This is a genomic window from Paenibacillus harenae DSM 16969, from assembly GCF_000422465.1.
GTDB classification, from domain to species: Bacteria; Bacillota; Bacilli; order Paenibacillales; family Paenibacillaceae; genus Pristimantibacillus; species Pristimantibacillus harenae.
The window spans coordinates 329,397-444,739 of record NZ_KE383842.1 but is presented as its reverse complement, the minus strand read 5'-3'; the positions used below and the strand labels follow the sequence as shown (position 1 = coordinate 444,739).

The 115,343-nt window shown below is 52.4% G+C and carries 98 protein-coding genes and 3 pseudogenes (2 of these 101 cut by a window edge); 19 read left to right on the top strand and 82 right to left on the bottom strand.

All coding sequences use genetic code 11. The annotated features are described in order from the left end of the window. A protein-coding gene (locus H581_RS0112085) for a multidrug effflux MFS transporter (RefSeq protein ID WP_028610206.1) crosses the window boundary here: on the bottom strand, positions 1-627 show its 5' portion. 621 nt of this gene lie to the left of the window's left edge; 627 of the gene's 1,248 nt are visible here — the first part of the coding sequence; the start codon lies at positions 625-627; the stop codon falls past the left edge of the window. A gap of 93 nt (positions 628-720) precedes the next feature. Between H581_RS0112085 and H581_RS0112080 the strand changes: the two genes are divergently transcribed. Continuing rightward, on the top strand, positions 721-1,677 hold the full coding sequence (locus H581_RS0112080; protein ID WP_028610205.1) for a ribose-phosphate diphosphokinase: 957 nt from the start codon (positions 721-723) through the stop codon (positions 1,675-1,677). An 88-nt stretch (positions 1,678-1,765) separates the two neighbouring features. Here H581_RS0112080 and H581_RS33865 read toward each other — a convergent pair whose 3' ends face one another. The 4 genes and pseudogenes from H581_RS33865 to H581_RS0112060 form a co-directional block, all read right to left on the bottom strand. Further along, positions 1,766-2,527: a DUF3891 family protein gene (locus H581_RS33865; protein ID WP_051250735.1), complete on the bottom strand. Its 762-nt coding sequence runs from the start codon at positions 2,525-2,527 to the stop codon at positions 1,766-1,768. 23 nt (positions 2,528-2,550) lie between these two features. After that, on the bottom strand, positions 2,551-2,874 hold the full coding sequence (locus H581_RS33860; RefSeq protein WP_051250733.1) for a chorismate mutase: 324 nt from the start codon (positions 2,872-2,874) through the stop codon (positions 2,551-2,553). Between the two features lie 84 nt (positions 2,875-2,958). Continuing rightward, a pseudogene (locus H581_RS0112065) lies at positions 2,959-3,153 on the bottom strand (LLM class flavin-dependent oxidoreductase); the annotation flags it as partial. 228 nt (positions 3,154-3,381) lie between these two features. Beyond that, entirely contained in the window at positions 3,382-4,191 is an 810-nt protein-coding gene (locus H581_RS0112060; RefSeq protein ID WP_028610203.1) for a phytanoyl-CoA dioxygenase family protein, read from the bottom strand. Positions 4,192-4,322: 131 nt separating this feature from the next. Between H581_RS0112060 and H581_RS0112055 the strand changes: the two genes are divergently transcribed. Next, complete coding sequence (locus tag H581_RS0112055) at positions 4,323-5,150, top strand: helix-turn-helix domain-containing protein (RefSeq protein ID WP_028610202.1); 828 nt, start codon at positions 4,323-4,325, stop codon at positions 5,148-5,150. 16 nt (positions 5,151-5,166) lie between these two features. Here the strand turns inward: H581_RS0112055 and H581_RS0112050 are convergent, their stop codons facing one another. Together H581_RS0112050 and H581_RS0112045 are read right to left on the bottom strand one after the other, a co-directional pair. Then, on the bottom strand, positions 5,167-6,105 hold the full coding sequence (locus H581_RS0112050; protein WP_028610201.1) for an aldo/keto reductase: 939 nt from the start codon (positions 6,103-6,105) through the stop codon (positions 5,167-5,169). A gap of 24 nt (positions 6,106-6,129) precedes the next feature. After that, positions 6,130-7,131 carry a Gfo/Idh/MocA family protein gene (locus H581_RS0112045; protein WP_028610200.1) on the bottom strand — a complete coding sequence of 334 codons (1,002 nt, stop codon included), beginning with the start codon at positions 7,129-7,131 and terminating at the stop codon, positions 6,130-6,132. Between the two features lie 123 nt (positions 7,132-7,254). Between H581_RS0112045 and H581_RS0112040 the strand changes: the two genes are divergently transcribed. Both H581_RS0112040 and H581_RS0112035 read left to right on the top strand, forming a co-directional pair. Beyond that, the gene (locus H581_RS0112040) at positions 7,255-8,091 is read left to right on the top strand and encodes an AraC family transcriptional regulator (RefSeq protein ID WP_028610199.1); all 837 of its coding nucleotides are present in this window, start codon (positions 7,255-7,257) and stop codon (positions 8,089-8,091) included. Between the two features lie 201 nt (positions 8,092-8,292). Beyond that, the gene (locus tag H581_RS0112035; protein WP_028610198.1) at positions 8,293-9,378 is read left to right on the top strand and encodes a Gfo/Idh/MocA family protein; all 1,086 of its coding nucleotides are present in this window, start codon (positions 8,293-8,295) and stop codon (positions 9,376-9,378) included. Positions 9,379-9,471: 93 nt separating this feature from the next. On the opposite strand, the gene dgoD is transcribed toward H581_RS0112035, so the two are convergent. The 4 genes from dgoD to H581_RS0112015 all read right to left on the bottom strand — a co-directional run bounded on the left by dgoD (position 9,472) and on the right by H581_RS0112015 (position 12,282). After that, a complete protein-coding gene (gene dgoD, locus H581_RS0112030; protein WP_028610197.1) occupies positions 9,472-10,620 on the bottom strand; it encodes a galactonate dehydratase in 1,149 nt (382 codons plus the stop codon). Positions 10,621-10,756: 136 nt separating this feature from the next. Continuing rightward, positions 10,757-11,452 carry a FadR/GntR family transcriptional regulator gene (locus H581_RS0112025; protein ID WP_028610196.1) on the bottom strand — a complete coding sequence of 232 codons (696 nt, stop codon included), beginning with the start codon at positions 11,450-11,452 and terminating at the stop codon, positions 10,757-10,759. Between the two features lie 113 nt (positions 11,453-11,565). Beyond that, positions 11,566-11,742: a hypothetical protein gene (locus H581_RS37885; protein WP_156889570.1), complete on the bottom strand. Its 177-nt coding sequence runs from the start codon at positions 11,740-11,742 to the stop codon at positions 11,566-11,568. Positions 11,743-11,799: 57 nt separating this feature from the next. Further along, a complete protein-coding gene (locus H581_RS0112015) occupies positions 11,800-12,282 on the bottom strand; it encodes a hypothetical protein (protein ID WP_028610195.1) in 483 nt (160 codons plus the stop codon). A 334-nt stretch (positions 12,283-12,616) separates the two neighbouring features. Here H581_RS0112015 and H581_RS0112010 point away from each other — a divergent pair, with 334 nt between their 5' ends. Beyond that, complete coding sequence (locus H581_RS0112010; RefSeq protein ID WP_051250731.1) at positions 12,617-13,078, top strand: MarR family winged helix-turn-helix transcriptional regulator; 462 nt, start codon at positions 12,617-12,619, stop codon at positions 13,076-13,078. A gap of 63 nt (positions 13,079-13,141) precedes the next feature. Here the strand turns inward: H581_RS0112010 and H581_RS0112005 are convergent, their stop codons facing one another. From H581_RS0112005 to H581_RS0111990, 4 genes are all read right to left on the bottom strand, one after another. After that, the gene (locus tag H581_RS0112005; RefSeq protein ID WP_028610193.1) at positions 13,142-14,764 is read right to left on the bottom strand and encodes an MDR family MFS transporter; all 1,623 of its coding nucleotides are present in this window, start codon (positions 14,762-14,764) and stop codon (positions 13,142-13,144) included. A gap of 252 nt (positions 14,765-15,016) precedes the next feature. Further along, positions 15,017-16,429 (bottom strand): MFS transporter, encoded by a 1,413-nt coding sequence (locus tag H581_RS33855; RefSeq protein ID WP_051250729.1) that lies wholly within the window; start codon positions 16,427-16,429, stop codon positions 15,017-15,019. Between the two features lie 116 nt (positions 16,430-16,545). Beyond that, the gene (locus H581_RS0111995) at positions 16,546-17,007 is read right to left on the bottom strand and encodes a MarR family winged helix-turn-helix transcriptional regulator (protein WP_028610192.1); all 462 of its coding nucleotides are present in this window, start codon (positions 17,005-17,007) and stop codon (positions 16,546-16,548) included. 123 nt (positions 17,008-17,130) lie between these two features. Beyond that, positions 17,131-17,871: an SDR family NAD(P)-dependent oxidoreductase gene (locus H581_RS0111990; RefSeq protein WP_028610191.1), complete on the bottom strand. Its 741-nt coding sequence runs from the start codon at positions 17,869-17,871 to the stop codon at positions 17,131-17,133. A gap of 153 nt (positions 17,872-18,024) precedes the next feature. Here H581_RS0111990 and H581_RS0111985 point away from each other — a divergent pair, with 153 nt between their 5' ends. Next, positions 18,025-18,882, top strand: a complete 858-nt coding sequence (locus H581_RS0111985; protein WP_028610190.1) for a LysR family transcriptional regulator — start codon at positions 18,025-18,027, stop codon at positions 18,880-18,882. 2 nt (positions 18,883-18,884) lie between these two features. On the opposite strand, the gene H581_RS0111980 is transcribed toward H581_RS0111985, so the two are convergent. From H581_RS0111980 to H581_RS0111895, 18 genes and pseudogenes are all read right to left on the bottom strand, one after another. Then, entirely contained in the window at positions 18,885-19,199 is a 315-nt protein-coding gene (locus H581_RS0111980; protein WP_028610189.1) for a DMT family transporter, read from the bottom strand. Beyond that, positions 19,199-19,555: a DMT family transporter gene (locus H581_RS0111975; protein ID WP_028610188.1), complete on the bottom strand. Its 357-nt coding sequence runs from the start codon at positions 19,553-19,555 to the stop codon at positions 19,199-19,201. Before H581_RS0111975 ends, H581_RS0111980 begins: the two co-directional genes overlap by 1 nt. After that, positions 19,552-20,160: a TetR/AcrR family transcriptional regulator gene (locus H581_RS0111970; protein ID WP_169507498.1), complete on the bottom strand. Its 609-nt coding sequence runs from the start codon at positions 20,158-20,160 to the stop codon at positions 19,552-19,554. The genes H581_RS0111975 and H581_RS0111970 overlap by 4 nt, the downstream gene beginning before the upstream one ends. 759 nt (positions 20,161-20,919) lie before the next feature. Further along, positions 20,920-21,219 (bottom strand): hypothetical protein, encoded by a 300-nt coding sequence (locus H581_RS0111965; RefSeq protein ID WP_028610186.1) that lies wholly within the window; start codon positions 21,217-21,219, stop codon positions 20,920-20,922. Between the two features lie 37 nt (positions 21,220-21,256). Next, positions 21,257-22,273, bottom strand: a complete 1,017-nt coding sequence (locus H581_RS0111960; RefSeq protein WP_028610185.1) for a LacI family DNA-binding transcriptional regulator — start codon at positions 22,271-22,273, stop codon at positions 21,257-21,259. A 161-nt stretch (positions 22,274-22,434) separates the two neighbouring features. After that, the gene (locus H581_RS38600; RefSeq protein WP_211231465.1) at positions 22,435-24,597 is read right to left on the bottom strand and encodes a DUF4185 domain-containing protein; all 2,163 of its coding nucleotides are present in this window, start codon (positions 24,595-24,597) and stop codon (positions 22,435-22,437) included. Positions 24,598-24,659: 62 nt separating this feature from the next. After that, positions 24,660-25,652 carry a zinc-dependent alcohol dehydrogenase family protein gene (locus H581_RS0111950; RefSeq protein ID WP_028610184.1) on the bottom strand — a complete coding sequence of 331 codons (993 nt, stop codon included), beginning with the start codon at positions 25,650-25,652 and terminating at the stop codon, positions 24,660-24,662. Between the two features lie 18 nt (positions 25,653-25,670). After that, the gene (locus H581_RS0111945) at positions 25,671-27,620 is read right to left on the bottom strand and encodes a glycoside hydrolase family 183 protein (RefSeq protein ID WP_028610183.1); all 1,950 of its coding nucleotides are present in this window, start codon (positions 27,618-27,620) and stop codon (positions 25,671-25,673) included. 128 nt (positions 27,621-27,748) lie between these two features. Continuing rightward, positions 27,749-29,983, bottom strand: coding sequence for a DUF6259 domain-containing protein (locus H581_RS0111940; RefSeq protein ID WP_028610182.1), 2,235 nt, complete (start codon positions 29,981-29,983; stop codon positions 27,749-27,751). 16 nt (positions 29,984-29,999) lie between these two features. Continuing rightward, the gene (locus tag H581_RS0111935) at positions 30,000-30,824 is read right to left on the bottom strand and encodes a carbohydrate ABC transporter permease (RefSeq protein WP_028610181.1); all 825 of its coding nucleotides are present in this window, start codon (positions 30,822-30,824) and stop codon (positions 30,000-30,002) included. Between the two features lie 29 nt (positions 30,825-30,853). Further along, positions 30,854-31,741, bottom strand: coding sequence for a carbohydrate ABC transporter permease (locus H581_RS0111930; RefSeq protein WP_028610180.1), 888 nt, complete (start codon positions 31,739-31,741; stop codon positions 30,854-30,856). An 83-nt stretch (positions 31,742-31,824) separates the two neighbouring features. Beyond that, complete coding sequence (locus tag H581_RS0111925; protein WP_028610179.1) at positions 31,825-33,222, bottom strand: ABC transporter substrate-binding protein; 1,398 nt, start codon at positions 33,220-33,222, stop codon at positions 31,825-31,827. 256 nt (positions 33,223-33,478) lie between these two features. After that, positions 33,479-34,588, bottom strand: a complete 1,110-nt coding sequence (locus H581_RS0111920; protein WP_028610178.1) for a glycoside hydrolase family 172 protein — start codon at positions 34,586-34,588, stop codon at positions 33,479-33,481. Between the two features lie 71 nt (positions 34,589-34,659). Continuing rightward, on the bottom strand, positions 34,660-36,327 hold the full coding sequence (locus H581_RS0111915; RefSeq protein WP_028610177.1) for a ribulokinase: 1,668 nt from the start codon (positions 36,325-36,327) through the stop codon (positions 34,660-34,662). A gap of 18 nt (positions 36,328-36,345) precedes the next feature. Further along, positions 36,346-36,633 (bottom strand): annotated as a pseudogene (fucI, locus tag H581_RS0111910) (L-fucose isomerase); the annotation flags it as partial. Next, positions 36,597-36,788: a hypothetical protein gene (locus tag H581_RS0111905; protein ID WP_245600073.1), complete on the bottom strand. Its 192-nt coding sequence runs from the start codon at positions 36,786-36,788 to the stop codon at positions 36,597-36,599. The gene H581_RS0111905 and the pseudogene fucI, both read right to left, overlap by 37 nt. A gap of 73 nt (positions 36,789-36,861) precedes the next feature. Beyond that, positions 36,862-37,869, bottom strand: a complete 1,008-nt coding sequence (locus tag H581_RS33845; RefSeq protein ID WP_036718509.1) for a LacI family DNA-binding transcriptional regulator — start codon at positions 37,867-37,869, stop codon at positions 36,862-36,864. A gap of 61 nt (positions 37,870-37,930) precedes the next feature. Beyond that, a complete protein-coding gene (locus H581_RS0111895; RefSeq protein ID WP_028610174.1) occupies positions 37,931-39,013 on the bottom strand; it encodes a glycoside hydrolase family 172 protein in 1,083 nt (360 codons plus the stop codon). A 220-nt stretch (positions 39,014-39,233) separates the two neighbouring features. Between H581_RS0111895 and H581_RS0111890 the strand changes: the two genes are divergently transcribed. Next, entirely contained in the window at positions 39,234-40,139 is a 906-nt protein-coding gene (locus H581_RS0111890) for a helix-turn-helix transcriptional regulator (RefSeq protein ID WP_028610173.1), read from the top strand. 966 nt (positions 40,140-41,105) lie between these two features. On the opposite strand, the gene H581_RS0111885 is transcribed toward H581_RS0111890, so the two are convergent. The 8 genes from H581_RS0111885 to H581_RS0111840 all read right to left on the bottom strand — a co-directional run bounded on the left by H581_RS0111885 (position 41,106) and on the right by H581_RS0111840 (position 49,498). Beyond that, positions 41,106-42,992, bottom strand: coding sequence for an ABC transporter ATP-binding protein (locus H581_RS0111885; protein WP_281169552.1), 1,887 nt, complete (start codon positions 42,990-42,992; stop codon positions 41,106-41,108). 240 nt (positions 42,993-43,232) lie between these two features. Beyond that, on the bottom strand, positions 43,233-44,363 hold the full coding sequence (locus tag H581_RS0111880; protein WP_028610171.1) for an MDR family MFS transporter: 1,131 nt from the start codon (positions 44,361-44,363) through the stop codon (positions 43,233-43,235). 844 nt (positions 44,364-45,207) lie between these two features. Further along, on the bottom strand, positions 45,208-45,336 hold the full coding sequence (locus H581_RS39325) for a hypothetical protein (protein ID WP_281169535.1): 129 nt from the start codon (positions 45,334-45,336) through the stop codon (positions 45,208-45,210). A gap of 182 nt (positions 45,337-45,518) precedes the next feature. After that, positions 45,519-45,686: a hypothetical protein gene (locus tag H581_RS38355; protein WP_169507497.1), complete on the bottom strand. Its 168-nt coding sequence runs from the start codon at positions 45,684-45,686 to the stop codon at positions 45,519-45,521. A 582-nt stretch (positions 45,687-46,268) separates the two neighbouring features. Next, entirely contained in the window at positions 46,269-46,397 is a 129-nt protein-coding gene (locus H581_RS39320; RefSeq protein WP_281169534.1) for a hypothetical protein, read from the bottom strand. 141 nt (positions 46,398-46,538) lie between these two features. Beyond that, positions 46,539-46,805 carry a hypothetical protein gene (locus H581_RS0111850; protein ID WP_028610169.1) on the bottom strand — a complete coding sequence of 89 codons (267 nt, stop codon included), beginning with the start codon at positions 46,803-46,805 and terminating at the stop codon, positions 46,539-46,541. Between the two features lie 818 nt (positions 46,806-47,623). Further along, entirely contained in the window at positions 47,624-48,877 is a 1,254-nt protein-coding gene (locus H581_RS0111845; RefSeq protein WP_028610168.1) for a carboxylate--amine ligase, read from the bottom strand. A 345-nt stretch (positions 48,878-49,222) separates the two neighbouring features. Then, complete coding sequence (locus tag H581_RS0111840) at positions 49,223-49,498, bottom strand: hypothetical protein (protein WP_028610167.1); 276 nt, start codon at positions 49,496-49,498, stop codon at positions 49,223-49,225. A gap of 1,048 nt (positions 49,499-50,546) precedes the next feature. Here H581_RS0111840 and H581_RS33840 point away from each other — a divergent pair. Both H581_RS33840 and H581_RS33835 read left to right on the top strand, forming a co-directional pair. Continuing rightward, positions 50,547-52,361, top strand: a complete 1,815-nt coding sequence (locus H581_RS33840) for an RCC1 domain-containing protein (RefSeq protein ID WP_051250723.1) — start codon at positions 50,547-50,549, stop codon at positions 52,359-52,361. A 410-nt stretch (positions 52,362-52,771) separates the two neighbouring features. Then, positions 52,772-54,329 (top strand): annotated as a pseudogene (locus H581_RS33835) (IS1182 family transposase). A 197-nt stretch (positions 54,330-54,526) separates the two neighbouring features. Here the strand turns inward: H581_RS33835 and H581_RS0111820 are convergent. Continuing rightward, positions 54,527-57,085, bottom strand: coding sequence for a rhamnogalacturonan lyase (locus H581_RS0111820; RefSeq protein ID WP_028610166.1), 2,559 nt, complete (start codon positions 57,083-57,085; stop codon positions 54,527-54,529). Positions 57,086-57,515: 430 nt separating this feature from the next. Here H581_RS0111820 and H581_RS0111815 point away from each other — a divergent pair, with 430 nt between their 5' ends. Beyond that, the gene (locus tag H581_RS0111815) at positions 57,516-58,316 is read left to right on the top strand and encodes an AraC family transcriptional regulator (protein ID WP_028610165.1); all 801 of its coding nucleotides are present in this window, start codon (positions 57,516-57,518) and stop codon (positions 58,314-58,316) included. A 71-nt stretch (positions 58,317-58,387) separates the two neighbouring features. On the opposite strand, the gene H581_RS0111810 is transcribed toward H581_RS0111815, so the two are convergent. The 20 genes from H581_RS0111810 to H581_RS0111710 form a co-directional block, all read right to left on the bottom strand. After that, a complete protein-coding gene (locus H581_RS0111810) occupies positions 58,388-59,938 on the bottom strand; it encodes an extracellular solute-binding protein (RefSeq protein ID WP_028610164.1) in 1,551 nt (516 codons plus the stop codon). A gap of 75 nt (positions 59,939-60,013) precedes the next feature. Then, positions 60,014-60,874, bottom strand: coding sequence for a carbohydrate ABC transporter permease (locus H581_RS0111805; protein WP_028610163.1), 861 nt, complete (start codon positions 60,872-60,874; stop codon positions 60,014-60,016). Beyond that, positions 60,868-61,836: an ABC transporter permease gene (locus H581_RS0111800; protein ID WP_028610162.1), complete on the bottom strand. Its 969-nt coding sequence runs from the start codon at positions 61,834-61,836 to the stop codon at positions 60,868-60,870. Before H581_RS0111800 ends, H581_RS0111805 begins: the two co-directional genes overlap by 7 nt. 149 nt (positions 61,837-61,985) lie before the next feature. Beyond that, complete coding sequence (locus H581_RS0111795; protein WP_028610161.1) at positions 61,986-63,764, bottom strand: cache domain-containing sensor histidine kinase; 1,779 nt, start codon at positions 63,762-63,764, stop codon at positions 61,986-61,988. 35 nt (positions 63,765-63,799) lie between these two features. Then, positions 63,800-65,344, bottom strand: a complete 1,545-nt coding sequence (locus tag H581_RS0111790; protein WP_028610160.1) for a response regulator — start codon at positions 65,342-65,344, stop codon at positions 63,800-63,802. Positions 65,345-65,362: 18 nt separating this feature from the next. Then, entirely contained in the window at positions 65,363-66,193 is an 831-nt protein-coding gene (locus tag H581_RS0111785) for a phytanoyl-CoA dioxygenase family protein (protein ID WP_028610159.1), read from the bottom strand. A gap of 313 nt (positions 66,194-66,506) precedes the next feature. Then, positions 66,507-66,884, bottom strand: a complete 378-nt coding sequence (locus H581_RS33830) for a GNAT family N-acetyltransferase (RefSeq protein ID WP_051250721.1) — start codon at positions 66,882-66,884, stop codon at positions 66,507-66,509. A 168-nt stretch (positions 66,885-67,052) separates the two neighbouring features. After that, entirely contained in the window at positions 67,053-68,123 is a 1,071-nt protein-coding gene (locus H581_RS0111770) for a glycoside hydrolase family 76 protein (protein ID WP_245600028.1), read from the bottom strand. A 219-nt stretch (positions 68,124-68,342) separates the two neighbouring features. Further along, a complete protein-coding gene (locus tag H581_RS0111765) occupies positions 68,343-69,488 on the bottom strand; it encodes a GntR family transcriptional regulator (RefSeq protein ID WP_036718502.1) in 1,146 nt (381 codons plus the stop codon). Positions 69,489-69,707: 219 nt separating this feature from the next. Then, positions 69,708-70,817 carry a glycoside hydrolase family 76 protein gene (locus H581_RS0111760; protein ID WP_036718985.1) on the bottom strand — a complete coding sequence of 370 codons (1,110 nt, stop codon included), beginning with the start codon at positions 70,815-70,817 and terminating at the stop codon, positions 69,708-69,710. 43 nt (positions 70,818-70,860) lie between these two features. Next, on the bottom strand, positions 70,861-71,865 hold the full coding sequence (locus H581_RS0111755) for a carbohydrate ABC transporter permease (protein WP_051250719.1): 1,005 nt from the start codon (positions 71,863-71,865) through the stop codon (positions 70,861-70,863). Between the two features lie 6 nt (positions 71,866-71,871). Continuing rightward, entirely contained in the window at positions 71,872-72,837 is a 966-nt protein-coding gene (locus H581_RS0111750) for a carbohydrate ABC transporter permease (RefSeq protein ID WP_051250717.1), read from the bottom strand. A gap of 24 nt (positions 72,838-72,861) precedes the next feature. Next, positions 72,862-75,459, bottom strand: a complete 2,598-nt coding sequence (locus H581_RS0111745; protein WP_028610152.1) for a DUF5696 domain-containing protein — start codon at positions 75,457-75,459, stop codon at positions 72,862-72,864. A gap of 29 nt (positions 75,460-75,488) precedes the next feature. Beyond that, complete coding sequence (locus H581_RS0111740) at positions 75,489-77,615, bottom strand: YIP1 family protein (RefSeq protein ID WP_028610151.1); 2,127 nt, start codon at positions 77,613-77,615, stop codon at positions 75,489-75,491. Positions 77,616-77,635: 20 nt separating this feature from the next. Next, complete coding sequence (locus H581_RS0111735; protein ID WP_051250715.1) at positions 77,636-78,508, bottom strand: carbohydrate ABC transporter permease; 873 nt, start codon at positions 78,506-78,508, stop codon at positions 77,636-77,638. Between the two features lies 1 nt (position 78,509). Then, the gene (locus H581_RS0111730) at positions 78,510-79,472 is read right to left on the bottom strand and encodes a carbohydrate ABC transporter permease (RefSeq protein WP_028610149.1); all 963 of its coding nucleotides are present in this window, start codon (positions 79,470-79,472) and stop codon (positions 78,510-78,512) included. 43 nt (positions 79,473-79,515) lie between these two features. Then, a complete protein-coding gene (locus H581_RS33825; RefSeq protein WP_051250713.1) occupies positions 79,516-82,335 on the bottom strand; it encodes an extracellular solute-binding protein in 2,820 nt (939 codons plus the stop codon). Positions 82,336-82,469: 134 nt separating this feature from the next. Then, the gene (locus tag H581_RS0111720) at positions 82,470-83,987 is read right to left on the bottom strand and encodes an ABC transporter substrate-binding protein (protein WP_028610148.1); all 1,518 of its coding nucleotides are present in this window, start codon (positions 83,985-83,987) and stop codon (positions 82,470-82,472) included. 105 nt (positions 83,988-84,092) lie between these two features. Continuing rightward, the gene (locus tag H581_RS33820; protein ID WP_156889622.1) at positions 84,093-85,370 is read right to left on the bottom strand and encodes a glycoside hydrolase family 125 protein; all 1,278 of its coding nucleotides are present in this window, start codon (positions 85,368-85,370) and stop codon (positions 84,093-84,095) included. Positions 85,371-85,860: 490 nt separating this feature from the next. Next, a complete protein-coding gene (locus H581_RS0111710) occupies positions 85,861-87,318 on the bottom strand; it encodes an MDR family MFS transporter (protein ID WP_028610147.1) in 1,458 nt (485 codons plus the stop codon). 212 nt (positions 87,319-87,530) lie between these two features. On the opposite strand from H581_RS0111710, the gene H581_RS0111705 reads away from it, so the two are divergent. From H581_RS0111705 to H581_RS0111680, 6 genes are all read left to right on the top strand, one after another. Further along, positions 87,531-88,025 carry a DinB family protein gene (locus tag H581_RS0111705; protein ID WP_028610146.1) on the top strand — a complete coding sequence of 165 codons (495 nt, stop codon included), beginning with the start codon at positions 87,531-87,533 and terminating at the stop codon, positions 88,023-88,025. Positions 88,026-88,078: 53 nt separating this feature from the next. Further along, positions 88,079-89,059 (top strand): helix-turn-helix transcriptional regulator, encoded by a 981-nt coding sequence (locus H581_RS0111700; protein WP_028610145.1) that lies wholly within the window; start codon positions 88,079-88,081, stop codon positions 89,057-89,059. Positions 89,060-89,075: 16 nt separating this feature from the next. Then, positions 89,076-89,345: a hypothetical protein gene (locus H581_RS0111695; protein WP_028610144.1), complete on the top strand. Its 270-nt coding sequence runs from the start codon at positions 89,076-89,078 to the stop codon at positions 89,343-89,345. Between the two features lie 144 nt (positions 89,346-89,489). Beyond that, complete coding sequence (locus H581_RS0111690; protein ID WP_028610143.1) at positions 89,490-90,395, top strand: helix-turn-helix transcriptional regulator; 906 nt, start codon at positions 89,490-89,492, stop codon at positions 90,393-90,395. Positions 90,396-90,581: 186 nt separating this feature from the next. Beyond that, positions 90,582-91,037: a VOC family protein gene (locus H581_RS0111685; RefSeq protein WP_028610142.1), complete on the top strand. Its 456-nt coding sequence runs from the start codon at positions 90,582-90,584 to the stop codon at positions 91,035-91,037. An 84-nt stretch (positions 91,038-91,121) separates the two neighbouring features. Then, entirely contained in the window at positions 91,122-91,709 is a 588-nt protein-coding gene (locus tag H581_RS0111680; RefSeq protein ID WP_028610141.1) for a TetR/AcrR family transcriptional regulator, read from the top strand. 108 nt (positions 91,710-91,817) lie between these two features. On the opposite strand, the gene H581_RS0111675 is transcribed toward H581_RS0111680, so the two are convergent. The 6 genes from H581_RS0111675 to H581_RS0111650 form a co-directional block, all read right to left on the bottom strand. Further along, a complete protein-coding gene (locus H581_RS0111675; RefSeq protein WP_425414600.1) occupies positions 91,818-93,077 on the bottom strand; it encodes a glucuronate isomerase in 1,260 nt (419 codons plus the stop codon). Positions 93,078-93,134: 57 nt separating this feature from the next. Further along, on the bottom strand, positions 93,135-94,523 hold the full coding sequence (larC, locus tag H581_RS0111670; RefSeq protein WP_028610139.1) for a nickel pincer cofactor biosynthesis protein LarC: 1,389 nt from the start codon (positions 94,521-94,523) through the stop codon (positions 93,135-93,137). Then, on the bottom strand, positions 94,520-95,200 hold the full coding sequence (gene larB / locus H581_RS0111665) for a nickel pincer cofactor biosynthesis protein LarB (RefSeq protein WP_028610138.1): 681 nt from the start codon (positions 95,198-95,200) through the stop codon (positions 94,520-94,522). Before larB ends, larC begins: the two co-directional genes overlap by 4 nt. Next, the gene (gene larE / locus H581_RS0111660) at positions 95,197-96,012 is read right to left on the bottom strand and encodes an ATP-dependent sacrificial sulfur transferase LarE (RefSeq protein WP_028610137.1); all 816 of its coding nucleotides are present in this window, start codon (positions 96,010-96,012) and stop codon (positions 95,197-95,199) included. The genes larB and larE overlap by 4 nt, the downstream gene beginning before the upstream one ends. An 86-nt stretch (positions 96,013-96,098) precedes the next feature. After that, on the bottom strand, positions 96,099-97,376 hold the full coding sequence (locus tag H581_RS0111655) for a nickel pincer cofactor-dependent isomerase, group 22 (protein ID WP_028610136.1): 1,278 nt from the start codon (positions 97,374-97,376) through the stop codon (positions 96,099-96,101). Next, positions 97,373-98,134 (bottom strand): SDR family oxidoreductase, encoded by a 762-nt coding sequence (locus H581_RS0111650; RefSeq protein WP_084134558.1) that lies wholly within the window; start codon positions 98,132-98,134, stop codon positions 97,373-97,375. The genes H581_RS0111655 and H581_RS0111650 overlap by 4 nt, the downstream gene beginning before the upstream one ends. 165 nt (positions 98,135-98,299) lie before the next feature. Between H581_RS0111650 and H581_RS0111645 the strand changes: the two genes are divergently transcribed. Next, the gene (locus tag H581_RS0111645) at positions 98,300-99,304 is read left to right on the top strand and encodes a LacI family DNA-binding transcriptional regulator (RefSeq protein ID WP_028610134.1); all 1,005 of its coding nucleotides are present in this window, start codon (positions 98,300-98,302) and stop codon (positions 99,302-99,304) included. Between the two features lie 193 nt (positions 99,305-99,497). Here H581_RS0111645 and H581_RS0111640 read toward each other — a convergent pair whose 3' ends face one another. From H581_RS0111640 to H581_RS0111610, 7 genes are all read right to left on the bottom strand, one after another. Beyond that, positions 99,498-99,704, bottom strand: a complete 207-nt coding sequence (locus H581_RS0111640) for a hypothetical protein (protein ID WP_028610133.1) — start codon at positions 99,702-99,704, stop codon at positions 99,498-99,500. After that, a complete protein-coding gene (locus H581_RS0111635) occupies positions 99,685-100,722 on the bottom strand; it encodes a nucleotidyltransferase domain-containing protein (RefSeq protein WP_028610132.1) in 1,038 nt (345 codons plus the stop codon). Before H581_RS0111635 ends, H581_RS0111640 begins: the two co-directional genes overlap by 20 nt. Continuing rightward, positions 100,667-102,493 carry an ABC transporter ATP-binding protein gene (locus H581_RS33815; protein ID WP_084134557.1) on the bottom strand — a complete coding sequence of 609 codons (1,827 nt, stop codon included), beginning with the start codon at positions 102,491-102,493 and terminating at the stop codon, positions 100,667-100,669. Before H581_RS33815 ends, H581_RS0111635 begins: the two co-directional genes overlap by 56 nt. Continuing rightward, positions 102,490-102,966, bottom strand: a complete 477-nt coding sequence (locus H581_RS36405; RefSeq protein ID WP_051250709.1) for a signal peptidase I — start codon at positions 102,964-102,966, stop codon at positions 102,490-102,492. Before H581_RS36405 ends, H581_RS33815 begins: the two co-directional genes overlap by 4 nt. Next, positions 102,950-103,216 (bottom strand): PqqD family protein, encoded by a 267-nt coding sequence (locus tag H581_RS0111620; protein WP_028610131.1) that lies wholly within the window; start codon positions 103,214-103,216, stop codon positions 102,950-102,952. Before H581_RS0111620 ends, H581_RS36405 begins: the two co-directional genes overlap by 17 nt. Next, positions 103,213-104,016, bottom strand: coding sequence for a hypothetical protein (locus H581_RS0111615; protein ID WP_028610130.1), 804 nt, complete (start codon positions 104,014-104,016; stop codon positions 103,213-103,215). The genes H581_RS0111620 and H581_RS0111615 overlap by 4 nt, the downstream gene beginning before the upstream one ends. A gap of 251 nt (positions 104,017-104,267) precedes the next feature. Then, positions 104,268-105,422 carry an enolase C-terminal domain-like protein gene (locus H581_RS0111610; protein WP_028610129.1) on the bottom strand — a complete coding sequence of 385 codons (1,155 nt, stop codon included), beginning with the start codon at positions 105,420-105,422 and terminating at the stop codon, positions 104,268-104,270. A gap of 184 nt (positions 105,423-105,606) precedes the next feature. Here H581_RS0111610 and H581_RS0111605 point away from each other — a divergent pair, with 184 nt between their 5' ends. Further along, positions 105,607-106,542, top strand: a complete 936-nt coding sequence (locus tag H581_RS0111605; protein ID WP_036718494.1) for an ArsR/SmtB family transcription factor — start codon at positions 105,607-105,609, stop codon at positions 106,540-106,542. Between the two features lie 169 nt (positions 106,543-106,711). Beyond that, positions 106,712-107,467 (top strand): alpha/beta hydrolase family protein, encoded by a 756-nt coding sequence (locus H581_RS0111600; RefSeq protein ID WP_156889567.1) that lies wholly within the window; start codon positions 106,712-106,714, stop codon positions 107,465-107,467. 94 nt (positions 107,468-107,561) lie between these two features. On the opposite strand, the gene H581_RS0111595 is transcribed toward H581_RS0111600, so the two are convergent. The 7 genes in view from H581_RS0111595 to H581_RS0111565 are tightly spaced (at most 55 nt apart) and all read right to left on the bottom strand, a layout consistent with a single transcriptional unit that may run on beyond the window. Beyond that, on the bottom strand, positions 107,562-108,872 hold the full coding sequence (locus H581_RS0111595) for an MFS transporter (RefSeq protein ID WP_028610126.1): 1,311 nt from the start codon (positions 108,870-108,872) through the stop codon (positions 107,562-107,564). Beyond that, positions 108,859-110,937, bottom strand: coding sequence for an ABC transporter ATP-binding protein (locus H581_RS0111590; RefSeq protein WP_051250707.1), 2,079 nt, complete (start codon positions 110,935-110,937; stop codon positions 108,859-108,861). The genes H581_RS0111595 and H581_RS0111590 overlap by 14 nt, the downstream gene beginning before the upstream one ends. 53 nt (positions 110,938-110,990) lie before the next feature. Continuing rightward, positions 110,991-111,884, bottom strand: coding sequence for an ABC transporter permease (locus H581_RS0111585; RefSeq protein ID WP_051250705.1), 894 nt, complete (start codon positions 111,882-111,884; stop codon positions 110,991-110,993). A gap of 55 nt (positions 111,885-111,939) precedes the next feature. After that, complete coding sequence (locus H581_RS0111580; RefSeq protein WP_028610123.1) at positions 111,940-112,887, bottom strand: ABC transporter permease; 948 nt, start codon at positions 112,885-112,887, stop codon at positions 111,940-111,942. A gap of 52 nt (positions 112,888-112,939) precedes the next feature. Beyond that, positions 112,940-114,529 carry an ABC transporter substrate-binding protein gene (locus H581_RS0111575; protein ID WP_028610122.1) on the bottom strand — a complete coding sequence of 530 codons (1,590 nt, stop codon included), beginning with the start codon at positions 114,527-114,529 and terminating at the stop codon, positions 112,940-112,942. Positions 114,530-114,573: 44 nt separating this feature from the next. Then, positions 114,574-115,281, bottom strand: coding sequence for an isochorismatase family protein (locus H581_RS33805; protein ID WP_051250703.1), 708 nt, complete (start codon positions 115,279-115,281; stop codon positions 114,574-114,576). Positions 115,282-115,319: 38 nt separating this feature from the next. Next, positions 115,320-115,343, bottom strand: the 3' portion of a protein-coding gene (locus tag H581_RS0111565; protein ID WP_051250701.1) for an isochorismatase family protein. The gene runs 678 nt beyond the window's last position; the window shows 24 of its 702 coding nt (coding positions 679-702); the start codon falls outside the window, past its right edge; its stop codon occupies positions 115,320-115,322.

Below are 115,343 nucleotides of genomic sequence, written 5' to 3'. Positions count from 1 at the left end.
GCCTGCTATCCGTTTCTCAGGCGCTAGCGTCTCCGGCAAGCCGAACCATACCGCCGCGAAAATAAAAACTCCCCAGACGCCCAGCACAACGAATACGCCTTCCCATGAGGTAACTTTCAGCAGCTGCCCTCCCGCGATCGGGGCAAAGATAGGCGCAGCGCCGTTCACCAGCATCAGCATCGCGAAAAAACGGGTTAGCGCCGGTCCCTCGTACAGATCGCGCACAATAGCCCGCGAGATGACGATACCGGCCGCTCCCGCAAAGCCTTGAATGAAGCGAAGCGCAATCAAAGCGCCGATCGAAGGCGCAAATGCGCATAATACGGAAGACAATCCGTAAATCGCCAGAAACAGCAGCAGCGGCATCCTTCTGCCCCGAATATCGCTCCAGGCCCCGGAGAACAATTGCCCAACCGACAGGCCGATCATGCAGGCCGATAGGCTTAACTGGGCAAAGGAGGAACTGGTCTGAAAATCCGCGGACAGCGCCGGCAGCGCCGGCAAATACATATCAAGCGACAGCGGCCCGAATGCGGATAAGGATCCCAGCAACAAAATAAACCAGAGCCGCTTGTCGCCTGCCGCACGTCCTTTCTTTATCCATAAGGTTTCGCTATGGTCCTGCATGGTATGCATCTCCTTTTTTGGCTCCAAGGTGTTCATTTGTCCTCCATTGCTATGTTTGTTATGATGATGGAAAGAAAGCAATAGGAGGATCATATGCAAAAGGTAAAAATATTTTCGGGCTCTTCGAACAGACCGCTCGCTGAGGAGCTTTGCAAGCAGCTCGAGCTTCCGCTCGGTAACGTCGCTATTTCCCGCCACGAAAGCGGCGAAATACATATATCCTACCAGGAAGCGATCCGGACCTGCGACGTATTCATCGTACAATCGCTGTCTCACCCGGTCAATGAGCATTTAATCGAGCTGCTCGTCATGATCGATGCGGCGAAGCGCGCGTCCGCGAAGACGATCAATATCGTCATGCCATATTACGGCTATGCCCGGCAAGAACGGAAATCGGCGCCGCGCGAGCCGATTTCGGCCAAGCTTGTGGCGGATGTGCTGACGACCGTCGGCGCGAACCGGATTATTACGGTTGACCTGCATGCCGATCCGATCCAGGGCTTCTTCGATATTCCGGTCGATCATTTGACGGCGCTTGATCTGATTATCGAATATTTAAGAGGCAAGAATATTACGAATCCGGTGGTCGTCTCCCCCGATGCCGGCCGCGCAACCACGGCCGAGAAGTTAGCCGGGCTGCTCGATTGTCCGTTCGCGATTATGATCAAAAACCGTCCGGCCCACAATAAATCGGAAATTACTCATATTATAGGCGAAGTGGAAGGCATGACCCCTATCATTATTGAAGATATGATCGATACCGGCAGCACGATCGTCAATGTGGTGGAGGCCCTTAAGAAAAAGGGCGCGCAGGATGCGTACATATGCGCAACGCACGGATTGTTCTCCGAGAACGCCCTGGAGAAGCTTAGCCATCCGAATATCCGGGAGGTTGTCATTACGGATACGATCACGATCGACGAGGCGCACTCCGACAAATTCGTCGTTCTTCCGATGTCGCCGCTGCTCGGTACGGCGATCAAGATCATTACGCAGGGCGGCTCGATCGCGACGCTGTTCAAATCAAGCAGCAAGAAGCCCACGGCCTAGCCGCGAGCCGATGTAAGCCTTGGCCGCCAACACGGAAAACACCGCCATCAATTGACTGCGCATAGCAGACCGGCGGTGTTTCGTTGTTTTATCGCGCTTCCCGGAACAGCAGCCGGTGTTCTCTTAACTTCTCTTTCTGGTAAGCCTTCGATATGCCCAGCTTCGCGATATCGGCCTTGCTTACCTGCTTGAAAGCAAGCGTTGTTTCTACTTCCCCACGGAATGGATATGGAGCCGTCTCAATGGTATTTCCGTTCACCCAGTCGGCCAGAAGAACGGATTGCCCCGATCTGCCAAACCAGTAAGAGAATCCATCAGCGAACCATTCATACTGCGCCCTCGCCGTCCCCGGCCGCTCCATGCAAGCAAACAAGGACAGTTCATCGCAGAGCAGGAGTGCCTTCGCATGCATCTGCAGCAGGCTTACATCAATGGCAAGGCTTTCGATAATCGCGCTCTGCCTGGCGAATTCGCGCTCTACGAACGAAACGGTATCCTCGTTTCTAGTCTTCTCGGCAAGCGTCGAATACAGGATGCTTCCGAGCAAGGCGGCATATTCGCTCGTTCGTTGAAGGCTGTCGAGCGCCCTCTCGTAAAATACGAACCGGATATTGCCCGGATAGTCGCGGAAGGAATAGGGACAACCTGACTGATCGTTCCAGAGCGGCATCCGGTCCAGCTCAATCCAGCTGCTGTCATGCTCATAGGCCGCATAAGTCAATTCGTCTCTTCTGGCGGCGCCGCTGAACAATTCGTCGCGCCAAGCCGCCGCGAGATCGCCGGATATTCGGGCGTGATCATGCTGAGCGATCAGAATATAGCTGTCGTCCTTCTCGTATATGATCATCATTGCCGCCGCCCTTCCCGATCTTATTATGAACGCACTCCGATTGGATCGGATGCAAGCCCGCTGTCGCATGCTTGCTTAAGCTCCTGATGCCTCGATATGACGACATCCATCACGCATCGATATATCGCGGACGAATAGTCCGGGTTTAACTCGTATCTGTTCGACAGATTCATAATTTTCTCGAATTGCCTGGACTCGCGCTGCGGATCCTGCGCCTCCAGCTTATTTCTCGCTTTATAACGGCCGATTTCCTCCGTCAGCTTAAATCGTTCGGCAAGCAAAGCGATAATCTCGCCATCCAAACGGTCGATGCCTTGTCTCCATTCCTCCAGCTTGGAAGCCTCCATGCGTCTCTCCCTTTTCCTCGGTTTCCTTTAATTGTACCATCACCTTCCTTCGTTTCGCTATATCGATTATCCCACCCGGGGATTTTAACCCTGGTTCCGCTTCTTCCCCAGCTCCCGCCGGACGATCGGCGCGACCTTCGACGCAAGCAGCTCTATCGAGTTTGCAACCCTGTCAAATGGCATGCCGCCGATATCGAATTGGGCCATGAAGCGGTTGTGGCCGAATAGCTCGTGCTGCGCCAATATTTTCTCCGCGATCTGCTCCGGACTCCCGACGCCAGCGCATTCGCGGGGGCGGCTGCATCGGCCTTGGAGCAATTTCGGCGTTTGCCAACGGAGAACGCAGCTTGCCGCTCCACGTCACACGCTCGCTCTCGTTCAGCTTCAACATACATAAGCTATCAGAGTCGGTCAAGACGACGCAAATAGACCCGATCCAGACTCATGTAGTCCAAATCGGGTTGCAATTATTTTCCGGCTAACCTGCAAGGTTTGAATCATCGGCTCCTAATGCGGATACGCCATATCGAATTCGATGCCGCATGGTCCGCCGTCCGTATTCACTTCGAGGTCTACCGCAGAGCCGTCCGCCCGGTATAACGGCCGGTAATAATTGCTGATGCGCGTAGCCGAAGCGTTCGCATAGTGGCAAATAAATGCGCGCCGGAATTGATCCTTCGTTTTGTTGCGGTAAGAGCCGTGAATCAGGTTGCCGTTAAAAAACAACACGTCGCCCTTGTCCATCACGGCCGGTATCGCCTTCTGGTCCTTCGGCGGCTTCACGTAATGCGTCGTGAAGGACTCGGAGGAATCGGCCTGCTCCGGGCAGCTGATCTCGTAATCGCTCGTTTTCGGCACAACCAGCAGGCCGCCGTTGTCCATATTGGCCGCGTCGATGGCCGTCCAGGCCGCGATGCAGTTGCCCGGCTCCACCTTCAAGTAGAAATTGTCCTGATGAAGCGCCTGCCCGCGCGAGCCCGGCGGCTTGTAGTAGAACATGCTTTGCGCGGCGAGCGCTTCCTCGCCGTACAGATCGTGAAGCACGTCGAGCACCGGCTGATGCAGCATGTATTGCTTGGCCGTTTCATTAAACCGGTGCGGATGCATCACTCTTGGATAGCGCTTCAGCGGATCATCCGACTCGCCGTTCATATCCGGTTCGAAGAAGCCGGGGACCGGTCCGCGGCTTATTTCATCGAACGTTTCCTCAACGGCGCGGATGTCTTCCTGCGAGAATAACCCCTTCACGATCAAATAACCTTCCGTACGGAACTGATGTAATTGCTCTTTCGTCAATGCCCTTAAAGCTTCGGTCATCTCCTATCGCCCCTTCTTAGGTAAGCTGTTGGTTCTTGACATCATCATAGTGCTTTGCGTAACTTAAAGGAAGAAAGATTAATGCTGAAAACTGCCGGAATTCTGCTATTCATCATAAGGGGGCGCTTGATATGACCGATCGTAACGCGACGCAAGCAAGTAACGAGGAGCAACAGGGGACTTTATTCGGCGGGCATTACGACGTCGCCGGTTCCTACCGGCATCGCAGGCCGCTCGGCATGAACGATTGGCTGCTTTTCTTCACGCTGGAGGGCGAAGGCTATTTGCGCACACCGGTAGGGGAGCGGCGGTGCGGCCCCGGTTCGGTCGGATTGCTGCGGCCGGGCATCCCCCACGAATACGGAACCGCCTCCGGCACGCGATGGCATTTCTATTGGGTGCACTTTCAGAAACTACCTGAAATCGACTATTTGCCGAATGATGAAACGGTCGTCGCATCGTTTCCGGAAGGCAACCTGTTCGACCGCATCCAATACGCCTTCTTGAACATATTGAGCGATTCCAGGGAACGCACAAGCTTCTGGCATACGCTGTGCGAAAATTCGCTGCGCGAAATTATTTTACTTGCGGCCCAGAAGCTCGAGCAGCGGCTCGATCCTAGGATCGAGCTGGCTCTGCGGCATTTGTCCCGCTATATGAGCAGCCCTCTGCGGATCGAGGAGCTGGCAGGCGAAGTCGGCCTATCGGTCTCCCGCTTGTCGCATCTGTTCAAGCAGGAAACCGGCGAAAGTGTGCTTGAGCATCTGAACCGGCTGCGGCTGCGGCAGGCGGCCCTTCTCATGAAGCATATGGGCAGAACGGCGACCGAAGCCGCGCTTGACGTCGGGTTTAACAACTATAACCATTTCGCCGCCTTGTTCCGCCGAACGTACGGCGTCAGCCCCCGATCGTACAAAAAGGAAAAAGCCGCCCCGTCGGAGCAGCTTTTCTCTCGTTGATGATTAAAGCAGTGAACTACACCGTCTGTGCGGTCAAGTCTAACCAGTTCATCTCTTCGCGCGTCAGCTTGATCCGGGAGCCCGCATCGCAGGAATGCAGCTCTTCGGCAGTCTGAGCCCCGATCAAGGCACAGGTCGGGAAAGGTTGATTCAGCACGTAAGCCAGCGCGATCTGAATGGCGCTGACGTTCTTCTCAGCGGCCAGGCGCTTCGCGCGCTCGAGCCGCTCCCAGTTGTCGTCGCTGTAGAATACGCGGACGAGATCGGCATTTTCGCGATTCTCCGGCGAGAACCTGCCGGTGAAGAAGCCCCGCGCTTGCGAAGACCAGGACAGCAGCGGAAGCTGCTGCTCCTCATGCCAGCGGCACGTCTCGGCGTCCGCGGATACGCAGCCGCGCCAGAACGGCTCGTTCGCTTTCGCGAGGCTGAGATTCGGACTGCTGAAGGAAAAGCCGACAAGCCCTTTGGCAGCGGCGTATTCGTTCGCTGCCTGGATCCGCTGCCAAGTCCAATTCGATACGCCGATCGATCTGACGGTGCCTGACCGGATATGTTCGTTAAGAATCTCGATAACCTCGCCTGCCGGAACCGCCTCGTCGTCTCGGTGCAGCCCGTACATATCGATATAATCCGTCTTCAGCCGCTCAAGGCTGCAGGTTAGATCCGAACGGATCGCCGCTTCGCTGACGCGGGGGCCGTTCTGGTCGTGATGGGCGCCTTTCGTCAAAATGACGATTTGCTCCCGGTTCCCGCGTTCCTGCATATAGCGTCCGATAACTTCCTCACTTTGGCCGCCGCAATAAATATGCGCGGTATCGACCGAGTTGCCGCCGATCGCGAGGAAGGCGTCCATATTAGCCGCGGCTTTCTCGTACGCATCGTGGTAAAAATAATCCGTCCCCTTCATTAACCGGGAAACCGGCTTCTCACAACCTTGAATTTGAATATATTCCATGGCATTCGCTCTCCTTTTATCGATTTATAGCGTAACTCTTGCCCGCTCGCGGGCCGACTGCAGACAGGCGTCAATGATTCTCATATTGCTGACGGCGTCGGACGGCGCGAACTTCAGCGGCGTGCCGTTCACGATCGCCTGGGACAAATGGTCGGCTTGAAGCGTGTATTGGTTCACGTTAGGCGCCTCGACCTCCCTGCGCTCTCCTTTGGCGCTGACGAAGAAGTTGGCGCTGCCCGGTTCGCCCGTCACGAAGGCGGACGGAACTTCGATGATGCCGTCCGTGCCGACCACCTCAAGCGGGTTACGGAACGCGGCCCACATGCCGCAATCAAACTGCAGGGAGACATTGCCTTCGAATTCCAGCAGGCCGGACGCCATCATATCGACGTCGCCATGCTCCTCCGAGAAAAAAGCTTGAACGGTAACCGCTTCCGGCTCTTTGCCGAGCAGCAGCCTCGCGGCTGTAATCGGATAGCAGCCGATATCGTAAATCGAGCCGCCGCCCCAATCCTTGCGGTATCTTACATTCGTTTTGTTGCCTGCGCCATTGAACGTAAATGCGCTGCGAATTCCCCGGATTTCCCCGATTTCGCCGCTTGCGATGACCTCCTGGATCATATCGTAGCGAGGGTGGTAGCGGTACATGAATGCTTCCGACAACAATACGCCGGCCTTCGCGCACGCTTCCGCCATCTCGGCCGCTTCCTTCTCCGTCAAGGCAAGCGGTTTCTCGCACAAAATATGCTTACCCGCCTCGGCTGCCCGAATCGTCCATTCTTTATGTAAATGATTGGGGAGCGGAATGTATACGACGTCAATTGAGTCGTCTTCGAGCAAAGCCTCGTAGCTGCCGTAGGCTTGGCCGATGTTCAGTTCTTCTGCCGTCCGCTTCGCGTTGTCTTCATTCCGGCTCGCTATTGCCGCAGCCTCGTTCCATTCGGACTGGTGCAATCCGGGAATTACCGCCCGCTTTGCGATGCTGGCGCAGCCCAGAATGCCCCATTTCAGCTTTTTGTTCGTCATGCCGAAATCACCTCTAACATTTATTTTTATGACTATATTGCGATTATAAAACGATGGATTTAAAATTAAAATGATATTATTTTGTTATCGTTTAAAACAATATTGTCACCCGAGGTGGTCTCCATGCAAAGGCAAAGCCATTTATTAACCCTCCCTCATAATCCGTACTTTTGTTTCCCCGAATCTGTCGGGAATTACTGGGACCATCCCGAGCATTATTCGTTCCGGGCTGCCGGCGCGTTAAATAATTTCAATATCCATTATGTCGTTTCCGGCAAGGGCTTCGTCGAGTGGGACGGGATCGTGCATACGCTGGAGGCGGGCGAGGCGGTGCTTTATTTTCCGCTGCAGCGGCAGTATTATTACAGCAGCACGGATGACCCTTGGGACATCAGGTGGGTGCATTTCTACGGCAACGGGCTGCAGGATTATATGATTGACCGCGGATTTCATAAGAGCCTGCTGTGGACTATCCGTAATCAGGCAGCCTTGGAGCTGGCGCACGAGGAGCTGCTCGTTGAATCGGAGACGCACCGGATGCTCCGGCCGGCCCGTTTATCGGCGCTGACCTACGCCATCCTTGCCGTGTTTGTCGAGCAAGCCATTCCGTTATCCGGAAGCAAGACGGGCACCTCCGGCAACCGGATCCTGGAGCTGCTCCCGCATATGCAGCAGGAAGCGGCCGAACCGTTCATTCTTGAGCAGTGGGCCGCTCGGGCAGGCGTAAGCCCGCATTACTTCTGCAAATTGTTCCGCAGCGCGATGGAAATGACGCCGATGGATTTCATCACCCGCTGCCGGCTCCAAATGGCCAAGCAATGGCTGCTGGAGCGCAAGGAGACGAACATCGGTCAAATCGCGGAGGATGTCGGTTACCCCAGCGTAAGCTATTTCAACAAACGCTTCATGGAGCACGAAGGGATGACCCCTACGGTGTACCGGAAGCTGTACAGCGTGTAAGCTCTCGAACCAGGCAGCAGCCCCGTCTTCAGTACCGGTCTTCAGGAGCCGGCGATCGAGAAGCAATCACAGAGCTTAGAGAAGTACGAATCACGCGCTTGTCATAATTTTAGAGAGAATGTGTCCTTTTCTCATCGTTTCAAGCCAACCGTGCTTGTGCTAAAGTAGAGAAAAATACGACGAAAAGAGGTACATCCCCCTATGCCAGAGACAAAGATTATTCGAATCGGCATTATTGGAAGCGGAGGAATCGCCCGCGCGCATGCATCAGCCTATAAGAAGATCCCGAATGTAGAAATCGTAGCGGTGGCCGACAGCATGGAAGGAAAAGCGCAAGCCTTCATCGACAAGGAAGAGCTGCATGCCGCAGCGGCGTTCGAAGACCACCTGAAGCTGCTGGAGCTTGATCTGGACGGCGTCAGCATCTGTACGCCCAACTTCGCCCACCATGAGACGTCGGTTAACGCTCTGAACGCCGGCAAGCATGTCCTGGTCGAGAAGCCGATGTCGGTCACGCTTCAGCAGTCGATCGAGATGGTCGAGGCCTCCAGGTGCAATGACAAAATGCTGACGGTCGGCTTCCAGCCGCGCTATGACCCGAATATGGCTTTAATCCAGGAAATCGTTCAGTCCGGCCAGCTCGGCAAGGTCTATTTCGTCGAGACGGGCGGCGGCAGACGCCGCGGCATGCCGGGAGGCACCTTCATCCGCAAGGAGCTCGCGGGGGCTGGCGCAATGGCCGATATCGGCTGCTACTCGCTCGACATGGCCCTCAATGCGCTCGGTTATCCGAAGCCGCTTACGGTATCGGCGTACACGTCGAATTATTTTGGCACGAATCCTAAATATCATAAAGAAGCGGAGCACTTTGAAGTAGAGGATTTCGGCGTCGCGATGATCCGCCTCGAAGGCGATATCGTGCTCAATTACAAAATCAGCTGGGCAATGCACATGGATACGCTTGGAGCGACCATGTTCCTCGGCACCGACGGCGGCCTTAAGGTTACGCCGGCAGGCTCAGGCCCGTGGAGCGGCGTATGGGACGGCAGCGTGGGCAGCATGTCGCTGTACCATGACGTTGCGAATCAGAATACGCAAACCTCCATTCCCGTCATCCAGCACGGCTTGAATTTGTTCGACGAGAAGGTGAAAGATTTCGTTAACGCGATTCAATATAACCGCCCTGCGCCGATTGACGGCGGTGAAATTTTATACAATCAGGCCATTATCGACGGAGTTCTCCGTTCCGCGGCAAGCAAACGGGAAGTGACGATTGAGCTTCCGTAATCCCCTAAGTATAGGATAATGCCGTCATCATAAATAATAAACGGGCTGCCCCAAGGTATCAACCTTAGGACAGCCCTACTTATTCCGCTCCGTTTACCACTCCGCTACGCTGCCGTCGGGATTCCGCCAGACGGGATTGCGCCAATTATGTCCGATTGCGGCCATTTCACGTACCTTCTCTTCATTGATTTCAATGCCGAGGCCCGGCTTCTTCAGCTTGGCAACATAGCCTTCTTCATATTCGAAAACGGCGGGATCCGCCAAGTAATCCAGCAAATCGGAGCCTTCGTTGTAATGGATGCCGAGGCTTTGTTCTTGGATAAAGGCATTCGGCGTGCAAAAATCGAGCTGGAGCGACGCGGCCAGCGCGATCGGACCAAGCGGGCAATGCGGGGCAACGGCGACATCGAACGCTTCCGCCATGGCGGCGATCTTGCGCGTCTCCCAAATACCGCCCGCATGGCTTAAATCCGGCTGAATAATATCCGCCCAGCCCGAGGCGAGCAGCTGCTTGAAGCCCCAACGCGTATACATTCTCTCCCCCGTTGCGATCGGAATCGAGCTGATTCTTGCGATTTCGGCCAGTGCCTCGTTATTTTCAGCCAATACGGGTTCTTCAATGAACATCGGCTTGTACGGCTCGAGCTCCTTCACCAGCGCTTTCGCCATGCCTTTGTGCACGCGTCCGTGAAAATCGATGCCGATCTCCAGCTCGTTCCCGACAGCCTCGCGAATTGCGGCAATACGCTCGACGGCCTGCTCGATCTTCTTATTCGAATCGATCCAATCCAACTCTTCCGTTCCGTTCATCTTGACGGCCTTATAGCCGGCCTCGAGCTGTCTCCTCGCGGCTGCAGCCGTATCGGCCGGACGGTCTCCCCCGATCCATGCGTATACCTTCACCTTATCGCGCACTGCTCCGCCGAGCAGCTCGAATACGGGAACGCCGTAGCGCTTCCCCTTCAAATCCCAAAGCGCCTGCTCGATGCCGGATATCGCACTCGTCAGAATCGGGCCGCCCCGATAGAAGCCTCCCCGGTAGAGCACCTGCCACAAATCCTCAATATTACCCGCTTCCTTGCCGATCAAGTATTCGCTCAGCTCCTGAACGGCAGCGGCAACCGTGTCCGCCCGCCCTTCGACGACCGGCTCACCCCAGCCTACGGTTCCGTCATCCGCCGTTATTTTGAGAAACAACCATCTCGGCGGCACCTTGAACAATTCCAGCTTATGAATCTTCATTTCCCATCCCCCTTAATTCATATGATGAATCATAAATAATTATAAATATATCATATGAATACAAAAGCGGAAATAAGCCTTTTCCCAAATAACCCGATTCCGGGCAAAAAAAACCGCTGCACTTTCGTGTCGCGGTCTATTCCGTCGCAGCTCCCCGATCCTCTGCATCGGCCAGTTCGTTAATCATGTCTTGGATGTGCAGCCTCATCAATTCTCTTGCCTGCCGCGGATTGCGCCCTGCAATCGCTCCCGCGATTAATGCGTGATAGGAAGCCGCTTTCTCATCCATCCCCGGCAAAGCCATCGTAAGACGCCTGCTGTCTATCAACAGATCGCTGATGACCCGTATCATGTTCACCATAACCTCATTATGCGACGCCTTCGCGATGAAGCGGTGAAACGCCAGGTCCTCCTTCATGAAATCCTTGCCGGCCTGCTGCTTCTTCTGCATCCGCTTCGCCGTTAATACAATTTCCTCCGTCTCCTCGGGCGTTGCTTTGTCGGCAGCCATAGCGGCCAACTCCGGCTCGATCACAAGACGAGCCTCCGCTAGCTGCAGCCAGGATGCCTTCTCGAGGAAATGGAGATGTTCGTCGACGACCTCTCCTTCAGGCAGCTCTTCCCTGACAAAGGTGCCGCGGCCTTGCTCGACAAGAAGTATCTTCTGCTTATGTAGAATGCGAACGGCTTCCCGGACGGAAGAAATGCCAACGTCCAGCTCGGAAGTCAGCTCTTCCAGCGTTGGCAGCCGGTCGCCCGGCTTCCATATTCCGGCGCGGATCCGGCGTTTGATCTCTTCGTATACGGCTTCATAAGTTAATTGTTTGCGCATTGGTTTTCCTTCCTTGCCTGTATGTTCAACCCATTATATTATATCTCAAGCAGAATTGAACAAAAAAAAACTTCAAGGAATCTTCTCCTTGAAGGCCGCTGTTCCGGGATCCGCTATACGGAAGTGATAAAACCACGATTGCTGCTTTTGGCGTAATTGATAATCGACTCGTACTGCGTCTTGGCAATACGGCGGTCCGACATTGGAAGGCGAGGGTTTTTAACTATCTCGGCTAATTTTTTAAGCTCCTGCATTTCTTCCGAGGTCACCTTGACCGTTTTTTTCCCCACATGCTTCACCCTCCTTTACTATAATTCATATTATACGCGTTCCCCCGCCAAAATTGCTTACGCAGACGGCGGCGTTCGCGGATTTTGATCCTCCATCTCTTCAGGGAACAGCTCAGACAGCTCCTTGTTCTGCTTGCCCTTCAAATAAGACAGACCCGCGTAACCCGCTAGCAAGGAGCTGCTTATGACGGCAAAGCTGTCGGTTGTATTCGCCATCGCCAGCGCGGTTTTTGCTAGAATGCCCGATCCGATCGCGATCAGGAGATCCCCGAAAAATCCGAGATCGAAAAAAATTTTTTTCTTCGCATTGCGGTGGTTTCGGAAGCCTACCATAAAGATGAAGAAAAAATACAGCCTCTGGATCCATCTGACAAACCAGTTCGCAGAAAGGGGCAGCCCTTCCTCATCATATTCAATGACCAGCTTCGGCAGTTCGACTATGCCGTTTTTGACAAAATGACCGATTAAGCCGCCAATTAAGCTCATGGAGATCGGCAAGCCGAATGCGTCGATGAATTCCTGAACGGTTGAAATGACCATCGCCTAATGACCACCCTTCATGAAAACATACAGCTCCGTATCGATAATTGCGCTAATTCCACTGTATGTCGCCAAGAGGCGATTCAACACTATTATTTTTCAACGTTCCTCGTAAAATATGTTCAAGCTGTTCGGAGGGAGGGACATGCCCTGATTATTCCGCGGCAGCCTTAACAGCTCACCGCCGCTCTCATCCTCCTGCTCTTCCTTGATCGATTCAATTTCCTTATGTTTAGGATTTAGACATGCTTTGTTGACTAGGCTGCCCATTGAAATCTATAATTGCGGTAACTTATAAACGCTTTTTTGAAATAAATTCGCCGGGGTGAAGCAAGTGAGTGAGGACAAATACGAAAAAGTCGGCGAATTGATGGAGGTTTTTCAAAAATTCGCTAAAGCCGACTGGCGCAAAAAAACGATGTGGGGGTTAAAGGCCAGTGAAATCCGCGTCCTGACCACTGTAAAGAAAGGCAATGATAAGGGCTCGTCCGTCATGACCATTTCGGAAATAAGCAGAACGCTTCAGGTGACCTCTCCGACCGTCACGCAAATGGTGAACAGTCTGATTGCCTCCGGATACGTGGAACGGTCATCCGACCCGAATGACCGGAGAATTACGGAAATCCGATTGACGGAGAAAGGCGATAAGCTGGCACAGAAAGCGGTCATGAGGTACCACGAGTTATTTAAAGGCATAATCGATGAACTTGACAAGGAACGAAGCGATCAACTGGTAAGCTTATTGAATCAAGTGTTCCTCTATCTCGAGCAGTTCGCAAATATCGAAGACGAATAAATGAAAAAAGGATTCCGGCCAGCCGAATAGGCGAGCCGAAATCATGTTCCGAAAGAGCGGGGCTTAGTTAAGAGCCGGCTCTTTTTTTAATTGCTCCGCTTGCGCCGACTCCATGGCGGTTTTCTTGTCATTCGCGCTGCGCAGAGGAATTTCCTTCAAGAACGTTACGAGTACGAACGCAACGATGAGAAGCGACATGCCGAATAGAAAAACGACGGTAAGCGAATCGCCCAGCACCGAACGAACCATTTCGATAATATGGGTGAACAGCGGCTGCAGCTGTTCCGGCAGCGTCGCATGCAGCTCCTCCAGCTTCGGCTGGTCCAGCAGCATTTGCGGATTCAAGAAGCTGGACAATTGGGCAGCCGTCTCCGGATCAACCTGCGACAAATCCGGTCCCTCTCCCGCTTTGACGGCAGCCTCCAGCTTGCTCGTCAATGTCGAATTCATCACCGTCCCCATAACCGCGATACCGATCGTACCGCCCAAATTGCGGAATAAGGTTGCTGTAGCGGTAGCGACGCCAAGCTCCGCCGGTTTTACCGCATTTTGCACCGTTAATGTAAACACCGGCATGGATATGCCTAGTCCGATACCGAACACAATCATGCTCGCAATGGCTAACCAGACATCATTCATGAAAGCCATCATCAGCATGCCGGTCACCATGAACGGCATGCCGGCAAGCGCAAACTTTTTGTACTTGCCCGATTTCGAAATCCACCGCCCCGATAAGGTGCTGAGAACGATCATTGCGATCGACATCGGCATGTTTACAAACCCCGAATTGGTTGGCGATATGCCAAGAACCCCTTGAGTGAAGAACGGCAAATACATCATGGCGCCCATCATGCCGGCGTTCATGAGGAAGCCGATCGAATTGGAAATCGTTACGATGCTGTTTTTAAACATGGATAAAGGAAGTACCGGACTTTTGGCCTTCCGTTCGATAAGCAACAAAATAACGAGGAAAACGGCTGCCGAGGCAAGCAATCCGATAATTTGAAACGAATCCCAATCATATTTCGTTCCCGCCCATGAGAAGCCCAGGAGCAAGGCAATAATCGTTAAGGACAGAAACAGAGAGCCCGCATAGTCAATTTTCTCGCCCATCTTGCGCTGCGCCTTGGGAAACATCGTCCAAATCATGCCGAAGGCAACGAGACCAAGCGGCAGGAAGATCCAGAACACCCATTTCCACGAAATATGATCGACCATAAATCCGCCAAGCGTCGGTCCGATTACGCTTGAGAAGCCGAAGATCGCCATCATTAATCCGGTCCACTTCGCCCTTTCCCTCGGTGCGAACAAATCGCCTACGGCCGTAACCGTGGCAGACATCAGTATACCGCCGCCGAGTCCTTGTATGCCGCGATACGTAATCATTTGAAAGATCGTTGATGAAGTCCCGCAGAGAAACGCGCCGATGATAAATAACACGATTCCGGACAGCAGAAAGATTTTTCGTCCATAAATATCCGATAATTTACCAGCCAGCACGGTTGCTATCGTTGATGTCAACATATAAATCGTAATCACCCAGGTATAATATTCGATTCCCCCGAGAATCGCGATAATGCGCGGCATCGCCGTGCTTACGATCGTTTGGTTAATCGCTGCGAAGAACATCGCCGCCATCAGCGCAATCATGATCGATATTTTCTTTTTGTGTGTAAGTTCCTCCATTGAGCATGCACTCCTAAATGTAAAAGATAGTATAACCAATCGGCAGCAATACGAGCAGGAAATCAGTATTTAGGTTGCCTACCTATTTAAAATGATACAATAACTTTAGTACTAAAACAACTGGCAATTTACAGCCCCTGCGCGACCGGCAAAAAAGCAGACCGGATGTCAACCGGTCTGCTGCTTGAATGGCATATGAAAGCATCGTCTAGTCTGCGGCACTTCGTCTCTATAGGCTTCCGTCAGGTTGCCTTAAACGGTCGAGGAAGATGTTTTTCTTTCCGCCGCCTCCACCTGCCGCTCCGATTTGCGGCTGTTCTTGCTGAACGAGATAAAATAAAAGCAAGCGATCATAACCGCCAGGAAAGCAAGAGCGAAGAAGATGTTACTGTAAATAAGAGCTTCTTCATGCATCGCGAACGGATTAAACTGTATCGAAGTCTGACCGGCGTCCAGCAATTTGCCGATGACGCTCGTGGTCATTGCGCCCGAAATAAAACTAAGCAGCGACATGAGCCCCATCCCTACGCCGATTTGCTCCTTTGCCAGCGTTGCCGAAATGGTGTTGGACATTGCGATTTGCATAAAGATTTGACCGATATTCCCGAATATAAGCATGAATAAAATCAAGTACGGCGATGCTCCGACGAAGATGGATAGCAGCACGAAACAGAAAAAGCTTAACGAAACGGACGTATAAATAAGAAAGGAATTTCCTTTCTCATCCGCCAGTCTGCCTCCTTTGCGCCCCATAAGTGCCGAGGTTATCGCGGCCGGGAACATAATCAGCCCGATAACGGCAGGCGATAGCCCATTCAGTCCGGACAGAAATTGCGGCGTCAGAAACGGCATGCCAAAGCTCATTGCAGTTGCCAGAAACGTTAGAAATAAGCCAAGCGAATATTTCTTGTTGCCGAACAGCTTCGGCTGAACGAACGGCTCCTCCGCCGTTCGAATTCTGATCACGAACAGGATAAGCAGCACTAAGCCGGCTATTGTGAGCAGCCCGTTCCCGAGGGAAATAGACAACAGCAGCAGCGCAACGCCGCCGCCGAGCAGCCCGCCCCCCAGAAAATCGATTTTTTGCGCGGTCCCGCGGTCATCATTTAAGTATTTTCTGAAATAAGGCAGCGTCAGAAGCGGCATCACCGACAATAGAAATAAAAGTCTCCAGCTGGCAAATCCGGTAACAAGACCTGACACAATCGGAGCGATTGCGGTGCCCAAGGCCAGACCTGCAGCCGTCATGCCAAGCGCCCTTCCCCGCTTCTCGGGGGCGAAATAACGTACAGGAACGATCATGGCGGTCGCCGGAATGACAGCCGCCCCGCTTGCTTGAAGAATCCGGCCAAGCACGATCATCCAATACTCCGAAGCCGTTAATCCTATGATCGAGCCCAGCGCAAAGAAGATCAAACCAAACGTCAATAAATCCTTCAACCGGTATTTATCGGCAAGCTTGCCGTAAGTAACGGAGCCGACGGCGTATACGATCATATAACCGGTCAGCAGCCAGCTTACCTGCGAGGGCGTTATACTGAACTGCTCGCTGATGACCGGCATGACAACATTAAACATAGAAGCGTTCATAACGGAAAATACTAGAGTGAACGCCAAAACGCGCATTAGCTTATCGCCGTTGTTCAATTGCGTATCCGATTCCATTACAGATTACATCCCTTCCCGGTCAATTTAGTTTGAATTCCAACTAAATGAGCAAACGTAAGCAAGCGGCGATTCGCATGAACCGTTAGCCGCATCATCATTTTGCCTGAGTCACGTCATTGCTGCTCATAAGCCGCCAGGATTTTTCTCAGCAGTACGCGCAGCGTCTCCGATTCCGCTTGCGTCAGCTGCTCATTCGCGCCTATCTTCGCTCTCTTGACGGCCTCCGCCGAGGCATCGTACATCTCTCGTCCTTTGTCCGTCAAAAAAATCTGCTTCACTCTCGCATCCCTCGCATGCTCGCGCCGAATCACCCATCCCCGCTTCTCCATCCCATTAATTAAACTTGTTACGCTGGACTTATCGATAAAGAGAAGCCTCTCCAGATCGGCATTCGTTGCTCCGGGAGTCAGAGCCAGTAAATGGAGCGATTGCGATTGCTGGGGAGTAAGTCCAATCGGGCGCAATGCGGTCTCAATCTCGCGCCTGACAGTTAAATATACGAGCTTGATTAATGTGGTATTACTCTCTTCCTGCTCCCAAGGAAACCGCCCGGGTGCACAGCCCTTCTTCCCCAAAAAACTCACCCCCGCCATTTAGTTTGAATTCAAACTAATAATATCGGCTAACGATTTTTTTGTCAACGGGATAAAACCGAGAAGCTTCGGTTCCTTTCCCGAATGACCAGAGGCTGCGCCTTCCTACAGCGTTTGACCGCCGTCAACGGTAATCATCTGGCCGGTCATCGATTCCTGCTCCAGTACTGCGCAGACCAATCCCGCAATCTCTTCCGCTGTCGAGACGCGCTGAAGCAGCAGCTGCCTTGTAAGCCGGTTCATCATCTCTTCCCGCCCTTCCCACCATCTCGTTGCCACTGCGCCGGGCGCAATGCCGTTCACCCGAATGTCGGGCGCAAGCGCTCGTGCCAGCGATTTCGTAAGGCCTAACACCGCCGACTTGGATACCGCGTAAGGCAGAGACGAACCTAAACCTGTCAAGCCCGCAATGCTTCCCATATTCACGACCGCCCCTTGCTTGCTTTTCTTCATGTAAGGCGCAACGGCTCGCGCGCAGTAGAACATGCCTTTTACATTGACGGCAAAGAGCTCGTCCCACGCCTCCTCATCTGCGGCCTCCAGATCGTCCAGCGGTATATAGCGCGTTATACTCGCATTATTAACGAGCAAATCAACGGTTCCTAAATGCTGCACGATCCTATCGACCATAGCCCTTACTTCATGATCCTTGGACACATCGGCCTGAAAGACGATAGCGCGGCCGCCATGGTCTTGGATGTAAGCAGCGGTTTCCTCCGCTTCGGACTTCGAACGCGAGTAGTTCACCGCTACGGCAGCGCCGCGGTCGGCTAATGCGAGGCTGACCGCCCTGCCGATTCCCGTTCCCCCGCCTGTGACCAAAGCAACCTTTTGATATAAATTCATGACCATCAACTCCCTCGATTGGTTGGTTGTAGAGCCATTGTACCTTGAGATGAATGCTATGTATAATGAAAGGAAGCGATGGCAACTATCATTCGAAGTGATACCAAGAACGAAGAGTGATGTATGGTCAACAGAGTATAGGGGGTTCAAATCATGGAAAGCCCGGAATTGCGCATTTTCCAAATGGTTGCCCGCGAGGGTTCGATTACGAAAGCGGCCGTCAGGCTTGGTTATGTACAATCCAATGTTACCGCAAGAATCCGGCAGCTGGAATCGGAGCTCGGCACCGTTCTTTTTCTGCGTCACAATAGAGGGATGACCTTATCGGCAAGCGGGAAAGCGCTGCTTGCTTATGCCGATAAGATTATCGGACTGCTCGATGAAGCTGCAATGGCGCTTCATTCGTCAAGCGAGCCGAGCGGATCGCTTATGATCGGCTCGACTCAGACTGCGGCGGCAGTCAGGCTGCCGGCATTGTTGTCTACTTATTACGCGCAATACCCCGGCGTCCTGCTGTCTTTAACGACAGGCCATACCCAGGACTTAATGGAGAAGGTGCTGCAGTTCGAACTGGACGGCGCTTTCATCGGCGAAGAAAGCAATCATCCTGAGCTTCAATCTTTTCCGGTATTCAATGAGGAGCTTGTCATCGTAACTTCCCCCTCAGTCAAGGATATGGAGAAAGCGGCGGCGAAGCCGATTCTAGTCTACAGCAAGGGCTGCTCCTACCGGGTTATTCTCGAAAAGTGGCTGTTTTCCAGCGGCGTATCTCATCCGGTTATTATGGAGTTCGGCACGCTTGAAGCCATTATCGGAGGCGTATCCGCCGGTCTCGGCATTACCTTAATGCCGAGGATCGTCGCACAGAAGCAGATTGCTGAAGGCTCGCTGGCTGCACATCCGCTACCATCATCCTTTAATCACAGGAAGACTGAATTCATTGCCCGCAAGGATTCCTATAGGAGCGGCGCACTGCGCGCGTTTATCGAAGCTCTTCCGAGAATTGAATAGAACTACTCGACAAGCTTTAAGCCGATAACGCAGCAGATGACGCCGAGTATGCAAAGCATACGCACAGGGTCACGGGATTCTTTGAAGAACAGCATGCCTGCCAGCGCCGCGCCAACCGTTCCGATTCCCGTCCACACCGCATATCCGGTTGAAAGCGATATCGTCTCGAGCGCTCGAATCAGCAATTGAAAGCTGAGGATAAAGCCTCCGAACAAAATGATATTGTTTTTCCAGTTATTCTCGACGGCAACCCGTTTAATTCCGATAACGCCGATAACCTCGCACAAGCCTGCAGCGATTAACAATAACCAAGCCATTAGTGGGCCTCCTTCCCGCTCGTAAGCTTTAAGCCGACGATACACAGCAATAAGAACAGGACAAGGCCGACCTTAACCAGGCTGATTTGCCCTTCAGAAAATACAGCTTCGACGATGACCGTGCCAATCGTTCCAATCCCGGCGAATACCGCATAGGTCGTGCCGACCGGGAGCGCCTTCGTTGCGCGAATGATTAGATCGAAGCTTACCAGAATCGCAATAAGGACAACGATCGGAGGCACCGCCTCATACTTGAAGCCCGATGCCCATACGATTTCCAAGGCCCCTCCGATTCCTACATAAGCCCACGCCTGATTTTTGCTTAACGCTTTTTTTGGTTTTGCCGCCGCTATCATGTTTCGCTCCTCCTCTTCAAATTGTGCAAATAGTTCATTAGAAGCTCATCGATCTTCGTTTCATCAAAAACTTTGAGATATACGATCGTCTGCAGCGTAATCCCGTCGATAAAGGCATGCAGGTTCACGGCTTCCAGCTCGATGTCCAGCGCCGCCCCCAAATATTGCCTGTCACGCAGTGTGGCAAGCAATTTCCTCAAGAGCTCCCGGGTTGTTCGAAACAGTTCATGACTGAGCGCTTCCAGCTGGGCATCTCTTAACGCCATCATAGAAAAGCTCAACCAGACCTCTCCTTCCACCTTTTGGTCCGCGCTTTCACTGGAGATCAGCTGCTTCATGATCGCGATTACTTTTTTCTCGACCGGCATATCGTCGCGAGCAATGCTGAGGATTCGTTTCTTGATCCTTTGCGCAATTAATTCCATGGCATAAATATAGAGATCATGCTGTGCGGGGAAATAATATTGAACCGAGCCCATCGATAATCCAGCCTCTTCCGCAATCTTCCGGACCGTAATTTTTTCCAAGCCGACCTGATTAATCGCCCGGATCATCGCATCCGCGATTAATTGTTTACGTTTATCATGATCCACGATTTTAGGCAAAGGCACCGCTCCTTTTTTTAATACGATTATATTAAAAAGATTTAAGTTGGTCAACTGTATTAAAAAAAGGATGTAGAAAATAAGCGTAGCAGGAAAAGCTCCCGCTCTTTTTGCCGTTAAGACCATTGCATCATCTTCTAGCAGGATAACCTCCCGCTCTTTCAACCTGTTTTGACTAATGTGCCATGAAACGGTTGACTTAGAGGGAGATATTCCCGATAGAATCTATCTAAACCAGACTCCGGACAATTTAGCGGGAGGAATTCCCCTGGATTCGTTCTTTTCCGTGCATGGGAAACGGTTTTGCTGCCGAATAAATCAGCTTCATCAAGCTTATAATTAGTAGAGCCAGCTTCATCTGGCTGCTTTTAAATTAGAGTAGAACCAGCTTCATCAGACTTATAAATAGTAGAGCCAGCTGCAGCGGGATTTTCTCCCTCTAAATAAGGAGTTTCCTTCCAAAACCCGTATCTAACAGGAAAACCTCCCGCTCCTTCACTTCAAATCGGCCGTTTAACGGAAAATTGAGCAGAATAGAGGGAGGTAATCCCGTTAAGCGCACGCTGCGACAACATTGCTGAAAAATAGCGGGACCGTTTCCCGTTAACCTCACAGGTCAGTAAGCAGTGAAACTGAATTGTACAACGGGACAGTTTGCCGCTAACCCTTATTTACAGGCCGGCACGTGGACGCCAATCCGACAGCGGTCCCCAACCGGGTAACCGCCGGGGGTTCACGGCCAGGTAACCGACATAAGGTTCACATCGCCTCCTCCAAAGCCGATTGCCGGTTGATTTGGCTTAGCGGCAGAATGACATCCTCGTTCTCGTAAACCGATTTCAGCTGCGCTTCGTATTCGTTCAGCAGCCGGTTCACGTTCTGATTGACCAAATGAAGCAGTTGAATGGTTTCCTGATTCGTACGGTCAGCCACAAATTGATTGGAGCTTTGGTAGAAGAGATAGCCGAATAAAGTCAACGGAATAAAAATAGTCAAAACAAGAAGCATCGTAATTTTCTTCTGCAGGTTCATCTGGCCGATCAGTTTCAGCATCAGCATCTTGCGTATCATTCCCCGCTTCAATAAGTTACAGCTGTCAATGCATCCGGACGCTCGATTGCCGGACGACCAGCTTGGGCACAATTTTAACCGCTTTCTCATATCCTGCCCTTCCATGCAGTCTGTCCATTAAAATTTGTGCAGCCCGCCTTCCGATATCCTCCTGCTCCAGCGAGACCGAGGTTAGCTTGGGATGCACGCGCGATGCGACATCCAGGTTATCCATCCCGACGACGGCCATATCCTCCGGAATCGATAATCCCGCTTCCTCGCACGCATGCATGACGCCGATCGCCATCAAATCATTGGCCGCTACGATCGCATGCGGTCGACCGTTCGACTCAAGGAGCCTTTTTGCGGCCAAGTAACCGCCTTTCTCCGTATAATCGGACTCGATGACATGCTCCTCCGTATACGGCAAGCCGGCTTCAAGCAAGGCTTCGCGATATCCGCCGAACCTCTGGCGGCCCGTCTGCTCGCTCAAGCTTCCGCCGATAAACCCGATCCGCTTCAGACCTTGACCGATCAGATGTTTCGTTCCCTGCTTCGTGCCCTCGAACGTATCGACGTACACGTAATCAAACCGGTCGCCGCCTCCCGGCGATTCGTATTGGTTCGTCAGCACGACCGGGGCGGATAAATCGTTTATCGCGCTTATATTTTCCTCGCAGAAATGGAAGGATACCATGATCATGCCGTCCGCCACCCGTTCCTTCACGTTCTGGATCGCTTTCAGCTCTTCCGACAATCGATGCTTCGTATAATATAAAATCAGCAGGTAACCATACTCCTCGGCTACCTGATTAATTCCGTTGATCATATCGAAATAAAAAGGATTGCAAATGTCCGGAACCGCAAAAATAATTTTGTTCGTTTTCCTGGTTTTCAATATTTTGGCCGCATGGTCGGGCGCATAATTTAAGGCTTTGGCCGCCTCCATGATTTTCGCTTTCGTCCTTCTGCCGCAGTAGCCGTTTCCTGAGAGCGCTCTCGACACCGTTGAGGCCGATACGCCGACCTGCTCCGCTATTTGATAAATCGTGCTTTTGCTCATATATGCCTCCTACTCATGAATATCCGGTTCTCCACCCGTTCTGGAATCGATTCCATCTCAAAACATTAGCACGCTTCTTTACCGGTGTCACCATAAAAATCCCCTTCCGTGAATGATGCCGATTCAGCGGAAGAGGAGCGGTTATGCATAACGCATAAAATTTATTTCAATTCGGATACAGCAGATATCGGCGTCAAATCCGTTAACGAGTTAGCTGCAAAGATCTTCATCGTATAGCCGGAATTGTTGCCCGGCATGCTGAAGCCGCCGCTGAATGTCTCCGTAGCGCCGGAACCAAGCGATTTCGACAGACCGGATACGTTCTCAAGATCGCCTTTTTTGTTATACAAGGCTGCTACGAGTGTAATCGTTTTGGCTTCGCCCGTATTGTTCCTTACGTCTGCGCTTGCGATAACAAGGCCGTTCTTCGGAAGCTTCGCAATCGTTCCTCCGGCTATATCCTTGAACGTGACGTTGCCGATGCTGTAGGCTTCTCCCGTTACCAAGACCTTTCTGGTGACCGGAGCGGCCGCATTGCCGTCCGAGTCCGTCACCTTGTAAGTCAGCGTGTAAGTGCCGACGATCGCAGGATCGACGCTGCCTTCTACGACGATTTTATGCGACAGGTCGCCGTCGATGCTGTCTGCAGCAACCGCGCCTTCATCGGTAAAATCGCCGTTAAGAGGCAGGTTTATCGTATCACTGCCGTTCAAGGTAATGACGGGCGGCGCCTTATCGACCTTCAACAGCATATAATCATCGATTTGTAACCATGTATCGCCGTTCGAGTGCATGCCCGTAAAGACTCTGACCTGCGTGTTGCTGCCGGAATTGAACCGGACGGTCTGCTTCGTATAATGGTCATGCCGTTCGAATTTCGTTTCCTTCAAAATATTGCCTGCAGAACCTCTTACGCCGAAATAACCGGCATTATTGTTTTGCGACGTCTTCACAAAGCCGGTCAATACGTACTCCGTATTAGCTTCGACGGTTACATCCTGCGTAATGGCATTCCAGCCGGCATTATTGCGCATCCATACGTTTTTGCCGCCGCCCCTGGACAAGCCTGCGCTGTCGATGCCGCCTTTTCCGGCTTCAAGCGTCCATGGCGCAGACAACGTTCCCGATGTCTGCTTCTCAAACGACGGGTCGGCGATCAGATTGACGGACGGCGTTCCGACATCCAACTTCGCCCGCATGAGAATCGAGTTATACGGACCCCATTCCGACACGACCATGTACAGATCTCTGCCGTCATTCGTCCATGGATGGATGAATCCCCCGTATAAGCCCGGGAATTCCGCGCCTCGAACGACCTCGGTTTCCGCCGACCAGCCGCCGGTCAGGCTCGAGGAGCTGCGCATTACGATCGCGTAACGGTTCTCGTTCAAATACGTCATCATATATTTGTCATAATACGAATTGTACGCAACGGATAATTCACTGACCGGCACATCAATAACCGCGACGGCTGCCGCTTCGTCGTTCTTGGTCCAGTCCGTGCCGTTCCAATATTCATACTGCTCCTTCACGAGCATGTCCGCTTCCGCCGCCCTTGCCAGGTAAGCGCTGTCGAACCGGCCCGCAGGCGTTCCGAACATGTAGACGTAGCCGTCCTCTTTGATATAGGCGGCTTGCGCGAATTTACTTGCCGCGCCCCATTGCACGCCTGATTTCGTCCAGTTCTGCCCTTCGTCGTCCGAATAGGCGATTTCAGAGAAATTGGTATTCCAGCGCCCGTTCGCGCCCCAGTTTTTGATCTGCATATAATGGATATAATGCCTGCTGGCTACGGTAACGCCCGAGGTAGGAATCGCTGTAAAATCGCCGCTGCCGGACGTATTGTGCGCGGAGCTGATAATCTCTTTGGCGTAGCCGGGTTTATTCTCGTCCATAATCATCGAAGAGAAGGTCATGCCGTCCGACAGGTCCGTATCCTTCGATATCGCAAGCAGATTGCTTCTCCAGCCTGCCGCATTACCGCCGCCGCCGAAGCCTCCCCAGCCATCGTCATACGAATCGCCGAAAGCGACCATCACTTTTTTGTCCTCCGGATCCGTCGTCGCGTCCCAGACAATGCCAAGGTCCGTAGCTGTCAGAGCATAGTTGGTATGCGTTAGATTCGGATTCGGAACCGTCTCTCCTTCTAAAGTGGCGCCCGTCACCCTGGCTACCTTAACCGCCTTGGTGGACGTAAGTTCAAATGGAGCGGGCTCCATTGACGGTTCTGTCGAACCCTCCGCAAAGGATGGCAGCGCCGTCGTAACGATAAGCGCCGCCGCAAGCATGGTGGAACCGATTACCTTCAGCTTGAATGGTTTCAATTTCATATTCCTCCCGGTTGATTAATGGGCTTGCTTGCAGAGCTCGCCGGCCCTGGCTTACTTTACATTTTGATTTGGACCTTTAGCAGCTCCGGATCTTTTGGCTTAGCGAGAAACTCGGCCGTCTCCTCAAGCGCGATGACCTTGGATACAAGCGGCTCGAGCAGAATTCTGCCTTCCTTCACCCATTCGAAGGCAGGAAGAAAGGTGTGGTTAATCGCCATCGAGCCTAAGATCGTCCAGTCCTTATGATACAGATCGAACGGATTTATGCGGATTTGCGCATCCTTCGGCGTCACGCCGAACTGCAAATAAGTCGCTGTTTTGCCCAGGTGGGTGAACGCATCCTCGATGACCGCCGGAATGCCGGTCGCATCGACGACGACGTCGAACGTCTCGCCGGCCAGACGGGCTTTATCCCGCACGTTGACCGTTTCCGTCGCGCCAAGCGACCTTGCGAGCGCAAGCTTGCTCCCGGATACGTCGACAACCGTCAATCGCGACGCGCCGGACCTGGATAACGTCTGCACGAGCTGCTGTCCCATCGCCCCGGCGCCAAGCAGCAGCACGGATTGCCCGGCTTTCAGCCGCAGCCTGTTCATGGCATGAACGACGCAAGCGATCGGTTCGATAAAGGTAGCCGTTTCGAATGACATCGCATCCGGAATGCGGATGACGTTCCGCGCCGGTACGGCTACGAACTCCGCCATGCTGCCGTTCACCGTATTGCCGAGCGCGCCCCAGTTCTCGCATTGATTTCCCCGGTTCGTAAGGCAGTAGACGCAACGTCCGCAGAAAAGGGACGGATCGGCGGTTACCCGCTCGCCGATCCGGAAGCCGCCCGCTCCTTCTCCGCATTCATGGATCGTCCCCGAGAACTCATGTCCGGGAATGATCGGGTAAGGGGAGAGGAACTCCCCTTCGAAGATGTGAAAATCGGTGCCGCAAATGCCGACCCGCTCTACGCGGATTACGACATCGTCACGACCCGGCGCAGGGTACGGAACTTCCTGGACGGATGCATGATGCGGCCGGTCAATAACAAGCGCTTTCATAAAAATCACCTCATGTTGTCAATTTTTGACCAGGCTGAAGTCGTCAACCTGAATCCAGGTGTCTCCGCCGTTCGCCCACATGCCTGCATAGACTTCCACGCTGCTCCGGCTGCCGGAGTTGAACGTCACGGTATGCTTCGTGTAATCCGCAAGGCTTCCAAAGGTCTTCTCGTTCAGGATCGCGCCGCCGCCAAGCCATCTCGCGCCGAAATAACCGGCGTTATTGTTCGAGGATGTGCGAATCCAGGCGGAAAGCGTGTAATTCGTATTTTTCTCCACGTACACCTCCTGCTTGACCGCGTTCCAGCCTGTGCCGTATCTTGCGAATGCGTTGTTAAGTCCTGTGTGAGCGAAGCCGGCGCTGCGGTCGATTCCGGCATTGCCGTTCACATACCACGGCGAGCTTACCGTGGCGGAAGGCTGCGATTCAAATCCTGCGTGGCCGACGAGATTCGTATCTCTGACCAGGCTCACGTCATCGATCTGAACCCATGTATCCCCATTCGCCCACATGCCCGTATACAGCTCGACAAAGTTATTGCCGCCGGAGTTGAACGGCACCGTAAGCTCGGTGTAATTCGCATAGGAATCGAACGAAGCCTCGCCAAGGACCGCCCCGTTATTCGGTACGCGCGCCCCGAAGTAGCCGTCGGTGTTATTGCCCGATGTCCTGACCCAGCCCTTTAAGGTATAATTCGTATTCGGCTGCACGGCGACGCGCTGTTTAATCGCATTCCAGCCGCTGCCGTTCCGGACGTAGCCGTTATTCTGTCCGGTGCGGGCATTGCCCAGATTGCGGTCGATGCCCCCTTCGCCGTCCACATGCCACGGCGCCATGACGGGGGTGTCCGCCTGCGTCTCGAAGCCGGGTTCGGACACGATATTATCGCCGAACATATCGGCTGTGAGAGCGGCTTTCATCAGATGCGTATTATAATCCGGATACCAAGTCGACATGATGAAATAAAGCGTGGCACTGTTGTTGGACAGGGGATGGATGAAGGCGTTATATTGGCCTAAACCGGTAAAGCCCCCCGGAACCAACACTTTCTCTCCGCTCCAGGGTCCGACAGGCGTCGGCGCATCGCGCATCACGATCGACTGCCGGTGCTCGTTCAGGTAGGTCATGATATAACGGTTGAAATGGAAATTATACGCGACGGAAAGCTCGCCGGCTACTCCGTTTGCGACCGCATCGGCGTCCGCCTGGCTGGTTGACCAGCCGTTGCCGTCCCAGTAACGGTAATCATTAATGTTCAGCAGGCCGGTCTCGGGCACGCGAGCCAGATATACATCCCCGAAACGCCCGTTAGGCGTTGCGTACATGTAGACGAAGCCGCCGTCCTTCACCATGGCGGCCATTTGGAATTTGTTATCCCAAGAAGTCGTATTGTTGTACCATCTGGCCGTCGGATGCTTCGTCCATGTTGCGCCGTTATTGTCAGAGTAAGCAATACCGGCATAGTTCGTGTACCAGACCCCGGCTGGCCCCCAGTTGTTAACGGACATGTAGTGGATATAATGCCGGTTGCCTACGGTAACGCCTGCGGTCGGTATAACCGTTTGTTCGTCGAAATTGATTTTTTTGGAAGGCAAAATCTCTTTGGCATGGCCCGGCGTATCCTGAATCATCGTGTCGAACGACAAGCCGTCGGCCAAATTCGTATCCGATGAAATCGCTAGCGTATTGCTGCGCCAATCATTCGGCCCGAAGCCGTTCGTGTCGCCGAAGAGGACGAAATATTGACCGCCGCCCTTGTCCCAGACGATGCCGAGATCCGTGCCCGTAATTTGATAATTGATATCGGTCTGGTTCGGATTCGGCATCGTCTCGCCTTCGGGCTTTACCCCCGTTACGCGCGCGACCATCTCCAGGCCGGTCGGCGTAACCGCCTCAGCCGTCCCGATAAGCAGCGAGCAGAAAGCAAATTGGAATACCAATAAAGACAACAGCCATTTTCTTCTCAATTTTCTTGCACCATCCTTCTCCACATGATATCGATTCATGTCGGTCTGACCGGATGCTTGGCTTGTAAGATGATAAGCTCGGGAGAATCCCTTCATCATGCTGCGGCTGGCGGGTATCTTGCCTTACACTAGTAAACCATTTCAACCAGAACAACGCTTCTCGCCGGGATGTCAAGCGCCAGCATGCCGTTATCCTGCAGCGTAATCGCGCTTCCCGATCCGTCCGAATCGGATGTATGCAGCATATACCGGAAGGTGGATCCGGCAAGCCCGTATCGGCTTGTATCAACGATCGCTTTCACGCTGCGGCTGTCACCGCTCACGTTGGCAAAGAACAAGCCTATGCTTTCCTCTTTGAAGCGCCAAGCGGAATGAACGATCGAATCAACGTCCAGCTTGCCGGAATCGTTGTATTCCCTCGTTTCTTTTCCGTGATTGTAGTGAAACCAGTCCGCCTCTATTTTCTCGCATTCAAACGCAAGCGGCGGCAGCATCCGGCCGTAGGCCAAATATTTGTTGCCTGCGCCCGTGCGCAGATCGGCGAATTGCGCCAAATAATCGGCACGCTCGGCGGAGAAGGCGTAGCCTCTCGGCTCGAAGGGATAATAGTGCTCCTCCGGCGCATTCTCGCGCCCGTCAAGCGCTTCCATCGGGCTGTATTCGTAATTCAGCTCGTACAAGCCGCCCCACAAATACGTTCTCGCAACCGTGAAATAGTAGAGCGAACCGATTTCCTCCGTCAGCTTGCCCCAACCGTCCAGGCGGACGGCTCCGTATTCGTGATAGACGTAAGCGAACATCGGAATAAGCTCGGCTTCGCCGGTTTTGAGCAAATCACGCAGCGGGTAGCCTTCGAGCGGCGCCGCAGGCTGTCCGCCGGCGCGGGCCTGGTAATAATCGAGGATGTCGAGCAGCGTCTCGTTCATCATCTCCGTGCCCATCGGCACGTAGCGTCCTGCAGCCTCGATCATCGCCTTTTTCGTTCGGATATAATTTTGCCGGTAGGCTTCATTGATGGCTTTGCCGGCTCCAACCGAATGTCCGTGCGAATCATCCAGGCAAATTTTCATAATGTTGTTGGCCGAAATATCGTAATAGATCGAGTCGACGTCATCCTCGCGCTGCAGCGTCAGATCCCGCTCGACATGAAAGCTTTGCGCATATTCGGCTGCCGGACAAATAAACGGGAAACGGTAGGCATCGATTGATTTCAGCTTTTCCTTCTCCGGAAACTTCTGCGCCGCTTCCTTGCCTCGTTCTCCGTCGGCCCCTTCCATATGAAACAGGTAATCGAACTCGAATGGCGCGCATTTGTCCCCGTACTGTTTCATCGCCTCGATGTTATCCCGGTTGAATCGCGTCGGGAACCAGTCGTCGAAGCCGCCCGGTACGCCCTTATAGAACGTCTGTGGCGCATTCGTCCAATCCGGTCCAAGGATATGGAACATCGGCGTGCGGATATGCTCATGATACGTTCTGAGCCACTCGGTGCGGTCCGAGCCGGCATTTATGCCGAATGTGGCGGCACCCATGCGCTCATGCAGCCAGGAGCAGCGTTCCTCCTCCTTCTGTTCCGTCAGCTTTCCCTTCGAGCACCAGCTCTGCTGCACCGCCCAGCTCTTGTAAAGGTCGGCCGCCTCATACCAGTCGCGTCCTTCGAGCGACCTCACGACTAACGGATAAGTAACGCCAATCCCTTTATTCGGTCCCATATCTTCACAGCCGTGAATAAAAGAAGCTTCGAGCAGGCCGTTATCGTTCTTATAGAAATTCAACCATTTCGCATAACCTTCCCCGTCCAGCGCCGCAAAATAAAGACCGCCCCCGTTCATGCCGTAATAGGCGAAAAACTGCATGGAGGAACCCGAGAAGCTTTCCGGATACGGCATAAACCGCAGTCCCGCACCGTCTTTCCCGAAATGCTTCAAAGGATTGCGCACCTTGAATCCCGTCGCGAAGCTGTGCGCCGCGTAATCGTTCTCACCTCCCTCCGTAATCGCGCCAAGATTGCCGATGACCGGATATTCCAGGCTGACTACGGTCTCTTCCGAAGCATTCAACGCCTCGCAGCGGAATTCGATCTCCCCGATTCCGTCCGCGATGCGGATGACCGAATTTACCGTCAGCCCTTCCGAAACGCGCCACGACAGCCGAGCCTCCCTCTTCCCTGCTGTCTGCTGCTCTTCTATAGCAAACTGCTCGAAGGAGCTCGTTGTTTCGTTTGCCGTCTCGAGGCGGAACGGCAAGCCCGCCCCGTCTGCGGCTATATATTCCTTGCCTTTGCGTTTGTCCAGAATACTTTGGATCGAACCGTCTGTTTCGCTAATACCGATGCGAATACGGTCATTCGCCAGCTCTATCATGAAGAGACGCCTCCCGTTACTTCAAACCTGAAATTTTGATTCCCTTGATAATGTACTTCTGGAAGATGAGGAACAAGATGATGGTCGGAATCGCCGCAAGCGTTGAGCCGGCCATGAGCATGCCCATCTCCGTCGAACGCTCGGAGCGGAATGTGTTTAGGAACTGCATGATTTGGAACAAATCCGGATTCGTAATCGTCATCGTCGGCCATACGAAGGAATTCCAGAAGCCGAGATAAGAGCCGATCCCAACGATAACAAATACGGGATAGGACATAGGAAAGAAAATACTGGTAAAAATTTTCCAGCGGTTAGCGCCGTCGATAAGCGCAGCTTCTTCAAGCGCCATCGGAATATTTAAATAAAACTGGCGGATGAAAAACATATGGCCGGCGGAAGCCACGCCTGGAAATACGAGAACGGCCAACGTGTCCAGCATTTTCATCTCCGTCACGACGATAAAGGAAGTGAGCAGGATGGCCATGCCGGGGATGAACATCGTACAAATAACAAATACCCAAAGCGTGCGTTTGAAACGGAATTCGAGTCTGGCGAACACGTAAGCCGCCATCGAATTAATGATCAGGCTTAATGCGGCAAAGAGAACCGCTCCCATGAACGTAACACCCATTGATTTAAGAAACATCGGATCCGACAGGATGGAGCTGTAATTGGAGAACAGCCATTTTTCCGGAAAAAACCGGAACGGCGTCACCAGCACCTCGTTTTTGGCTTTGAAGCCGGCGATGACCATCCACACGAGCGGAAACAACGCCGCAACCGCTATCAGGAAGCCGAATACATACATGATCGTTTTTACGGTTTGCTCCTTTACTTTCATCGCTTTCTCTCCTCCATTCGCCTGCCCGTTTAACCGTCAACCGCTTTTTCCGAATTGAGCACTTTGAAAATAATGGCCGAAATGCTGCCAAGCACGATGAACAATAGCAGTGCCGAAGCGATCGAATGGCCGACAAGCACGTCATTCCGGAAATGATTGAAGATATATAGATTTGGCGTCGTCGTTTCGTTAAGCGGCCCCCCGCCCGTCATGACCAGTGGAAGCTCGAATTGCTGAATAGCGCCCGTAAAACCGGTAATCAACAAGAATAAAACGACGTTTTTGAGCAATGGAATCGTAATATAGATCATTTTCGACCATGAACCGGCCCCTTCAAGATCCGCTGCCTCATAATAGCTGTCGGGAATATCGAGCAGCCCCGCAAGCATAATGAGCGACGTAATCCCGAAGCCCAGCCAGATCGCCGGCAGCGCGATGCTTGCGAGCGCCGTCTTCACATCGGCAAGCCAAGCCTGATTCTCAACGCCGAACAAATTCAAGATAACGTTGGCAAGACCCGCATTATAGTCAAAAATAAACACGAATATGATCGACGCAATAATGCCCGATATAATCGTCGGAATATAGATCGCCGTTTTTACGAATCCGGAAAGCTTCTTCCCCATGGATCTAATGACATGCGCGAACAGAAACGCGAGAATCATTTGAGCCGGAACGACAAGCAAAGCGAATTTCAAACCGGTCACAACCGCTTTGCCAAACAGCGGATCATTAAGCACGTTGACATAATTTTGCCAGCCTACAAACCGGGATTCCTGATAAAAGCTCCAATCGTAGAAGCTGACGATTAGCGCGTAAACAAACGGAATGATGACAAATATAGTCAGCAGCACCACGATAGGGATAAGCATGGTATATGCCGTTACATTGTCAGGACGTGCATTCTTCTTCTTCATTCGCATTCACCACCGTTGTATAGAAGTGCGGGAATCAGCCAACCGGGAGCCCGCGCTCCCGGCCGGCTCCTCCCGGCCGCCTGTTATTGCGGATTCGTGCCCGCCAATTTGGATTTTGCGATATAGTCGTTAATCGTTTTCTCTGCAGTGGCAAGAGCTTTGTCAACCGACTCGCCCTTCATAGCGGATTCGACCGCCGTAGCGAACGCGATGCTGATATCCCATGGATAGGCCGGCTCGGCTTTCGCGTAAGGAATAACCTTCTCGGCAATCAGCTTGCGCCACTCGTCAGCGGAAGCGGCAGGATCTTGATTCATCGCTTCGTCAACCGATTTACGCGGCGAGAATTTCGAGAATTGGCTCGTTTTGAAGAAGTCGATCATAATCGCCGGGTCGCCTGCAAGCAGATATTGAATGTATTGCGCAGCCGCTTCCGGTTTTTTCGACTTGCCGTCAATGACAAGCGACCATCCTCCAAGCGTTGCTGTCGGCTTCGTTTGGTCGCCGTCGATGGAAGGCATTGGAGCTACGCCGGTTTTGTCCAGAATATCCTTGTATTCGTTGCGGAATAAACCGATCGACCAGGAGCCGCTGACCGTCATGGCCAGTTTGCCTTGACCGAATGGAGCCGCGTCTGCATAAGCGGACAACTGCTGCTTAGGAATAATCCCTTCTTTGTAAAGCGTTGCGTAGAAGTTAAGAAGCTCTTTGTATTTGTCGTCCATTACATCCGCTTTGGACCAGTCATCCGTAATCGGAAGATGTCCGGCTGCATTGTACTGCAAGCCCCAGCTTGACCAGCCAAGATCAGGCGCAGTCTGCGCAATGGAAGCGCCGAAGATGCCTTTTTGAGTCAGTTTCTTGCCGTATTCAATAAACTCCGCCCAAGTGACCGGAGGCTTCTCAGGATCAAGTCCCGCCGCTTCGAACAAGTCCTTGCGGTAATACAAGACAGCGGAAGGTTCAACCAGCTTAGGGTAAGCGTAGTATTGGCCGTCAACGGTAACGAACTCTTTCACATTGTCATACAGATCGTCGAATACGGCTGGGTCCATCAAGTCGTTCAGCGCCATGATTTCGCCGTTTTTGGCTCCCGGAGCGATACCCGAATAGCTTCTGGTCATAATATCCGGCGCTTTGCCGGCCGCTTGCGCCGCCTTCAGCTTTTGCGCCCATGCGTCACCGGGTACGATCGTCAGCTTCACTTGAACGTTATCCTGCGATTTGTTGAATTCGTCCGTCCATTTCTTAAACCAGGCGTCCGTCGTGTCTTCGAACTTTTGCGCCCAGAACTCAACCGTTGCTTTCTCAGCCGGTTTCTCGCCGGTATTGCCGTTGTTTGCCGTTTCACCCGCATTGCCTGTGTTCCCCGTGTTGCCCTCGGTGTTCGACCCGGAATTGCCGCAGCCGGACAATACGAACGTCAGCATGAGAATCGCCGCTAGGATGCCCGTCATAACCTTTCCACGATAAGCCTGCATTTGTGAATCCTCCCTTTTTTATAAAAAAGAATGTTTATTTAAACGCCGAAGCGTTCAAACCGGAATCCAGCTTAACCAGCAAAATCATTTAAGCGCTTTCATTTATTCAGCGTCGCCTTGAACCAAAAAACGTCGTCCATCGATTTCGCGACGCTGCCGTAAGGCGTCCCACTTCCCGGGATCTCAGAGAAGCAAACTTCCCGTCAGCGTCTTTCGCAGCTTCATCATCTCCTTAAGAGGCGCGTACGAAGCGCGTTTATGGGTTCGCGTGCTTGAAAATCTCTTTCAAGCTTTGCTCGTTAAACGGCTTAATGTCGGGAAGCGGCAGGCGATCCTTCACCTTCGGCAGCGGCTTGAAAGCTTGATGCGGCTCCGTCTGGTACCAGTAAGCCGTCGAGGATACGTCATCGCTGCGATGGTTGTTATGGCCGTGCTCAATCGTAACCTTAATGCTTCGATCGAACATGACCGGATCAAGAACGTGGTACCGATACGTTGAGATCTTGCCGCTCCAATTCGGTCCTCCGCCCAAAATAATGCCGTGGTAAGGCGTGCATACTTCCTGCTGCGGGCACCATGCCGTATTGAAATAGTCTTCCATCCCGGTTCCGTGCAGCGTCGGCGGCCATGGCTCTCCGTCGATGAAGATCATATCGTCGCCTTCGCCGTACCAATTCCATTCTCTTGTTTCTCTCAAGTTGTGAACGTTGAAGTTGCAGCCGACGTAATGTCCTTTGCCCTTCGCGTCGAGAATGACGTAATTGCCGTCGCCGGTCGTATTTTTGCCGCCGAATTCAAAATGAGCGTTGTCAACCGTGCTCTCGTCGATTCCTTCGGTCGGACACTCCCGGTTCCACTGGGCGTGGAAACGCAGCTCGTTCTCAGGCAGCTTGTCGTAGGCTTCATAGTCGATATAGAAGTAGAACTTGATCGGCAGCTCCGCTTCGCTTTCGATTTCAATTCTGGCATCGATTGCATAGGGCATCCGGAAAAAGCTGTTAAGCGCTTTGCCGTCTTCCGGGCTCATCATAAGAAGAGCCGATTCATAGTTCTTGGTCACGCCGTGCCCCAGTCCGAAGAAATCGCCGATCGGCGCCTCTACGCTAGGCTCGGTCTCGCCGTCCCAATACATGCGGATTACGATTTTACGCGGAAGCAGCGCCTCTTCCTGCGGAGCGTCCGTCGCCATCGTCATCCAGATGTGCGTAATCGCCCCTGCTCCCTTGATATGGCAAATTTCCGTTTTGTCACCCGGATTAATAGAGAAATAATCTTTATTTCCGCCCGTGCGGTCATAGCTGGACTCTCTCTTGCGCTTGCCCGGTCTCATCTGGCTTAGCGATTGGATCGATTGTTGAATTTCCATTCTGGTATCACCTTTTCTTATGTCATTATGAGATCGATTGCACACTCTTTGAGAATAAAGCGGCAAGCGCTTTATCCTTTACTGCGTTTCAACGCCTTTAATTTCTTCATGACGGGATTGCCGCCGCGTCCGAAATAATCATGCAGCTTCACGTACTCCTGATATAGCTCCTCATATACCGCCGCATGCCCGGGGATTGGCTTGAACGTCTCTTCCCGGACTCTCGCCATTTGCTCCGCCGCTTCCACGATCGTATCGTAGCCGCCTGCTCCCGCTCCGGCCGCTACCGATGCGAACATCGCCGCGCCGAGCGCCGCCGTCTGGGTGGAATCCGCAATTTTAATTTCTCTGCCCGTGACGTCCGCATAGATTTGCATCAGCAGCCGGTTGCGCTGCGGAAGTCCTCCGCATGCATATACTTCATTTACTTCAACGCCGTTTTCATGGAAGGCTTCGATAATCCGTCTCGTTCCGAAAGCGGTCGCTTCAAGCAGCGCCCTGTAAATTTCCTCCGGCTTCGTCTGCAGCGTCAACCCGACAAGCATGCCGGTCAGGTCCGCATCTACGAGCACCGAACGGTTGCCGTTCCACCAATCCAACGCAAGCAGCCCAATTTCACCCGGATCGTAGGCCGCGGCTTTACGCTCAAGCCATTGGTGAACGCCCGTGCCGTCTGCCTGCGCAGCTTCCTTTATATAAGCAGGCACCGCTTCATCCACGTACCAGGCGAAAATATCGCCCACTGCCGACTGGCCTGCTTCATAGCCGTAATAACCGGCTACGATTCCGTCCTCCACGACGCCGCACATGCCTTCCACATTTACTTCCTTGTCGCTCAGCAGCAGATGGCAGATCGAGGTTCCCATCGCCATGACCAGCTTACCCGGCTTTACAACGCCTACCGCCGGTACCGCCGCATGAGCGTCGACATTGCCGACCGCTACCGCGATGCCCGGATTAAGGCCCATGGCCTCCGCCATAGCGGTGCTCAATTCGCCCGCTTTAGAGCCCAGCGCTGCGATCTTCCCGCGAAGCTTCGTCTCGGTCAACGGTTCAAGCCGCGGATCCAGCGCCGCGAAAAACGACTTCGAAGGATAACCCCGCTCTTTATGCCAGACGGCTTTGTAGCCGGCCGTACAGCTATTCCGCACAAGGTTTCCGGTCATTTGCATGACGACCCAATCCGCCGCTTCCATAAACAAATCGGACTGCGAATAGATTTCCGGCGCCTCGTCTAATATTTGCCAAACTTTAGCGATCATCCACTCGGAGGATAGTTTCCCGCCGTATCTGGCCAGGAAAGCTTCGCCGCGCTCCTCCGCGATCGCATTCAAGCGGTTCGCTTCTTCCTGGGCGGCGTGATGCTTCCACAGCTTCACCCAGCTGTGCGGATTGCCGCTCCATTCCGGCTTCAGGCATAGCGGCATGCCTTGTTCATCCAGCGGTATCATCGTACAGGCCGTGAAATCGATCCCGATTCCGATCACATCCGCGGGATTGACGCCCGCCTCGCGCAGCACGGCCGGCACGGAGCGCCTCAGCACCTCCATATAGTCGTCCGGATGCTGCAGCGCCCAGTCGGGACCAAGCGCGGTTCCGTCCGGAAGCTTCTCGTCCATTACGCCGTGCGAATAAGGCGTAACATGAGTAGCGACTTCCGTTCCGTCTGCAATGTCAACCAGCAGAGCCCTTCCCGACTCGGTGCCGTAATCGACGCCTATTGCATATTTGGCACACATAGATTCAAGCCCCTTTCTTTACTTATAGAGCGGACCGAAGGTTCGGCATGCGCGATAATCTGCGCCGACCGGCTCCATTTCGCCAAATGCGGTCCATGCGCTCGGTCTGTACACTCTCTCGTCCGGAACATTATGCATCGAGACCGGAATGCGAAGCATCGATGCCAGCGTAATGAGGTCGCCTCCGATATGACCGTAGCTCACGACGCCGTGATTCGAACCCCATTTGTTCATCACCGTGTACACATCCTTGAACATGCCCTCACCCGTCAAGTTCGGGGCAAACCAGGTCGTCGGCCAATTTTGGTTGCTGCGCTCATGCATTGCTTCAAATTTTCAGACAAGAAGGCCGCAGCCGTCTTGGCCATTTCCATCGTAACTTCCTCCAGCGATTCGCGAATGCCTCCGCGGCGCCCGTCAATAATGGGACGAATTCCGATTTTCGGCAGGTTGCCCTGCATACGATTTACTGCTTTTGCGTTAGACATATGAGTCATCTCTCCTAAACGATCAATATCGATGTACTGTGCTGCATTAATGAAAGCATTTGAGCTGATGTCTAAATATTTCCAAGTGTGAACGCATGCTCACACTCTGCTTATTCATCCGACTGAGCAGAAGCTCGCCGGCCCGCTTTCCCATGTCATATGGCTGTTGGTCAATATAATAGAGCTTCGGATTTTTGAGCAGCTGCCCAGCCTCGACCTCGCCGAAGGAGGCGATGGCCACATCGCTTGGAATATGCAGACCCTGCCGTATGAGCTCAATCAGTACGCCGAAGGTCATCCGGTTATTGAGCGATATGATCGCCGTCGGCTTCTGCTTCGCCTGCCAGAACCGCCGTACCGCCCGAATTCCGCCCTCAACGGAGAAATCGCCGTTGAACACATACGGCAAATGCTCGATTCCCGATTCCCGCATCGCCCGAAGGACGCCGTCGTAACGTTCCTTCCCCGTGCTTACCCAGGAAGGGCCGTTAACAACACCTAGGGATGTATGGCCGTCTTCCAGCAGCCGCTTGGTTAGCATATATGCGCCTTCCGCATTATCCTCCGCGATCAGATCCAGCTGCTTGAAGCCGTCGTGCTTCTCCAGGCTGCGATCAATCAGCACGACAGGCAGGCCGGAACGCGACATGCTTGCGATCTTGCTTCCGTTGCCGCCAGCCGTCGCCACGACGACCGCGTCGACACGCTTTTCGTTAAGGAGCTGCAGCAGCTTTTTTTCTTTATCCGTATTTTCATCCGAGCTGCAGAACATGAGCTGAAACCCGTTTTGGCCGACCGTATCCTCGATTCCCTTCGAAATTTCCATAAAATACGGATTCGTAATGTCGGGTACGATGATGCCGATCATAAATGTCCTGTCCTGCTTTAAACTTCTCGCTATGGCGCTGGGCTCATAATTAAGCTTTGCGATAGCTGCGCTTACACGCTGCCTCGCTTCTTCGCTCACCTTAGAGCTGTTGTTGAGGACGCGGGACACGGTCGCCGTAGACACTTGCGCTTCCGCAGCTACTTCTTTAATCGTTGCTTTAAGCAAAGCCTTTCACCTCGGGCGCTAAATGATTGTGTATCGTGCCGCTGCGTCAACCAGGCGAAGACTAGATGACTTCCCTCTCGTCGTTGCCCGGCAATTCCGGGTGCGGAGCGTGCGGCTCGAGCTGATACCAGAACGCCGTGGAGGCGATATCGCTTTGCTGCGGCAAATATCGTCTGCCGGAACGCCAGCCCAGGTCCTGGATCGTCACCTTCAAATCTTCTTCGAAGCGGATCGGGTCCATGATATGCCAGCGGTACATGCCGAAGCGGGTCTGGCTTCGGTATAATCCGTCCGGCTTAATGAGCTGATGCATGCCCAGATAGGCTGTCGAGTAAGTGGAATACTGCCCGATCGGCTGCTCCCAGTTCCATGCGCCGCCGAAGTAGTCTTCCGTTCCCGTGCCGCAAATCGTCGGAAACTCCTTGTCTCCGTCCATGTAGAACTTGATTTCGCCTTCGCCCCACCAGCCGGTATTGTTTACCTGCCAAGCGAGATAGGTGCCGACGTAGTGCCCTTTGCCCTTTACGCCGTCCAAAATCGTATGCACGTCTTTGTATGGCACGGGATTGGATCTTCTCCACTGCGCATGGAAGTAAGCCATGTCGTCCGGCACATCCGTCAAGGTATAGTCCACCTGATAATAAAGAACGACTTTATCGGATTCTCTGTTCTCTACCGTAATTTTGGCGTGCTTGCGGAACGGCATCAGCCAAAAGCTGTTCATCCCGCCCGCAGGATTTACGGCAACCGGCTGCGAATTCACGTTGCAGCGCTCCTGCCAGCCGTTGCAGAAGAAATCGCCGAGCGGCACTTCCACCGAGGGCTGCTCCTCGTCGTCCCAATACATGCGAAGGATCATATTGCGCCAATGGGACGGGAAGCAGGTCAGCCATATATGCTGAATCGCACCGGGTCCTTCGATGTCAGCCATCGTAAAGGTCGTGCCGGGCGCAATCTCTACCGATGGGGATACTTTCCAGCCGATTCCGAGATCGCGGGCGCATCCGGCGCCCGTTCCTTCGGTCGCCATGCCGCCTTTTCCTTTTTCCCCGTTAAAATTTTCCGCGCTGATCGAACGCGTCTTTGCGTTTGATACTCTAGCCAAGCTTCCGATTCCCATATCCAGCCCATTAAACATACTCATATTCGGTTGCTCCTTCCAGCATAAGTGTAGTCCGTCAATTGGTAAGAACAGGACAGTATTGAAGCGCACAGGCGGCCATAATATAATAGAAGATGCTATCTTGTCTCCGGCCACATTTTCGTGTTAACGATTACATTGCCTATATTATCATAGTTTTTTTTGGACTTCTTTATTGTAACTTGTTATTATTTATCCAATCTTGCTATTTCGAGGTGATAAAGTGGAAGCGCTTTCCAAATCTAAAAAATCATTACTTCTGCGGCTGTCGCCGAATGTGCGCAGGGCATGGAACCATCGCGAGACCGAGATGCGGTTGAAATCACGCATTATTTTTGACTATGAGCTTCTTTATTTGGAAAAGGGAGGGCTGACGCTTCGGATCGACGATACGGTGCACATGATCAGCCAGGGTGAAATCGTTCTGTTCAAGCCGGGCAAGGAGCATGAATTCATCGAATCGATCGGCGAGTGCTGGATGCCGCATATTCATTTTGACGCAATGAACGAGGATGACTTCGAGGAGGTTCCCATCAACTACAAGAAACGGTCGGAATGCAGCGGGGAGGAATTACGGTGGATTCGCGAAGACGTGCTGGGGGACTCGCTGCAAATTCCGGATGTGATCCGGATCGAAAATCACGGGGAAATCTTGAAGGCGCTGCAGCAGCTGATTCATGCTTACGAGCGGCGGGATCTGGACTATTACATCCTGCAAAAATCGTTGGTGCTCAAGCTGTTGTATCTGATCGTCAAAGGACTGGAATCCAGCGATGCCAACCGGCTGAGCGTTCACCATAAGTCGCTTGACGCCGTAGCGACGCTTATCATGGAACGGTTCGACCAGACGCTGCTGCTCGAAGAGCTATCGAAGACCGCTACGCTCAGCGTCTTCCACTTCTCGCGGCTGTTCAAGCAAAAATACGGGCTCACGCCGCATCAATTCCAAATGCGCTACCGGATAGAGAAAGCCAAGGATCTAATGATTTACAGCCCCCTGTCGGTATCCTCGGTAGCCGAGAAGGTCGGATATGGCAGCGTTTACGCGTTCAGCAAGGCGTTCAAGCAAATCGAAGGCATCTCGCCGCGCAAGTTCATTCAAACCTTTACCGGGTCGGAGGAGAGGTAATGGGGTTGGGATCTTGGTCATTCTATGCCAGCGATAGAATAAACGATCAGATCTGATCCTTGAATATCGGCGTGCTGAGCGCCGGATTGCTTCGTTTCGTCGGCAACAGATCTAATATTTAGACCTGATGGCGCTTTTAAGCACGATGCGGGCGGGGCTCTTAAAGTGATCTGAGGGACAGCTCTGCTTCTCTACCACGCATTAACGACTAAGCTATCCTGGATTCAGTACAGTAACTTTCGAGCATCACAACCTATTTTCAGCCTATCCTGTATTCATTACAGTAACTTTAACTGTTTGAGGACTCATACTCGGATACGAGGCTTTTTCCACTGGATGAAATCCACGATAGCCACCTAATGGGACGAAAACCCGTTCGTACGCTGGATGAATTCCAGTATAAGCATGCGGCTTAGTGCTTACATGCACCTGATCGCTGCTCCCGTCGAGATGAACGGTGTGAAGTTGAAGCATGACTTTGTCGATGCACCATCCGGGCGAATGAAACCACTATACCTATTGGTGGGGGATTCCAACGGATTCTGCTTCGAGACTTGCCGATGGCGAGCCTGGAGGACGGATGGCTACGCTTGCCCATAATCTGCTTAAACAAGAGTTATTGCCCTAAATAAAAAACGGTGGCGCAGGATAACTGCGGGCGATCAGGTCTAATTTTCAGATCTGATCTTGCCTGCTTGAAGAACAAGCTGCCCCATCAGTAGATTCATCCTACTTGGGGACAGCCTATATCCTCACTTTGCAATTCCACTGACCAGTCAGTCTTTACTTCTTCAAATGGTTTCTTTGTACTTACTTCTTCAAATGGTTTCTCTCTGAACATGCTTCTTCCAATTTTGATTATTCCCAACTTTATAATACCAACCAACCGAATGCCTTGTACTTGCTTGAGCCAGCCCTACATTTCCTGCACTGTATAATCCAACCCGCTGAGTGCTCCGGCCTTCCCTACGCCAACCCCGCCAGCTCCTCCGGCTTCATCGCTTTCAACTGCTGCTCGTAAAGCTTGCGGTACAGGCCGCCTTCGCGCAGCAGCATGCGGTGACTGCCGCTTTGCACGATTTCCCCGTTGTCGATCACTAAAATTTGATTCGCCCGGACGACGGTAGCGAGACGATGCGCAATGACGAACGTCGTTCTTCCCTTCATCAGCCGCTCTAACGCTTCCGTCACCATGGCCTCTGATTCGGAATCGAGAGCGGAGGTCGCTTCGTCCAAAATCAGTATTTTCGGATCCTTCAGAATCGCCCGCGCAATCGCCAGCCGCTGCTTCTGTCCGCCCGACAAACGCATCCCCCTCTCGCCGATAATGGACTCATAGCCGTCCTTAAACTGCATAATGAATTCATGGGCATTTGCCGCTTTCGCCGCTTCGACGATCTCTGCCATTGACGCCTCGGGGCGGCCATAGACGAGATTCTCTCTGATCGAGCCGGAGAAAAGTACATTATCCTGCAGTACCAAGGCGATATGCCTGCGGAGATCGTCCAGACGGTATTCGCGGACATCGCGCCCGTCGATGAAAACCTCTCCCTGATCCGCTTCATAGAACCTCGGAATCAGGTTGATCAGCGTCGATTTGCCCGCACCGCTCGGACCGACGAGAGCAATGACCTCGCCGGAGCGAGCCTCGAAGGTGATATCCTTGATCCCCTGCCTCTCTTCGATCGTAATTTCCGGCGGCTCGGGACGTACGTTCGTCGGCTTCCAGAAGAACCGCTTCGGCGCTTTTTCCCGGTCGATCAAATCCGGATTAACCGCTCCTGCCGCGGTCTGCTGAAAATGAACGTTCCGGGCCACATACGTATAGGAAACGTTCATAAATAAGATATGCCCGTTGCATTTCGGCATGGGGACCGCATGCTCCGACTCGACGATCGACGGCTTCTCGTCAAGCACCTCAAAGATGCGCTCGATATTCGTTATCGAATTCTGGATCGTGACGTTCACGTCGGCGAATCGTTGAATCGGGCCGTACAGATTGCCGAGCAGCATCTGAAAAGCGATAATCTCGCCTGCCGTCATTTTGCCCGCGAGCACCATGCTCCCCCCGACCAGCCAAATGAGGATGCCTCCGGTATGCGCGAACGTCTCGCTGAGGCGTCCCAGCACATTCGAGAACAAATGCGCATATACCGTGTGATGATAGTGACGCTTGGTTTGACTGGCGAACCGCTCCTGCTCCTGCCTCTCCCCGTTAAATGCCTGAACGATGCGGATTCCCGCCATCCGCTCGACCAAGGTTCCGGATATTCGCTCCATTTGCCGGTGCACGGACCGCCATGCAAGCCGGATATGCACATTCATATTGGTAAAGGATAAATAATAGAAAGGTAAGATGGCCAATGACAAAGCCGCTAAAAAACCATTCATCCGAAATAATAGAAAACCCGCGAACAAAACCAGAAACAAATCAAGAACGAGATTGATGATGCCCCCGCCGATCAGATTTTGCGCGCCGCCGATATCATGAATGACCCGGGAGGAAATTCCGCCAACCTGCCTCTGATCGTAGAAACTCACCGGCATTCTCTGCAAATGCTTGTATAGCTGCTCACGGAGATCCTTCATCATGCGGTTGCCCAATAAAGCCGAGCAGTAGTTTCGGATAAAATTGATGATGACGCCGAGGAATAAAATAACGGACATAACCCCGATCATCTGGTGCAGCTCCCAGCCGCCTTTGCCTGTCAGCACATCGTCAATCAAGATTTGCGTGTAGATCGGCGTCGACAGCGGAGCCACAAACTGAATGACCCCAAGCACGATGATAAACCCGATTGTCCACCAGTAAGGTTTTGCCCATAATAAATAACGTTTGACCGGACTACTAATCTGAATCCCCCCCGAACAGGATCAATTGTTGAAACCCTCCCCATCTTAGTTCATGATGTAAGTGATTACAAAGTACGGCCTGTAAAGAAAACCCAAGGAAATGGATGGAAATAAGCGAAATGACTGCCCGTGAAGGCAGTCATGAAGGCTCTCCCATTAATCTCCACATACATGAGGGATAATCGGGCAATATGAAATTTACATATCAGTAAAATTGAGGTTTAATTAAAGATTGCATGGTTATTGGCGTATCAGCCTGGCATCTCCCATAAAGAGGCAAGCAATCAGGGCGATGAAAACAAACAGAAAGCCGGTGAAAAACACGCCGTTCAACGATTGGCTGAATAGGGACTGAAGCTCCGACAACACCTCTTCTGGCAGGGACGAGCGTACTTCCGCGTCCATGAGCAGCTGCGGATCGGCAAAGTCTTGAAGCTGTTTATCCTTCAAAAAGGTAAGGCCGCCCATCTCGTTCAAGCCCGACGCCATACGCTGGACAAGCAGGCTGCCCAGGACGCTGACGCCGACGGTTCCGCCAATCGAACGGAATAATTGCGACGAGGAAGTCGCGGCGCCCCGAAATTTGAAATCGACAGCGCTCTGCGCGGCGGTGCCGATCGTCGGATAGACGGCTCCCATTCCCAGCCCTGTAATAACCATATAGATCACGATTTGAAATAAACTCGTTTCCGAATCCATCCGGCTGAGAAGCAGAAAGCCGGCCGCCATCAAGGCAAGACTCGGGATGAGAATCATGCGACAGGACCATTTGCCCATCAGCCAGCCGCCAAACGTCGTCGTAACCACCACCGCCAGCATAAGCGGCGTAAGTATATATCCCGTAACGGAAGGGCTGACCCCAATAATTCCCTGTACAAACAGCGGAATATAAGCAATCGCCCCGAACATTCCCGCGCTCATAAAAAATCCCGTAACATTGCCTGCGGCAATCGCTCGTATCTTGAACAGATGGGGACCGCGCCTCTCAGGGGGGTACAGATCTCCCACGATCGTGAACGCAAGCGGCAATAACGCCCCTGCCCCGAGCCCTTGAACGGCTCTGAACAGGATCAGCAGCTCCATGCTTCCGGCAAGTCCGCATAATAATGATCCCGCAAGGAAGAGAGATAAGCCCATCAGATACATTTTCTTGCGTCCATACAAATCCGCCAGCTTGCCGTAGATCGGTATGGATACCGTGGAGGTTAACAAATAAACGGAGAATACCCAGCTGTACAACGATAATCCGTCTAATTGCTCCATGATGGACGGCATCGCGGTGGAGACGATCGTCTGGTCAAGCGAGGCAAGAATTAAACCTAATAACAACCCGGCCGTCAGTAATTTAAAGTTTGGTGCTTCATTTGTCATTTCAGAAACGCTCCCAGGCTTTACAGACCGGTCTGCAAAAGCACGACATTTTTACCGCTCCGCGAAAGCAGCAGTAAAAATATAACGAAAAAAACAAGAAAAAACTAGACTTATTCTTTCCCTTGAATTATCCTATAGCTAGAGAGCGCCCCAAATTCGGAGGCGTTATTTTTATTCTTCTCAAAATGATCGAAGTCAAGTGGAACAGATGCCGGTTGATAACCCGGATTTCCGATTAATATCCTTTACGCCTTCGAAACATCCGAACAACGGCAAAAATAGCGATGAACCATAACGCGAAGCTTAGCAGTGAAAGAAATGGAAAACCGAGCGAAAAACCAGCGAACGGATTGAAAAGCGATCCCAGGATTGTCCCCAGTGCCAATCCCCCAAAAATTCCGCCGAAAAACCCGCCGAATCCGGTTCGAGGTACGGGAGTCGTTCTTGGAGGAGTAGGATTGCGAGCTGCATTGTCCGGTCTCGTCGGAGCAGTACGACCGGGGGGGCTGATTCCGGGATCATAGCTTCGTCTGGGTGAACGAATCCCTCCGCGTTTATAAGGCTTTATAGTGTCCTTCTGCTCCAATTCCCTCCGCTTTTCATACGACTCGCCGTAAATATCCGTCGTCGAAATTCCAAAAACAAAAAGGAACAACAAGAGCATTACCAAGATTTTTCTCATCATTTACTTGTTCGCACCTCCACCATCAAAAAAATCTCAAGACAATTTACTAAATTAACTAATGAAATATATGGTCTTAACGCATTTCCGGTTTAGCTGATAAAAAGAAAGTTGCTCCAATTCCCGCCTCAACGGACTGAGAGCAACTTTCGCTTCAATTATTCAATCACAAACTCTAATGTCATCATCGTCTGGATGTGAAGTGGATTGTTCAAATTCTGTAAGATCAGATTGCTCGATTTCAGGGATATCCGTCTGTGGCATTTCTTGAATATCTTGTTTTTCTTGCATATTACTTGTCCTCCTACATCTATTTTATTTCAATGTTAATGAGTGAGCTGCCAGTATACCTTTTGCTGGTATGCTTGCGAATCAGAATTCTGCTGCATGATGTCGGATAACTGTTCAAATTGATTTTTCCAGGAATGCTGTTTAGCAGCTGAGAAAAGGTGTGAATCCGATCCACGGGACTTTTAACTCTTTTCGTTTTCCTCAGCTACGTCATATTTATTGATGTGGGCCGTTATTGCTTCTACAGCTTCGCCGCCTTGGGTGCTTTGAGCGACTTCTTTAACCTCGTCTTCCGTTTCGTCCAGAAAATTTTGCTGATCGGCCCGAATCGCTTCGATTTTGTTACTCATGAGATAACCTCCTTGTCAGATGCAAAAAATGTACTCTGAACAATTATTTATCACTATAAAGCGAATTATGCGCCGGGCTTACTGCAAAAATAATGAAGCTCTTAAGGCTGCGGATAATTTCTCTCGTTTATTCCATATATGAAAGGATGAGAAAATCGGGGAGAGTGATGGATATGTAAGCTGGAAAGTGCGTTAGAGGCTAATAAATCTCAGCAAGATGTAACAAAAATTTGTGAGCGTCAAATAGCCCCCACCTATCGGCGGGAGCGAGATTAGTTTATTCTATTATTGATTGCCGATCAGCCGACATTCTGCCGGTAGCGTGGTCGACCAAAGTATAAGAGACTCCAGCGCCTTGGAATCGAGAAATTCAGTTAGCTGTGGCAATTGCTCGTAGAGAACCTGAGTCATAGGGCTTGAGCCCTTTCCCCTTCGCTGTATCAATCACACTATATACACCACGCTCGCCTTCGCGCCACGGTGTATGGCGCTGTTCTTTTGGGGACATGAGGCAACCTCCTGTTTTCATAGGATACTATCAGAGTCAGAAGTGCTGCCGGAAAATCAGCCCATAACAAATTATCAGGACATATCCGATTTTCTTACGATCTCCTTCCAAACGGAATCATCAATATGTCGCAGCACTTCGAACAAATAAGATTCCTCTTCGGCGGATATGGATTCGGGGAATAAAAATGGATTGGACAGCAACTCTAAATCCTCCTACTTGATGGACTTCACGCGACTGGACTCAACATAGGATTCCAACGGAAGAATCAGCATCTGCATCAGTCTAATTAGGGTTTCTTGCGCTTTTGAGTTATCAGGTGGAACGCCTTTACGATGCATTGCTTATAAATTCGAGAGCAGTGAAGTCATCTCGATCTCCAAATCCTCTCGTTCCGAAAACTGTGCCGCCCGTTCGGCGAAATCCGGTGAGATATGCTCCGCATCGGGCTCAATTGGGGTTTGTTGAGAAGTATCCATATAGCCATACCCTTTTTGCAGCCTCACTTCCCCGTCTTGAACAACAACAACACCCGCGCCTGTGTAAAAAGGCGTCACATCCAAACGTTGAAAAAAATCGTCCATAAAGGTTTCCAATCGTTTGGTTTCCATGCTCAAATGCCCCCCAGAAAACGATTCGCGTTGTGATGCATAGGCGGACATGCTGAAGAAATGCCCGCTAATGAATACTGACAACAACATACCGGCTATAATGATCCACTACTCCTTGTTCAGTCTTTTTTAACAATCGATTCATCCGCATCGTTTCTTCGCCTCCTAAAATAATGTCTTGCACCCCGAAGTATAATCGTTGACCTTACGTCAAGAGCAAGACCTATTTCTTATCCACACGGAATGCCTGGATACGCGCTTCCCATTTCATTTGAATCTCATCTCTGCCCATAGAATAATCCTCTCTTTTTTGCTTCTGAGGAGGATTATCTCATAGCGTTTGCTCGATTCAACGGTGGGGAGAGTTTGACGCTTACAAAAATATCGACGAAAATAGTGAAATAAACCACCTGACTAACCAAGTCGCCGACGTTTTAGTTCATCTATTTGGTTACAATGAGCGGCCAAAAAAATTCATTGTAATTCCAAATAAAGAACAGAATGATATAAGGTTACAATACCCTAATTGTTTGATCGTCGGAAATTTAGGGATAAATGTATCCTGGTCCGGAATCATCTTGGCAGCCAGTACCAAGAGAAAAAGAAAGCCGCTTCCCTTGAAGCGCAGCCTGCAATCTCTTTACATAGACTTTGTCGCGTTCATCTAGTTCCTGCATTATCACATTCGTTCTATTCTCCACTTCGCTATGCTTTTCGGTCATTTACAATTAAATAACAAAGTAATTTCAATCTATCATCACATTCAACTGGAATTCACTAAAAACCACATATCTATCAATTTTGATAAGTACCTATCCTCACAATTCGGTGGATACTGCTTGTCTCTTGTTAAAATAATATCGTTTGTAATTATTTATATGGCCGAAATAATACCTTGAGACTTTTAAAATGCGTTTCAGGTTCAAGTCCTTTTTACACCAAAGTGTTTTGAGCACCTGTTTCTGTTTGTACAGCTTTTTAATTTCAGCAGATAATTCCGGTTCAGTTACATATTTTCGCAATACGACTTTCGGAACATTTGTCCAAAGGGCTGTTTTGTCACTGTATACGCAGTCTGCGTCCGTGCCAATGACAACATTATCTATCATCGCAGCTATTATGTTAAGTCCTGCCGCCCTGACAAAAAAACTGCTTCTGCCTAGTCGCGGGTTAATCTCGAACATCATATATCTGCCTGTTCTGCTATCATATTTCATATCGATATTGGAAAAACCGATATAACCGATTTCTTCAAGAAATACCTTTACCTTTTGATAGATTTCCATATCGGATCGACTAATAATCGCTGCATAGTTGCCGAGTGTTTTCGGTGCATATTCCTCAAGCACCGGCTGGCCGAGACACATCATTTTCACTTTCCCTTTGTCGTCGGAGTAGCTATTGATGACACGCATCGAGCTGTCCCCTCCGGGAATAAATTCCTGTATAATTAACTTTCCTTTATAATCGGATGTATTCATACTTTTGACCATTGCTAAATACTCATCCTTAGCGTTAAAGAAAAACACCTTCTTTTTGCCTTCAAAATGACAATGCAAATACGCGTAGGCATTGCTGTTTTCGGGCTTTACGACGATTGGGAATTGAAAATCCATTTGTCCCAGCGCTGTTTCACGCTCATGCTGCTCGCAAACAATCGTTTTGGGATAATACAGTCCATGTTTTTCACATAGTTTATAGAATTTATCTTTCGTATCAAGCGTATCAAGCAAAGCCTCGGATATAAATTGATTGCCAATAAGTCCATTGAATTTGCTATAATGCCGCGACATCATGCCGGCATAGTAATCCGAGCAAGGAATGACGATTAGTTTTCTGTTCGGAGCGGCGTGTTTTTCCAATATAGATAGCAGAGCGCCCGGAAATACGCTATCATGATCAAATCGATCGATTTGAATGAGATCAAATAATTTGCTGTTCATGGTTGGGGTTAACAGCCGTGTGCACAGCAGCAGCGGCTTGATCCGATATGACTCATGGATGAGTATTACGTTTCCATATGCATTTTCGTCGCTTCCGAGAATAATCGGTAAAAAATCGTAACGATTCATGTTTCCTCCTTGTTCAACAACATTCATATCTCTTATTATAACCTAAAATATGAATCCATTAATGAGCGGAACCGTTCATCCTTTACATTTAAGCGAAGGTAATACATCAAATGAACCCATTAATCAGCCTGGATATTGCCAAGAATTTTGAACTTTTCAGCGGTTCTGTCATTTTTGTATAAACAGCAACAATATTTACGAAAACAGAAAAAACACGATCAGTTCGAATTTGACATACGAACCGACCGCGCTACGAATCTTATACTTACATTGATCTTATATCCCTATAAATAAAAAAGCTCAGAGGAGGAGGTGCAGCCCTTGGGCTTCTTTGCTATGTATTTTTTATCCATCGATGCCGGCACGACAGTCGGCCCCCTTCTGTTCTGTTACTCTAAACGGAACACCAATTTTTTCGGCTAATTTCCTTGTGGCCTCTTCTGTGTGAATAGCATAATAAATATCGTTCGATGTTTGAAATACTGCCATACCAGTTTCTGTTCCATTTTCACTGCTAATTACCAATACGTCTTCGGGTGATATTTCGAAAATCTCATCGTTTTTATTTTGAACAAAAATGAAATCCTTTTCATCGCCGTCAACAAGTTTCTTAAAAAACATACACTCAACTCTTTTCAATCTAATTTAACTTATATTATTTCCAAAAAGTTGATTTTAAAACTTTATAGAATGTCTTACAATGTTTATTACACTCGTCTTACAATGTGTATTACACAACGTCTTACAGACTGTCTTACATTGCTAAGAAAAGCTCAAAAAACATTTTGAACTTTCTCCGAACTATGAAACCACTAGGGCCAGGACGTGTTTAGGAAACACAAAAACGGGCAAGGCGTTCCTTTGTCTTTCTTACGGACACCTTTGTTTATTAATTATGACTCGTTACGGATCACTTTATTGCGCAGAACGGCCAATTGTTCGGATACTGCAGAGCCCTCTGACCGAGGAGGCTCTGCAGCTCGTTCACGTTTTTAACTCCCTTAAATAAAGCCTCTAATTGCAAATTTCTTGGCAGCTGCCCCATGCCCATCAAGCTAAGATAAAAAAAAAGGAACAAATACTACTGTTCTTCATTTGAACCAAGCAATTAGCATAGAACTGGATTTTGTACAGACTTAAATAAGCCTTCGCTGCTTCATTTTTTTGATATTTCAAATTTCTAGGCAGCAGGTCGAGATTTTTGTCTACACTCATAGACTACACCTAGAATGTCAAATACGGTTTTCTTCTCATACCGATGTGACTTACGTCCATTCTTTTCAATCATCCGATAGAATTGGAGAAGCACATCGATACATGATCATTTAAAAAGACACATAAGGAAACCAAATCCTGCGCAGTATATTTGCTTTTTCGTTGGACGAATCCTGCTTTTCTTGCGAGCTCTTCAAGTTGGGTAGAAGAAAAATGCTGTTGAAGCTGTTGAGCTAGTAATTGCATTTCTTTGCTGATAGAAAGTGGAGTAGAATTCATGGAAAACCATCCTTTCTATGGAATTATGCTTGATATAGAAAGGATAGCCTGTTTTCCCATTTTGGGATATAGAACTTGATGGGCATGTGGGGGGCCCCCTAATAGTGCAATGAGCACATTCATAGATTTTGGAAATATGGTAGATTTAAGGAAAAAATAATGGGAGTGAAGATTGATGAGACGACAGTTTATGCTTTTAGTTTGTGGATTTCTTGTGATGACACTGATTTTACCCTTTCAGGCAGCCGCCACTGAGGCCGGTTCCGCGGTGGCAGCAGAGAGTTCGAATTTGGGTGTAACGATGGTTGCAGGAGGAAAGGGTCATTCTCTCGCTCTTAAAGAGGACGGAACCGTCTGGGCGTGGGGACAAGGTGGAGTACTCGGCAACGGTACCGGGTATGCCAGTACCACTCCCGTTCAGGTAACAGGCCTCGAAGAGGTGGTCATGGTAGCTGCTGGTCATGATCATAGTTTGGCGCTCAAAAGCGACGGGACCGTCTGGGCGTGGGGGAGCAGTGAGTATGGTAACCTTGGCGAAGACCCAGATCGATACCGTTTAACCCCCATTCAAGTGAAGGGTCTCAGTTCAATAGTCGCCATCGCTGCGAGCGGTCAACATAATTTGGCGCTCAAAAGCGACGGAACCGTTTGGGCGTGGGGACTTAATAGCGCTGGTCAACTCGGCAATGGAACAGTGACAGACCATTTAACTTACTTCCCTACTCCGGCTCAGGTGCGAGGTCTCGATTCGGTGACTGCCGTAGCTGCGGGTCCTAGCACTAGTTTGGCGATCAAAAGCGACGGAACCCTCTGGGCTTGGGGAGGTAATGTCGGCGATGGAACAACTGATCTCCATTCTACCCCAGTTCAAGTGCATGGTCTCAGTTCGGTAGTCTCCATCGCTACGGCTAGCCATAGTCTGGCGGTCAAAAGCGACGGAACCCTCTGGGCATGGGGAGGTACGGTCGGCGATGGAACAACTGATCTCCATTCTACCCCCGTTCAGGTACAGAGTCTCAATTCTGTAGCCGCCATCGCTGCGGACGAATGGCATAGTTTGGCGCTTAAAAGCGACGGAACCGTCTGGGCATGGGGATGCCCTTTGAAAGGCGGTGAATGTTACGAATCTGACATTCGTAACAGTCCCGTTCAAGTGCAAAATCTCAATTCGGTGGTAGCCATCGCTGCGGGTTATGAGCATAGTCTGGCTCTCAAAAGCGACGGAACCGTCTGGGCGTGGGGATGGAATAGCTATGGACAACTCGGCGATGGAACAAGGACAGCCCGTTATACTCCCTTACAAGTTCAAGGATTTGATCCTGAAACGCCAAAGTGGCCTGTGGAAAACGCACTGACGGTTACCGAAGTAACCTATAACAGCGTACAGCTGAATTGGCAGCCGGCCACAGATGATAAGGGTGTAGACAAATACTTGGTATACCAAGACAATACGCTACTGAATACCCTGAACGGGGAAGTGAACAGCTATGAAGTGAAGGGGCTGTCCCCAAAGTCGACCTACCTCTTTTCATTGGTCGCCGTCGATGCCGATGGCAATCAAAGTGTGAAAAAAGAAGTGAGGATATATACTAGAGCATATACGGCTCCCGTCTCTTTTCAGCTTTCCGATTCCAAAACTTATTCATACGGCGGATCCAATTATGAGTATTCGTTATATTACGGGTACATTTCGTCCTCAGGACAAGTGTTGAGTGGATCTTGGAGCCCCCCTGAAGGTTCCCATGGAGTCGTTAAGGTCTCTATGGTTTCCCCGGAAGGGGAAGAATATGACCTTAGTCTGGAGACCGTGGGCGAGGGTAACCGATTGCCGAAAGATACGACGTTACTCACAAATGGTACTGAGTACAGTGCTGCCGAGGTGCCCGAAGGTTACAAAGCGGAGTGGAGAGTTAAGGGTCATACGGGCAATGATTTTAGTCCCGATAAGAAAGTTTTCGTCTATGTAAGCATCAAATATGACAATCACTGAAGATACTGATATGGAAACTTAATGGCCGGCCGCGATTCGGTGATAAGGCCGGATCCTCCCCCTCTTTGAACAGTCGCAAACCGTTCGGCAGACTGCTGAACTAATTGGCAGTTTAGCTCAACCATATGTAATTGTTAATGTTTGAATTATCGACTCATGACAGCCTATGAGAGCCACGGCGACGGCAAAGAAATATCAGCCATCTTTACGTTTATACTGGGAACACTGATAATGATTGATTAAACCACGGCTGGATTAAAGCAGCATAGTTAACTAAAAAAGGGGCTGTCCCAAAAGTCATCAGTAGATGACTAAAGGACGCCCCTTCTTCAATTTGTCAAACAAAAAGAAACCTTTCCTTGGTAAAATGGAGGTACCACCCAACCACATACCAAAAGGAGAGGTTTCTTTTGTACATTCAATATACCATGGACCAACTTCATCTGCCAATGGACCTGGAGGATGACATTCCTCCTCATCACCTTGTGCGCGTGGTGAATGATGCGGTCAACCGTTTAGATGACCAAATTTTCACTGACGCCTATCCAGGAGGAGGCCGAGACAGCTATCACCCCAAAATGCTAACCAAAGTCCTCATTTACGCTTACACACAACGGATCTACTCCTCCCGTCAAATTGCTAAAGCGATTCGCGAAAACGTCATGTTTATGTGGATTGCCGGCAGGCAGCGCCCAGACTTCCGCACCATCAATCGTTTTCGCTCCGAGCGTATGAAAGACGTGCTGGAAACCATCTTCACCTCTGTTCTTCAGCTCTTAGTCGAGGAGGATTACGTGAAGCTCGAACATTACTTTGTCGACGGCACCAAAATCGAAGCAAACGCTAATCGGTACACATTTGTTTGGGGCAAAGCGGTCGTGAAACAGAAGGCGAAGCTGCAAGAGAAAGTGCAGACGCTGTTTGCGACGATTGCACAAGCCGAGAAGCAAGAAGATGGCGAACAAGCGGGACAAGACCTTGCCGAGCTCGGTGAGTTATCTGCTTTAACCAGCGAAAAACTGGAGGCAGCCGTTCAACAATTGGAAGCGAAACTTCAAACTCAACCGAAGGACAAGCCTTTGAAGAAAGCGGTTCGCGCTTCGCAAAGATTTGCTTCCGCGTTTGCAGAAATACGAGTCCCAGCAAGAGATCCTCGGGGATCGGAACAGCTTCAGCAAGACGGATCATGACGCTACCTTCATGCGAATGAAAGAAGATCACATGCGAAACGGTCAACTGAAGCCGGGATATAACATACAGATCGGAACGGAGAATCAGTTCATTATCGGATACAGCTTGCATCAACGCCCCACAGACACACGTTGCTTAAAACCTCATTTAGAGAAGGTCAAAGACGCTCTTGGAAAGCTGCCGGAAACGATTATCGCGGATGCAGGCTACGGTGGAGAAGAAAACTACGCTTACTTGGAAAGTGAACAACTGGGAGCCATCGTGAAATACAGTACGTACCATAAGGAAAAGTCGAAGAAGTGGCAGCAGGACATCAGCAAGCTGGACAATTGGGGGTACGACGAGGCCGAAGATACATGGACGTGTGCGGCTGGACGCAAACTTCTGTTTCGCTATGAGTCTAAAGAATTGACTGAGAGTGGGTACGAAATAAAAAGGCGTCACTACCGGAGCATGAGCTGCGAAGGGTGCCCGTTCAAAGAGGCATGTACAAAAGCACAAGGAAACCGAGAAATTACCGTAAGTTTGAAGTATCTGAAATACAAGCAGCAAGCAAGAGAGAAGCTCCAAAGCGAGGAAGGGTACGTGCTATCGGTTCGGCGGATGATTGAACCGGAGAGCGTATTTGGTCAAATGAAGAACAACCGGGGATTCCGGCGTTTTCTGCTTCGAGGTCTGCCGAAGGTAAACCTTGAGGTCGGGTGGCTTTCGCTCGCCCATAATCTGCTCAAGAAGGCGGCAACAGACCGAAAACTAAAAAAAGCGGAGCAGGGATAGCCTCCCTAGCGCCGCTATTCCTTAATATTTGCCGATTTTTTTATCAAGTGAGCTGTCTCATCAAGTAAGTGAACCTACTTTTGAGACAGCCCCTTTACGATCTAGCTCCTATTCATTTTTGTTAATAAAGGATAGCTTTTTTTTCGTTTTGGGGGTATTCGAGAATTTTAGCTTGATGGGCATGTGGCAGTTGCCCCTTAATTCCATATCTCTAAGAATAACCCCGTCTGATAGGACAGGTTCTTCCTCGCCTGTTCGGAAACTTCGTCTTTCTTCGTTTGCTTGTCCAGCTGATCCGCGAATTTCTCCATCGCCTTCACCGCATTCTGAATGGAACCGCTCTCCATATGATGGATAGCCTTCTTTAACGTATTGTTCAGCTGCGGTACGATCGGCCCCTTCAATTCGCCGGACGCCGCATAATCCTCCAGAAGCATCTGCAGGGCCGTCAGCAAGCCCGGGGTCTGAACGGCGGGAACCGGAACGGCAGCCCAATCCGTATCGGAAGCAAAATAAAAGCTCGTATACGCCGGCTGGTTATACGCGGTGTTCTGTCTTGCGATCTCCGCTCTATACTGAGCGTCATGCATAAGCGTATACAGCTTGCGGTCGGTAACCTCGGTGCTGAGATAAATCCGAATCGCCGCGCTGTCCGCTGTCCGGACGAGAAGTTCCTCTCGCCAATCACCGAGAATATCCGCTGCCAGACCCGGATTTCCTTTCGTATAATTGTTCGTTCTTGTCCCTTCGGCTGTCAGCAATCTGCCTTTCTTCCAATCATCAATGGACGGCGTGGCATCGATGGCGCCGCTCACCATTTGAGTCGTCATGTCCGCCGACCATTTGATATTCATATTGGTGCCGGGCGCGGATGAGCTGATCTGATTGCCGTCCGCCGTCCACAGGCCGACCGCCCATGTTTCGAGACCTCTGTGATTCGGATCCACGTCGCCAACCATGCCGCGTCCCGTATCTTTCCCGGTATAGCCCCCATAGATGACTTCGCCCGTTTTTGCATCACGTAAAGCGTAGCCGTATGGAGCCCAAACGCCGCCCTCGAACACCATGAAGATTTCCTGCCCAGGCCGGTCCGGATCAATATCCGTCACATGAAGCGCGTCGCCATGACCTAGTCTGGCCGTAGTACCCGGAGCTGCGCTCTGCGGTGGCATGACATCCATCGAGCTGTACAATAAAGTTCCGTCATGATCAATCGTAGCGCCTCCGTATACAATCTCATGCTTGCCGTCGCCGTCAACATCCGCGGCGCTTAAGGAATGGGCGCCTTGCGTCGTTATGGTTCCGAACTCGGGATCCGTTCCGTCCCGGCCGTGAGGCCCGTCATTGAAAGGATTCGTCATCGGCGTCCAACCGCTGTCAACGAACCACCGCTCACTCAGATGCTTGCCGTCCCAGCCGTAGGCGACGAGCGTCGATCTCGTATAGTAGCCTCTCGCAAATACTGCTGACGGCTTCTCGCCGTCAAGGTAAGCTACCCCGGCCAGAAAACGGTCCACCCGGTTGCCCGGCTCGATTCTTGCCATCGCATAGTCGCCCCACAGAAGACCGTCATCCCCGCGTCCGGGCTTATAAGGCACCGTCTCCAGCTCAGCGCCGGTTGCGCCGTTAAAGACGGACAGGTACTCGGGTCCATTCAGAATAAAACCCTCGAATGCCCGGAGATTATTACGCGCGCTTCTGCCCGGCGCGTATACGTCCATGAAGTAATCGACCAAGCTCTCCGCATCCACCCTCGATAACGGATAGTCGTATTTCTTTTCGATTCCGAAGCTCTCTTCGAGAGTTGCCGACCAACTGCCCTTTTTCACTTCCTCATGCCCGGACCAGCCCATGAACATCTCAATCATGTGCTCATAATAATCCTCTCTGCTCATTCTGTAGTCATCCGTGTTGCTGTAGCCTGTATCGAGATCCTCTTGAGGCATCGTAATATATTCCTCGGAGGTAACCGTGCCTTCCTCATCATACGTGATGATCTTGGTTCCCGGAGCCGTCTTCAGCATAGTTTCCGCTTTGCCGTCTCCATCAAAATCATAAACCATGAACTGCGTATAATGAGCGCCGGAACGAATGTTCACGCCCAGATCGATGCGGTACAGCAGCGTTCCGTCAAGCTCGTAGCAATCGATATAGGTGTTGCCGGTATACCCGACCTGCGAGACATCCTTCGAATTGGTAGGCTCCCATTTGACGAACAGCTCGTACTGCCCGTCGCCGTTGACATCGCCTACGCTCAAATCATTTGCGGAGTAGGTATACGCCTCTCCTGCAGGCGTGACTCCGTCTGCCGGTTTATGAAGCGGCAGATCCGTATAGGAATTACCCCATGGCTTAATCTGAGCGCTTTGATCGACCTCCCGTCCCTCCGCGACAGCGCTTACATGATAGCGCGAAGCAGTGGAGCCGTCTTTGTCGAGATAATTGGTGCTGTCATCGACCGTTGCAATTTTAATGCCGTCGCGGTACACGTTGAAATTCGCGCCGGTCAGACCATTCTCCGAATAGCCGGTCACTTCGTTTGCGAGCAGTCTCCAGCTTAGAAACACGCCTTCCGAGGTCAAGGCTGCCGTCAAGCCGCGATCCAGGTATTCCAGCTGAATGCCGCGGGCGAGGCCTTCCGCGCCTTTCATTTCCGTACCGGCGGCTGATGCCGCCGTTATACTCGCAAGCAGAAGCGGAATAACCGCAACGCCTGTCAGCAGCTTCCTGCCAAATGGAGCTTTCTTTAATCTCATTACTTGATCACCATCCGTTAATTAGTTGATAGAACCCTGCTGATTGACTAGACTGCTAGAGGCTGCCCCCCCTTTCTACGACTCATTATAGTTGTAATATTCTGTCATCGACACCCAAATAATCGATATATTATGTTAAAAATCAGTGATTTTCTCAAGGATCGTGAGCTGCTGCTCTCTTATTCTCGCAGATCGCCATTGACCCCGTCAGCCGCAAAAAAAGAGCCCATCAGGGCTCCCTGCCATTAGATGATAGAAGATAGCTGACGAACGCCAGCTGGCGGTTGTCGGGCGACAAGTTTTTGAACAACGCTAAGTTTACACGCATCTCTTGTATAGGTAAAATACATATATCGAATCGATTACATTCCTTTTTACTGACCATTTTGCGTTCTGAATGGCCATTCTGCCCAAGGAAGGAGCCCCGGCGATGGACCAGACACCGTTTCTTGAGCCTAACTTCCTCTACCATGTGTATGTGAAGGGCGCGAAGCATTTTCAGAAAACCGACGACATTTACGATCACTGGGCACTATTCATCGTCGAAGAAGGCCAGTTTGATTTTCGAATGGGCGTTCAAGCCGAGACCGCCGTGCAAGGCGATCTGGTGCTTTGTCCGCCGGGCATAACCTTTTATCGCAAAACGAACGGCCTGTCCTTTCACATGCTCGGTTTTCAATGGAATGGCGGCCTTCGTTCGGAAGACTTATCCGGTACTGCCTTCCCTCTCATTGGAAAGTTTCGTCTGTTGAACAACAGAAGAATGAATTCCACGCTATCCCTGCTTCGCGAAGCCTATGATCTGGATCCCGGCATCATTCGCGGCTACAAGCAGCATCTGCTTCGGGACCTGATGGTTGTCCGGCAAATGGAGAGCTACAATCGGAAGCTGGATCTCTTGTACAGCGAGAACCCGCTTCTGCAGCGCGCCGTGCGGCTGCTTCAGCAGCAGGCGGAGTTCGGCGTCCCTTTAAAATCGGTCGCTGCCGAGCTCGGCATAAGCCAGGTTCAATTAACGAGGCTGTTCAAGCAGGAGTTCAACACGACGCCCAGCGCGTACGCGGCTTCCCTAAGATTGGATAAGGTGAAGCAGCTTCTCGCGAATTCCTCGCTGACGCTGGCCCAGATTGCCGATCACTGCGGCTTTACGGATGAGCATCATTTAAGCAAAAGCTTCAAGAAGCAGCATGGGATCAATCCGTCCTCTTATCGGAAAGCGCATTCGGTTTGATCCGCGGAGCAGCGCAAAAAAAGCAAGCCGGCTGATGAGTTCAGCCGGCTTGCTGCTATTATATCGTTCGATTAACCGCCATAACCCAGCGCTTTCAACTGTTCGGACGCGCTGTCCAGCAATGCTTTGTAATTCATCGTGGATTCCAATGTGCCGATAAAGGCGTCATACTCGCTGATCGGGCGTTTGTTATAAATAAATTTAGCGAATTCTTCTTCGATATAACGGTCCGCGTCCGCCGGATTATATCCTTCCGGATTATCGATGAAGCCCCCAAGCGATTCGATGCGCGGCTGTTCGCTCGCGAACTTGATGTACTCGCTTTGAAGAGCGAATTTCGCTTGCAAATATTCCATTTCCGGCCTGCCCGTGAACTGGTACAGCCAGGAATAGCCGACCTCGCTGGCTTTGTCCGTCATCTTCGGCACGCCGTTCTCCAGCGTGTAATGCGTATCCTTCACCCCGAATTGCACAAGCATCGAGCCGCCATCCGGGTTCGAAATATAGTTCAGAAGATCAAAGACGCGCTGCAGCTTCTCCGGATCCTTCTCGAGCGCCTTCGGAATGGCGTAACGGCCCGGTGTCGCGCCGATATCCCACGTGCCGTCATTTTGCCCTGCCGGTCCGCTCGGAGGTGCGATTTGCAGCCATTCCGCATTCGGATTAACCGTCTTGATTTGTTCCACCATCTGCTCTTTCGTCAAATTCGGCCAATCCAGATATACGATGCCTGCTTGCCCTTTGATCGCTTTCTCCGAATGCTGAAGCCCGCTGTTAGCGAGCAGCTCCGGATCGACCGAGCCGGTTGCGACCATCTGCTGAATGAACGTCAGCGCATCTTTCATGGCCGGGTCGTACAAGGCGTTGACGATTGCCCCGTCCTTCTCATAGAAGTTGCCCGGCATGCCTACGCCGAATGCTCCGAATACCGGGGCGAATGCGTTCAGCTTGCCGCCTGTCAGACCGAACGTATCCGGCTTGCCGTTGCCGTCCGGATCCCCCGTAGTGAACGCCTCGGCAGTCTTAGCCAGCTCTTCGATGGTCGCCGGCACGGGCAGCTGCAGTTTATCCAGCCAATCCTTGCGGATCCAGTACGTTTGATACGGAATTTGCGGCGACTTCGAGACCGCGAATACTTTGCCGTCCACCGTCCCCTTCTTCACGCTTTCTTCGCCGATAAAGTCCACGGTCTGCTGCAATTTATCCAAATACGGCGTCAGATCGAGCAGCAGTCCCTGCTTGGAGAACTGAATCAGCTGCTGGCGGTCGACCATGAACAGATCCGGGAAGTTGCCGGAGGCCATACGGACATTCAGCTGATTTTTATAATCGTCGCCGGATGGATATACGGTCAGGTTCAAATCAATGTTCAGCGCCTTATCCAGCTCCTGCTTGATGATGTCCTTGTCCGGAGCCGGCAGGTTGTTGCCGGTCTCGATGATTTCAAGCTTAATTTGTTTGCCACTTGCTTCACCGGTTTTTTCCGGCCCATCGTTGCTCGGCGCTGCGGTATCGCTTGGCGCATTTGAAGTGTTTGCAGGGTTGTTGTTGCCTCCGGCGCAGCCTGCGAGAAGAGCCGCAAGCAGTGAAACAGTGAGCAATACGGAATTCATTTTTTTCATCCTGTTCTCCCCTTTTCATATGCAAACTATTGAATAGGTCCGCACGGCTGGCCAGTAATCCATGCGGCGCCTAGGTCAACCTTTGATCGAGCCAAGCAGCATTCCTTTTGTAAAATGCTTCTGAAGAAACGGATATACGACGATGACCGGCAAGCTGGCAATCATGACGGAGGCCATCTGCATCGTCTGCGTCGGCAACATGTTCTCCGCATTTTCCAGCGGCTGCTGGCTTTGCATTAAGATTTCCCTGACCACAACCTGCAGCGGGAACAGCGTCCGGTCCGTCACATAGAAGATCGCTTGAAAAAATTCGTTCCAATGGCCGACCAAATAGAACAAGCCTACGGTAAGCAGCACCGGAATCGAAAGCGGCGTAACGATTTGCAGCAATATACGGAACTCCTTCGCGCCGTCCATCCTTGCCGATTCGAACAGCTCTTCGGGCAATCCCTCGAAGAAGCTCTTCATAATAAGCACGTTGAAGCTCCAAACCGCGTTAGGGAGGATCATCGCCCAGATCGAATCAAGCAGCCCCATCGATTTCACGACCAGATAGGTAGGAATGAGACCGCCGCTGAAGAGCAGGGTGAACACGATCATGAGCAGAAAGAAATTCCGTGCCGGCAGGTTTCTGCGGCTTAGCGGGTAAGCCATCAAGCCGGTTAAGACGAGATTGACGGCCGTGCCGATCACGGTAATGAGAACGGTAATTTGAAACGCTTTCGGAATATTCGACTCGGTCAGCAGCGTGCGGTAGGCGGAGAATGTAATTTCTCTCGGAATCAGGATGAACCCGCCGTTGCGCAGCACTTCCCCGAAGGGAGTAAGGGATACTGAAACGACATACAGGATCGGCAAGATGGCAGCCAGCCCGCATAAGCCAAGCACCGTATATACAACCCCGTTGAATAATTTATCGTCCCAGCCTTTTACCATATACCTTCACCCCACTTCTTCGCAATGCGGTTCGCTCCCAGAACAAGGATGAGCCCTATGACGGATTTGAACAGTCCGACCGCCGACGCCAGGCTGAAATTCAACTGCTGCAAGCCTGTCCGGTAGACCCAAGTGTCCAATATGTCAGCGACCAGATACACTTGAATGTTGTACAAAATATAAATTTGGTCAAAGCCTGCATCAAGCAGATGGCCAAGCTTCAGGACGAAGAGCAGGATGATGATGCTGCGGATGCCCGGCAGCGTAATATGCCATACCATCCGCAGGCGGCTTGCGCCGTCCACCTTGGCCGCTTCGTACAGCGTAGGATCGATGCCGGCCATCGCCGCCAGATAAATAATCGCTCCCCAGCCGAGATTTTGCCACACCTCAGAGCCGACCAGAATGCTTCGGAAGTAATCCGTTGAGGTCAGGAACGGGATCGAAGTGCCTCCCGCCTCGACAATCCACCGGTTGACCAGCCCGCCATTTTGAGAAAAAAGCGTAAGCAGTATACCGAATATAATAACCCAGGATAAAAAATGCGGCATATACGTTAAGGTTTGGACGATCGATTTCAGCCACCGGACCCGGCACTCGTTCAGCAGCACCGCGACGATGATCGGAGGAAATGTGCCCCACACCAGCTTGTACAAGCTGATTAACAGCGTATTCGATAACAGCTGGGTGAAGTATGGCGATTCATAGAACGCTTGAAAATGCTTAAACCACGGGTCCGCCCAAGCGCTCCCCGCAATGCCGTCCATGATGGAGAATTCCTTGAAGGCGATAATGACCCCGTACATCGGAAAATATCGAAAAATAATGAAATAAATGACGCCCGGGAGCAGCATGATGTAAAATGCCCGGAAACGCCATGCGGCACGCAAAGCCGACTGCAGTTGCGTTCGCGAAGCAGGCTGTATCCGAGGGGCGGGCGTATAGCTTTGCTTGGCTTCCATAGGTTCCCTCCTTTTGTGTATGCGCTTCCAACTTATGATTTAAGTATATACAGAGCCGTTTTGCTCCGATATACATAAAAACGTAAATAATGTATCGGATTAAACAAAAAAGCCGTCCCGGAGGACAGCTGTCATTCTTGAACGGATGCTTAGCCCAAAATGCCCAATTGTTCATCGTTTTCCGTCAGAACGGGAATGTCGGCGCGGATAATCGTACCGGCTCCCGGAGCGCTGCCGATTCGGAGCCCGTAAGTCTCCCCGTGATGAATACGGATTCTGTCATGCACGTTGCGCAGGCCGATGCCGGTAAAACGGTATTTGGACCGCTCCTGCTCCAGGCCCTCGTCAAGCAATTTGCATGCGTCCCTGCGCGGCATACCGACGCCGTCATCGCGCACATAAAGCCTGACGATCCCCCGCTCCAGCCTGCCTTTTATTGTAATAAGGCCTCCGTTCTTCGGCGCAATGCCATGGAATATGGCATTCTCGACAAGCGGCTGCAGCGTAAGCTTCAGAATCCGGTATGGCATTAGGGCAGGATCTATATCCAGCCGGTATTGGTACGCATCGCCATAACGCACCTGTTGAATGTGCATATACATGCGGAGGCCTTCCAATTCTTCTTCAATGGATACATATTCCGACTGCTTATCGAAGCTGAAGGCAAGCAGCTTGACTAAGGAACGGATCGTCTCCCGCACCTCGTCGATTCGCTGCTGCTTAGCCAAGCTGCTGATGCAGGCAAGCGTATTATATAGAAAATGAGGGGCTATCTGGCTCCTCAGCATTTTCAGCTCATATTCCTTCTTCTGCTCCTCCGCCGATTTCGTCTTCTGCAGCAAGTTTTGGATCCTCTCCAGCATCGCGTTGTAGCTCTGCGTCAGCCTGCCGATCTCATCCTTTCTCGTGACCGGAAGTTTCGCTACAACCTGCACATCGTTCAGCCGGTCCATCTTCTCGACGAAACGGCGGATCGGGTTCGTGAAGGAACGGCTTAACAAGTAAGCGCTAATCAACAGAATGATCACCCATGCAACGCTTGCGGTCCGGTAATTGTTATTAAGCTTCTGCAGATCCTTGTAGAAATAGTCCTCCTCGATAAATGCCGCAAGCGACCAGCCAAGCCGATTCTTCGTCGACTTTACCGCCACAAGCGGCTCGAGCGATTTCCCGCGGATGCTGCTGACGCCGATCTTAAGGGAAGCGAGCTGTTCCCGGAAGCTCTCCTGCAGCGCCGGCGGGTAGACGCCCTGCCGGAACGGCAGCAGCCTGTCCCGGGAATCCAGCCTGTTAATCACGTTTCCGTCCTTCGTGAACAGAATATAGGATTGATAGATCATCGGGGCAATACGTTCCGAAAGGGTATCAAGATTCACCTCTGCCGCCGCTACCCCGATGACCTGCTTGCGTTCATCGGTTACAGGCAGCACATAGGCCAGCGTATTGCCGGACATCGGAGAGTAATAGGGCTCGCTTACATTTATGGCGCCGTAATTTTGCAGCGCCAGCTCGTACAGCTCCGGAAGCTTGGAGTTGCCGATAATATCGTAATAGACCTGAGAATTGGAATAAACTTTACCGTCCGTCCGGATGAAATAAATGGTTTTTGCGATTGAATTGTTATAATTGGCGTATTTGCGCAGCGTGTCCATGGCAAGCTCCTCATTGCCCTCCTCGAACAAATCCGGACGGGTAGAGAGCAGAAGCAGCATATTTTCGACATTGTCCAGACTGGCATCAATATACTGGTTGGTCCGGCCGACAAGCAGCTCCGCATCGCGGACGACCTGATTCCGGAGCAGCGTCTCCGCCTCGTTCAGATTGCGCCAAGCCAGCACCATGACGAGCAGAAGCGTCACGATGAATAAATAGATGAACTGCTTGGTGGCAAGACCAAGGCTGCTGTACCAGCCGAGCAGCTTCGACATGATTCCATTCCTCCGTATTCCGTATCGTAGGCTGATTAAATATGCCGCTTGAAGTCCGTCGGAGACACGCCGGTCCAATTGCGGAACGTCACCGTGAAATAGCGGTAGCTTGGAATTCCGACCTCCTCCGCTATTTCGTACACTTTCTTGTTCGTGCGTTTGAGCAGCTCTATCGCCCGCTCCATACGCAATCTCGTAATATATTCATTGACCGAACTGCCGGTCTCCTCGCGAAAGAGACGGCTGATATACTGCGGGCTTAAGCCGACCTGCTCCGCGAGAATCGGAAGCGAGATCGGATGCTGCATGTTATCCTTAATCCACTTGATCGCTACCCGTATTTCGATACGCGACCGTTTGGATCCGCTTTCAATCGATTCGATATCGCGGAGCAGGCTTGCCGTCATCTCCTTCAGCGTCCGGGCTTCCATCAATTGCCCGATTCCGGCGCTGCCTTGATCAGTCCCCCCACGCTCCTTTAACCATTCCACCCGCCAGCTGACCAAGCGCTGTTTCAGCTGCTGCGGCTTGATTCGCCGCTTGCTCCACCATTCGTACAGGTCGTTCTGCAGGCATTCCTTTAAGCTTGCGGCCTGCAGGCCTGCTTTTCTTAGCAGCTCGCTCATTTCTTTCATATGCTTATCCGACATATCGAGCAAGGACAGAGGGCTTCCGGTAAATACCGCGTACGGTTCCACGCCGTCGTAGAAGAGCGCCTCCTTCCATTCGGTCGTAAGGGCCAGCGCGGATACAAGCTCATCCTTGGTCTTGAAGGGTCCGCTTAGGATGGCGTATGCCGCCGTGTCTTCCTGCCCGGTTCCGCTCATAAACTCTTTCATGCTGTCGGCTAATGTCTTCGCTGTCTTAAGAACCGGCTCAACGTCTGCCTTCGTATGATCGCGCGAGGCAAGGAGAACGAAATATTCCTGTTCTCTGATCGATAACCAGGTCATTCGATCCGGTTCCGATCTTTCGATTTCATTCAGAATTTGCTGAATCCGCTGTCTCGCCGCGAGGTAAACCGGATTGGGGGCATGAATGATAAAACGCGCAAGCAAGTGAGGCCGCGTTTCATCCAATCCGATATGCTGCCAATCGGCGCGGCTAAGCTCATGACCGTGCAGCAGCTTACCGAACAACGCGGCCTGAAGCAGCCGCCGCTCGGCTTTTTCGCTGTCCCTGGAATGTCGCTCCTTGACGATTGCCGCCCGAACTTTGTCCAGCGCCTGCTTCAGCTCTTCCTCGTCCATCGATACCTTTAATAAGTACTCGAGCGCCCCGAGCCGGAGCGCTTCCTGCACATAATGAAAATCGCTGTGGCAGGTCAACAAAATAATTTGAACGGCAGGGTACCGCCGCTTAAGCTCGCGGATAAGCGTAATTCCGTCCATGATCGGCATCGTAATATCCGTGACGACGACATCCGGCACGCAGGACTCGCACAGATGCAGCGCCTCTTCCCCGTTGCCTGCTTCACCGATTAAGACGGCTCCGCAGTCCTCCCACGGAAAGATTCTCAGTTCCTGCCGCAGCGGAATTTCATCATCGACGATCAGAACGTTCATCGGCATAGCCGTCATGATACCCTCTCCCCTCAACTAATGCGCGTAACCTTTTGGCCCGGATTCGCCTTGAAATAAAGCTTTCAACGGAAGCATCGCTTCCCCGGGCACATAATAGTGGAACGGATTATCGGAAATGACGCCGAGCAGCTGCTTCCGGCAAGGAGTCGCATCCTGCAGCAGCTTATCGGAAGCGGACCGGTAATCGATCGGCCTCATCCATACCGGGCTGTACCCCATGAACAGCTGCCTGCGCGTAAACTCGGAATGATTAGGCGCGCCGGCATGCCAAATATTTTGAGGAAATAGAAACGCGTCGCCGGGCTTACCGCAAATTTGCAGTTCGCCGGGAATAACGTCCCGGACATTGTTCGTCTCCGGCTGATACGGTTTATTGTGCGATCCGGGAATGACTTTCGTATTGCCGCGGTTCGGTTCCGACATATCACTTAGTATATAACAAACTTTGATGTAGTAGGTGGACGTAATTCCATTTTGCTTAGGAAACTGCGGATGCGGTCCGTCCTGGTGCCAGTTAATGAAGCTGCTCGTTTGCGTCGACTCATCCTTCGGATTCGGTTTACGGATCGTCAAATGCGAAATATGCAGCTGAATGTTATAGCCCAATAGATTAACGATCAACGGCAGCAGCGTCGGCTCATCGATGAGGGAAGCGATTTCGGGATGCCGCTCGACGCTGTTATATAGATTGTAAGCAAGCGTATCCGATTCCTCCGCAATGACCTCGTCAATCGCATTGTTCAACCGTTCAACCTTCTCCGGCGACAAAATCCCCGGCAAAACCAAGTAACCGTCCTCTTGAAATTTTTTCATCAGCTCCGGGACATTCAATGTTGCAGTCGACATCGTACATTCCTCCTTCTTGTAATTAATTTAATTATATAAGCCGTTTTATTCGTTTAAAATGTAAAGATGAAACTAGTTTCTTGTATATTTTTTCAGATAATTCAATTGTGTTGAGCAAATGCCTCACTGCTTCCGATATCGCTGCGAGAGCAGAAGCATTCTTACTGGTCGGCTTCGCGGCGATCTCCCTCCCGTTGGGGACAGTAATCGGTCTATCCTGGATTTCATCCATGATAGACTCGAGTTTACGACTAGAGATGAATCTATGTTGGATTTCCTCCATCGAAAATCGCATTGCGCCTCCTTATGGGTTTTACATGGTCCAAATGGATGGATGAAATACAGGATAGCGTGCAATTATCCGTTTTTGGGGCAAAGTTACTGGAGTAAATACAGGGTAGTCTTCATTTTTTAAATCCTGCATGACAACAGTAAGTAAAGTTCTGCCGATTCCCCTGCCTTTGTATTGTTTCGTTACCTTAAACCAATGCAGTGTATTGATTTTGTTATAAACTTTCCAAATAAAGCATGTTCCTATTGGCTTATCATCCACATTGCAAACAAATAAGCACTTCTCAAAAAACAAATCTCCTTTGTCTGCATATACATCTTCAAAGTAATTTGTCATAAAATCATGATAGTTCATGGCGGTATTCGAATCGTCAAAATGTATGGCCTTCCGGATTTCCAACTTACTTTTCCTGCAGCGTCTTACGTGGAACTCCATCGGCATTTCTTGAATCGCAGACGCATGGGCTTACAATTTGAAAGAGCGGCTGCCTGTAAGGCACCCGCTCTGTTTCATTTTAAGTTCATATAGTTAAGACCATTTCACTTGCAAAGGGCATCCATTTCCAAGTCACGAACCGAGCTCCGCCTTCTCCAAAGCCGCTGCCGTCTCCAGCAAAATCGTGCCGCTAAGCTGCGTGCTGAGCTCCACGTCCCCGGATGGCGGTTCATCCCATCTCAAGCCGAACAAGGCATCCTCCTTGCCCGTTACCGTATCCCACAAGGCTGACGCATTCGCCGTCAATACGGCGGCTACTTCGCTGCCGTCTTCCATCGCGCCGGCAAGCTCGCCCGCATACCGGACAAGGATGCCTTTGAACAGGCCGGCATCGCCTCCGCCTTCCTCGGGCAGCAGGCCGGTATCCGGCTCGGCCAGCACTTCCATGGCGGCGCGCCATGTCCGCAAGGCATCCTCCAGATAGCCGCTGCCGCCTGTGAGACGGTACAGTTCAACCGCCGCGCCGATAAAGACGCCTTGACAGTAGGTGAACTTCCAATCCTTATCGATGGCGCCGTCGCCGAGACGGTTCATGCCGTCCCATACGAAGCCCGTCGCCGGATCGACGAGATTTTGCTTCTGCCAATGGTAAATTTTTAGCGCCCACTCCAAATCCTCTTCTTGGCCGAAGGCCGCATATAGGCGGGCTGCAAGGATGGCAGCCGGCGCGTTGGCCGGCGTATTCTTGTAATCCAGCTGCGATTTCTGCCACGCGATGCCGCCGCCCATATGGTCGTTCCAGCCGGTCTTGATATCCTCCCAGAGAGTCAGCGCCGTCTGCCTGTACGCATTCTCCTGATTGATTCCGTAAGCGCGAAGCCAGCCGATCGCCATCCATTCCATGTCATCATATAGATGGTTCGGCCATTGTCCGCCGTTACGCCGCAGAATGCCTGGATAAAGGCGGGACAGCCGTTCCTTGAAGAAGGAATGACCCGTTCGGTTCCACCCGTCCACTTGCGTCTCTACGGCGTGAGCCATCCACCAATAATGAAAAATCGTGTTGCATGATCCGCCCGGGCATGGCGTCTTAATGTCGTACATGTCGATAGCCGGATTCCAAAACCGGGCTTCCAGCGTGCGCTGTGCCGTCTCCGCCCTCGTTCCCCAAATCGCGGCCTTCACGTCGTTCGTCATCGTCATCGTCACCATCCTCATCCCATTCCGTCATCGATTGCCACGTCTTTAAAACGCTTACACTTAATATACTATACACGTTATATTGATATGTCAATATGCTAACTCAAATTTTCGGACATTAATAACAAAATGTAGAATAATGACGCAAAAAAAGATTGAACAGATCCTCCGGCGATCTGCCCAATCCCTATTATTAGAATCCAGCTGTCAGATTACGTTTAATCAATCGTTGACCGTTGATTTTCCCGGCACGATTTTATGATCTACAATATGGTTGAGCTGCGTTTCATCATGGTTCAGCTTGCCCAGCACCAGTTGTACCGCCTTGCGTCCGATCTCCCGTTCATTCTGCCGAACATGCGTAAATAAATAGTCGCCGAAATGCTGGCCCGGCGAATCGAAGCAGACGATCTGATAATCCTCGGGAATCGACTTGCCCATCGATAGCAGCACCTCCCGCAAAATCAGGCTCAGGTTGTACTCCGATACGACGAAGGCCTTCAGCCCCGGATTCATCTCCACGAATCTGCGGACATTCTCAAAGTCTTGGCGTACGTCGACCGCGTCGAATGTCTGAGGCAGGGTACTGTACAGATTCGTCATAAAATGCTCCGGCTTCGGGGTCCAGCCTCTCAGCGCGCATGCGTCCGTAAACCCTGTCAGCCTGTCTTCGATCGTCGTCGTACTGTCGGCAGGCGAAGACAGGAAGCCGATCTGCCGGAGCCCTTTGTCAAACAGCAGGCTGGTTGCATCGAAAGCAGCCTTCCGGTTGTCGGTGAATACCGCGCTTGCCGCAATGCCCTTCAAGTAACGGTCGACCAGCACGATCGGGAAGCCGTCCAGCACGAGCCGGAGAAGCTCGGAATTGTAGTGCTCCCCATGACCCGGGAACACGATAATACCGTCGACGCCGAGACTGACGAAGGAACGGATTGCCGTCTCCTCTTCCTCTCTGTTGTCGTAGGTCAGCTTCATCATCATCCGGCAGCCGTTCAACGAGCAGTGCTCTTCGATTCCCCGGATGAGCTCGGCGCCGAAGGAATCGCCGAAATCCGGAAGAATGACGCCTACCGTCCGCCATGCCGGTTCGGCTTCCCGTTTCGGATCCGCTATTTCCGCCGGCCTGCGCAGCTTCATCTCCTGCAGCTCCGGAATAACCTCCGCGACGAAGGAGCCTTTTCCCTGAATTCTCTCAATCAGCTTGTACTGCGAGAGCATCTCCAATGCTTTCTTCGACGTGATCCGGCTTACGTTGAACTGGTCGGCCAACTCTTTCTCCGAAGGGACGCGGTCGCCTTTCTTCAAGTCGCCTTCATTGATCTTTTGAAAGATGTGGTTAAAAATCCGCTCGTACAAAGGAATATCCATCGATCGACCTACCTTGTCTATTAATCTTGATATATCAACTATACATCTTTCTTATTACGACATCAACAATCAAGCAGAAACGTATATTTAAACAAAGAAGAACGGGTGACTGCAGCCATGCAATCCCCGTTCCAATTCCACTCTTCAGATTAGCCTTGTAATTATCGGCATTCACGACATGTTCGGAAACAATCTCCTAAAGCGGCAGAAGTTGATAGGCTATCCTTCTTTCAGCCTTTCGATTTTCGCCGCTGCCTCAAGCAGGAACACCCCGCTTAATTGAACCGTAAGGTCGAGAGGCTCCTGATGCGGCTGATCCCATTCCGTTCCGAACAATCCCGTCTCTATCGTGCTGCCCTTCGCGAGCAGGGCATCGGCATTATGTTCAATCATTTCTTTAATGCTTTCGTTCCCGCCGACCTCATACAGATTCGTTAAATATCGGATAAGAATGCCTTTGAACATTCCTCCGTCGCCCGTCCCCTCTTCCTTCAGAACGCCCGTCTCCTCGCGGATGTGATAGGCCATCGCCGCTGCGGCCGTTTTCTCCGCATCCTCCAGATAGCTTTTATCCTTCGTCAGCTTATACAGCTCTACAGCCGCACCTAAGTAAGTACCTTGGTTGTACGTAAATTTCCACTTCTTATTGACATGGATGACGCCTTGGTCAGCCATGACCAATCCGTCATACACGTTTCCGCTGACCGGATCGACCAAATGCTGCTTCTGCCATGCGAAAATCTTCTTCGCCCACGCCAAATCCTCCTCATTGCCGAATCGCTCATACAGCCTGGCCGCGAGAATGGCTGCAGGCGCATTGGAGCAAGCATTCCGGTTCTGCCGCTGATCCTTCTTCCAGGCCATGCCCCCAAGGCCATCCTCCCACCATGCGGTTTGAATATCGCCCCACAGCTTGATCACATAATTTTTGACCGTCTCGCTCCCGCCGGCGTCATACAGCCGCAGAGCGGCCAAGGCAAGCCACTCCATATCGTCATAAAATTCATTGAACAGCGAGCCGTTGCGCTTGATAATGCCCTTGACGATCTCCTCCGCCTTCGCCAGATACGCTTCGTCGCCGGTCCGTTCGTAGCCGTCGATCATCGCATCTACGGCATGCGCCTTCCACCAGTAGTTTAAGCTGCCTTCGCGCTCCTTCGCGTAGGGGTAAGCGTTATTCATGAACTTCCCTTTCTCGTTCCAATAATGGCTGATGAGCATCTCCTCCGCCCATTCGGCATGACGGGCGTATTTGTCATTCCCGCCGGCGCCGCCGCTGCAGCCTGCAAGAAAGAAACTGCCCGCGAGCACCATACTGATGGTTTTCATAAGCTTCACTTAACCCTTCCTTTCCAGATTCCGCTTTCACCGGCTAGCCGACAACCCCGCTGTGCTCGATGCCTTCCACGAGATATTTCTGCGCGAAGAGATACAGGACGATTAACGGCAAAATGACCAGTAGCGACATCGTATTGGTCAGCGTCGCGGTCAAGGGCTGGCCGTTCTTCAGTCCGACGGTAGCTCCTTCGAGCATCAAGCCTTCAAAGCCCGTTAGAAGCGAATTGGACAACAGCTTGATCTGGCTGAAGAACATGGAGGAATAGAAGCTGTCCGTCCACTGCCAGGAGAACGAGAAGATAAAGATCGTAATCATCATCGAGATCGAGATCGGCAGGATAATCCGGGCGAAAGTCCGGAACAAGCCTGAGCCGTCCACGTATGCGGCCTCTTCCAGCTCCTTCGGAATGCCCTTGAAATATTGCCTCATGATGAGAATATACAGGCCGTTCTTAAAGCCGAAGCCGATAATCGACAGAATAGCCATCGGCCACATGGAGTCCATCAGCCGGACGGTGCCGCCGCTGATCGCGGACAGGAGACCGAAAATATCAAAGAAGCTGAATTTCATATAAAGCGAAATCATATAGGTCTGCGGCGGAATCAGAATCGTAAGCACCACGAGCGTAAATACGAGCCCTTTCCCTCTGAAATTAAAGCGCGCGAGTCCGTATCCGACCATCGTGCATACGAGCATTTGCAGGGCGCCGCTCATGAACGCGATGCCGAACGTATTCGCCAAGCCTTCGAAGAAGGACGTATAGGCAATCACCGTCTCGTAATTGAACCAGGTCGCCTGCCTCGGAATGAAGCGTACCGTGCCGTCGATTAGATCCTGCGGGCTCATAAAGCTGTTCGATAGCTTCACGAGCAGCGGATACAGGATCAGGAACGCCAGCCCGATCAGAAGTAAATAGCGCATCACGCCCCAGAACAAACGGTTCACGAAAAACAGTTTCAAATATTTGTGCTTGAGCTTCCCGCTCAGCAGCCCTTTTCTTTTTGCCGCCATAGGCGTGCCCGTCTGCGCAACGCTCATCTGCCGTCACTCCTTATTCTGATAAAATACAAACCGGCTTACGAACAATCCGATGACGATGAGAAATACAGCCGCTATCAGGAAATAAACCCATGCCATCGCCGAGGCCGCACCGTATTGGCCTAGCTTCATCGCTGCCGTAATCCGGTCCATGACCTGATTTTTGCTGCCGGTGAAGGAGTCAATTATGGAGTAGATGATATTAACCAGAATGAGCGGACTGATAAGCGGAAACGTAATTTTCCAGAAGCTCTCCCAGCCGGAGCAGCCCTCGATCTTGGCCGACTCGTAGATGGAAGACGAGATCGCCTGCAAGCCGGCCAGGAAGATCAAAATTTGCACGCCGGAATGATTCACCACGTCGTAAATATTTTCCGCCGCACCGACCGTAACATTTACGAGCGCAGGGCTGAAATCGAACATTTGAAACATATACCTCTTTAATTGAAGATTGCTGAACATACCGCCGGCCGACTCGTTCACGACCGCGATGCCGGTATCCAGACCGGGTATGCTTTGATATGCGTTCATAATCGAGTTGCTTAAGTCCGCCTTGTCGATAATGCCGGTGGCCAGAATGACCGGAACGAAGAAGATCGCCCGGAAGACCGCCCGGCCTTTCATTTTCTGATTAAGCAGAACCGCAATAAAAAGGCTGTACATGACGATAATCGGAATGTCGAACAGCATATTTTGCACGGCGTTATACAGCTGCCGGTTAAAGTAAGGATCGACTCGTAAAATTTGATGGAAATTGTCCATCCCGATGAATTTCGCCGAGTACCCGCCCTGTTGCAGCACATTCACTTCCATGAAGCTGAAGCGGAAGGAATCGATGAATATTCCCAGGAACAGAAGGAGAAAACCGAGGACGAAGGGACTGACGAACACCCAGCCCATCAGATCCCGCTTCTGCGTCACGGTTAGATTCATCAGCTTCTTCCTGCCTAAAGCCGCAGACCATTTGCTCATTGTCGATGAACCTCCTCGCCGGGGTTACGGGTTGACGGTTGCAAAATCAACCGGACCTACCGCCATCCCCTCCACCTGAATTTCTTGTTTGCCGTAGTTTACGATAATGGCTTTGCCGTTCTCGTACGTTGTTTTATACACATTCTCCGCAAGCTGCTCATGGCCAGTAATGGCCTGATCCTGAACGTCCTTCAAAGCTTCGTTTATTTCCGCGTAGATGGCGGGCGCCTCCTCTTTCCAATCGGCATACCGCGAAGCGTATACCTCGTCGAACAAGGAGGCATCCTTCAGCAGGCTGCTGTCGCCGTAATTCAGCTTGAAATAGACGCCGCTGCCGGTCTCTAATGCCTTCAATACAGCCGGCCGCAAGTCATTCGCCAAATTAAGCGGCTCGCCGGCATACCCGATGTAGCCGTGAAGCGCGATTTGCAGAAAAGGGACCTGCCTGTCGGCTATGGCAAACGAGCTGTCCTCATCCGGAAGATGCAGGATATGATCCGCGTACGGAAAAATATAAGCATTGCCGTTGTCGGAGATGATGTCCTCATACGCCTCGCCGGCCTTTGCGAGCACCTGCTTCGCGATTGCCTGCGACTGCTGGCGGTTAACCTGCCTGCCGTTCTTAAAGTTTGAATTTAACGTCTCGCCCAAGGTGGATAAGGAGATCGCGTTCAGCTTCAACGAAGCGTAAGCCTTCGTAAACCCGCTGTAATAGCCGGGAATTTTATTCGGATCGATGCCCCACACGCTGTTCTCATACTCCAGGGACGCGACATTCAATATGCCCTTGAAGCTGATCTTCTGGAACAGTGACCGGATCCCGTCCTTATGGGGCTTGAAGCCGTCAAAGAATTTATTCGACGAGACATTCACAAAGTCGACATCCGGATAAACCCGCGCCCCCAAAGCCTGCGCCTTCGCCGCCAGAGACTGCAGGCCCTTCGAGCCTCCGAGCACCTTCTCTACTTTCATCTTGTCCGGCGCGGTCGGATAGAAGCCACCGTTATACCAGCCTGTATATCGCAGCTTCATGTTGCTTACGCCGGCTTGCGACAGCTCATCCAGCATCTGCCCCGCCTGCTCGAACGACGTGACGGCCGCTTGGCTGCGGGCAGGAATTCCCAGCTTTCTGACCATCGTCTCTACCGCGCCCATGGTGTCCAGATAAAATGGAATATTCGCCTCCGGCGTTACTTTGTTCAACATCCCCTTGCCGGCAAGATAATGACGGTAGGCTCTGGCCATGCCGACGTAATCGGCATCGTCGCCGGTCAGGAAGAAGTAGCGCATCACGATATCGCCGCTGTATTCGTTCTTCTCGTAAATAATCCAAGGCGCCTGCTCGAAGGCATTCTTCTGGATAAAAGTATCCTTGTTCCGTATCGTAAAGGCGGCATAAGCGGTATTCCAGGAATGATTGATGCCGCCCATCATGCCGTTAATCTCCGCGACCGCGTCCCCCTCCTCGATCACGGAGAACAACGCCGCCCCGTCCTTCTTGATCCCGAATACCGGTGTCCTGAACTCCTGCTTGAAGCTGCCTCTTGCCGTCTGCGATAACGCATAATCGGGACCGTACAGCTTCCCGGTCGTGAGCAGCGTGTTCTTGCTCGCATCGTTATTGAAATTTATAATCGTGCCCGACCCGTCGGGAAGGAATAGATAGCCCTCCTCACCCGTTTCTCCCGCGCCGAAATAATTCAGTACGATCATCTTCACCAGATTGAAACGTTCCTTGTCATATTCGATTTGCCCGTTGCGTACCGTGACGGATAACCCTTCATCCTGCAGCACGTAATCGAGCTTCAGCTTGAAGTAAGGGAAGACGGCGTCGTCTCCGTTATAACCGACCAGCTTGTAGTCCTCCTCCAGCTTCTCATACGAATAACCGGCCTCCTTGACATACCCCTCCAATACGCCCTTATCCCGCTCCGTAATCGAGGTTTTCAGCACGTAGATATCTTCTTTCTCCAGGACGGGATATTTCGCGAGCAGCTCGCCGCCTTTCGCTCCCTCGAGATCCTCGCGCGAATATTGAATATAGAAGGCTAGAATTCTTCTCTTCGCCCGTTCCTCTTCAATAAGGTTCAGGATGTTCACTTCGAAGCTGGCTTTCGTGATTTGCTGCGGAAGCAGCCGCCTCTGTTCCTCCCGCCCCAGCACCATGTCCACCGTCAAGCCTTGATCCAGCTTGCCCCAGCTCACTTGATCCAGCTTCATGGCATGGGTATAGCTGTTCATCTCCAGATCGCCTTCCTTGCCTTTCACGTTGTAGATGAGCTTGATCTGGGACATCAGCTCCTCCTTCATCGCGCCGCTCGCTTTCGGATCCTCTAAGGCATCGGCTGGATTGGAGTAGAACCTGCTCCCGGTCGCCATATCCTCAACGACGACTCCCCCTGAGTTGTTGTCGAAATATAATCGGAGCCTGTCGTTCTCGGCGGCAGGCGTCAAGCCTCCGTTCTTCACCGGCTTCTGCTGCTTCGCCGCTTCGGTTGCGGCCGGCGCTTCGGCCTCTTCCGCCGTATTCGCCGCGCCTGCCGACTCGCCGGCTGCCGGTCTCCACAACGCAAGCAGAGACAAGGCCACGAGCAGCGCGCAGATGATCCCTTTCACATTCATACAGCTGACCTCCAATCTTCCCGAATTTTCTATAGTCGAAATGTAATTTCATTGAAGATCGTCATAATAAAGGCATTCATATTTTGCAAAATATTAATAAATAGAACCGTCAGGAAGGCGACGAACCCCATGCCTACCAGTGAAATGACGGATGTATACAAATTTTTGAACGGATGATAATCATTGGTGACCAGCACCCCGATAAAGATGAGGCCCAGCGACCACCCGAAGGACAGCGTCCCGAAGAACGTAATGAACGGCTGCTCTTGCGTCGAAGCGAAATTGCTGAATATCGTAACCGGAACGCTGATCATTACGATCGGCATTAGCGAATAGGCGGAAGCGGTAAAAATATCCTTCAAGCTTCCTTCCCCGTCCATCAGCGTCGTCAGCCCCCAATTCACGCAGCACCATAAACCGAACGGGATTAGCACGCTGAGCACCGTATCGAACAGATCGAGCACGCGCCAGTCGGTCGGGTAAAGAATATAACCGCCGGCCAGCTTCTTGAATATATCCGCCGCCATCACCGCCGCGACGATGACGACCGCCGCGCGCACGCTTCCCCTCTTCTCATGCTTCAAATCCCAGAAGCCGTCGAAAGGATGAAGCATGACGTGGAAGGCGTACAGCAGCTCCTCCCAGAGCGTTCTTTCACCTGACTTCCGCCACCCCCCGCCGTTCACTTTCTTCACATATTTGAAGAATCTGGCCAGCAGCCACAGAATCGCAACCGCTATAGCGGGAATAAGGAGAATCAGCTTGCCGGCGACTTCCTTGCGGTATTCGGAGAACGCTTTGAAATAATGCTCCCAATCGTTCGCAAGCTTATAGTTCTTCATCGCCTCCGCGTACTCTTCCTTGCGCATATTAGACTGCGCGACGCCGGAATAAGCCATCTCCAGCGACGGATTTTGCTCCAGCACCTTATGCCAAGCAGCAATGGACTCATCGTATTTACGGTTTTTCCGGGCATGGATGGCAGCGGCGATATGATCGCCGTATTCCGTGCGCCGGAAGACCGTCAGATTGCCCGCATCCTTGTCCAGCACCAGCAGATTGGCGTCCTGATAAGCCAGCGCGGAAGCGCTCTGGAACACGCCTTTTTGGCTGCCGTAGCCACCGAAGGCGTAGAGAAGATTTCCTTCTTCGTCGTAGGTGAAAATTTTATTTTGCGTGGAATCGAGGGTGCTGTATATCCCGTTCCCCGCCAGCGCGACATCGATAAAGCGTGATACATCGTTTGTTATTTGAATGTCTCCCGCAGGCGGATAGGCGCCGTTGCGCTTTAAAATATCGATTCCGAGATTGTTCAGCCGTTTGATCGGAGCATGCAGGCTGGTTTTATCCCGGCTGCGGATCGCGTTCAGCTGATTCCTCGCGTCAAGCGCACTGCTTGTCACGTAAGCGAAGCCGAGCTCGTCGATTGCGATATTGTTGTACTCGGTCGGAACGTTCTTCGCAGTGCGGCTCTTCTGCTCCTTCGTCGTGATCAGCTTCCAGAACAGGTCGGTCACCTTCGGCACGACCTTCTCCGCCCCTACGAAGCCTTCAAATCCGCCGTCGGCATTCAAGGCGATCACGCCCATGTTCGTGCTCTTCGAGATGACGTAGATCCGGCCGGACGGATCGACTCCGAGCGCCGACGGCTCGTAGATGAAGCCTGCGGGAAATACCTCGGATGCCGGCGCCTCCAGAACCCGCGCAAGTGTGCCGTCTTGGCGAAGTACGACAATCCGGGCGTTCTTGGAGTCCGCGACGTAGAGAAGTCCTTCTGCGGTGACGAAGATGCCTGTCGGGCCGTTAAAGCTGTCCTTCGTGACGCCGTCCTCCAGCACGAACTCCCTGATCTCCCGCTTCAATTGATAGCGCTCATCGAGCACGAGAATCCGGTTCCGCCCGCTGTCCGCGAGGTAGACTAAGTTATTCTCATCCACGAACAGGTCAAGCGGCTGGTTGAGCCCCTCCTGTCCGATTCCCATATCCTTGGCGTTCAGCACCCGGCTTGGCACATACGCGTCAGGCGAAACATAATAATTTCCTTCATAATCATAGAAGTAGGTTTTATATGGAACCATCGCCGAAGCCGAGTCAACGCCGAAGCAACCCAGCATGAGTATGGCGGCAAAAAACAAGATCCATTTGTTCCTGACCATTCGTTTTTCCCCTTCCAAGCCTATTCTTTCATGCCTGACGCAGACATGGTCTCTATAATCTTCGACTGCGAGATTATGAATACGATAATCGGCACGATCATCATCAGCACCGCGGCCGCCGAGCCGGTCCCCGTACGGGCGATGCCGCCGGCCAGTATTTGGGAGAGCGCGTAATTGAGCGTCTTCAGCTCCTCGCTTTGAATAAAGTGATTGGCGCCGATCCCCCAGAGCCCTTGAATCGAGAAGATGATCAGCGTCAGCCAGGCAGGCTTAACCATCGGCATGACGATCTTCCAGAAGATGTTCCATTCGCTTGCCCCGTCCATCCGGGCCGACTCCAGCACCGCATCCGGGATCATCTGGTCCATGAACTGCTTCATTAAATACAAGCCGAGAGAGGATGCGAAGGCCGGTACGATGATCGCCTGATAAGAGTCGATCCAGCCGAGCGAAGAAATAATGATAAAGTTCGGAATTTGGGTAACGACGCCGCTGAACATAAGGGACAGCACGACCATGCCGAACATGACGCCCTTGCCCGGAAACTTGTGCTTAGACAGCACATACGCGCATAAGGAAGCCAGCACGACATGCCCTAAAGTGCCTGCCGCCGTTATAAAAAACGTATTGAACATGTATCTGCTGAAGGGCACCCATGAATCGCTCATGACGATCATTAAATCCCGGAAGTTATCGAGCGTCGGATTGTTGACGAGAAACCGGGGAGGGAAATACCAAATTTCCTCCAGCGGCTTGATGGAATTGGAAATGGCATAGACCATCGGCAGCATCATAAAAATACCGAACAGCAATAAAAACAAGTAGATGCCGAAATCCGCAAAATACGACCGGCTAATCCCGCTCTTGCTTCGTGAGAGCTTCAAACGGACCAAGTTATTCACCTACCTTCGACAAGAGCTTCTGAACAAGCTTATTGGTGCCGATCATAATAACGAACAATATCGTTGCGATAGCCGAAGCGTAACCCATTTCATAACGGATCGAGCCGTAATCCTCCAGATGATTCACGATCGTATGCGCCTCATAGCCGGTGCTCGGCATACCGCACAAGGCGGTAACGATCGCCCCGGTTCCGAATGCTCCTGTAATGCTCATGACGGCGCCGAACATCAGCTGCGGCTTCATCGAAGGCAGGGTCACATACCAGAGCTCCTGCCACCGGTTCTTTACGCCGTCCATCGCCGCCGCCTCGTACAGCGTCCGGTCGATCCCCTGCAGGCCGGCGATAAAGGCCAGAAAGCTCGTACCGACGCTGGTCCACAGCGCCACTACGATGACGAGGGGCATCATGTACTGCGGATTCTCAAACCATAGAATCGGTGATGAGATGATGTTATAGCGAAGCAAGAGGGCGTTGGCATAGCCGTAAGCGTCCTTGTTGAAGAAGATGCCCCAAACCAGGTAGATGTTGCCCGAAATGGATGGAGCGTAAAAAATCAAAGTCAGGATCGTTCGCAGCGACTTCGGAAGCTCATTAATAAGCCATGCGAATACCAGGCACATCAAATAACCGATCGGGCCGACCATGACGGCCAATAAGAAGGTATTGCCGATGGCCTTAATGAAAATATCGTCGCCGAGAAACAGCCGGATATAATTATCCATGCCGACGAAGATCGGCGCCTCCAACAGGTTGAAGGAGAAAAACCCTAAGCCCAGCGAGACGATAACCGGCAAAGCGGTAAAGGCAAAAAACAAAATCATGTAGGGGGCCGCAAAAAGATAAGCGACCCTATTTTTTTTAACCGATTTCCAGCCCGTCTCCAGACGGTTTCTTAGAAAATGGTCCGGTCTCTTCGAAATCACATTTCCTCTCACTGCCAAATCTTTATTCATGGTTGGAGTCCTCCTGAATCTGTAAAGTCAGTCGCAGGCACGGTCATTCCAGCTTGAATTCCCGCCTTTTTCTCGTTATTTCATCATTAACCTCTTTTACATAATCAAGCAGAGACTCCGGATCTCCATTGGTATAAGCAAGCGCCGACGCGAATCCGATGCTGCGCGTTACGTAATAGCCTCCCGGCACCTCAGGCGTGCCCGTTGCGTAGGCCCATTGGTCCATCAGACGGTCGAATTCAGTCTTGGTCCACGGCATATTGTTCAGCGCTTCCATGTTGGCTGTCGCCTGCTTGGCCGCTTTGCCGAGAATCGACTCCATTTCCGTTCCGAACCTGGATTGCGTCTCCGCGCTGGTCCACCAATCCATAAAAGCCCAGGACGCTTCCCTATCCCCCGCGCCCTTGAGCATCATGATCCCCGTCCCAGTCGAAGGAGTGGCTCGGTTTACATTTCCGTCCGCCGTAACGGTGCCCGGCAGCGGCGCAAATTCCCATAATCCTCTTATTTCGGGAGCGAAAGCTATCAGTTGATTATAGGTCGTATAATCTGCGATCCCGATCGGCATTTCGCCTGTACGGAACCGGTTGGCAAAATCATAATCCCTCGGAAACTTATATGTCGTAAACAGCTCCGTCTGCTTCTGGAAGGCTTCAATTGTTGCATCCCCGTCCAGCGTCGACCGGCTCCGGTCCGCATTATACAGCTCCGCCCCGTCCTGATATAAGAAAATCTGCAAGCCCGTAATGTCGGCCGGAAAACCGAGCTGCATATTTTGCTTTTGAATTTCCGGGATTAAACGATAGAACTCATCCCATGTCGTCGGCGCTTCAAGGCCTAAATCCTGCAAAATATCTTTCCGGTAAAAGAGCATCGGAAAGGATTGCGTTTCGGGCAAGGCATATACTTTACCGTTCAGTTCATAAGGCACAATGGAGCTTGGATGGAACCGCGAAGCGATCTCGTCGTAATTCGGCATTTCCTTCATATTCTCGGCGGCGTTTCTTAAAGCGTATTGAACCGGCTCAGCCGCAAGATTGCCCATCGCGACGTCGGGCCCGATGCCGGCAAGCACCGACGGCAGCAGCGTATTGTCCGGGATCAGCTTCAGCTTGACCCCGATCCCCGTCTCCGGCGTAAACGTATCGTTAATCATCTCTCTAATGATTTGCGACTGGTCCCGCCCCGACGTAAGCCATACCTCGATCGGCTCCTCCGTCTGCCGCCCGTCCGCGGACAACGTATCGTAATCAGCAATGAAAGACATGAGGAACGACGTGAATTCGAACATCAGCCGCTTCCAGAAGGGCGCTTCCGCTTTCGGAAGCTTCCCGGACACCGGCATGACGCTCAAATAATCCATCGTCAGCGGCTGCTCTCCCACGGTTAGAATCCATGTCCCGAGAGCCCCGACGTTTTCCTTGAAAGGCGTGAAGGTTTTGGCGATATTGGCTTCCGGATCTTTGACCATCTGCTCCAGCTGGAAGGCGATTTTATCGAGCAGCACCATATTCTCGCCCTTCTGCCCGACCAAAACCTCCATATCCTCCGATACCTTCCTGAGCGCAGCGGCCTGCTCTTTCATCGTTGCGATGGCATCCGGAATGAGCTTCTCAAATCCGTAATCGCGGTATAAATCCGGTTCCGTTCCCGTAATCATGAGGATTTGGCGGTACACCGCATTCAGCTCGAAGAGGCTGCCGTCGACCCGGTTCAGCACCTCCGCCAGCTGCCCGAGCGTTACCTCCAGCGTAATCTCATGCTCACCTGCTTCCAGATAAAAAGCGAACTCCCGGTCTCCGTCTCCTAATGCTTCAACCTGCCAGTTCCTGCCGTAATGAAACTGAACAGCCCCGGCTTCCCGGAAAGGAACGGCTCCGTCCAGCAGAATCTTCCGGTTGACGTACATGCCGGCCAGCTTGTTCTGCTTGAATCGCGACGCGATTTTATATAAGCCGTCCTCCTCTACCGTGAACCGGTAGGTAATCCACTGCCCGGGCATCTTCCATTTGTCTCCGCCGATGCTGTTCAGCCGCAGCTTGGAAGGATCCTGCGGCTCCGTTATGGCCGATGTGCGGTCCGCAATGGGATACAGCGTATTATCCGACTTCTCATACGTATCCTGCGCCTGAATTTTGACCGTTTTCGCATCCGCTTCCTTATAGCCTTGCGCCTCGTACCCGGCTTTCACTTCATCATAGGTTTTGAGATCCTCCGCTTTATAAAGACGGACGGTATTTAAAACCACCGGTTCCCTCACCGATTCGAAACCGACGGTATGCTGCCCTTCTTCAAAGTAAAACAATAACGGATCATTATAATAGCCCAGCATATCCTGCAGCAGCGCCTTCCGCCATCTCGGCGCTTCGGTCTGCTTCGGTCTCATGTCATTTCCTTTGAAGTCCTGGCTTATTTCGCTTATGTCTTTCCAAATCCGGGATAAATGAATATATTTCGCTTCGTTATACGGGACTTTACCGTCGATCGTAAGCATTCTCTCAATCGAGTTGCCTTTGCCTTCGACGGGATAATAGAGCACCTCGATATTGTACATACCGCTCTCGGGGACATCGATCTCCCATTCGATGGTTCCGCTGTCGCCGGTAAGAACGGATTTGCCGTACATTCCTTCATAGTCGTCGTAAATCTCGACATCCGTATCGGCACGGGCATAGGTATCCGCTTTAATGACGATATCCGAGCTTCCCGCGTCCTTGCCTTTATGCTGTTCCAGATATTCAAGGTAGCTCGGGAGCTTGATCAGGAGATGATCGTCATCAGCCGATACCGCCGCCGGCCCTATGAACGCCAACAAGCATAACCCTAACGCAAAAAGAAAAGACTTCGATAATTTTCCGCTCATAATCGTTCAGCTCGCACCATCATAATTGTTTCCCCCACATGGACAGAGTCTCTTTTGAACAAATGAATAGGGGCCGTCCGCCGGTTAGTCGATCAATATGTCTGACAGCCCCTACTTCCGTTACGGGCGTTGCGCTATTCCTTTTTCTCCTCCCCCGGCTTCGGTTCAGGCTCTACGAATTCGCCTTTCAGCCTTAATGCCAGCTCCTCCAGGCCGATATTAACCGCCTCTTCGATTTCCGCCACTTTGGAAGCCGGCTCCAGGTTCTGATTATAGAAGCCGACATCCGGGATCAATGCCAGACCGCTGTGCACGTTACCCTGCATTTGTTGACCGATAAAGGCAATGTCGGAAACCCCGTAGTTTTTCAATTCATTCAAAATTTCGACCGACTCGTCATCGCGCAATTGGGTGAAGGCGATCTCATCCATCCGGATTTTCTCTTCCTCCTGCGCTTTCCATGCGAGCGCTTCCAAAATAAGCCCCGTTTTGTCAAGCTCCTTATTCGTTACCGGCACGGCCATCGACGGCGCGTCATGGCTTACCCAAGAAAGATATTGATCGGTATTATTGCCCATCGGCATCGGCACGAAGCCAAAGTCGCTTTCCATTTCATAGATCGGATCAATGACTCCCCGGCCTCTGGAGTAAGCCAGGAACAGCGCTTTGCCTTCCACGAACGCTTTCACGTATGCGTCCATATCCTCGCCTTCTTTTTTCGGGAAGAAGGTGTCTCCCGGTTTGGCCAATTTCTTAATCATCTCGATCGTCTCATACGCCTGCGGCGTGTTGACGGCATACGTCATCTTGCCGTCGGCAGCGACATCGATGATTTTGTTGCCTGACGCGAGATATAACGCAACGCCGATATCCCAGTCATGTCCTGTAGCAAGCCCGTAACGGTCATTGCTGTCCATCACGCCGTCGCCGTTCAAATCGCGTTTCGCCGCTTGCTCCATCTCCAGCATCTTCTCGAACGTCCACTGTTTGTTTTTCACCAGCTCATACGGGTTCTCGAGGCCGAGCTCTTCCATAATGCTCTTATTGAACGCGAGTACCCACACCTCGTCGCCCTGGTTCGCGAAAGGAGCCGCAACGCCGAACGTCCGGTTGTCGTAAGTCAGAAGGTTGGAGGTGTTGAATTCCTTCCAGTAGTCGTTGTCCAGCTTCAGCTTCGGAATCGTATTCATATCCAGAATCCGTTTGCCGTTAATATGTCTGCCAAGCTCCCATGTCGGCGCTATGATAATGTCCGCGTATTTGTCGCCGGCAAGGACCGCATTGCTGAATTCTTCCTCCGAATGCTTTCTCAATTCGATCTTGACGTTATAGGTCTCTTCGACCCATTTGATCCGGTCGATAACGGCATTGGCCAGATCGGAGCTGCCTTCCTGAGGAAACCATCTGTTCGCGTTATTGTCGGCTACGACGAATTTATAGCCGCCCAAATCCTGTGCGGGAGGCGCGCCGTCATCAGCGGGAGCCTCAACGCTAGGTTCCGGCGAATGGGTCGCCTGTTCGACATTGTTCTGCCCTTCTTCGGTGTTCGCGTTGCCCTCGCTCCCGCCTCCTCCGCTTGTGCAAGCGCTTGCAACGAGCGATAAAATCAAGACCGCCATCAGAAACCAGACTACTCTGCCTCTTTTGCGCATTTTTCTTCCCCTTCCAACCGTTTATTATTTGTTATGCAGAGCCTGCTCGCAGGAGCAGGCCCGCTGTAACACAAATGAATGAATGCAAAGTCAAGATGAAAGAGATCATGCCTCGGAATGAAACAAATGCTGCTTCTTCTCTTCGACCAGCTTATAGATCAACTCACCGAATAAGCTGTTGGCCCAAGCGAACCACGGCCTCGTGTACTGCGCCGGATCGTCTGCATGAAAGCCTTCATGCATAAACCCGGTTCCGGCATCCGAAGCGACAATCGTCTTCAGAAGCTCCCGGATTTCCTCGTCATTGCCGGACGTTAATGCCTGCATGGTCAAGCTGATCGGCCATATATAACCGGATGGCGTATGAGGGCTGCCGATTCCTTTTGCGGCTTTCCCTTCGAAATAATAAGGATTTTCCCGGCTCAAAATAAATCGTCTCGTATTTTGATAAACCGGATCGTCAGCGGATACGTAGCCGATATACGGAATCGATAGCAGGCTCGGCACATTCGCGTCGTCCATCAGGTTGTAGCTGCCGAGGCCGTCCGTTTCGTAAGCGTATATATCGCCGAATTGATGATGCTTGAATATGCCGAAGGCTTGGATCCCCTCGTCGATTACGCCGCCTAATTTGCGGGCTGCTTTCTCAAGCTCATCATCTTGATATATCATCCTCGCAATTTCCGCCACGTACTTCAGCACGACGACGGCGAACATATTGGACGGAATTAAATAATGGTATTTGCAAGCATCGTCGCTTGGCCGGAAAGCCGACCACGTCATGCCTGTATAGGATGCAGGCGTTCCTTGCCCGTCATTTGGCAGCGTATCGGATGCCGGACCGTTCAATCTTTGGAAGCTGTAGGAAGAATGTTCCGTATGGTTCTGTTCCGCCGTCCAAAGTTCCATAATGGCATATGCCGTTTTCTTGAACGCCTCATCGAACTGTTCCGTTCGTCCCGTCGCCTTCCAATAAAGATAAGAGAGCTGAATCGGATAGCAAAGGGAATCAATCTCGTACTTCCTTTCCCATACCCACGGATTGCTTTCGGTAAGATCGCCTTTATGGCCCTGGTTATTCGGCTCTTTGTTAAAGGCATTCGCATAGGGATCGATTTGTATGTACGCGAGCTGTCTCCTTATCAGGCCTTCTATCATTCGTTGGTACCTGGCGTCTCCGGCCGATAAGGGGATATAGTGACGGACCTGAGCCGACGAATCCCTTAGCCACATCGCAGGGATATCGCCTGTAAATACAAATGCGGTGCCGTCGTCCAGCAATTCGGTCGTCGTCTCCAGCGTGTTGTAGAAGCAATTGCGGTAAAACTTGGCCATCTGAGGCCATTGCTCCAGCTCTGCGATTACAGGATCATTTTTCGTCATTTCGTCTACAAATACATTCATTCGCAGCCATTCCCTCCCTGGCAGTAAACTATCGCAATGCTGTATGTTACATTGATATAAGCGCTTACAAATAGTATATTATACAGATTGACTTGATATGTCAATATGTACACCAATTTTTTTGGGAATTATTTTCCGATCGGCTGCTGTAGTCCTTCTGCGGTGAAATGGCTATTGCTACAAACCTCATTCCCTATGAGGGCAGCCTCACGGCGAGTGAGGTTTTCCTCATTGTTCTTTCGAGCTATTTGCAAGTATCAATAAGAGCGAGTCTAGCCTCACTCTTTCATAAGGTTGCCTCATAATGACCTATTACCGCCTGCTCATACGAGGACCCCGCTCACATTCCCAGATTCGATTATCCACAATCGTTGGAGTTGCATCATTTCCTATACAATAAAAAAGCCCCCAGCCCGCTATAAGAAGCGGATAGGGAGCTCATTATTTCAAATGGATTCGCACGGAGTTTTTATTCCGCCGGCGCCTTCGTGCGTTTAATGAACAGGGAGAATACGAGAGCCGCGATTGCGAAACCGAAGCCGACCAGGAAGGCGTTGTGAACGCCAGATACCATCGCCTCGGATAGTTGGGCAGGCGATGTCGGATCGGAGGAGCCCTCCAGGAATTCGCGCTGCCCGGACGTCATAATGCCGATGAACAAGGCGACGCCGATCGCGCCCGCCACCTGCTGAAGGGTGTTCAGAATGGCCGTTCCGTGCGGATAGTACCGCTGAGGCAGCTGATTCAAGCCGTTCGTCTGAGTCGGCATCATAATCATGGAGATCGCGACCATCAGGCAAATATGGAGAACCAGAAACGTCGTCTTGGAGGTATCGCCGGACACCTGCGTGAAGAACCACATAATGATGACCAGAAACAACGCGCCCGGAATAACTAGCGCACGCGGACCGAACTTGTCGAACAGCTTGCCTGTCAGCGGCGAGATAAGACCGTTCAGCAGGCTGCCCGGAAGCATGATCAAGCCGGAAGCGAATACGGTCATCAAGAGCGCCCCCTGGAACAGGAACGGCAGCAGCGACAAGGTCGAGAAAAGCGTCATCATCATAATGACGAGCAGAACAGTCGTCAGCGTGAACATCGGGAACTTAAATGCCCGGAGATCCATTAACGGTTCCTTCACCCGGAACTGGCGAAGCACGAACAGCAGAAGCGAGACGGATCCGATGATTACGGTTCCGTAAACCTCCGGGCTGGACCAGCCGCCGTGTCCTTCGCCCGAGCTGCTGAAGCCGTAGACGATGCCGCCGAAGCCGATCGTGGACAAAATAAGGGAAATAATATCTACCTTAGGCTTAGTAGGCGTGGATACGTTCTTCAAATAAATAAACGCGAACACGATCGAGAAGATCGCGAACGGCAGCACCATATAAAATAGCCAGCGCCATTGCAGCGAATCCAGAATAAGTCCGGACAGCGTAGGGCCGATGGCCGGGGCGAACATGATGACAAGCCCGATGCTTCCCATCGCCGCTCCCCGTTTCTCCGGCGGATACAGCACCAGAATCGTGTTCATAAGCACCGGCAGCATAAGTCCGGTTCCCGCCGCTTGCAGCAAACGGCCCGCCAGCAGGAAGGAAAATTCAGGGGCGGTTCCGCATACGAGCGTTCCGAGCGTGAACAGGGTCATGGCTCCGAGGAACATCTGCCTCGTTGTAAACCATTGGACCAGCAGAGCAGAAGCAGGGACCAATACCCCGACAACAAGCATATATCCCGTCGCCAGCCATTGGAGCGTCGTGGCCGAGACCTGAAGCTCGACGACCAGCTCGGGGAAAGCGATGTTCAGAAGCGTTTCATTTAAAATAGAGAAAAACGCCCCGATAATAAGCGAAATCAAAATGGGCAGCCTCTTCACATCTCCCACATCATTGGGAGCGGAGGCGGATGCCGTTCCAGCCGTATTCATTTTCTTTCTCTCCTCCTCATAATGATAAAACGGAAAACCAAGCTCCGTGAGAACAGCCTGATTACTAGGCTATTATAGTGCAATAGAAAAGTGGATACAAACATTTCCATGGGATTTTTTATTTTTAAATGAAAATTACTGACCGCAGCTGTCAGTGATTATTTTATATACTGCGTACGAGAACGTATACGATAACAAATGGAGGAATGAATATGTTTGAGAAATTGGAACAATTTGCAACGGAATGGGTGCAGGAAGCCGAATTGACGCAGAGGGCGATGGATGCTTTGACTGACGCTTCCTTGGACCAGGAGATCGCTGCCGAGCGCCGGACGCTGGGCCAGATCGCCTGGCATTTGGTCAAGTCTCTGCACTATATGACATCATGCGGTCTGGACTTTGACGGACCTTCCGAGGATCAGGCTCCAAGCTCCGCGTCAGTCATTGCGGAGGGATACCGCAAGATCAGTGAATCGGTGCTGAACGCCGTCATGACCCAGTGGAGCGATGCGAGTCTTCATGAAACGACGGAGATTATGGGAGAGCATTGGGCGAACGGCGCATCCTTGCATTTTACGATCATGCACCAGGCTCACCACAGGGGGCAAATGACAGTGCTGATGCGTCAGGCCGGTCTGACGCTCCCGGAGATTTATGGGCCGACTTATGATACCTGGGTTAGAAAGGGCATGGCGCCTCTCCTTTGATACGATATAATAAGGACGAAACAAGAAATCCATAACAGGAAGGAATTCTTGCCATGTCCAAAGCGGATAATATGCTGTCGATCTTATGGCTGCTTCAGTCGGGCAAACGAATGACTGCTCGGCAGCTGGCGGATGAGCTTGAGATTCATATCCGAACCGTATACCGGTGCATCGATTCCTTATGTGCCAGCGGAGCCCCCGTTATTGCCGATTCCGGACCGGGCGGCGGCTATCGAATGCTCGGCCGCTTCTTCGAATCGCCTCTGCTGTTCGACATGGAGGAGCAAAAGGCGCTTGTGCAAGCCTCCGTCTTCGCGAAGGAAGCCGGCTATCCATTCACGGACGCCCTTGTCCGGGCTATCGATAAGCTCAAGCTGTATACGAATGAAGAGCAGCTCAGCCGCATTGTGCGGCACAGCGATGGCATTTCCGTTATTTATCCGTCGGTTGACGAAGGACTGAAGGCTCATCTTCGGATGTTGGAGGAAGCCTCGGCTCTAGGCCGTTCACTTCTGATGGATTATGCCGGCGGCAGCTCGCCGGGGAACCGTGAATTTGATCCGTATGGCATCATTCACTGGAAGGGCTGCTGGTACACGGCGGGCTATTGCCGCCTCCGGCAGGAGCTGCGCAGCTTCCGCGTCGACCGCATTAGAAGCTTGGCCCCTTCCGCCAGCCGCTTTGAACGTCCGGAGGGTTTCTCCGCCAAGCAATTTCTAATGAGCAATCTGCTTCCGGACCCGCGTGATGCGGAGGTTCGTTTAACGGTCCGCATCCAAGCGGATGCACAGGTGCTTAATGAGCTTTGTCAGCACTGGATGTTCGGACATGCTCTCGCCAAACGTACGGACCGGGAAGCTTTATTCATCCTTGACCGCTCCTCCCTTCGCTTCGTGCCGTATTTTCTGCTTCCTTACGGCAAAGCGCTGACCATCCTTGAACCGGACATGCTGATCGGGAGGCTGGCGGAGGTGCGCGCCGAAATGGCGGCCCATTATGAAACAATGAGATCCAACAATAAACAAGAGAGATAGGTGACGGATAACCGAGTTGTTGCAAAATGCCGAAGCGCACGCCGCTTCGCTTAAAGATGCGCATCCGTCGGAGGTGCAGCGCGGCCGTCGATTGATCGCCCGTACGGACCCGATCCTGCTGAATGCACCCGGCGGGAAAGGTGCTTTACCCGCAGTTAAATCGGCTTACACCGGCAATAAGAAGGGGCCGTCATTTCAGGTTGATAACCTTCCGGACGCCCCTTCGTATCCATTCGCAGTCTCCGATTTCATGCTTCCAACGCTCATCCTCAACGTACATAAATAACTCCTTTTTTAGCTTATTCAGCTGTATTGTGTATAGGTGAATCACATGTCATAATAGTTGTAAATTCACTGTATATTCACCAATTCCATTTAGCTGTCGAAGCAGTATTTGGACGTTTCCGTTATGAGGAAAGGAGCTCAGGCTATGGATCAACATCGAGAAACATATCCGCTGCAGCGGCCAGCCGCATTCCAGGAATGGTCGCCGAGCATCCACTACGCGCAATTCCAGCAGGTCTCCACCGGCATTTTTCCCCGGCGCAGACTTTACAATTTTGAGCTTCTTTATGTCGTCCAGGGTCAAGCGGCCACAACGATGCACGGACAACGTTTCGTGATCGACGCCGGCAGGCTCATTTTCCTCCCGTCCGGCATTTATCATCAGAATGAAATCATATCGCAGCCGGATGCCCGGCTGCTCGGCATTCACTTCGACTTCTTCCATGAGCTGACGATTATGACGGAGGCCGATATGATCGTGAACGAGGAGGACATCCATCCGGGCAAATTCGCGCATGAAGCCTGCTCCGATATGTTCCCCCCGCTGTCGTCCGAGGTTCTGTATACGCCGCCTCTTGCATGCGTGCAGTTGATGGAGCAGCTCGTGCAAGAATTTACGATGCGCAGGACCGGCTATGAACTCGTCTGCAAATCGCTGATGTTGAACATTTTGTGCCAATTGATGCGAACATCGCCGTCTCAATCGTTAGCCGCGGCATCCCCTCATAGCGCTAAGCTAGCCCGGCTGGTCGAGCAGATTGAAGCTTATCCTTCCGGTTTCTGGTCGAATCAATCGATTGCCGATGAACTGCAGATGAGCATCGATTATTCCGCCAAGCTGTTCAAACAAGCGATTGGGCTGCCGCCAAGCGAATACGTGCAGTCCGTTCGCCACCGTGAAGCGCGCCGGCTGCTGCGTGAGACGGATATGACGATCGAGCAAATCGGCGGTCAGGTCGGCTATCCGGACATTCACTATTTCAGCCGCCTGTTCCGCCGCCATGAGGGAATCTCGGCGAGCGAATACCGCAAGCTGTCGCGGATTTTATAAACCAAAAAGGAAGACTCCCGAAAAGAATGCCGGAGTCTTCCTTTTTGGTTTCCAATCGGAATGTGCTGGACTTGGTTGTATCCGGACACCATCTCGCCGAGTGGTAATAGCATGATCCTTTTTTCTTTACATACATTCTGTTTGTATGTTAAAATCCAGCTATCAACTCGTAAAGGAGAATCTGTCATGAAAGTGAACAGTTTTTATTCCGTTATTTTGTCCGATCAGGTATCTTTAAGCGCTGAATTTTATCGAAGCTACTTTGGTTTCGAGACGGTATTCGAGGCCGACTGGTATGTAAGCCTGCGATTGCCCCAGGAAGCTGAAAGGGGGTTTGAGCTGGCTATTCTGGAGGCTGGGCACCCGACTATCCCTGCCGCTTACCGACGCTCCGTGAACGGACTCATTCTCAACTTTGAAGTAGATCATGTTAATGAGGAATACGAAAGACTGATTAAGCAGGAGAAGCTCCCCCTTCTGGTTGATATCCGGGACGAAGAGTTCGGACAGCGCCATTTCATCACCAGCGATCCGAACGGCGTACTGATCGATGTGATCACAATCATCCCTCCTTCCGAAGCATACGGCGAACAGTATAATGAGAAACTATGGCTCGATGAGGAGATGCGCAGCAAGGGATGAGTACGACACAACACGAACAGCAAGTAGCATATTTTAGGGAACAGTCAGCCGAGCAATAACAACTAACAGGAGACGAATACCCGGATGAAAAGAAGCAAAGAGCAAGCGAGTGAAACGATTGTAAGGCTGATAGAAGTAGCCAGGAAGCACTTTACGGAGCATGGATACGCGGAATCGTCAATGGAGGATATCGTCGCGGAGGCCAATCTTACACGCGGCGCTCTTTACCATCATTTTGGCAGCAAGAAAGGATTGTTCCAAGCCGTGCTGGAGTCCGTACAGTCAGAAATCGGGGTGCGGGTTGAAGCCGATGCGATGCAAAGCGATGACGCATGGGAGCAGCTGATTCGGGGCTGCCGCTCATTTGTTGCTGCAGCTGTCGAGCCGCGAAATAAAAGGATATTGCTCATAGACGGTCCAGCCGTGCTTGGTTGGGAAGCGTGGCGCAGGATGGATGAGGAGAATTCGATGCGACACCTGAGAGAGCAGCTTGGGCTTCTGCAGCAGCAAGGCTCCCTTAAACCGGTGCCCTTAGACGCCATGACTCATTTTCTCTCCGGCGCCTTGAATGAATCTGCGTTATGGATCGCACAAAGTCCGGATGAAGGCGGTTCGTTGGAAGACACCATCACCGTCATTACTCTTGTTCTGAAGGGCATCTGCAACGATTAAACCACGGGTCTGAGGAAGAACGCCGGCAATACGAATAAGCCCTCCGGCCTGCCGTTCAGGTAAGCCAGAGGGCGATTTCTTTATGGAGGACTAACATTACCGAAAGCGTTACTTCCCTAGAAACCGCCAGAAGTTCCGGTTCAGCATATCGTCCAAATCTCTTTTTATTTCATCTTCTGTCACCTGCCAGCCGCTCTGCTGCAGCCTCTCGTATTTATCCGCGAGCACGGTGCCGATGATTTTGCGGGAATGCTCCCATTTATAAATCAACTGCTCGAAGACGCGGCAGTCGGAGTGCTGCGGAATCATCGAAGTGCCCAGAAGCTCCATGCGGAAACGCGTCATTTCCTCGACCATGGATTCAATGTGGAGAAACCACCAGCAGCCGAAAATCATCAGATTGCGGAATTTGCGCGCCAGCACCGTCAGTTCATGCTGGTTCTCTCTGGCGAGCATCGTGACGAGAAACTTCTGCTCCGGATACCGGCGGCATAACGCTTCGACAGCCGACACGTCGGACAGCATGCTCATATCGCCCGCGAGTTTCAGCCCCGGATTTACCCGCCTGCGGACACCGATCATCAGCGCAAACGGAATCTTCTGTTCCTGGCATACCGGTATCATCACGTCGTCAATCATGCTGCTGCGATGATCATCGGCCGGATAGACAAAGTCGCCGGGCATGGATACGGCCAAATAAAGCGCATCCATCCGAACGATCCATTCCTTCAGAAACCGGCGGGTTTCCGCTTGCGTCCGCTGGCTCCATTCCGCCTGCACTTCATAACCAAGGGCCTGCAGCTCGCTCACGGCATGCGGCCAGTCATTCAACAGCGCATCGACCCGAAGCGCCGCATAGAACCTAGGGTCTGATTTCCCATTGCCCGCCAGCCAGACGGGACGTTCAACCGGATCGAACGGGTCGTTCGTCATGACAATCTTTTCGATTCCCGCAATTTGCATGACGGTATCGACTTGTTCCTCCACCGTGCGGCTGGCAATCGCTTGACGGTAATCGTCCAGATTGCGCGTGGAGACATCCAATCCAAGACGATCCAGGATCGTAATAAAGCCGCTCGCCGCTTCGCTCACCGGAGAATGGTCGATGAAAAGCCGCTTCCAAATCCAATCCGCTTGCTCGCGTTTGCTCATGGACCAGAAAAGATCATAATCCTCCTCCGACCATCTGAACGATTCCGATATCAAATAATGATAAGTCAACAGCTCGTCGACGCCCCATAACAGCAGTTCTCCGAATTCGGGCGCATATAAATGCGTATGCATATCGGTGACAGGCGCCGTTTGAACCAGCCGGTTAACGGTCTGACGCAGATCGGCGCCGCTAATCACATTTTGCGTGTTCATCATTAGAAATAATTCCTCCTTGTTCTGCCTCAATAACAGCGTGGTTGCAAAAGTTCGTGTCTAAACGTCTAACCGCCGGTATACTTCCCGGAAAACCGTCTGGAGAGGTACGCCGAAGGCTCGGGCAGCAAGCACCGCATCCTCGTATTCGGGAGATTGGCGAATGATTCGTCCACCGTCAACGGCCTGCTTAACCCGAACGGGCCCGTAAGGGGTGACGACCTCGATCCACTGCCGGTCCAGCGCCCTGCGCTGCCATTCGCTCCGGCGAACGCCGAAGGTCGACGTTTCCGAGAGCAGCGCCTGCTCGCAGCAATCGCTGTTAGCCGGGTAACAGATTACGCTGATGAGCACGCCGGGCCGATTTTTTTTCATATAAACCGGAGTATGGTACACATCGAGAGCCCCCGCTTCAAACAGCTTTTCCATCGCGTAGCCAAGCATTTCCCCGGTAGAATCATCCACCTGCGCTTCCAGTACGACGATCGTTTCCCGGGCTTCCTGTTTCTGCTCCCGCTGATAGAGGACGGCCCGGATCACGTTCGGATGGTCAAAATTTTTGGTTCCCGCGCCGTAGCCGATCCGGTCAATGGTACCGGCCGGCAAGGTGCCAAAGTCGGCGGCCAGCGCCTTAACGATCCCTGCTCCGGTTGGGGTCGTCAATTCGCCCATAGCCGTGAACGGGGATAATGGCACGCCGCGAAGCAGCTCGGCCGTCGCCGGCGCGGGAATCGGATATAAGCCATGCGCCATCCGAAGCCTGCCCGTTCCTGTCGGTACCGGCGAGACGATGATCCGGCCGACATCGAGACTTTCGAGCGCCAGGCATACCCCAATGACATCCAGAATGGAATCCATCGCCCCAACCTCGTGAAAATGAACCTCGGCAGGATCCATCCCATGGATCTTGCCCTCCGCTTCGGCAATCAAGCGGAAGATCGCCACGCTTCTTTCTCTCGCTCGCGCCGGCAAGCCGGAGCTCTCAATCATATGGATGATGTCGGCTGCTTTTCTATGTTCATGGTGGCGACCATGGTTGTGGTCATGTGCGTGTTGATGGCGATCATGATGATCATGCGTGTGTTCGTGCATATGTGTATGAAGTCCATGAACATGGTGCTCATGATGCTCGTGTGAAGGGTGATCATGATGTCCGTGATGCTCATGTTCGTGATGCTCATGTTCGTGATGATGTTGTTGTCCTTGGCTGTGCTCATGCTTCCGCTTGAGACTCTCATTGCCGTCCCCGCTGCGGTCTAAGCTCAGCTTCAGCCATTTCGCAGCGATGCCTCTCCGGTCCACCTGCACGAATTCCATCGTGAACGGATCGATCGGCAGCCGGGATAAATGGCTGACGATATAATCCGGATCGGCGCCCAGGTCCACCAGCGCGGACAGCGCCATATCCCCGGCGATGCCGGAAATGCAATCCAAATAAAGGGTCCTCATCCTTTTGCGCCCTCCGCTACTAATTGTAAAATCATCGCTGCCTGAAATCCCGCGCCGAAGCCGTTGTCAATATTGACGACCGTGACGCCTGACGCGCAGGAGGTCAGCATCGCAAGAAGCGTCGTAATGCCCTGCAAATTGGCGCCGTAGCCTACCGAGGTCGGCACCGCGATGACAGGCCGGCGGACGAGACCGCCAACGACGCTGACCAACGCCCCTTCCATGCCGGCAACCCCGATCACAACCGACGCCTCCCTGATCCTCTCCTTCTGGCTCAGCAGGCGGTCGATTCCGGCAACGCCGACGTCATAGATGCGGTCGACCTCGCAGCCCATCCATTCCGCCGTTCCGGCCGCCTCCTCCGCGACCGGAATATCCGACGTTCCGCCGGTCAGCACCGCCACCTTGCCGGGCAGCTTCAGCGCGGCTTGACCAAAGGAAATGAGACGGGACACTTCGTCGTAACGCGCCTCCGGATGCCGACCGGCTACTCTCTCCGCCATTTCGCCGGTTGCCCGTGTCACAAGCGCTCTCCCGTGAACCTCCGCAAGCCGGGAGAAGATCGTCTCCACCTGTTCGGCTGTTTTGCCCATGCCGAAGACAATCTCCGGATGTCCCGTCCGCTCATTGCGGCCCACGTCAAGCTTGCAAAAGCCCATATCCTCAAATTCGTTCATATCGCCGCGCCCCCGCGATCAAGCACTTTATTCATACTGCCGCTGCGATAGCCGGAGAGGTCCATAGATACGTAAATAAACCCGAGCGCTTTCAGCTTATCCGATATGCCGGAAGCGTGCGCAATCAGCCTTTCCATCGCTTCCGGCTCCACTTCGATCCGGGCGATATCGCCGTGGCTTCTTACCCGGACCTGACTGAAACCAAGCGAACGAATGAAGCGTTCCGCTTCCCCGACACGTCCGAGCTTCTCGATCGTAATGGTTTCTCCGTAAGCGATCCGGGAGGAGAGGCAGGCGAAAGACGGCTTATTCCAGGTGGGGAGCCCATGCTCGCGTGATAAATCACGGATTTCTTCTTTGAATAGTCCCGCCTCCTGCAGCGGCCCCCGAACGCCGCGCTCCTTCGCTGCTTGGATACCCGGCCTGTGTTCGTTCATATCATCGGCAATCAGCCCGTAGACGATATGCTTGTATGCTCCGCTTTGGACGAAAGGCACCAAATGCTCGAACAGGCTTTTTTTGCAAAAATAGCAGCGGTTTCCCGTATTCTCCTTGTAGCCGGGAATATTCAGCTCGGACGTTTCAATAACACGGTGAGCCGCTCCCAGGCTTGCCGCCAGCCGAATGGCTTCCTCCAGCTCCTCCGTCGGATAGGTTTCCGAGTCCGCCGTAACGGCCAGCACGCGTTCGCTCCCCAGCGTCCGAAGCGCCGCATTGAGCAGGAAGGTGCTGTCAACGCCTCCGGAGAACGCAACGACAACGGATTCCATTTCGGATAAAATCGCTTGCAGCCTGCTGTACTTGTCATGCATAGTAGGGATTCCTCCTCTTCAGTTGACTTTATCCGGTTGGCGTTTTTTGCCTGCAGCTATGGCTACTATCACTTTTCTTCCCTTATTCATTTCGGCAAATAACCTTCCGCGTCGAACTGCCATTCGTAAGGCCCTTCCAAAATCTCGATGCGCGGATTGCGCATTGCCTCCTCCAGCAGCGGTTCGGAAATTTCAATCGTTCCGAGATGCAGCGTATCGCGAATGCGGACCAGTCTGCACTGATGATAATCGAGAATATTGCAGGTCTTGATCGCAGCCTTGATCGCGTCGCGGTCATTATCCAGCGTTGTCGCCTGCTTCGTCGGCGCGCATACCGTTGAAGTCAGCCCGTTCGCATAGGTGCCCGGCCAATCCGTCTTGCCGACCAGCCGGCTCGTCGTGAAATCGGCGGTGCCTACCCCGTTCGCATTGCCCTTGGATTCCGGAGTCAGATCGAGGACAACCATCTTATTCACCTCAGGCCCCCCATGCGCGTAAGGTGTCGGATATCTGCCTGTAATGTTCGGATCAGCGCCGTCTCCGCTAATGTTTTTGCCGATATAATCGATGACCAGCACATCCAGCTCCGGGAAAAAAATTTGCGGCAGCCTGCTCTTCGCTTCGAGCAGCAGCTCCTTCTCCCTCTCCTCCATCACGTCGGTGCCAAGCACTTCAATGCGGCAAATCTGATCATACGCATTCTCCACGATCGCCACGCCGAACCGGATCGGCAGCTTGTTCATCATAACGCGGGCCATCGCCGGCACGTTCTCCGCCATATATTTGAATCCGAGCTGATGGCACGCTTCCGCGCCTTTCTGCTTGCCGAGCCCAATTGAAATCATCTTGAGCAGGCCGCTCTCGATCGGACCGCGGAATGCGGTATGCGGCTTAATCCGGTTAATCACAACGATTGCGTCGGCTTCCTCGGCCGCGATCTTGTCGCAATAGATCGGCAGTCCGTTCGGCAATCGGTCCACCAGGGCAACCTCCATTGAAGACCGGACCGGACAGTTCATCCGCTGCTCGTCAATGCCAAGATGGGCCAGCACCTCGGTCTGCCCTTCTGCCGTCGCTCCGCCGTGACTGCCCATACACGGCACGATAAACGGCTCGGCGCCTATCCTTTTCAGTTCGTCGATAACGGTCCTGGTCAGCTCGGCAATGCGGGAGATCCCGCGGCTGCCGACGGCCACCGCCACCTTCTGGCCTGCGCCAATGCCCGGCATGGCGCCCGGCGCCCGAAGCCGCTCCGTCAACTCTCCGATCGGGTCGGCGAGCTTCGTATCGTCGAATGTCTGACGGATCTTCACCAGCTTCGGTATCGGGGTATGCTCTACCAGTCTTCTAAGTATTCCGCTCATATCGTCATCGCTCCAAATCCTCCGTCTACTCTCAGCAGCGCACCGGTTACGAACGAAGACGCTTTCGGCGAGGCCAAATAAACGACCGTTCCTTTAAGCTCCTCCGGCGTACCGAAGCGGTTCATGGGAGTATGACGCATAATCGATTCGATTCTGTCCGGGGACAAAATCTTTTTATTCTGCTCTGCCGGGAAGAAGCCCGGGATGATCGCATTCACTCTGACATGATGGGGCGCGAATTCCCTGGCCAGAAACTGCGTGACGCTGTTGACGCCCGCTTTGGAAGCCGAGTACGTGAACACCCGGGACAATGGCGGTTCGGAGGATACGGACGAAATATTAATAATCGATCCGCCGCCGCCCTGCTCTATCATCCTCTTGCCGAACACCTGGCTCGCCAGCACGACGCTCTTCAGATTAACGTCCATAATCCGGTCCCATTCTTCCATCTCCAGCTCAAAAAAAGGAGTCGGGCTGTTCGTTCCGCTGGCATTGACGAGCGTATCGATCCGTCCTCCCCACTCGAGCACCTTATTCAAGGCGGACTCGAGCTCCTCTTTCTTCGTAGCATCCGCCTGGACCGGAATCGCGGAACCGCCGCCGCGTTCAATCTCTCCGCATACCAATCCGGCTTTCTCCATATTCCGGCCGACGATGGCGACCTTCGATCCCGCTTCGGCAAGCGCGGCTGCCATGGCGCTGCCCAGAACGCCATTCCCGCCAATGACAACCGATACCGTATTCTTCAGGTTAAACATGAACAATCCTCCTCCCAGATTAACAACGTTGTTATTTTTATGATAGCTGAAACCGTTTGACCTGTCTACTTGAGAATCCGCCGCTTTCAATTCCAAAATAACTATACTATGATAAGGGGAAAAACTTGAGAAAATGCTTCATATCTTTCCTTTCGGAGGGCATCCATGGTCACCATCAAAGATATCGCCGAGCAGGCAGGCGTCAGCTTCTCTACCGTCTCAAAGGCGCTGCGGGACAGCCCGCTCGTCAAACACAAAACCAAACAGCATATTCTGTCCATTGCGAAGGAAATGGGTTACCAGCCTAATCTTGCGGCCAGAAGCCTTGTCTCGAGAAGAAGCGGAGCGATCGGCGTCGTATGGCCGTCCATCGAACGTGCGGCGCTCTCCTCACTAATTACGAGGGTTAACGCAGAGCTTGAGTCGCATGGCTACATTACCTTGCTGTCGATCAGCAGTATCGAGACAGCCATCGAAACCTTCCGCCGTTACCAGGTCGACGCCATTCTTGTGTTCGGCGACCGGGACGACCTCTCCGGCTCATCGGATTTAAGGCCGCTCCAAATCCCGATCCTTACGTATGGCGCTGCCGGCTATACGCCTTATTCCGCCATTGACGTGAACCGGGGGCAAGCCGTCCGACTAGCCGTCCGCCATCTGGCTGATCTCGGCCACCGGGACATCGCGTATATCGGAGAGCCGAAGAGCTATGATCCGCTGCAAGCCGTCAAGATCGAAGCCTTTCGCGAAGAGACCGCCCGGCTGGGTCTTTCCATTACGGAAGGCTCCATCCTCCGGATGGCCGGCTTGGAATTTCACGACGGTTATACGGCTGCCCGCGCCATGCTGGAACGGGAGGCTCGCCCGACGGCCGTCATAAGCGGCGGGATCGATATAACCCGGGGCATTATACGCGCCGTCAGCGAGCAGAGACTTCAAATTCCTCAGGATTTGTCGATCGTCAGCTATGATAATCTTCCGGAGATGGAGAAGATTGAGATTCCCGTTACGGCGGTAGGCGTTGCCATATCCGACATCACTTCGGTCATAGCAGCCGCTATGATCGAGCTTATCGAGGCGCCGGCGTCGGTCAAGACCGTTTATTTGGAGCCGGAGCTCGTCGTTCGCAGCTCTACGGCGCGTCGATTTACGTCTGGCCTTTCTTCCTAACGAAGGCTGAGGGAGTAGAATCGCGTACGGAGGAGTAAGTGAACTCGATTTTGGAAGCGAATTGGATAAAGCTTGTCACATTTGGGTATGCCTCTACGGAAAATACAATCAGAATCATGCCGAAAGGCAGGTAAAGCTGCTTTTGGGCAAACGCAAGGGCTGTCTCCTCGCGGAGACAGCCCTCGTGACCTATTTATGGACGATGATTATGAGTCGGTCCCTTGCCGGGAAACGTTCCTTCCGTTGCTCCCTGGCCCGGGAAATCTCCGCGTTCCTTGGCCGGAACACCGTCTACGCCGTTTCCGAGTCCGGGAAAATTGCCGCTGCCGCTGACGACCGTTTCGAATTGAATCGGACGATGATTCAGCACGACAGGCTTTTCATACATAGGTTTGATCATTTGTTTTCACCCCCTTCCGGAACAAGACCAGAGACTCCAAATAATGGACGGAGGCTGCCAAGCCATGGCTGGGAGAATCGAAGTCCAACCATTGATACTGCAGAAACCGTGTATATCGCGTGATTGTATTCTTTTTTTTGCCGCGAACGGTATCGTAATCCCACCAATTTCCTCTTCTCTTCGAAAGCTTAAGCGGCTTGCGGGCCTCCAAATAAGGAAACTGCCGGTAGACGATTGACAGTGTGCTGGCGATCCTCTTATAGGTTCGGTGTATCGATGCGTCCTGCAGCAGCCTGTCGAAGCTGATCCGGTCACCGCTGACTTCGAGCAGCTGAACGATGTCGATCAGATACTTCGGGGAATTCAGTCCATGCTTCCACCCATGCAGGCAGATCATATAAAACAGATGATATTCCGACAGCTCCATGACCTGCTTATAAGGCTTCAAAGGCACCGCCTCATGCCAAAAAGGCGCTATGCTGTATCTCGAGGTTCCCTCCATCAACAGCCCCCAGTGCAGCTCGACCGTGAGCGAATGCGGCGTTCCGGCCAGAGGTTTCGAGAAACTGCGATGAAAGTGGGCGCGGATCGTTTTCTCTTCGTTCGTAAATCCAAGCTGTCGGATACACGCCTCAGCGCGCTTCATATCGGATTTCTTCAGAAGCAGATCGATATCAGAGGTTCCTCTTGCGCCGATATGTCCGAAATATTTCATGGCGAAACGGACGCCTTTTAATGGAATGACAGGAATTTCCGAAGCTTCGAAGGCTTGGAGTATACGTTCATTCTCATAATGAATGTACAAGTTTGACCTTACCGTCTCGTCGTATTTGTTTTTCAGGCGGTTCCGGTACGCTGCGGGCAAGCTGTCAAGTCTCTCCTGCTGCTTAAGCAGCTGATAGACTTGCGGGGCAACACGGAAGTATGCAATGTCATCCAGCGCCGGTTCGAGAATCTCCGGTTCAGACGGAATAGGAACGCTCGTGTCGTATATCGCCTGCAGCAGCTTCCAGATCATCCGTGTTATCTCCTTTCTTAACCTGCTGTCTGCCGTTCATCTTCCGGTAAGGCCCCGCCCGTCCCGCCAGCTCATCATGCCTGCCGGTCTGAACGATCGCGCCCCGGTCAAGCACGACGATGAGATCGGCATGCCGGACCGTCGAAAGCCGGTGTGCAATGATGATTGTCGTGCGCCCTTCCATAAGTCCGTCTAGCGCCTGTTGGACCAGAAATTCCGTTTCGCTGTCGAGGGCGGATGTCGCCTCGTCCAGGAGCAGGATCGGCGCATCTTTGAGGATAGCCCGCGCGATGGCGATGCGCTGCCGCTGTCCCCCCGATAACGTTATTCCTCTCTCGCCGACCTCCGTCTCATAACGGTCAGGCAGCGATAGGATATAGTCATGAATATTCGCATGCTTCGCGGCTTGTTCGATCTCCTGCTGCTTGGCGCCCGGACGGGCAAGCAGCAAATTATCGCGAATGGTGCCCGAGAAAAGGAACGTCTCCTGCTCGACGAGGGCAATCGCGCTTCTAAGCTGCGCCCGAGTCAATTGGCCAATGGGGACGCCGTCAAGCATAATCGATCCGGATTGCTGCCGGTATAGTCCTTGAAGCAGGTGGAAAAGCGTGGACTTTCCCGCTCCGCTCGCTCCGACGACCGCAACGGTTTGGCCGGCATGAACCGTAAGGTTGAACCGTTCGATAAGCGGAATTTCCTCGTCATAGCGGAAGCTGACGTTCTGGAATTCAATCGTTTTGGGGCCGGAGACGGCGACGGGCTCTGGGAGATCGGGACTCTCGACAGGCTCGCTCAATACCTTCGCGATTCTGTCCGCCGCGGTCGACGATTCCTGGATGCCGATCCACAGTCCCGCCATGCCGGTTAACGGATAAAGCAAATGGCCCGATAAATTAACGAATGAGAGAAGAGAACCAATCGTAATGATATGATGAGAGACGAAATAAGCGCCTAGACAGAGGCTGATCAAAAAAATAAAAGCTCCCGCCGCCTGCCCTCCCGCGCGAATCCATCCTTGCAGCCGCATGTACTTCTGCTGCAGCGTGTACAGCTGACCGTATTGATCCGCATATTTCCGAAACCAAGCCGTCTCTGCCGTAAAGGAACGAATCACGGATAATCCCTGCAGCGTATCCGACAGAAAGCTGTTTACGTCCCCGTGCAGATCGTGAATGGTTCTTGACCGTCGCCGCAGAATGTACCCGAGCAGTGCGCCGGACCCGAGAGCGAAAGGGATTATAAGCAGCCCCATAACGGCCATTACCCAATGAATCTGAAGCATATACACGAATACGGCCATGAATATAAGCGGCAGACGAAGCCACTGGATGAGGCTTCTGCCGATCATTCCGTTAATACTGTGTATATCCCGATTGAAATGAGTCATCATTTCACCGGAATGCAGCCGGTTCATCCGGCTGGCCGGCAGCAGCAGGATATGCCGGAGCAGCCGCTCCGACAGCGCTTTCTTCAAGCCGTTCGAGGCCGTGAATTCCAGCCGGATGCTCATAAAGTCGGACACTATAGTCAATATGCTGAGCCCTATCCCTAACGGGATAAGCCCATACAGCTTCTCGAACTGCTGCTGTACCGCGGCATCGGTGATTTGCCCGAGAAACCAGGCAAAAGCCAGGGTCAGCGCAATATCGGCCGGCACGAGCAGCAGCAGCCCCGCATAGGTTTTTCGCTGCCTGATAAGGAAAGGGGCAAGCAGCGCAAATGCATTCCTGACTCCGCCGAACAACAGACGAAACCGAACGATTCCGGTCATAGAGAAACCCCGTTGGCGGATCTGGTTTTTTGAAAGGATAAGTAACGGTTCAGCCCTTGGGATATGATCGGCAAGGCAATGACCGCTTTCGTCCAGAGAGAGACGGACCGGTCCGACATATGCAGTTCTTTTCTTGCTTTCCGGATGCTGTATAGGACACCCAGCATCTGTTCGCGCCGGATGGGTTCGTCGCATCCCAGATTCGTATCGCCTTTGCAAATGTAGAGCAGCCGTTCCTCGCGCCGCATCACGGTAAGCAGCCGGTGTGCGATCAATTGGCCCGATTCCGTGCTGAAGAGGATGATATCTCCTTTGCGGATATTCTCCGTCATTACGGGACGAAATCGGCATAAGTTGCCTTCTCGAATGAGCGGGAACATACTGCTGCCTTTGGCCGGTATCACAAGCCGGCCGTCTCTTTGCATGATCCGCGCCAGCAATTGAAACAGAGCATCATTACTCTGCTGCCGCAATGAGACCACACTCCATTAATTCGCGCAGGAACAAGGATATGTCTTGTTCAACGGCAAGATCCGTCTCTTCATAATGGCTGCGAACCGCGCTCGACAACGAACCGGCCGAATGGGTCTCGCTCAGCAGCGACCAGCAATAACTTGCGACCGGACTGAGCTGGGTAATCGTTAAGCCGTCCGGATTCAGGATCATCGTCTCGCCGTCCAGCTCAATGGCTTCGCAGCTTGGATTTCGAATGTATAAGGTCATGAGGAAATCAACTCCCAGAATGAAGGATCCTTGCGAAAATAAAGGTCGTACAACGGAACGAGATCAACGGTTTGCCTCAGTAGTTCCATAATCGCTCTCGTGTCGCCGGACGATGGATTCCAGAAAAACACTTTGTCCATTAAACGGATCAATCCTTCCGATTTGGCAATGGGCGTCCGCCGGTGCTGTTTGGCTTGATGAAGCAGATGAATGCTTGAGAGCCTCCACTTCATCGGCTCTTGAGCGGCCGCAGTCTGAAGCTCGCTCCGGAAAGGAGAATGGAAGACGGTCACCTCGCCCGGGCGTATGCGAAGGATCGTCGCTTCGTCGGCGATGATTCCTCTCGATTCGGATTCGGATAAGACTGCCGCGGTGGACTTCCCAGCGCCGGAACGGCCTGTGAACATATGCGCGCCCTTGTTATCCGTTACGCAGGAGGAATGAACGAGCAGCCCCCATCTGCGGCGCACAATGTAGAGACTGTATACATGCATGAAGGCATGCTTTAATGCGAGCTCGTCATGAAATCGGATCGCAGCCCGCCTACACTCCTCATCCGTTTCAATCAAGTAATCCGATCTTAAGTATCGTACTGTTCCGGAATTCGGCTGCTTCACAACATTGTAATTAATGAACGGGGTACCGTATCCCGCATCCAAATGAACGGCGATATCCGGTTCGAAGCCATTGGAGCTGCAGCCGACAACAGTCGGAAACGTTCGGCTGAAGATCGACCTGACGGCTGAAGAGGCAAAAGAAATACAGAGAACATGTTCTCCGATGATAATGTTACTCTCCATATAACCTCCTTTAAGTTCTTAATAACGAACACTCAGTTAGCAAAAATCTCTTGAATTAACTATAATTCATTATTGTTGCCGAAACAATAACCTATTTTAATAAAATATTAACGTGAATTCGAACTTTCACCTCGTTTTATCTATCATAAATGTTCGTTATAAAGACCGAAAAGCTCTATTCCAATAAAAAACTCCCTGGAATAGAGCTGACCGTCAGCTATTCAGACGTTTTCTTCCCCCGCATCCGCCGCTCATTGCCGGCTCCAGCCTGACTTCGCAACTTCTCTTGCGAACAGCTCATCGTCGAAATCAATGCCGAAGCCCGCTTTGGCCGGGACGTGGAATAGACCGTCTTCGATTCGGTATGCGGAGACGTCCATTCCTTCGATTACAATGTCGTCGCACTCCACGAATTCGAAATTTTTGATCCCTGCAGCCACGTGTCCCAGAGCATATATGCCGTAAGCGTTGCCATAACAGTGCGGAGCCGATCTCAGGCCATGCGAATCCAACTTGGCTCCCAGTTCCAGCCAGTGGGTAAAGCCCGGGTGAATGATGTCATATTGAAGCACGTCGACATAGCCTTTCATCGCCCAATTCACGAGATGGGGAGAGGCAAGTCCCTCGCCGTCCGCGATAAGCACCTCCTGGTTGCGGCTCTGAAGCCAGGCTTTCAAATCCGCGTACAGCACATCATCTTCATGGAAGGCTTCTTCGATCCAATACAAATTGACGTCCGCAACCGCAGCCAGCACTTCCTTCGTCAGATTCAAATTATATGCGTTATTGGCGTCAATCATGATGCGGCCCGACGGGCCGGCAACCCCGGCAACGCCATGGATGATGGCAATATCCCGTTTTGTGCCTTCCCATATCGGCATATGGCGGCCGCCGCGGCCGACTTTGATTTTAAAATGACGGTGACCCTTGGCGAGACCCTGCGCCGCTTCCTCCTCCAACAGTTTCACCGCTTCCCGCTCATCCGCCAGGTGCAGATCATCGAAATAAAGCGAGGTATCGTAGCAAGGCACAACAAGAGGCGACCCTTGTTCACGGTGGCTGCCCGAGATCATTTCATACACCGGTTCGTTCCGTCTGCGCCCCAACCAGTCCAAGATCGGATATTCGAGCGGAATGCGGTACGGCTCGAGCAATCTGCCCTCCGAATCAAATAAATCGATTAGACGTTTGCCGATGAGAGCTTCTCCTTGAGCTTGCGTCAGCAAGCCCGTACTTCCGTAACCTGTCTGTCCATCAATCGTAATGCGTGCGATACCGACCGAGCATCTCTTGCCGTGTTCGCCAAGCCTGCCGTTGGAACCCGCGTTTCTGGCGCGTTCCCCCCGCAGGGCCGCGACTTCGATTTTCTCCACTTTCCAATCCGGTAAAATTGCCGAAATATCCATTAATCGTCACTCTCCTCTCGCCTCTCCGCCATCCCTCTATCCATTTAATTAGTTATTTAACTAATTTTATATGTCATTTCCCTATGTTGATTATAGAAACTTTACGAATTATATGTCAATATGAGCGCGTATATTTCTGAACTTGCAGACATTCATCATTTTTGTTAGTATTTTAACTAATTAAATGGAGGCGATCGTCATCCGATTCCTATCAACCGATCACAAGTCGTTACTCGTATATGAAGCGCTGTCCTCCAAGGCGCGCCTGGACGTTATCGATATGCTCGCGAAGCAGCCTATGAGCGTACGCGAAATCGCGGATCGGCTGTCCTTTTCTTCCGCGACCGTAACCGTCCATATTCAGAAGCTGGAGGAAGCCGGAATTGTCTCCTGCAAGCCGGCTCCAGGCAAGCATGGCCGACAAAAAATATGCTCGCTCGCCATGGAAGCCTTTCAAGGGAGCTTCCGCGCTGAGCCGGAAGTCAAAGATCATTTGTCCTGCTCCATTCGGATCGGGCATTACACCGACTATTCCGTGAAGCCTACTTGCGGCTTGGCCGTCCCGTCTTCATTCGTGGGACAAATGGACGACCCCCGATACTTTTCCGATCCCCGGCGCTTCGAAGCCGACGTCCTTTGGTTTGCCGAGGGCTTCGTGGAGTACCGCATACCGAATTACCTATTGCCCGGACAGCGTCTCGTCCGGATCGACTTATCGATGGAGCTTTGCTCGGAAGCTCCCGGCTGCAATGAGAATTGGCCGTCCGACATTTCATTCGAACTGAACCGGGTGCGGCTCGGGACTTGGACATGCCCGGGCGACTTCGGGGAGAGACGAGGCATCCTCAATCCGGACTGGTGGCCGCAGAAGAATAAGACCCAGCACGGTCTGCTGAAGATCGTCTCCGTAACGGAAGAAGGCTCTTACATCGACGGGGTCAAACTGTCGGGCGTAACGGTCCGGGATATTCATCCGGCATTCGGCAAAGACTTGCCCTTCCGGATTGCCGTTCCGTCCGAAGCGGCAAACGTCGGCGGCGTAACGCTCTTCGGGCAAAGCTTCGGCAATTACAACCAAAACATCGAGGTCTCGTTCCAAGTTGCATCCGATGCCGGTTAAGATCTCCGATATTTGCCGGCCGACGGCGCAAGATCTGACACGGCTGAATAGCTCTTCCAGCTCCTCCCGGCTAATCGATACATCGGTTTTAAGCAGGAGCCGCCCGGTCTTTTGACGAAGTGTTTCAAAAGCATACTTATGCGGAGGAAGGATGAAGGCTATGCCGGTCATGTCAAATCGTAAACGGGTGAACATCTATCTGGTAGCAGGCATCCGCGCCGCGGAGCCGGAATTCCGGCCGCTGGCAGAAGCGCTGAAGAGCCGGTTCGAGCAGGAGCAAATGACGGTGACGATCCGAGTCCTGTTTCCCTATGGCGGTGGAAACGAAAACCTGTTCAAGCAAGCCAAAGCCGTGCGGCGCGACATCCGTCTCTACCCCGAGCAGGTACAGCAATCAGCCGGAGGACAAGAAGCAAGACGGCTGGTTCGAACCCTTGGCGCGCGTGATCCGGTCCTGCTTATCGGCTGCGGCAGCGGCGGAGCCGCTGCCTACCATGCCGCCGAGCTGCTGGAGAGAGACGGAATCGATGTCCGATTCATCGTACAGGTCGGATCGCCTAAAGTGCCGATTGGCGGACGTTTTCAAGAACGGGTAGGTTATATCGCCAAGAAAGGCGTCTGGCTCGAGGGCGACTCTCTTCCTTGGCAAGGCGGCTGGTCCCATGCCAAGTACCGGTTCAGTTCGCACCGCTACCCTGGATTGTTATACAATGCGCGGGAGAAAGGACGGCGCTTCTACGCCCCCGGCAACGTCGCGATGCTGGATATTGAAGGCCAATATCCGAACTTCTTCTCGCCAAAGGCCGGCAGAGGCTCCGTATCCAATCTCGCAAAAACGATAAATGCAATCTGGGAATGGTTTTATTCGGCCGAACCGCGGCCGTCTCCCTTCAATGAAACAAAGCCCGGAAGCAGCTCCACTTAGGAGCTGCCCTTCCGGGCATCACATTCGTTTAAAGCGCTGCCGTGTTAAAGTTCCGATCGGCAGGGATAGGTTGAATTGGGCTTCACCCGTATCATTACATCGTATGAGGCTTCGGCTCTTCGCCCGGCGGCGGAGCGCCGGCAAGTCGCTCCTTCCTTCCGCTTCGTTCCTTCCCGGGCATCCCCTGCGTTCGCAGCTTCCACTTCAACGAGGTATAGGCGGAAAAGCCCACCATCGACGCAACCAAAAATCCCCCGCCGGCATAGAAGGCGACCGTAAGACCGAACCACTGGCCTAACACGCCGAACATGGCCGGACTCAAAATTTGCGAGAAGCGGTTCATAATAAGACGAAGCCCCATAATTTTGCCCCGGTCCGAATCCTTCGTATCATTGACGATAATCATGATGCTAACCGGCAAATTAACGCCCACGGCCCCTCCCATAACTAATGCGAGCAGAATCACCCCTGCTACATGAAGTCCGGCGATCGGCGTAATGACGACGCAAAGCGCGGCGATCAGTCCGGCGATAAGCAGTATCCGCTCCATGTGGGTCCGCTTCATCAACCAACCCAGGCCGTAACGCGACAGCATGCCGGCCAGACCCTTTATCGAAATAATGACCGCTATGAGAATGGTCGAATAGCCCAGCTCGTTGAGATAGATCGGCATGAAGCTCATATATAATGCCTGAATATACATAATGAGAAACGTCCCGATCAGTCCGAACTGCACGGAGCGGATTTTGGTCAAGTGAATCCCGTTTGCGTAGCTGTCGACGATCCCTTTCATTTTGAGCAGGTCCTTCGGCTTCACGGCATCGGCATAGACCGTGTTCCGGTACCCTTTGGCCACAACCAGCAGCATGATGAAGAACAGCAGCGAAGAGGCGCATGCCGCCCCGAAGGAAAATTTGTAGCCAAACAATTCGTTAGCGAACATCGCGGTCAAGGCTCCGCCGATTAACGGGCCGAGCATGCCCCCGCCCGACATCCACATGGAATATTTTTTAATATTTTCATTACGCTCTCCCATTTCCCCTTCCGAGACGAGCACTTGGAACGAAGATGCCATAATGATAATGCAAGCGCCCATGAACACCTGGGACAGACTAAGCATCCATAGATCCGTAGCGATCATATTCGTAAATAAAGAGAGAATGAGCAGCACGCTGCCGTACTTCAACATCCGGATCGGCCCGACGGAGTCGATTAATTGGCCGATCGGCATCGCGATGAAAATCGGCAGCAGCGATCTCATCGTAACCATGAATCCGATCGCCGCCGTCGACGCCCCGATCTCCTGTGCGTATAGGGTGAAGAACGGCTGCGCCATTCCGGTAATCGTGAAGAATAACCCCCCGCCATAAATGCCGAATTTCCGGTAAAACTCAGGAGACAGCATGGCAAGCGACCTCCCGGCGCTCCAGGTAACCCCGAAGCGGCGGCTTTCGTTCGGTGCACTTCGCGGTCACATGCGGACAACGGCTGCTGAACGCGCATCCGGCAGGGGGATTCGCCGGGCTCGGCAGCTCGCCCCTCAGCTGTTCGATCGTTCTTTCACCCTCGATCATCGGATCGGGAACCGGCACGGCGGCAAGCAGCGCTTTCGTGTAAGGATGCGCCGGATGAACGAATATCTCTTCAGCCGGACCGTATTCGACGATTTCGCCGAGATACATGACCGCGATCGTATCGGAAATGTAACGTACCGTCGATAGATCATGGGAGATGAATACGAAGCTGAGACCCATCTCCTCCTTCAAATCGCATAACAAATTAATAATTTGCGCGCGCACCGACACGTCGAGCGCCGAAGTCGGCTCATCGGCAACGACGATGCTTGGATCAAGCGCGAGCGCTCTCGCCACGCCGACCCTTTGCCGTTGGCCGCCGCTTAACTGGCTCGGATACCGTGACAAATAAGACAGATCCAGCCCCACCTTCTTGATGAGCTCGCGGACGCGCCGCAGTCTTTCCTCTTTCGTCCCGATCTTGCGCACATGAAGCGGTTCGGCGATAATATCGGATATTTTCATCTTCGGGTTGAAGGAGGAGTAAGGATCCTGGAATACGATTTGAATGCTGCCGTTTATTTCGATCCGGCCGCTCGTCGGTTCATCGAGCCCCAGCAGCATGCGGGCGGTCGTGCTTTTGCCGCAGCCGCTTTCACCGACGATGCCCATCGTCTCCCCGCGCTGCAGCTTTAAGCTTATGCCTCCCACGGCTCGGATTTCGGCACCCTTTTTCCAAGGCAGCAACGACGCTTTTTTGAAATGCTTATGCAAATCGGTAATCCGCAGCACGACATTATCATCGCCCGGGGAGTCCGGCTGCTCCGAGACGGAACCGTTTAACGGTATACGATTCCAGCCCTCTTTCGCTTCCGGCTTCTCTCCTTGGCTCAGCAAAGTCGTGATGCTCTCATACCCCTCCGTCATCAGACCATTCTTCAGCCAACAAGCGGCGGACTGCCCGCCCTCCCGCGGCATAAGCTCCGGCGCATCCGTGTAACAGCGTTCCGATGCCGCGGGGCAGCGCTCCTTATAGGAGCAGCCGGTTATATGCAGCTTCATGTCCGGCGGAAGGCCTTGAATTTGCAGCAGCCGTCTCCGCTTCTCGCCGCTGACGCTTGGGATCGTCTTCAGCAGGCTTTGGGTATACGGATGTTTGGGCGAGCTGAATATTTCCCCCACCGTGCCGGATTCCACGATTTTACCCGCATACATGACGGCCACCTTCTGGGCGAAACGGGCGACCAGCCCCAGATCATGCGTAATGAACATCATAGCGCTGCCGGTCGTCTCGGTCATCGTCTTCAACAGCTCGACGATTTGCGCCTGAATCGTCACGTCCAAGGCAGTCGTCGGTTCGTCGGCCAAAATCAGCTTCGGCCGGCACGATAACGCCATCGCGATCATGACCCGCTGCCGCATGCCGCCGCTCATCTCGAACGGATAAGCGGAGATCCGGTTATCCGCATCGGGAATGCCGACCCTGGTGAGCAGATCCACCGCATGCTTGCGCGCTTCCTTCTGCCCCAGCTTCAGGTGCATGCGGATCGGCTGAATCATCTGATCCTCTACCCGCATAACCGGATCAAGCGAGGACATCGGATCCTGGAAAACGGTGCCGATCGCGCTGCCCCTCAGCTTGTTCAGCTCCGGCTCGCCTAATCCGACCAGCTCCTTGCCGTCCAGCCGGATGCTGCCCGATACAAGCTTGCCCGGATATGCGATAAGCTGGATCAGCGACATCGCCATCGCGCTTTTGCCCGATCCGCTCTCTCCGACGACGGCAAGCCGTTCGCCGCGCTGCAGCTCGAAGCTCACGCCGTTTACCGCTTTGACGGTGCCGGACTCCGTGAAGAAATGCGTGTGCAGATCCTGGACCTGCAGCAAGGGCTGAGTAAGTGAGGCCTGTTTGCCGGCCGGTCGGTTAATCGTTCCTGCTGTTGCCCCGTTCTCCATAACTGTCAGCTCCTTTTTGTCATCAAATGAAATGGCTTCCGCCGGTGCGGCCCCTATTTGCGGGCCCGCGGGTCGAGCGCCTCCCGAATGCCGTCCGACAGAAAATGAAGCGAAATCGCGATCAGCAGAATAACCGCGCCGGGCAGCGTCGAGATCCACCAGGCTTGCTGCAGATACACCTGCCCATCCTTAATGATGTTGCCCAGCGACGGCTCCGGCGGCAAAATGCCGAGACCGAGGAAGCTGAGGCTCGCTTCGATCAGGATGGCATTGGCGGCGGTAATGCTGGCGGCAACGAGCAGAGGGGCAATCGTATTCGGAACGATATGCTTTGTCATCAGCCACAGCCGCGGCGCCTGTACCGTGCGGGCGGCGTCGATAAAGGGGCGTGATTTCAGGCTAAGCACAAGAGAGCGCTGCAGCCGGATGAACCGCGGCACGTCCGCAAGGGAGATCGCGCAGATGACGGGCACGGTTCCGGCGCCTAGGATGGCGACCAGGCCGATTGCCAGCAGCAGCGAAGGAAATGCGAGGAAAATATCGACGACGCCCATGATGACCCGGTCGACGGTTTTTCCGAAAAAGCCGGAAGCCGTCCCCAGCGCAATGCCGAAAGCAAGCGAGATTAGCGCGACCGTCATGCCGACGAACAGCGATACCTTAATGCCGGACAGCGTACGGCTGAACACATCCCGGCCGAGCTTGTCGGTTCCGAACGGATGCTCCAGCGACGGCGCGTTCAGGCTTGCCCTTATGTTGCTTTCCAGCGGCGCTTGAAGCGGCAGAAACGGCGCGAGAAAGGTTATCAGCAGGATGGGCAGCAGAATGACCATCGCCCATTTGGCATTCTTGTTCACGTAGAGAAAGCTCAAGTAAGGGAGCTGAATCCGCGGTCTGGACGCCACAGCCGGCTGACCGACCGCTCTGGCCACAGCTTCTTGTTTCACGTCTATTCCTCCTCATCGGCCGAACGACAGTCAGCCTGCTATTTCGCGGTCAGCATTAGAACTGGACGCGCGGATCAACCTTTTTGTACACCATATCGGTAATAAAATTGATAGCAACAAAGACGAACGCGTAGAACAGAATGACGTTCTGTACCAGCGGATAATCCCGGCTGTTGATGCCGTAGACGAGCAGCGTGCCGATACCCGGGATCGAGAAGATAAACTCGACGATAACGGTGCCGTTAAGCAGATTTCCGAAGCTCAGGCCGACAATGGTTATAATCGGCAGCATCGCGTTTTTGAGCGCGTGACGGAAGACGACGACCATCTCGGACATGCCCATCGATCTCGCCGTACGGACATAATCCTCGTTCAGCACCTCGAGCACGGCCGTCCTTGTAATCCGCGCCAGCGTAGCGACCTGGGAGACGGCCAGCACAACGACCGGCAGCGCGATCCGCTTCAGCATGAGCGACGGATCCTCGAAGGAGACGGCGCCGCTTGCCGGCAGCAGCTTAAGATTAAGGGATAAAAACAGCATAAGCAGAAGCGCTGTCCAGAAGGCCGGCATCAGATCGACGATCATCGCCGTCCACGTAATCGCGTTGTCGAGCTTCTTCTTGCCCTTGTTCGCCAGGAAAGCGGCGACCGTCCCGAGCGGTATCGCAATAAGCACGGCCAGCAGCATCGTGAAGCCGGCTACCATCAGCGTAATCGGCAGCGCCTTAAGCATGAGACCGGCAATCGGCAGCGAAGTCGTAATCGTGCTTCCGAAGTCGAAGCGGATGACGCTGAGAAGATAATCCGCATACTGCTCCCAGAGAGGAGCGTCAAGCCCCAGCTTCCGGCGAAATTCTTCAAGCGCCGCCCCGGACAGGTTGTCGCCGGCCATCGCCGCCGCCGGATCGCCAGGGATCATGCGGATGGCGAAGAATACGAGCGTAACGACGCCGAACATGGTGACGATTAACTGCATAATCCGTTTCATCGCATAACTCAGCATCGCCATTCACCTCCAGTAATCGAGCTATATAGCGGCATGCGGCACGGCAGTCCTATTTGATATCAACGCCGTAGAAATTAACCTGTGCAAGCTTGTTAATGACAATCCCTTCGATGTTCGGCTTGCTCGGCCAATATACGTTGCCTGCGTAGGTCGGTAAATACGGTACTTCCTCCATAACGATCTGTTGAACCTCTTCATACAGCTTTAAGCGTTTGGCGGAATCCTTCTCGGCTCTCGCGGACTCCAGTTTCTCCGTCAGCACCGGATTGTTGTAGCGGGCGCCGTTAAGCCCTTTCGGCGCAATATTGTCCGGATGCAGATAGCTGAAGAGCACCATGTCCGGATTAACCGCGGGGAGCAGCCGCCCCGACACGTCGAAGTCGCCGCTGTTTCGTTTCTCGTTGTACGTTGGCGTATCGACCAGATCAAATTCCAGTTCGATGCCGACGGCCTTCAAGTATTCCTGTTCAAGCTGCATTTGCTCCGTGACTCCGGACGCGGACGTTCCGTCCTGCTTAATCGTGAAGCCGTCCGGATAACCCGCTTCGGCGAGCAGCTGTTTGGCCTTCTCCGGGTCGTAACTGTATTGCGTCGTGTTCTCGCTGTACCCTTCCATCCAGTCCAGCAGCAGACTCTTGGCCCCCTTCTGCAGGCGCGGGGATACGCCTTCGGCAATGGCGTCGAAATCGACCGCATACGCCCATGCCTGCCGCACCTTCCGATTAGCCAATATCGGATGCTCCAGATTGAATACCTTCAGTGAAGCCGCATAGTTCTCCACATGGTTCATTTTAAACCCGGCCTTCTCCAAAATATCGAGATTCTCCTCGCGGTTAGAGCGCATGATGACGTCAATCTCGCCGTTCTGGAGCGCGATGGTCGCGGTAGATTCATCTTTAATAATGCTGAAAATAATTTTCTCGATAGGCGCAGGCCCTTGGTAATAATCGTCATGGCGGACGAGGATGATTTCCGAGCTCGGATCGATTTTCTCCGCCGCGAAAGGCCCGGTCCCGACAGGGTTCCATTTGACTTGGTCGCCGAATTCTTCGATTGCTTCCTTCTTCACGATCTGTCCCTGATGATAATTCGCGACCTGATGCAGGAAGTTGCCGTCCGGCGTCTTGAGCTTGAAGACGACCGTATAGGGGTCAGGCGCTTCCATGCTCTCCACATTGTTAAACTCTGCGGCATAAGGCGATGCGGTTGCCGGATCGAGTATCCGGTTATACGAATAGAGCACGTCGGCCGACGTGAATTCGCCATACCCCTTCTGCCATTGCACGCCCTGCCTCAGCTTGAAGGTCCAGGTCATATTGTCGTCGGTTTCCCATGACTCGGCTAAATCCGGAATGATTTCCCCGGTGTCGGAGGCGTAGCTCGCGAGCCCGCTGAAAATATTAAAGGCAATATTTTCGTTCTCGATCCGAAATATATTGGCGGGATCATAACCGGCAGGATCATCGTAGAAACGCACCTTAAGCACTTTAGGCTCCCCTGACGCTACCGTACTGCTGTCAGTAGCTGACGGCGACGTCGTATTGCCGGTAGCCGGATCGGACGTGTTCGAGCAAGCGGAGAGCAGCAGAATGACGGCTGCCGTCAAAACACCAATATTCAACTTCCATCTTCTTCTCATATGGTTTCTCCCCCTATGGCCGGGACCGCCGGTTTACCTGGCCGTCACGCGTGGATTTTCGTCTTGGTCGCTGCTCCGATTTGTTTGAAATAAGCTTTGGCATCTTCCAGAAAGACGACATCGGCATATTTGTTGTGCATATCGTACAGGTTCATGTAGTGGGAAGCCTCGGTCCGGTCGAAAACGCACTCCGATACGACGCCCATCCGGAAGCGCTGCGTCGCTCCGTCTACGACGGACGCCCTTACGCAGCCGCTAGTCGTTTCTCCGGCCACGATGACCGTATCAATGCCGAGACTGATCAGCTGGAAGGTGAGCGGCGTGCCGTGGAACGCGCTAGGAGCCGCTTTCTCAATAATGAGCTCGCCTTCAATCGGCTTTACCTCATCCACGATTTGAGTGCCGCGATGCCGTATTTCCGGCGACATTTCCACCTGCTTGCGCTTCCGTCTTCCCCAATGATTAACGCCGCTGTGCAGCCCTTTGACATGGATGACCGGAATGCCGTTATCGCGGGCGACCGCGAGCAATTCGGCTGTTTGATCGACAGCCTCCCAGCCCTCAAGCCCGGTGCTGCCAGGCCACATTTGCATCGACTCGAAAATCGGCTCCCGCTTGAATCCGAGGACACTGTAATAAATATCGATCAGAACGAGGGCAGGCTTGCTTCCGAACCCGTACAGCTCCTTCTTGCCCCACAGCTCATCATGCTTCTTATCCCGCTCGCTTAAATATTTCTCCCATCCGTACATATCCATGACCTCCTTAAAATTGGTTTTACACGGGTTCCTTACACCGCTACCGTTTTACCGAC

Excerpts from the sequence above, each read along its gene's own strand:
- H581_RS0111815 (WP_028610165.1), top strand. The coding sequence starts at position 57,516 with ATGGACCAGACACCGTTTCTTGAGCCTAACTTCCTCTACCATGTGTAT.
- H581_RS0111930 (WP_028610180.1), bottom strand. The coding sequence starts at position 31,741 with ATGAAGAAGAAGAATGCACGTCCTGACAATGTAACGGCATATACCATG.
- H581_RS33840 (WP_051250723.1), top strand. The coding sequence starts at position 50,547 with ATGAGACGACAGTTTATGCTTTTAGTTTGTGGATTTCTTGTGATGACA.
- H581_RS0111820 (WP_028610166.1), bottom strand. The coding sequence starts at position 57,085 with ATGAGATTAAAGAAAGCTCCATTTGGCAGGAAGCTGCTGACAGGCGTT.
- H581_RS0111705 (WP_028610146.1), top strand. The coding sequence starts at position 87,531 with ATGTTTGAGAAATTGGAACAATTTGCAACGGAATGGGTGCAGGAAGCC.
- H581_RS33865 (WP_051250735.1), bottom strand. The coding sequence starts at position 2,527 with ATGATGATCATATACGAGAAGGACGACAGCTATATTCTGATCGCTCAG.
- H581_RS0112040 (WP_028610199.1), top strand. The coding sequence starts at position 7,255 with ATGCAAAGGCAAAGCCATTTATTAACCCTCCCTCATAATCCGTACTTT.
- H581_RS0111720 (WP_028610148.1), bottom strand. The coding sequence starts at position 83,987 with ATGCGCAAAAGAGGCAGAGTAGTCTGGTTTCTGATGGCGGTCTTGATT.
- H581_RS0111920 (WP_028610178.1), bottom strand. The coding sequence starts at position 34,588 with ATGGAAATTCAACAATCGATCCAATCGCTAAGCCAGATGAGACCGGGC.
- H581_RS0112045 (WP_028610200.1), bottom strand. The coding sequence starts at position 7,131 with ATGACGAACAAAAAGCTGAAATGGGGCATTCTGGGCTGCGCCAGCATC.
- H581_RS0111690 (WP_028610143.1), top strand. The coding sequence starts at position 89,490 with ATGGATCAACATCGAGAAACATATCCGCTGCAGCGGCCAGCCGCATTC.
- H581_RS0111975 (WP_028610188.1), bottom strand. The coding sequence starts at position 19,555 with ATGATAGCGGCGGCAAAACCAAAAAAAGCGTTAAGCAAAAATCAGGCG.
- H581_RS0111845 (WP_028610168.1), bottom strand. The coding sequence starts at position 48,877 with ATGAATCGTTACGATTTTTTACCGATTATTCTCGGAAGCGACGAAAAT.
- H581_RS0111605 (WP_036718494.1), top strand. The coding sequence starts at position 105,607 with ATGGAGGCGATCGTCATCCGATTCCTATCAACCGATCACAAGTCGTTA.
- H581_RS33815 (WP_084134557.1), bottom strand. The coding sequence starts at position 102,493 with ATGACCGGAATCGTTCGGTTTCGTCTGTTGTTCGGCGGAGTCAGGAAT.
- H581_RS0111580 (WP_028610123.1), bottom strand. The coding sequence starts at position 112,887 with ATGCTGAGTTATGCGATGAAACGGATTATGCAGTTAATCGTCACCATG.
- H581_RS33860 (WP_051250733.1), bottom strand. The coding sequence starts at position 2,874 with ATGGAGGCTTCCAAGCTGGAGGAATGGAGACAAGGCATCGACCGTTTG.
- H581_RS0112050 (WP_028610201.1), bottom strand. The coding sequence starts at position 6,105 with ATGGAATATATTCAAATTCAAGGTTGTGAGAAGCCGGTTTCCCGGTTA.
- H581_RS0111785 (WP_028610159.1), bottom strand. The coding sequence starts at position 66,193 with ATGTCGACTGCAACATTGAATGTCCCGGAGCTGATGAAAAAATTTCAA.
- larB (WP_028610138.1), bottom strand. The coding sequence starts at position 95,200 with ATGAACGAATTTGAGGATATGGGCTTTTGCAAGCTTGACGTGGGCCGC.
- H581_RS0111770 (WP_245600028.1), bottom strand. The coding sequence starts at position 68,123 with ATGACGATGACGAACGACGTGAAGGCCGCGATTTGGGGAACGAGGGCG.
- H581_RS0111755 (WP_051250719.1), bottom strand. The coding sequence starts at position 71,865 with ATGAGCGTTGCGCAGACGGGCACGCCTATGGCGGCAAAAAGAAAAGGG.
- H581_RS0111940 (WP_028610182.1), bottom strand. The coding sequence starts at position 29,983 with ATGATAGAGCTGGCGAATGACCGTATTCGCATCGGTATTAGCGAAACA.
- H581_RS0111800 (WP_028610162.1), bottom strand. The coding sequence starts at position 61,836 with ATGGAAGCCAAGCAAAGCTATACGCCCGCCCCTCGGATACAGCCTGCT.
- H581_RS33855 (WP_051250729.1), bottom strand. The coding sequence starts at position 16,429 with ATGGAATCGGATACGCAATTGAACAACGGCGATAAGCTAATGCGCGTT.
- H581_RS0111685 (WP_028610142.1), top strand. The coding sequence starts at position 90,582 with ATGAAAGTGAACAGTTTTTATTCCGTTATTTTGTCCGATCAGGTATCT.
- H581_RS0111615 (WP_028610130.1), bottom strand. The coding sequence starts at position 104,016 with ATGGAGAGTAACATTATCATCGGAGAACATGTTCTCTGTATTTCTTTT.
- H581_RS0112005 (WP_028610193.1), bottom strand. The coding sequence starts at position 14,764 with ATGGAGGAACTTACACACAAAAAGAAAATATCGATCATGATTGCGCTG.
- H581_RS0112060 (WP_028610203.1), bottom strand. The coding sequence starts at position 4,191 with ATGACCGAAGCTTTAAGGGCATTGACGAAAGAGCAATTACATCAGTTC.
- H581_RS0111590 (WP_051250707.1), bottom strand. The coding sequence starts at position 110,937 with ATGGAGAACGGGGCAACAGCAGGAACGATTAACCGACCGGCCGGCAAA.
- H581_RS0111880 (WP_028610171.1), bottom strand. The coding sequence starts at position 44,363 with ATGACAAATGAAGCACCAAACTTTAAATTACTGACGGCCGGGTTGTTA.
- H581_RS0112025 (WP_028610196.1), bottom strand. The coding sequence starts at position 11,452 with ATGCGCAAACAATTAACTTATGAAGCCGTATACGAAGAGATCAAACGC.
- H581_RS33805 (WP_051250703.1), bottom strand. The coding sequence starts at position 115,281 with ATGTACGGATGGGAGAAATATTTAAGCGAGCGGGATAAGAAGCATGAT.
- H581_RS0112035 (WP_028610198.1), top strand. The coding sequence starts at position 8,293 with ATGCCAGAGACAAAGATTATTCGAATCGGCATTATTGGAAGCGGAGGA.
- H581_RS0111610 (WP_028610129.1), bottom strand. The coding sequence starts at position 105,422 with ATGGATATTTCGGCAATTTTACCGGATTGGAAAGTGGAGAAAATCGAA.
- H581_RS0111745 (WP_028610152.1), bottom strand. The coding sequence starts at position 75,459 with ATGAATGTGAAAGGGATCATCTGCGCGCTGCTCGTGGCCTTGTCTCTG.
- H581_RS0111680 (WP_028610141.1), top strand. The coding sequence starts at position 91,122 with ATGAAAAGAAGCAAAGAGCAAGCGAGTGAAACGATTGTAAGGCTGATA.
- H581_RS0111905 (WP_245600073.1), bottom strand. The coding sequence starts at position 36,788 with ATGCAGGGCAACCTGCCGAAAATCGGAATTCGTCCCATTATTGACGGG.
- H581_RS0111575 (WP_028610122.1), bottom strand. The coding sequence starts at position 114,529 with ATGAGAAGAAGATGGAAGTTGAATATTGGTGTTTTGACGGCAGCCGTC.
- H581_RS0111750 (WP_051250717.1), bottom strand. The coding sequence starts at position 72,837 with ATGAGCAAATGGTCTGCGGCTTTAGGCAGGAAGAAGCTGATGAATCTA.
- H581_RS0111760 (WP_036718985.1), bottom strand. The coding sequence starts at position 70,817 with ATGAAAACCATCAGTATGGTGCTCGCGGGCAGTTTCTTTCTTGCAGGC.
- H581_RS0111950 (WP_028610184.1), bottom strand. The coding sequence starts at position 25,652 with ATGAAAGCGCTTGTTATTGACCGGCCGCATCATGCATCCGTCCAGGAA.
- H581_RS0111980 (WP_028610189.1), bottom strand. The coding sequence starts at position 19,199 with ATGGCTTGGTTATTGTTAATCGCTGCAGGCTTGTGCGAGGTTATCGGC.
- H581_RS0111595 (WP_028610126.1), bottom strand. The coding sequence starts at position 108,872 with ATGCTGTCTCCTGAGTTTTACCGGAAATTCGGCATTTATGGCGGGGGG.
- H581_RS0111710 (WP_028610147.1), bottom strand. The coding sequence starts at position 87,318 with ATGAATACGGCTGGAACGGCATCCGCCTCCGCTCCCAATGATGTGGGA.
- H581_RS0111965 (WP_028610186.1), bottom strand. The coding sequence starts at position 21,219 with ATGCTGATGCTGAAACTGATCGGCCAGATGAACCTGCAGAAGAAAATT.
- H581_RS0111850 (WP_028610169.1), bottom strand. The coding sequence starts at position 46,805 with ATGGAAACCAAACGATTGGAAACCTTTATGGACGATTTTTTTCAACGT.
- larE (WP_028610137.1), bottom strand. The coding sequence starts at position 96,012 with ATGCATGACAAGTACAGCAGGCTGCAAGCGATTTTATCCGAAATGGAA.
- dgoD (WP_028610197.1), bottom strand. The coding sequence starts at position 10,620 with ATGAAGATTCATAAGCTGGAATTGTTCAAGGTGCCGCCGAGATGGTTG.
- H581_RS0111795 (WP_028610161.1), bottom strand. The coding sequence starts at position 63,764 with ATGTCGAAGCTGCTCGGCTGGTACAGCAGCCTTGGTCTTGCCACCAAG.
- H581_RS38355 (WP_169507497.1), bottom strand. The coding sequence starts at position 45,686 with ATGAGTAACAAAATCGAAGCGATTCGGGCCGATCAGCAAAATTTTCTG.
- H581_RS0112055 (WP_028610202.1), top strand. The coding sequence starts at position 4,323 with ATGACCGATCGTAACGCGACGCAAGCAAGTAACGAGGAGCAACAGGGG.
- H581_RS0111645 (WP_028610134.1), top strand. The coding sequence starts at position 98,300 with ATGGTCACCATCAAAGATATCGCCGAGCAGGCAGGCGTCAGCTTCTCT.
- H581_RS33825 (WP_051250713.1), bottom strand. The coding sequence starts at position 82,335 with ATGAGCGGAAAATTATCGAAGTCTTTTCTTTTTGCGTTAGGGTTATGC.
- H581_RS0111640 (WP_028610133.1), bottom strand. The coding sequence starts at position 99,704 with ATGATCAAACCTATGTATGAAAAGCCTGTCGTGCTGAATCATCGTCCG.
- H581_RS0111805 (WP_028610163.1), bottom strand. The coding sequence starts at position 60,874 with ATGGTAAAAGGCTGGGACGATAAATTATTCAACGGGGTTGTATATACG.
- H581_RS0111620 (WP_028610131.1), bottom strand. The coding sequence starts at position 103,216 with ATGACCTTATACATTCGAAATCCAAGCTGCGAAGCCATTGAGCTGGAC.
- H581_RS0111990 (WP_028610191.1), bottom strand. The coding sequence starts at position 17,871 with ATGAATTTATATCAAAAGGTTGCTTTGGTCACAGGCGGGGGAACGGGA.
- H581_RS0111960 (WP_028610185.1), bottom strand. The coding sequence starts at position 22,273 with ATGAGCAAAAGCACGATTTATCAAATAGCGGAGCAGGTCGGCGTATCG.
- H581_RS0111635 (WP_028610132.1), bottom strand. The coding sequence starts at position 100,722 with ATGATCTGGAAGCTGCTGCAGGCGATATACGACACGAGCGTTCCTATT.
- H581_RS0111655 (WP_028610136.1), bottom strand. The coding sequence starts at position 97,376 with ATGAGCGGAATACTTAGAAGACTGGTAGAGCATACCCCGATACCGAAG.
- H581_RS0111675 (WP_425414600.1), bottom strand. The coding sequence starts at position 93,077 with ATGATGAACACGCAAAATGTGATTAGCGGCGCCGATCTGCGTCAGACC.
- H581_RS0111650 (WP_084134558.1), bottom strand. The coding sequence starts at position 98,134 with ATGTTTAACCTGAAGAATACGGTATCGGTTGTCATTGGCGGGAATGGC.
- H581_RS0112015 (WP_028610195.1), bottom strand. The coding sequence starts at position 12,282 with ATGGTCATTTCAACCGTTCAGGAATTCATCGACGCATTCGGCTTGCCG.
- larC (WP_028610139.1), bottom strand. The coding sequence starts at position 94,523 with ATGAGGACCCTTTATTTGGATTGCATTTCCGGCATCGCCGGGGATATG.
- H581_RS0111730 (WP_028610149.1), bottom strand. The coding sequence starts at position 79,472 with ATGAATAAAGATTTGGCAGTGAGAGGAAATGTGATTTCGAAGAGACCG.
- H581_RS39325 (WP_281169535.1), bottom strand. The coding sequence starts at position 45,336 with ATGCAAGAAAAACAAGATATTCAAGAAATGCCACAGACGGATATCCCT.
- H581_RS0111790 (WP_028610160.1), bottom strand. The coding sequence starts at position 65,344 with ATGACGGCTATGCCGATGAACGTTCTGATCGTCGATGATGAAATTCCG.
- H581_RS0111810 (WP_028610164.1), bottom strand. The coding sequence starts at position 59,938 with ATGAAAAAAATGAATTCCGTATTGCTCACTGTTTCACTGCTTGCGGCT.
- H581_RS0111700 (WP_028610145.1), top strand. The coding sequence starts at position 88,079 with ATGTCCAAAGCGGATAATATGCTGTCGATCTTATGGCTGCTTCAGTCG.
- H581_RS0112080 (WP_028610205.1), top strand. The coding sequence starts at position 721 with ATGCAAAAGGTAAAAATATTTTCGGGCTCTTCGAACAGACCGCTCGCT.
- H581_RS33820 (WP_156889622.1), bottom strand. The coding sequence starts at position 85,370 with ATGACGAAAAATGATCCTGTAATCGCAGAGCTGGAGCAATGGCCTCAG.
- H581_RS0111895 (WP_028610174.1), bottom strand. The coding sequence starts at position 39,013 with ATGAGTATGTTTAATGGGCTGGATATGGGAATCGGAAGCTTGGCTAGA.
- H581_RS0111915 (WP_028610177.1), bottom strand. The coding sequence starts at position 36,327 with ATGTGTGCCAAATATGCAATAGGCGTCGATTACGGCACCGAGTCGGGA.
- H581_RS0111935 (WP_028610181.1), bottom strand. The coding sequence starts at position 30,824 with ATGAAAGTAAAGGAGCAAACCGTAAAAACGATCATGTATGTATTCGGC.
- H581_RS0111840 (WP_028610167.1), bottom strand. The coding sequence starts at position 49,498 with ATGTTTTTTAAGAAACTTGTTGACGGCGATGAAAAGGATTTCATTTTT.
- H581_RS0111925 (WP_028610179.1), bottom strand. The coding sequence starts at position 33,222 with ATGCAGGCTTATCGTGGAAAGGTTATGACGGGCATCCTAGCGGCGATT.
- H581_RS0111765 (WP_036718502.1), bottom strand. The coding sequence starts at position 69,488 with ATGGATATTCCTTTGTACGAGCGGATTTTTAACCACATCTTTCAAAAG.
- H581_RS0111740 (WP_028610151.1), bottom strand. The coding sequence starts at position 77,615 with ATGGTCAGGAACAAATGGATCTTGTTTTTTGCCGCCATACTCATGCTG.
- H581_RS0111600 (WP_156889567.1), top strand. The coding sequence starts at position 106,712 with ATGTCAAATCGTAAACGGGTGAACATCTATCTGGTAGCAGGCATCCGC.
- H581_RS0111985 (WP_028610190.1), top strand. The coding sequence starts at position 18,025 with ATGGAAAGCCCGGAATTGCGCATTTTCCAAATGGTTGCCCGCGAGGGT.